Source organism: Mesorhizobium sp. PL10, from assembly GCF_053714315.1.
Window position 1 is genome coordinate 1 of record NZ_JBSKBR010000017.1, and the last position, 109,462, is coordinate 109,462.

The 109,462-nt window shown below is 63.3% G+C and carries 118 protein-coding genes and 1 riboswitch; of the genes, 50 read left to right on the plus strand and 68 right to left on the minus strand.

The features are described from left to right. Nucleotides 1-45: 45 nt before the first annotated feature. On the minus strand, nt 46-513 hold the full coding sequence (locus ACWGTO_RS24095; RefSeq protein ID WP_454577297.1) for a GntR family transcriptional regulator: 468 nt from the start codon (nt 511-513) through the stop codon (nt 46-48). Between the two features lie 258 nt (nt 514-771). Here ACWGTO_RS24095 and ACWGTO_RS24100 point away from each other — a divergent pair, with 258 nt between their 5' ends. Beyond that, the gene (locus ACWGTO_RS24100) at nt 772-1,095 is read left to right on the plus strand and encodes an FAD-dependent oxidoreductase (protein ID WP_454577298.1); all 324 of its coding nucleotides are present in this window, start codon (nt 772-774) and stop codon (nt 1,093-1,095) included. A gap of 34 nt (nt 1,096-1,129) precedes the next feature. Here the strand turns inward: ACWGTO_RS24100 and ACWGTO_RS24105 are convergent, their stop codons facing one another. Continuing rightward, nucleotides 1,130-1,576: a winged helix-turn-helix transcriptional regulator gene (locus ACWGTO_RS24105; protein ID WP_454577299.1), complete on the minus strand. Its 447-nt coding sequence runs from the start codon at nt 1,574-1,576 to the stop codon at nt 1,130-1,132. A gap of 119 nt (nt 1,577-1,695) precedes the next feature. Here ACWGTO_RS24105 and ACWGTO_RS24110 point away from each other — a divergent pair, with 119 nt between their 5' ends. After that, complete coding sequence (locus ACWGTO_RS24110; protein ID WP_454577300.1) at nt 1,696-2,280, plus strand: dihydrofolate reductase family protein; 585 nt, start codon at nt 1,696-1,698, stop codon at nt 2,278-2,280. A 164-nt stretch (nt 2,281-2,444) separates the two neighbouring features. On the opposite strand, the gene ACWGTO_RS24115 is transcribed toward ACWGTO_RS24110, so the two are convergent. After that, the gene (locus tag ACWGTO_RS24115; protein ID WP_454577301.1) at nt 2,445-3,875 is read right to left on the minus strand and encodes a LuxR C-terminal-related transcriptional regulator; all 1,431 of its coding nucleotides are present in this window, start codon (nt 3,873-3,875) and stop codon (nt 2,445-2,447) included. A gap of 167 nt (nt 3,876-4,042) precedes the next feature. Here ACWGTO_RS24115 and ACWGTO_RS24120 point away from each other — a divergent pair, with 167 nt between their 5' ends. Then, nucleotides 4,043-4,300 (plus strand): DUF1127 domain-containing protein, encoded by a 258-nt coding sequence (locus ACWGTO_RS24120; RefSeq protein WP_454577302.1) that lies wholly within the window; start codon nt 4,043-4,045, stop codon nt 4,298-4,300. Between the two features lie 63 nt (nt 4,301-4,363). On the opposite strand, the gene ACWGTO_RS24125 is transcribed toward ACWGTO_RS24120, so the two are convergent. After that, entirely contained in the window at nt 4,364-4,792 is a 429-nt protein-coding gene (locus ACWGTO_RS24125) for a VOC family protein (RefSeq protein ID WP_454577420.1), read from the minus strand. Nucleotides 4,793-4,798: 6 nt separating this feature from the next. Further along, nucleotides 4,799-5,029, minus strand: a complete 231-nt coding sequence (locus tag ACWGTO_RS24130; RefSeq protein WP_454577303.1) for a hypothetical protein — start codon at nt 5,027-5,029, stop codon at nt 4,799-4,801. Here ACWGTO_RS24130 and ACWGTO_RS24135 point away from each other — a divergent pair. Both ACWGTO_RS24135 and ACWGTO_RS24140 read left to right on the plus strand, forming a co-directional pair. Continuing rightward, nucleotides 5,028-6,239, plus strand: coding sequence for an MFS transporter (locus ACWGTO_RS24135; RefSeq protein ID WP_454577304.1), 1,212 nt, complete (start codon nt 5,028-5,030; stop codon nt 6,237-6,239). The genes ACWGTO_RS24130 and ACWGTO_RS24135 overlap by 2 nt on opposite strands. Nucleotides 6,240-6,379: 140 nt before the next feature. After that, a complete protein-coding gene (locus ACWGTO_RS24140) occupies nt 6,380-7,009 on the plus strand; it encodes an ankyrin repeat domain-containing protein (protein WP_454577305.1) in 630 nt (209 codons plus the stop codon). A gap of 150 nt (nt 7,010-7,159) precedes the next feature. Here the strand turns inward: ACWGTO_RS24140 and ACWGTO_RS24145 are convergent, their stop codons facing one another. From ACWGTO_RS24145 to ACWGTO_RS24160, 4 genes are all read right to left on the minus strand, one after another. Then, nucleotides 7,160-7,462 carry a DUF1330 domain-containing protein gene (locus tag ACWGTO_RS24145; RefSeq protein WP_454577306.1) on the minus strand — a complete coding sequence of 101 codons (303 nt, stop codon included), beginning with the start codon at nt 7,460-7,462 and terminating at the stop codon, nt 7,160-7,162. Nucleotides 7,463-7,477: 15 nt separating this feature from the next. Continuing rightward, complete coding sequence (locus ACWGTO_RS24150) at nt 7,478-8,014, minus strand: GNAT family N-acetyltransferase (protein ID WP_454577307.1); 537 nt, start codon at nt 8,012-8,014, stop codon at nt 7,478-7,480. A gap of 103 nt (nt 8,015-8,117) precedes the next feature. Next, nucleotides 8,118-8,708, minus strand: coding sequence for a hypothetical protein (locus ACWGTO_RS24155; RefSeq protein WP_454577308.1), 591 nt, complete (start codon nt 8,706-8,708; stop codon nt 8,118-8,120). Nucleotides 8,709-8,726: 18 nt separating this feature from the next. Then, nucleotides 8,727-11,018 (minus strand): cation:proton antiporter domain-containing protein, encoded by a 2,292-nt coding sequence (locus tag ACWGTO_RS24160; protein WP_454577309.1) that lies wholly within the window; start codon nt 11,016-11,018, stop codon nt 8,727-8,729. A 181-nt stretch (nt 11,019-11,199) separates the two neighbouring features. On the opposite strand from ACWGTO_RS24160, the gene ACWGTO_RS24165 reads away from it, so the two are divergent. After that, a complete protein-coding gene (locus tag ACWGTO_RS24165; RefSeq protein WP_454577310.1) occupies nt 11,200-11,388 on the plus strand; it encodes a hypothetical protein in 189 nt (62 codons plus the stop codon). Between the two features lie 113 nt (nt 11,389-11,501). Continuing rightward, entirely contained in the window at nt 11,502-11,915 is a 414-nt protein-coding gene (locus ACWGTO_RS24170; protein ID WP_454577311.1) for a hypothetical protein, read from the plus strand. A gap of 57 nt (nt 11,916-11,972) precedes the next feature. On the opposite strand, the gene ACWGTO_RS24175 is transcribed toward ACWGTO_RS24170, so the two are convergent. The 8 genes from ACWGTO_RS24175 to ACWGTO_RS24210 all read right to left on the minus strand — a co-directional run bounded on the left by ACWGTO_RS24175 (nt 11,973) and on the right by ACWGTO_RS24210 (nt 21,247). Next, entirely contained in the window at nt 11,973-12,641 is a 669-nt protein-coding gene (locus ACWGTO_RS24175; protein ID WP_454577312.1) for an ATP-dependent DNA ligase, read from the minus strand. A gap of 274 nt (nt 12,642-12,915) precedes the next feature. Next, the gene (locus ACWGTO_RS24180) at nt 12,916-13,254 is read right to left on the minus strand and encodes a slr1659 superfamily regulator (RefSeq protein WP_454577313.1); all 339 of its coding nucleotides are present in this window, start codon (nt 13,252-13,254) and stop codon (nt 12,916-12,918) included. Nucleotides 13,255-13,272: 18 nt separating this feature from the next. After that, on the minus strand, nt 13,273-13,833 hold the full coding sequence (locus ACWGTO_RS24185; protein ID WP_454577314.1) for a slr1658 superfamily regulator: 561 nt from the start codon (nt 13,831-13,833) through the stop codon (nt 13,273-13,275). A gap of 2 nt (nt 13,834-13,835) precedes the next feature. Next, entirely contained in the window at nt 13,836-16,202 is a 2,367-nt protein-coding gene (locus ACWGTO_RS24190) for a SpoIIE family protein phosphatase (protein WP_454577315.1), read from the minus strand. Further along, nucleotides 16,199-17,377, minus strand: a complete 1,179-nt coding sequence (locus ACWGTO_RS24195) for a methyltransferase domain-containing protein (protein WP_454577316.1) — start codon at nt 17,375-17,377, stop codon at nt 16,199-16,201. Before ACWGTO_RS24195 ends, ACWGTO_RS24190 begins: the two co-directional genes overlap by 4 nt. After that, a complete protein-coding gene (locus ACWGTO_RS24200; protein WP_454577317.1) occupies nt 17,374-17,895 on the minus strand; it encodes a ubiquinone biosynthesis methyltransferase UbiE in 522 nt (173 codons plus the stop codon). Before ACWGTO_RS24200 ends, ACWGTO_RS24195 begins: the two co-directional genes overlap by 4 nt. A gap of 176 nt (nt 17,896-18,071) precedes the next feature. After that, nucleotides 18,072-19,814: a putative bifunctional diguanylate cyclase/phosphodiesterase gene (locus ACWGTO_RS24205; protein ID WP_454577318.1), complete on the minus strand. Its 1,743-nt coding sequence runs from the start codon at nt 19,812-19,814 to the stop codon at nt 18,072-18,074. 290 nt (nt 19,815-20,104) lie between these two features. Then, on the minus strand, nt 20,105-21,247 hold the full coding sequence (locus tag ACWGTO_RS24210) for a helix-turn-helix domain-containing protein (protein ID WP_454577319.1): 1,143 nt from the start codon (nt 21,245-21,247) through the stop codon (nt 20,105-20,107). Between the two features lie 302 nt (nt 21,248-21,549). Between ACWGTO_RS24210 and ACWGTO_RS24215 the strand changes: the two genes are divergently transcribed. After that, nucleotides 21,550-21,852, plus strand: coding sequence for a hypothetical protein (locus tag ACWGTO_RS24215; protein ID WP_454577320.1), 303 nt, complete (start codon nt 21,550-21,552; stop codon nt 21,850-21,852). A gap of 484 nt (nt 21,853-22,336) precedes the next feature. Then, nucleotides 22,337-23,068, plus strand: a complete 732-nt coding sequence (locus ACWGTO_RS24220) for a DUF2270 domain-containing protein (protein WP_454577321.1) — start codon at nt 22,337-22,339, stop codon at nt 23,066-23,068. Nucleotides 23,069-23,191: 123 nt separating this feature from the next. Here the strand turns inward: ACWGTO_RS24220 and ACWGTO_RS24225 are convergent, their stop codons facing one another. Continuing rightward, the gene (locus ACWGTO_RS24225) at nt 23,192-23,854 is read right to left on the minus strand and encodes a sulfotransferase family protein (RefSeq protein ID WP_454577322.1); all 663 of its coding nucleotides are present in this window, start codon (nt 23,852-23,854) and stop codon (nt 23,192-23,194) included. Nucleotides 23,855-24,221: 367 nt separating this feature from the next. On the opposite strand from ACWGTO_RS24225, the gene ACWGTO_RS24230 reads away from it, so the two are divergent. Next, entirely contained in the window at nt 24,222-24,527 is a 306-nt protein-coding gene (locus tag ACWGTO_RS24230) for a hypothetical protein (RefSeq protein WP_454577323.1), read from the plus strand. A gap of 40 nt (nt 24,528-24,567) precedes the next feature. On the opposite strand, the gene ACWGTO_RS24235 is transcribed toward ACWGTO_RS24230, so the two are convergent. After that, nucleotides 24,568-25,200: a Vgb family protein gene (locus tag ACWGTO_RS24235; protein WP_454577324.1), complete on the minus strand. Its 633-nt coding sequence runs from the start codon at nt 25,198-25,200 to the stop codon at nt 24,568-24,570. 34 nt (nt 25,201-25,234) lie between these two features. Beyond that, entirely contained in the window at nt 25,235-26,455 is a 1,221-nt protein-coding gene (locus ACWGTO_RS24240) for a helix-turn-helix domain-containing protein (RefSeq protein ID WP_454577325.1), read from the minus strand. A gap of 375 nt (nt 26,456-26,830) precedes the next feature. On the opposite strand from ACWGTO_RS24240, the gene ACWGTO_RS24245 reads away from it, so the two are divergent. The 5 genes from ACWGTO_RS24245 (at nt 26,831) to ACWGTO_RS24265 (ending at nt 31,246) form a co-directional block, all read left to right on the plus strand. Beyond that, nucleotides 26,831-27,583: a DUF899 domain-containing protein gene (locus ACWGTO_RS24245; RefSeq protein ID WP_454577326.1), complete on the plus strand. Its 753-nt coding sequence runs from the start codon at nt 26,831-26,833 to the stop codon at nt 27,581-27,583. 102 nt (nt 27,584-27,685) lie between these two features. Further along, nucleotides 27,686-27,958: a hypothetical protein gene (locus ACWGTO_RS24250; protein ID WP_454577327.1), complete on the plus strand. Its 273-nt coding sequence runs from the start codon at nt 27,686-27,688 to the stop codon at nt 27,956-27,958. Between the two features lie 36 nt (nt 27,959-27,994). Continuing rightward, a complete protein-coding gene (locus tag ACWGTO_RS24255; protein ID WP_454577328.1) occupies nt 27,995-28,129 on the plus strand; it encodes a zinc-binding dehydrogenase in 135 nt (44 codons plus the stop codon). A 261-nt stretch (nt 28,130-28,390) separates the two neighbouring features. Continuing rightward, the gene (locus tag ACWGTO_RS24260; protein ID WP_454577329.1) at nt 28,391-30,940 is read left to right on the plus strand and encodes a caspase family protein; all 2,550 of its coding nucleotides are present in this window, start codon (nt 28,391-28,393) and stop codon (nt 30,938-30,940) included. A 12-nt stretch (nt 30,941-30,952) separates the two neighbouring features. Continuing rightward, nucleotides 30,953-31,246 carry a hypothetical protein gene (locus ACWGTO_RS24265; RefSeq protein ID WP_454577330.1) on the plus strand — a complete coding sequence of 98 codons (294 nt, stop codon included), beginning with the start codon at nt 30,953-30,955 and terminating at the stop codon, nt 31,244-31,246. A 27-nt stretch (nt 31,247-31,273) separates the two neighbouring features. On the opposite strand, the gene ACWGTO_RS24270 is transcribed toward ACWGTO_RS24265, so the two are convergent. Further along, entirely contained in the window at nt 31,274-31,636 is a 363-nt protein-coding gene (locus ACWGTO_RS24270; RefSeq protein ID WP_454577331.1) for a hypothetical protein, read from the minus strand. A gap of 135 nt (nt 31,637-31,771) precedes the next feature. On the opposite strand from ACWGTO_RS24270, the gene ACWGTO_RS24275 reads away from it, so the two are divergent. Then, nucleotides 31,772-33,868, plus strand: a complete 2,097-nt coding sequence (locus ACWGTO_RS24275; RefSeq protein WP_454577332.1) for an alpha/beta fold hydrolase — start codon at nt 31,772-31,774, stop codon at nt 33,866-33,868. Between the two features lie 9 nt (nt 33,869-33,877). Here the strand turns inward: ACWGTO_RS24275 and ACWGTO_RS24280 are convergent, their stop codons facing one another. Beyond that, complete coding sequence (locus ACWGTO_RS24280; RefSeq protein ID WP_454577421.1) at nt 33,878-34,477, minus strand: TetR/AcrR family transcriptional regulator; 600 nt, start codon at nt 34,475-34,477, stop codon at nt 33,878-33,880. 475 nt (nt 34,478-34,952) lie between these two features. Here ACWGTO_RS24280 and ACWGTO_RS24285 point away from each other — a divergent pair, with 475 nt between their 5' ends. The 3 genes from ACWGTO_RS24285 to ACWGTO_RS24295 are packed head-to-tail and all read left to right on the plus strand — an operon-like array spanning nt 34,953 to nt 38,709. Beyond that, nucleotides 34,953-35,432, plus strand: a complete 480-nt coding sequence (locus ACWGTO_RS24285) for a (2Fe-2S)-binding protein (protein WP_454577333.1) — start codon at nt 34,953-34,955, stop codon at nt 35,430-35,432. Then, nucleotides 35,429-36,412 (plus strand): FAD binding domain-containing protein, encoded by a 984-nt coding sequence (locus ACWGTO_RS24290; protein WP_454577334.1) that lies wholly within the window; start codon nt 35,429-35,431, stop codon nt 36,410-36,412. Before ACWGTO_RS24285 ends, ACWGTO_RS24290 begins: the two co-directional genes overlap by 4 nt. Then, nucleotides 36,409-38,709 (plus strand): xanthine dehydrogenase family protein molybdopterin-binding subunit, encoded by a 2,301-nt coding sequence (locus tag ACWGTO_RS24295; RefSeq protein ID WP_454577335.1) that lies wholly within the window; start codon nt 36,409-36,411, stop codon nt 38,707-38,709. The genes ACWGTO_RS24290 and ACWGTO_RS24295 overlap by 4 nt, the downstream gene beginning before the upstream one ends. A 41-nt stretch (nt 38,710-38,750) precedes the next feature. Here the strand turns inward: ACWGTO_RS24295 and ACWGTO_RS24300 are convergent, their stop codons facing one another. Both ACWGTO_RS24300 and ACWGTO_RS24305 read right to left on the minus strand, forming a co-directional pair. Further along, complete coding sequence (locus ACWGTO_RS24300; RefSeq protein WP_454577336.1) at nt 38,751-39,131, minus strand: SgcJ/EcaC family oxidoreductase; 381 nt, start codon at nt 39,129-39,131, stop codon at nt 38,751-38,753. A gap of 202 nt (nt 39,132-39,333) precedes the next feature. Continuing rightward, a complete protein-coding gene (locus ACWGTO_RS24305; protein ID WP_454577337.1) occupies nt 39,334-40,344 on the minus strand; it encodes a zinc-dependent alcohol dehydrogenase family protein in 1,011 nt (336 codons plus the stop codon). A 96-nt stretch (nt 40,345-40,440) separates the two neighbouring features. Between ACWGTO_RS24305 and ACWGTO_RS24310 the strand changes: the two genes are divergently transcribed. Next, nucleotides 40,441-41,370: a LysR substrate-binding domain-containing protein gene (locus tag ACWGTO_RS24310; RefSeq protein ID WP_454577338.1), complete on the plus strand. Its 930-nt coding sequence runs from the start codon at nt 40,441-40,443 to the stop codon at nt 41,368-41,370. Nucleotides 41,371-41,438: 68 nt separating this feature from the next. On the opposite strand, the gene ACWGTO_RS24315 is transcribed toward ACWGTO_RS24310, so the two are convergent. Then, nucleotides 41,439-42,191, minus strand: a complete 753-nt coding sequence (locus ACWGTO_RS24315; RefSeq protein WP_454577339.1) for a slipin family protein — start codon at nt 42,189-42,191, stop codon at nt 41,439-41,441. Then, nucleotides 42,188-43,570, minus strand: a complete 1,383-nt coding sequence (locus tag ACWGTO_RS24320; protein WP_454577340.1) for an NfeD family protein — start codon at nt 43,568-43,570, stop codon at nt 42,188-42,190. The genes ACWGTO_RS24315 and ACWGTO_RS24320 overlap by 4 nt, the downstream gene beginning before the upstream one ends. A gap of 216 nt (nt 43,571-43,786) precedes the next feature. On the opposite strand from ACWGTO_RS24320, the gene ACWGTO_RS24325 reads away from it, so the two are divergent. The 7 genes from ACWGTO_RS24325 (at nt 43,787) to ACWGTO_RS24355 (ending at nt 50,276) form a co-directional block, all read left to right on the plus strand. Further along, nucleotides 43,787-44,272 carry a hypothetical protein gene (locus ACWGTO_RS24325; protein ID WP_454577341.1) on the plus strand — a complete coding sequence of 162 codons (486 nt, stop codon included), beginning with the start codon at nt 43,787-43,789 and terminating at the stop codon, nt 44,270-44,272. Nucleotides 44,273-44,421: 149 nt separating this feature from the next. Further along, nucleotides 44,422-45,024 carry a CDP-alcohol phosphatidyltransferase family protein gene (locus ACWGTO_RS24330; protein ID WP_454577342.1) on the plus strand — a complete coding sequence of 201 codons (603 nt, stop codon included), beginning with the start codon at nt 44,422-44,424 and terminating at the stop codon, nt 45,022-45,024. Between the two features lie 41 nt (nt 45,025-45,065). Next, nucleotides 45,066-46,847 (plus strand): bifunctional alpha/beta hydrolase/class I SAM-dependent methyltransferase, encoded by a 1,782-nt coding sequence (locus ACWGTO_RS24335; protein ID WP_454577422.1) that lies wholly within the window; start codon nt 45,066-45,068, stop codon nt 46,845-46,847. Nucleotides 46,848-46,851: 4 nt separating this feature from the next. Then, nucleotides 46,852-48,198, plus strand: a complete 1,347-nt coding sequence (locus ACWGTO_RS24340; protein WP_454577343.1) for a phosphatase PAP2/dual specificity phosphatase family protein — start codon at nt 46,852-46,854, stop codon at nt 48,196-48,198. After that, nucleotides 48,195-48,626, plus strand: a complete 432-nt coding sequence (locus tag ACWGTO_RS24345) for a hypothetical protein (RefSeq protein ID WP_454577344.1) — start codon at nt 48,195-48,197, stop codon at nt 48,624-48,626. Before ACWGTO_RS24340 ends, ACWGTO_RS24345 begins: the two co-directional genes overlap by 4 nt. 8 nt (nt 48,627-48,634) lie before the next feature. Beyond that, nucleotides 48,635-49,303, plus strand: a complete 669-nt coding sequence (locus ACWGTO_RS24350) for a lysophospholipid acyltransferase family protein (protein WP_454577345.1) — start codon at nt 48,635-48,637, stop codon at nt 49,301-49,303. A 40-nt stretch (nt 49,304-49,343) separates the two neighbouring features. After that, entirely contained in the window at nt 49,344-50,276 is a 933-nt protein-coding gene (locus tag ACWGTO_RS24355; RefSeq protein WP_454577423.1) for a phosphatidate cytidylyltransferase, read from the plus strand. An 88-nt stretch (nt 50,277-50,364) separates the two neighbouring features. Here the strand turns inward: ACWGTO_RS24355 and ACWGTO_RS24360 are convergent, their stop codons facing one another. The 7 genes from ACWGTO_RS24360 to ACWGTO_RS24390 all read right to left on the minus strand — a co-directional run bounded on the left by ACWGTO_RS24360 (nt 50,365) and on the right by ACWGTO_RS24390 (nt 59,081). Next, the gene (locus tag ACWGTO_RS24360; RefSeq protein ID WP_454577346.1) at nt 50,365-51,972 is read right to left on the minus strand and encodes an FGGY-family carbohydrate kinase; all 1,608 of its coding nucleotides are present in this window, start codon (nt 51,970-51,972) and stop codon (nt 50,365-50,367) included. Nucleotides 51,973-52,137: 165 nt separating this feature from the next. Beyond that, complete coding sequence (locus ACWGTO_RS24365; RefSeq protein WP_454577347.1) at nt 52,138-52,866, minus strand: SDR family oxidoreductase; 729 nt, start codon at nt 52,864-52,866, stop codon at nt 52,138-52,140. Between the two features lie 28 nt (nt 52,867-52,894). Then, nucleotides 52,895-54,154: a sugar ABC transporter permease gene (locus tag ACWGTO_RS24370; protein ID WP_454577348.1), complete on the minus strand. Its 1,260-nt coding sequence runs from the start codon at nt 54,152-54,154 to the stop codon at nt 52,895-52,897. Continuing rightward, nucleotides 54,151-54,972, minus strand: a complete 822-nt coding sequence (locus ACWGTO_RS24375; protein ID WP_454577349.1) for an ATP-binding cassette domain-containing protein — start codon at nt 54,970-54,972, stop codon at nt 54,151-54,153. Before ACWGTO_RS24375 ends, ACWGTO_RS24370 begins: the two co-directional genes overlap by 4 nt. 152 nt (nt 54,973-55,124) lie before the next feature. Beyond that, nucleotides 55,125-56,189 carry an ABC transporter substrate-binding protein gene (locus tag ACWGTO_RS24380; protein ID WP_454577350.1) on the minus strand — a complete coding sequence of 355 codons (1,065 nt, stop codon included), beginning with the start codon at nt 56,187-56,189 and terminating at the stop codon, nt 55,125-55,127. Nucleotides 56,190-56,418: 229 nt separating this feature from the next. Continuing rightward, complete coding sequence (locus ACWGTO_RS24385) at nt 56,419-57,303, minus strand: AraC family transcriptional regulator (protein ID WP_454577351.1); 885 nt, start codon at nt 57,301-57,303, stop codon at nt 56,419-56,421. A gap of 230 nt (nt 57,304-57,533) precedes the next feature. Beyond that, nucleotides 57,534-59,081 (minus strand): winged helix-turn-helix domain-containing tetratricopeptide repeat protein, encoded by a 1,548-nt coding sequence (locus ACWGTO_RS24390; protein ID WP_454577352.1) that lies wholly within the window; start codon nt 59,079-59,081, stop codon nt 57,534-57,536. A 204-nt stretch (nt 59,082-59,285) separates the two neighbouring features. Here ACWGTO_RS24390 and ACWGTO_RS24395 point away from each other — a divergent pair, with 204 nt between their 5' ends. From ACWGTO_RS24395 to ACWGTO_RS24415, 5 genes are all read left to right on the plus strand, one after another. Then, on the plus strand, nt 59,286-59,600 hold the full coding sequence (locus ACWGTO_RS24395; RefSeq protein ID WP_454577353.1) for a hypothetical protein: 315 nt from the start codon (nt 59,286-59,288) through the stop codon (nt 59,598-59,600). A gap of 423 nt (nt 59,601-60,023) precedes the next feature. Further along, nucleotides 60,024-61,085 carry a maleylacetate reductase gene (locus ACWGTO_RS24400; RefSeq protein WP_454577354.1) on the plus strand — a complete coding sequence of 354 codons (1,062 nt, stop codon included), beginning with the start codon at nt 60,024-60,026 and terminating at the stop codon, nt 61,083-61,085. Nucleotides 61,086-61,344: 259 nt separating this feature from the next. Next, the gene (locus ACWGTO_RS24405) at nt 61,345-62,226 is read left to right on the plus strand and encodes a metal ABC transporter solute-binding protein, Zn/Mn family (protein ID WP_454577355.1); all 882 of its coding nucleotides are present in this window, start codon (nt 61,345-61,347) and stop codon (nt 62,224-62,226) included. 42 nt (nt 62,227-62,268) lie between these two features. Next, the gene (locus tag ACWGTO_RS24410; protein ID WP_454577356.1) at nt 62,269-63,063 is read left to right on the plus strand and encodes a metal ABC transporter ATP-binding protein; all 795 of its coding nucleotides are present in this window, start codon (nt 62,269-62,271) and stop codon (nt 63,061-63,063) included. Then, nucleotides 63,047-63,877: a metal ABC transporter permease gene (locus ACWGTO_RS24415; RefSeq protein ID WP_454577357.1), complete on the plus strand. Its 831-nt coding sequence runs from the start codon at nt 63,047-63,049 to the stop codon at nt 63,875-63,877. The genes ACWGTO_RS24410 and ACWGTO_RS24415 overlap by 17 nt, the downstream gene beginning before the upstream one ends. 867 nt (nt 63,878-64,744) lie before the next feature. Here ACWGTO_RS24415 and ACWGTO_RS24420 read toward each other — a convergent pair. Then, complete coding sequence (locus ACWGTO_RS24420) at nt 64,745-65,098, minus strand: cupin domain-containing protein (RefSeq protein WP_454577358.1); 354 nt, start codon at nt 65,096-65,098, stop codon at nt 64,745-64,747. Nucleotides 65,099-65,318: 220 nt separating this feature from the next. On the opposite strand from ACWGTO_RS24420, the gene ACWGTO_RS24425 reads away from it, so the two are divergent. Beyond that, nucleotides 65,319-67,274 carry an acyltransferase family protein gene (locus tag ACWGTO_RS24425; protein WP_454577359.1) on the plus strand — a complete coding sequence of 652 codons (1,956 nt, stop codon included), beginning with the start codon at nt 65,319-65,321 and terminating at the stop codon, nt 67,272-67,274. Between the two features lie 179 nt (nt 67,275-67,453). Here ACWGTO_RS24425 and ACWGTO_RS24430 read toward each other — a convergent pair whose 3' ends face one another. Both ACWGTO_RS24430 and ACWGTO_RS24435 read right to left on the minus strand, forming a co-directional pair. Further along, on the minus strand, nt 67,454-68,335 hold the full coding sequence (locus ACWGTO_RS24430) for a transglutaminase family protein (protein ID WP_454577360.1): 882 nt from the start codon (nt 68,333-68,335) through the stop codon (nt 67,454-67,456). Nucleotides 68,336-68,493: 158 nt separating this feature from the next. Then, entirely contained in the window at nt 68,494-70,002 is a 1,509-nt protein-coding gene (locus ACWGTO_RS24435) for a glycosyl hydrolase (RefSeq protein ID WP_454577361.1), read from the minus strand. 74 nt (nt 70,003-70,076) lie between these two features. Here ACWGTO_RS24435 and ACWGTO_RS24440 point away from each other — a divergent pair, with 74 nt between their 5' ends. Further along, entirely contained in the window at nt 70,077-70,247 is a 171-nt protein-coding gene (locus tag ACWGTO_RS24440) for a hypothetical protein (RefSeq protein WP_454577362.1), read from the plus strand. 33 nt (nt 70,248-70,280) lie between these two features. Here ACWGTO_RS24440 and ACWGTO_RS24445 read toward each other — a convergent pair whose 3' ends face one another. Beyond that, nucleotides 70,281-71,132, minus strand: coding sequence for a hypothetical protein (locus tag ACWGTO_RS24445; RefSeq protein WP_454577363.1), 852 nt, complete (start codon nt 71,130-71,132; stop codon nt 70,281-70,283). A gap of 180 nt (nt 71,133-71,312) precedes the next feature. Here ACWGTO_RS24445 and ACWGTO_RS24450 point away from each other — a divergent pair, with 180 nt between their 5' ends. Further along, nucleotides 71,313-72,608 carry a DUF763 domain-containing protein gene (locus ACWGTO_RS24450; RefSeq protein WP_454577364.1) on the plus strand — a complete coding sequence of 432 codons (1,296 nt, stop codon included), beginning with the start codon at nt 71,313-71,315 and terminating at the stop codon, nt 72,606-72,608. Between the two features lie 235 nt (nt 72,609-72,843). Beyond that, nucleotides 72,844-73,152: a hypothetical protein gene (locus tag ACWGTO_RS24455; protein ID WP_454577365.1), complete on the plus strand. Its 309-nt coding sequence runs from the start codon at nt 72,844-72,846 to the stop codon at nt 73,150-73,152. A gap of 65 nt (nt 73,153-73,217) precedes the next feature. Here the strand turns inward: ACWGTO_RS24455 and ACWGTO_RS24460 are convergent, their stop codons facing one another. The 3 genes from ACWGTO_RS24460 to ACWGTO_RS24470 form a co-directional block, all read right to left on the minus strand. Further along, entirely contained in the window at nt 73,218-73,817 is a 600-nt protein-coding gene (locus tag ACWGTO_RS24460) for a DUF6456 domain-containing protein (RefSeq protein ID WP_454577366.1), read from the minus strand. 243 nt (nt 73,818-74,060) lie between these two features. After that, nucleotides 74,061-74,750 (minus strand): GcrA cell cycle regulator, encoded by a 690-nt coding sequence (locus ACWGTO_RS24465; RefSeq protein WP_454577367.1) that lies wholly within the window; start codon nt 74,748-74,750, stop codon nt 74,061-74,063. Nucleotides 74,751-74,831: 81 nt separating this feature from the next. Beyond that, a complete protein-coding gene (locus ACWGTO_RS24470) occupies nt 74,832-75,173 on the minus strand; it encodes a hypothetical protein (RefSeq protein WP_454577368.1) in 342 nt (113 codons plus the stop codon). An 80-nt stretch (nt 75,174-75,253) separates the two neighbouring features. On the opposite strand from ACWGTO_RS24470, the gene ACWGTO_RS24475 reads away from it, so the two are divergent. Both ACWGTO_RS24475 and ACWGTO_RS24480 read left to right on the plus strand, forming a co-directional pair. Continuing rightward, nucleotides 75,254-75,916, plus strand: coding sequence for a LexA family transcriptional regulator (locus tag ACWGTO_RS24475; RefSeq protein ID WP_454577369.1), 663 nt, complete (start codon nt 75,254-75,256; stop codon nt 75,914-75,916). 78 nt (nt 75,917-75,994) lie between these two features. Continuing rightward, a complete protein-coding gene (locus ACWGTO_RS24480) occupies nt 75,995-77,107 on the plus strand; it encodes a tetratricopeptide repeat protein (RefSeq protein WP_454577370.1) in 1,113 nt (370 codons plus the stop codon). Between the two features lie 90 nt (nt 77,108-77,197). Here ACWGTO_RS24480 and ACWGTO_RS24485 read toward each other — a convergent pair whose 3' ends face one another. The 4 genes from ACWGTO_RS24485 to ACWGTO_RS24500 all read right to left on the minus strand — a co-directional run bounded on the left by ACWGTO_RS24485 (nt 77,198) and on the right by ACWGTO_RS24500 (nt 80,558). Then, a complete protein-coding gene (locus ACWGTO_RS24485; protein WP_454577371.1) occupies nt 77,198-78,202 on the minus strand; it encodes an ABC transporter substrate-binding protein in 1,005 nt (334 codons plus the stop codon). After that, nucleotides 78,199-78,981, minus strand: a complete 783-nt coding sequence (locus ACWGTO_RS24490; RefSeq protein ID WP_454577372.1) for an ABC transporter ATP-binding protein — start codon at nt 78,979-78,981, stop codon at nt 78,199-78,201. Before ACWGTO_RS24490 ends, ACWGTO_RS24485 begins: the two co-directional genes overlap by 4 nt. Continuing rightward, entirely contained in the window at nt 78,978-79,775 is a 798-nt protein-coding gene (locus tag ACWGTO_RS24495) for an ABC transporter permease (protein WP_454577373.1), read from the minus strand. Before ACWGTO_RS24495 ends, ACWGTO_RS24490 begins: the two co-directional genes overlap by 4 nt. A gap of 174 nt (nt 79,776-79,949) precedes the next feature. After that, a complete protein-coding gene (locus ACWGTO_RS24500) occupies nt 79,950-80,558 on the minus strand; it encodes a YkoF family thiamine/hydroxymethylpyrimidine-binding protein (RefSeq protein ID WP_454577374.1) in 609 nt (202 codons plus the stop codon). After that, nucleotides 80,549-80,661, minus strand: a riboswitch (TPP riboswitch). It overlaps the preceding gene by 10 nt. 283 nt (nt 80,662-80,944) lie before the next feature. Here ACWGTO_RS24500 and ACWGTO_RS24505 point away from each other — a divergent pair. Further along, the gene (locus ACWGTO_RS24505) at nt 80,945-81,310 is read left to right on the plus strand and encodes a hypothetical protein (protein ID WP_454577375.1); all 366 of its coding nucleotides are present in this window, start codon (nt 80,945-80,947) and stop codon (nt 81,308-81,310) included. 128 nt (nt 81,311-81,438) lie between these two features. Here ACWGTO_RS24505 and ACWGTO_RS24510 read toward each other — a convergent pair whose 3' ends face one another. From ACWGTO_RS24510 to ACWGTO_RS24520, 3 genes are all read right to left on the minus strand, one after another. Beyond that, a complete protein-coding gene (locus ACWGTO_RS24510) occupies nt 81,439-81,678 on the minus strand; it encodes a DUF2934 domain-containing protein (protein ID WP_454577376.1) in 240 nt (79 codons plus the stop codon). Nucleotides 81,679-81,770: 92 nt separating this feature from the next. Further along, nucleotides 81,771-81,974: a hypothetical protein gene (locus ACWGTO_RS24515; protein ID WP_454577377.1), complete on the minus strand. Its 204-nt coding sequence runs from the start codon at nt 81,972-81,974 to the stop codon at nt 81,771-81,773. A 100-nt stretch (nt 81,975-82,074) separates the two neighbouring features. Continuing rightward, a complete protein-coding gene (locus ACWGTO_RS24520; RefSeq protein ID WP_454577378.1) occupies nt 82,075-82,401 on the minus strand; it encodes a DUF1236 domain-containing protein in 327 nt (108 codons plus the stop codon). 210 nt (nt 82,402-82,611) lie between these two features. Here ACWGTO_RS24520 and ACWGTO_RS24525 point away from each other — a divergent pair, with 210 nt between their 5' ends. Then, entirely contained in the window at nt 82,612-82,920 is a 309-nt protein-coding gene (locus ACWGTO_RS24525) for a DUF982 domain-containing protein (RefSeq protein WP_454577379.1), read from the plus strand. A gap of 14 nt (nt 82,921-82,934) precedes the next feature. On the opposite strand, the gene ACWGTO_RS24530 is transcribed toward ACWGTO_RS24525, so the two are convergent. Further along, nucleotides 82,935-83,234, minus strand: a complete 300-nt coding sequence (locus ACWGTO_RS24530) for a hypothetical protein (protein ID WP_454577380.1) — start codon at nt 83,232-83,234, stop codon at nt 82,935-82,937. A gap of 176 nt (nt 83,235-83,410) precedes the next feature. Here ACWGTO_RS24530 and ACWGTO_RS24535 point away from each other — a divergent pair, with 176 nt between their 5' ends. The 3 genes from ACWGTO_RS24535 (at nt 83,411) to ACWGTO_RS24545 (ending at nt 84,317) form a co-directional block, all read left to right on the plus strand. Further along, nucleotides 83,411-83,683, plus strand: a complete 273-nt coding sequence (locus tag ACWGTO_RS24535) for a hypothetical protein (protein WP_454577381.1) — start codon at nt 83,411-83,413, stop codon at nt 83,681-83,683. 97 nt (nt 83,684-83,780) lie between these two features. Beyond that, nucleotides 83,781-84,065: a PRC-barrel domain containing protein gene (locus ACWGTO_RS24540; RefSeq protein ID WP_454577382.1), complete on the plus strand. Its 285-nt coding sequence runs from the start codon at nt 83,781-83,783 to the stop codon at nt 84,063-84,065. Nucleotides 84,066-84,167: 102 nt separating this feature from the next. Next, a complete protein-coding gene (locus tag ACWGTO_RS24545; RefSeq protein ID WP_454577383.1) occupies nt 84,168-84,317 on the plus strand; it encodes a hypothetical protein in 150 nt (49 codons plus the stop codon). 117 nt (nt 84,318-84,434) lie between these two features. On the opposite strand, the gene ACWGTO_RS24550 is transcribed toward ACWGTO_RS24545, so the two are convergent. From ACWGTO_RS24550 to ACWGTO_RS24565, 4 genes are all read right to left on the minus strand, one after another. Next, nucleotides 84,435-84,653: a hypothetical protein gene (locus ACWGTO_RS24550; protein WP_454577384.1), complete on the minus strand. Its 219-nt coding sequence runs from the start codon at nt 84,651-84,653 to the stop codon at nt 84,435-84,437. A 267-nt stretch (nt 84,654-84,920) separates the two neighbouring features. Next, entirely contained in the window at nt 84,921-85,328 is a 408-nt protein-coding gene (locus ACWGTO_RS24555) for a hypothetical protein (RefSeq protein ID WP_454577385.1), read from the minus strand. A 189-nt stretch (nt 85,329-85,517) separates the two neighbouring features. Beyond that, complete coding sequence (locus ACWGTO_RS24560; protein ID WP_454577386.1) at nt 85,518-86,246, minus strand: hypothetical protein; 729 nt, start codon at nt 86,244-86,246, stop codon at nt 85,518-85,520. 491 nt (nt 86,247-86,737) lie between these two features. After that, complete coding sequence (locus tag ACWGTO_RS24565; RefSeq protein WP_454577387.1) at nt 86,738-86,974, minus strand: hypothetical protein; 237 nt, start codon at nt 86,972-86,974, stop codon at nt 86,738-86,740. Nucleotides 86,975-87,201: 227 nt separating this feature from the next. Here ACWGTO_RS24565 and dinB point away from each other — a divergent pair, with 227 nt between their 5' ends. The 3 genes from dinB (at nt 87,202) to ACWGTO_RS24580 (ending at nt 90,753) form a co-directional block, all read left to right on the plus strand. After that, the gene (dinB, locus tag ACWGTO_RS24570) at nt 87,202-88,443 is read left to right on the plus strand and encodes a DNA polymerase IV (RefSeq protein WP_454577388.1); all 1,242 of its coding nucleotides are present in this window, start codon (nt 87,202-87,204) and stop codon (nt 88,441-88,443) included. 307 nt (nt 88,444-88,750) lie between these two features. Continuing rightward, a complete protein-coding gene (locus ACWGTO_RS24575) occupies nt 88,751-90,109 on the plus strand; it encodes a sensor histidine kinase (protein WP_454577424.1) in 1,359 nt (452 codons plus the stop codon). Beyond that, nucleotides 90,106-90,753, plus strand: a complete 648-nt coding sequence (locus ACWGTO_RS24580; protein ID WP_454577389.1) for a response regulator — start codon at nt 90,106-90,108, stop codon at nt 90,751-90,753. Before ACWGTO_RS24575 ends, ACWGTO_RS24580 begins: the two co-directional genes overlap by 4 nt. A 72-nt stretch (nt 90,754-90,825) precedes the next feature. Here ACWGTO_RS24580 and ACWGTO_RS24585 read toward each other — a convergent pair whose 3' ends face one another. Then, nucleotides 90,826-91,281, minus strand: coding sequence for a hypothetical protein (locus ACWGTO_RS24585; RefSeq protein ID WP_454577390.1), 456 nt, complete (start codon nt 91,279-91,281; stop codon nt 90,826-90,828). 296 nt (nt 91,282-91,577) lie between these two features. On the opposite strand from ACWGTO_RS24585, the gene ACWGTO_RS24590 reads away from it, so the two are divergent. Continuing rightward, a complete protein-coding gene (locus ACWGTO_RS24590) occupies nt 91,578-91,772 on the plus strand; it encodes a hypothetical protein (protein WP_454577391.1) in 195 nt (64 codons plus the stop codon). A 46-nt stretch (nt 91,773-91,818) separates the two neighbouring features. Further along, the gene (locus ACWGTO_RS24595) at nt 91,819-91,911 is read left to right on the plus strand and encodes a putative RiPP precursor (protein WP_454577392.1); all 93 of its coding nucleotides are present in this window, start codon (nt 91,819-91,821) and stop codon (nt 91,909-91,911) included. A gap of 100 nt (nt 91,912-92,011) precedes the next feature. Here ACWGTO_RS24595 and ACWGTO_RS24600 read toward each other — a convergent pair whose 3' ends face one another. The 12 genes from ACWGTO_RS24600 to ACWGTO_RS24655 form a co-directional block, all read right to left on the minus strand. Next, nucleotides 92,012-93,202 carry a hypothetical protein gene (locus tag ACWGTO_RS24600; RefSeq protein WP_454577393.1) on the minus strand — a complete coding sequence of 397 codons (1,191 nt, stop codon included), beginning with the start codon at nt 93,200-93,202 and terminating at the stop codon, nt 92,012-92,014. 109 nt (nt 93,203-93,311) lie between these two features. Next, on the minus strand, nt 93,312-94,367 hold the full coding sequence (locus tag ACWGTO_RS24605) for a sugar-transfer associated ATP-grasp domain-containing protein (protein WP_454577394.1): 1,056 nt from the start codon (nt 94,365-94,367) through the stop codon (nt 93,312-93,314). A 64-nt stretch (nt 94,368-94,431) separates the two neighbouring features. After that, on the minus strand, nt 94,432-95,313 hold the full coding sequence (locus ACWGTO_RS24610) for an EamA family transporter (protein ID WP_454577395.1): 882 nt from the start codon (nt 95,311-95,313) through the stop codon (nt 94,432-94,434). Between the two features lie 211 nt (nt 95,314-95,524). Continuing rightward, nucleotides 95,525-96,106 carry a dihydrofolate reductase family protein gene (locus ACWGTO_RS24615; RefSeq protein ID WP_454577396.1) on the minus strand — a complete coding sequence of 194 codons (582 nt, stop codon included), beginning with the start codon at nt 96,104-96,106 and terminating at the stop codon, nt 95,525-95,527. A gap of 165 nt (nt 96,107-96,271) precedes the next feature. Then, nucleotides 96,272-96,808, minus strand: coding sequence for an SRPBCC family protein (locus tag ACWGTO_RS24620; protein WP_454577397.1), 537 nt, complete (start codon nt 96,806-96,808; stop codon nt 96,272-96,274). Next, nucleotides 96,805-97,260: a metalloregulator ArsR/SmtB family transcription factor gene (locus ACWGTO_RS24625; protein WP_454577425.1), complete on the minus strand. Its 456-nt coding sequence runs from the start codon at nt 97,258-97,260 to the stop codon at nt 96,805-96,807. The genes ACWGTO_RS24620 and ACWGTO_RS24625 overlap by 4 nt, the downstream gene beginning before the upstream one ends. Nucleotides 97,261-97,580: 320 nt before the next feature. Then, nucleotides 97,581-97,853, minus strand: coding sequence for a cell division topological specificity factor MinE (gene minE, locus ACWGTO_RS24630; protein ID WP_181061161.1), 273 nt, complete (start codon nt 97,851-97,853; stop codon nt 97,581-97,583). After that, nucleotides 97,850-98,665 carry a septum site-determining protein MinD gene (minD, locus tag ACWGTO_RS24635; RefSeq protein WP_029869303.1) on the minus strand — a complete coding sequence of 272 codons (816 nt, stop codon included), beginning with the start codon at nt 98,663-98,665 and terminating at the stop codon, nt 97,850-97,852. Before minD ends, minE begins: the two co-directional genes overlap by 4 nt. Before the next feature lie 61 nt (nt 98,666-98,726). Then, nucleotides 98,727-99,557 (minus strand): septum site-determining protein MinC, encoded by an 831-nt coding sequence (gene minC, locus ACWGTO_RS24640; protein WP_454577398.1) that lies wholly within the window; start codon nt 99,555-99,557, stop codon nt 98,727-98,729. Between the two features lie 146 nt (nt 99,558-99,703). Further along, nucleotides 99,704-101,557, minus strand: coding sequence for a UvrD-helicase domain-containing protein (locus tag ACWGTO_RS24645; RefSeq protein ID WP_454577399.1), 1,854 nt, complete (start codon nt 101,555-101,557; stop codon nt 99,704-99,706). Next, complete coding sequence (locus ACWGTO_RS24650; RefSeq protein WP_454577400.1) at nt 101,554-103,536, minus strand: ATP-dependent nuclease; 1,983 nt, start codon at nt 103,534-103,536, stop codon at nt 101,554-101,556. The genes ACWGTO_RS24645 and ACWGTO_RS24650 overlap by 4 nt, the downstream gene beginning before the upstream one ends. Before the next feature lie 89 nt (nt 103,537-103,625). Further along, nucleotides 103,626-104,426, minus strand: coding sequence for a hypothetical protein (locus tag ACWGTO_RS24655; protein WP_454577401.1), 801 nt, complete (start codon nt 104,424-104,426; stop codon nt 103,626-103,628). Nucleotides 104,427-104,830: 404 nt separating this feature from the next. Between ACWGTO_RS24655 and ACWGTO_RS24660 the strand changes: the two genes are divergently transcribed. Both ACWGTO_RS24660 and ACWGTO_RS24665 read left to right on the plus strand, forming a co-directional pair. After that, the gene (locus tag ACWGTO_RS24660) at nt 104,831-105,361 is read left to right on the plus strand and encodes a FecR domain-containing protein (RefSeq protein ID WP_454577402.1); all 531 of its coding nucleotides are present in this window, start codon (nt 104,831-104,833) and stop codon (nt 105,359-105,361) included. 20 nt (nt 105,362-105,381) lie between these two features. Beyond that, the gene (locus ACWGTO_RS24665; protein WP_454577426.1) at nt 105,382-107,250 is read left to right on the plus strand and encodes a CHASE2 domain-containing protein; all 1,869 of its coding nucleotides are present in this window, start codon (nt 105,382-105,384) and stop codon (nt 107,248-107,250) included. Nucleotides 107,251-107,446: 196 nt separating this feature from the next. Here ACWGTO_RS24665 and ACWGTO_RS24670 read toward each other — a convergent pair whose 3' ends face one another. The 3 genes from ACWGTO_RS24670 to ACWGTO_RS24680 all read right to left on the minus strand — a co-directional run bounded on the left by ACWGTO_RS24670 (nt 107,447) and on the right by ACWGTO_RS24680 (nt 109,120). Further along, a complete protein-coding gene (locus ACWGTO_RS24670) occupies nt 107,447-107,776 on the minus strand; it encodes a DUF2934 domain-containing protein (RefSeq protein WP_454577403.1) in 330 nt (109 codons plus the stop codon). A gap of 106 nt (nt 107,777-107,882) precedes the next feature. Beyond that, nucleotides 107,883-108,488: a BA14K family protein gene (locus ACWGTO_RS24675; RefSeq protein WP_454577404.1), complete on the minus strand. Its 606-nt coding sequence runs from the start codon at nt 108,486-108,488 to the stop codon at nt 107,883-107,885. Between the two features lie 137 nt (nt 108,489-108,625). Next, nucleotides 108,626-109,120, minus strand: a complete 495-nt coding sequence (locus ACWGTO_RS24680; RefSeq protein ID WP_454577405.1) for a DoxX family protein — start codon at nt 109,118-109,120, stop codon at nt 108,626-108,628. Nucleotides 109,121-109,462: the final 342 nt, after the last annotated feature.

Genomic DNA, 109,462 nt, shown 5'->3' on the forward strand with positions numbered 1-109,462 from the left:
CAACCCGCCAGCATTCTCATCTTGATTGACGCAACGCTCGCACCTTCATTGTCGCGCCGCACCGAGCAGCCGGGCGTTGCCGCAGGCGCTGTAGAGCGCCAGATGGAAGGTCCGGTTCAGCACGCCCCAACGGGTGACATCGGGCTCAGCGTCGATGCGGGCGAGCACCTGCGCTGCCTCGTCGAGCTTTTCACTGCCAAGCACTGGGACAGACAGGTTGAGCGCCTGGCTTTCGAGCAGGTCGCGCAAGGCAAAGATCTCCCTGATCTCGGTGGCGTCCATGCAGGCGACATGCGCACCTTTGGTCGGGTGGATCTGGACGATGCCTTCGGCCTCGAGCTGGCGCAGCGCGTCGCGGATCGGCATGCGGCTGAAGCCGAAGCGCAGCGCAAGCTCGTCCTGGCGCAGCGCCGTGCCGTCCGCCAGGCTACCGTCGGCGATCGCCTCGCGCAGCACATTGGCGACCTGTTCGGCCACCGTCTGCGGCCGCTGCATTTCGGCAAATCCAACCATACGACCCCCTCCTGCCAGCTGCTTCAGCGGCTCCTGCCGCCAACGTCATGGGCGCTGCCTTCATCCGCCTGCCGGCGCTAGACGTTCGAAAGCCAGGGCTATTGGCTCCTCATCCGTACGCGTACACTCCGAGATTGACGGAGAGAAGCTGCCCCGGCGCTCGCTCCCAGTTCTTCAAAGGAAGGTAAACGCCGCCGACGACGACACCTTACACAACAAACATGAGCTTGCGCGAATATATCCAGGCTCGACGCCTCGTTGCAGCCGGCCCTTCGCGATCTGGTGCGCAACACCGATATGGCTGCGCGCATCGCGGCACCCACGCTGCGCATGCTGCCCGGTCTCGGCTCACCCCGGGTGACGGATGTCTATCCCGGCAACCGTCCGATGCTGTCGGACAGGCTGCCCGTCGCCGGCCGCACCGCTATCGAGGGGCTCTATGTGCATGGCGGGATGGGCTCTATGGGCATCAATACCGCCCCCGCCACAGCGCGCTGGTTGGCAGACGCCATGCTTTCGGGCGACGGCAATCCGAAGCAGACTTGGCTGAGGCCACAGCGATTTGCGGGATGGGAAGGATGAGGCTGGGCGACGTCGTCTCGATGTAGCCCGGCCATCATCGCGAAGAGGAAGCCAGCGTTGCGCCTTGGCCGATATGCTCGGCGCGCAGCTTCTTCTTCATCTGCTCGAGCGCCGCCTCGCCGCCCGCCGCCAGCTCCTCGGCGATCCTGGCCAGTTCGTTATCGGCGTTGCGGTATTTGCTGCCCCAGGCGCCGAGGGTCGCCAGCACCGGCAACAGATCGATGCCGGCTTCGGTCAGCCGATAGATCGCCTTGAGCTTGTGGGTGGGGTCGTCGCTTCTCGTGACGATGCCCTCATCCTGCAAGGTCTGCAGCCGCTCGGCCAGCGTGCGCGACGAGATGCCCTCGTCGGACAGCAAAAACTCCCGGAAGTGAGTCTTCCCCGCGAAAATCAGGTCGCGGACAATCAGCAGCGTCCAGCGGTCGCCAAGCAATTCGAGCGACAGGCTGATGGGGCAACCGGATCTTTCCCTGGTCGACATTTGTATGGTTCCATATCTAAATCACTTTACTATTGACATCATTTTTTCCTTGCGTCAATGATTTCAGAAGTAAACCATATCCACCGAGGCGCCGCGCCGATCGAATGAGGAGAGAGACGATGAGAAAGCTGATCCTGCAAATGCAGATATCGGTCGACGGTTTTGTCGGCGCTGCCGGCGACGACCACTGGCAGCTCTGGGAATGGGGCGACAACTGCCCGTGGGACGACGAATTGAAGCAGGATTTCAACGCCGTATTCGCCGGCATCGATACCATCGTGCTCAGCCGCAAAATGGCCGAAGAGGGTTACCTCACCCATTGGGGCAATGCGGCGAAGAAGTATCCGCGCGACGGCTTCTACGCCTTTGCGCAGCGCATCGTCGAGGCGCGCAAGGTGGTGCTGAGCGACAGGCTGCAGGCTTCGCGGTGGGATCGAACCACGCTTGCCAGCGGCGACCTGCCGCGCGAGGTCAAGGCGCTGAAAGCCGAGGGCGGCCGCGACATGGCGGTGTTCGGCGGTGCGGGCTTTGCCTCGGCGCTGATTGCGGCGGGACTGGTCGACGAATTCCAGCTGTTCATCAATCCGGCAGCGCTCGGCGACGGCGAGCGGATTTTCGACCAGGGCGGGTTCAGGAAACTGCGCCTCGTCGGCTCGAAAGCCTATGCCTGCGGCATGGTGGTCAACCGCTATGTACCAAGGTGAAACTATCTGGAGCCTGCGCCGATTGAACGATCGCGGCCGGCTCACCGGCATCTTCGTGTCTCAGTTGAGCGCCGCCAACACAGCGGGCCTCGCGGATGGCCCGCATGGCTTCCGGCTTGGTCACGGGATAGCTCAAGATGAAGCGCTCGACCGAAGGTCGGGGGTTAGCGGATCGGCACCAGCTTCGCCGCGTCGCGGATGGCGCGCGCGGCACCCGGATTGGTGACGGGATAGCCCGATATGAAACCCTCCACCGAGAAGCCGGGAAATTCCGTGCGCAGCCTGCCCGCGATTGCGGCGGCCTCGGGCCCCTCGCCCTCCCTTGCGTGGGCAAGCATCAGAAATATCAGCACGTGCGGAGAATCCGGCGTGCTCCGTCGCAGCGCGGCTATGGCTTCCCGGTGCCTGCCGGCCGCAAACAGGACGCGGCCCTGCATGCCGAAATACCAGGGCGGGGCAATCGGGTTGAGGCGCATGGCACGCTCGATAAGTGGGATCGCCTCGGCCGGATCGCCGGTGACCAGCGCCTTGCTGCCGGCAAGAAGCGCCAGCGTGTCGGCATGGTTGGAACCGCATTCGAAGGCGCGCCGGTGGGCGCTTTCGGCGGCTTCCAGGTCGCCGAGGCAACCCATGAGATCGCCGAAGCAATTATGCGCGCTGCTATCGGTCGGGTCGAGCCTCAGCGCGTTCTCTGCCGCCCAGCGCCATTTCCCGATCGAGGCGTTCAGATCGTCGCCGAACCCGTTGCATGCCTCAATCGAATAGGCGTAGGCGAGTTCGGTCCAGGCCCTGACCAAGGTCGGGTCAAGTTCGAGCGCGCGTGAAAACAGCCTGATGGCTTCCCGGTTGCCACTGCGGCTGAAGGTATTGTGCTGCTCGACACCCAGCAGATAGCAGTCGTAGGCGCGCAGGCTAGCCGGCGGCTTGCGGCGGATCGCATTGCGGCCGACCGTGGCGATCGTTCCGGAACAGCCGGCGAGCACGTTGATGACGCTTTCGGTCAGGCTATCCTGCAGCGCGAAGATGTCCTCCGCGGGCCGGTCGAAGCGTTCGCTCCACAGGCTGACGCCGGTTCGTGCGTCGGCAAGCTCCATCGTAAGCCGTACCCGCCGGGTGTCGGCGCGCAATTGACCAGACAGAATATAGGCAGCGCCCAACGCCTTGCCGTCGGCGACGAAATCGGCGGGCTTGCTGCCTAGCGACTTCATGGTGTGGAAGGCAATGACCGGCAGATCCGCATAGCGTGCGAGGTCGATGGTGATGTCCGACGACAAGCCGTCGGCAAAGCGGCGCCAGTGCTCGTCGGCACTCAGGCATTCGATTGGGAATATCGCAAGCACCGGCGAAGCTTCGGGCGGGGCCGGCGGCATGGCCGGCGCGGCTGCGATGGCGTTGATATGCATAGCGAGCGCGACCTTGCTGCGCACACCGAGCTTTTCATAGATCGCGGCGAGATGGGTGCGCACCGTGGACGGCGCGATGAACAGCGCCTCGCCGATCTCGCGATAGGTCAGCCCTGAGGCAAATCTTTCCGCCACCGCGCGCTCGCGGTCCGATAGCGCGTCAGGCGGTGGGGACGTCGCAATGCGATTCATGGGAAGCTCCCTGCCATCGGATCGGCACGGTTTTCAACTAAAGCCCCAGCAAAATACTACAAATGCAGGACCCCAAACACCGCATCTGACCGATGGCGCAATTCTTCGCCGAAGCTCAGGCTCCGAGGACGACCAGCAAATAGGCCATCCGCACCGAGGAGCCCTCCATGAAAACGATGTTGACCACCGTTTCCGAGCTTTACGATTCAATCCAGTTGGACCTGCGCGACACGCCGGCTTCGTCCGGCGACCATGCCGATCGCCGGCCCGGTCTGATCAGTCTGCTCAAGACGTGGGGCGAGCGCGCCCGCTTCCGCGAGGAACTGGCGATCATAGCGAGGGACATACCGGAGCTGATCGACGATATCGGGCTGACCATGAAGCAGGCAGAGGCCGAAATCGCCAAGCCGTTCTGGCGGCGGTAGGCGTCGGCGCCGAGGCGGTCGACATACGGCGAAAATCGCTTTCGGCAGCCGTGTGAGGGCGCGCTAAAAACCAATCACCACCGAAGCAGCGCTGCGCTTCGCCGGCCCGTGAAACACGGCTTCGATGTTATTGCCATCGGGGTCGAGCAGAAAGGCTGCGTAGTAGCCGGGATGGTAGGGCCGCTCGCCTGGCGCACCGTTATCGGCGCCGCCGGCATCCAGGCCCGCTTTGTAGAACGCGTCGACCATGGCGCTGTCCCTGGCCTGGAAGGCCAGGTGATTGCGCCCGGTCAGTTGTCCCCTCGCTGCCCGGCTGTCGAGACTGGAGATGAACAATTCGTCGGCCCAGAAATAGTCCTCGGCCTCGCCGCCAATCGGAATGCCGAGCACCTTGAACACCGCTTCATAGAAGCGCCGGCTGGCTTTGAGATCCCTGACCACCAGCTGGATGTGGTCGATGAGGCGGCCGCGATGCAGCTCCATGAGCGATATCTCCCGTCACGAGACCACGAAGCTAGCGCCGCAGATCAGCTCGTCAATTCGGAAGGGAATTTTTGGCGCTTGCGCCGCCTGCCTTCGCCATGTCCGGATGGACTTCCGCGCAGACTGGATAAAAAATGCAACCGGATTGTCGGATTCGATGTCGGACCAACGTCCTTCGGACGCAAGCGGCGCAACGGAGCTGGAAAAAAGTCGCGCCGCATCGAACCGATTTCGGGAGAAGACCATGAACAATTCCTACCGTTGGGTGATCGTCGCGGCCGGCGCGCTGATGACCTGTGTGGCGCTCGGCGCGATGTTTTCGCTGGCAATCTTTCTCGAGCCGATGGCGCTCGACACCAACTGGTCGCGCACCGGCATTTCCACTGCCATGACGCTGAACTTCCTGGTGATGGGCGCTGGCGGTTTCGCCTGGGGCGCGGTCTATGACCGCGTCGGCGCCCGTCCCGTCGTCCTCGCCGGCGCGGTGCTGCTCGGCCTGTCGCTGGTGGTGGCGAGCCGCGCCAATTCGCTGCTTGTCTTCCAGCTGAGCTACGGTGTGATCGTCGGGCTGGCGGCCAGCGCTTTCTTCGCACCGATGATCGCGCTGACCACCGCCTGGTTCGACACCCACCGCAGCCTTGCCGTGTCGCTGGTCTCGGCCGGCATGGGCGTGGCGCCGATGACCATCTCGCCCTTCGCGCGCTGGCTGATCACCGCCTATGACTGGCGTACCGCCATGTTTGACATCGGCATCATGGCCTGGGTGCTGTTGCTGCCCGCCGTCTTGCTGGTGCGCCAGCCGCAGGTGGCGGCCGCGGCAGCGGATGGCGGTGCGCCCGCGCCTGTCGCGGACGATCCCGGCTTTAGCGTCGGCCAGGCGCTGCGCTCGCCGCAATTCCTGGTGCTGGGGATGACTTTCTTCGCCTGCTGCGCGGCGCATTCGGGGCCGATCTTCCACATGGTGAGCTATGCCATGTCCTGCGGCGTGGCGCCGATGGCCGCGGTGTCGATCTACAGCGTCGAGGGCCTTGCCGGCCTTGGCGGCCGCGTGCTCTACGGCGTGCTCGGCGACAGGCTGGGCGCCAAGCCGGTTCTGATCGTGGGCCTCGTCATCCAAGCCGTGGTGATCGCCGCCTATCTCGCCGTCGGCAACCTCGAGCAGTTCTATCTCTTGGCCATCATCTTCGGCGCCACCTATGGCGGCGTCATGCCGCTCTATGCGGTGCTTGCCCGCGACTATTTCGGGCCACGCATCATCGGGACGGTGCTTGGCGCCGCGACCCTGTTGTCCAGCCTCGGCATGTCGTTCGGGCCGCTCGCCGGCGGCATGATCTTCGACGCCTATGCCAGCTATTCCTGGCTGTTCATCGGCTCGGCACTGATTGGCCTGGGCGCGGCCGGCATCGCCATTGCCTTCCCGCCGCAGCCCAGCCGGGAACGGCTGCAGGCGGCTTGAAATCCCTGGTTCCCGCCCCGGCAGCGCGGAAATCTGTTTGCCCCATGCATGCGATTGTGAAAGGCTTCTGGCCGAAAATACCGCACGCCGGCCATGTCGGCGTGCGAGCCTAGCCAAGTCTGTTCACGGAGGCAGTTGCAGTGGGCCTGGAAGCCGAGGACGCGAGAGGCTGGTCGACCCTGTTGGGTGCGGCGGAGAAAGGCGACATCGAGACCCTCCGCGCCGAGCTGCTGGCCGGGGCTGACATCAATCAGACCGATGAGGGCGGCTGGTCGGCGTTGCATCTGGCGGCCCACAACGCCCGGGGCCCGGTGCTCGAAGCGCTGATTTCGCATCCGCTGATCGACGTGAATTCCAGGAACAAGTGGAAGAGCACGCCGCTCAGCCTCGCCGCGGCCAAGGGACACCACGCAGCCGTAACGGCGCTGGTCAAGCATCCCGACATCGATATCGACGCACGCGCCGACTATTATGGCCGGACGGCGCTGATCGAGGCGGCAAGGACCGGGCATCTGGATATCGTCAAGCTGCTCGTCGAACACGGCTCCGACGTCAATGCGGCCGACAAGACCGGCCGCAACAGCGCGCTCATCGAGGCGATCAAGGGGCGCCACGATCAGGTTGTGCAATATCTGCTGGAGACGAGGAAAGTGAACTTCCTCAACAAGGACATGCGGCTCAATGCCTTGATCTGGGCCGGCAGCACCCGCAATGGCGAGCTTATCGAGAAGCTGGAAGCAGCGATCCACGCTTTCTTCGAAGGCAAGTAAGCGCGGCAGAGCGCTCCGCCACATTTCTCCCAGCACGATAGATCACGGCCTAGAGCTTTTCACCGTTTCACGGAAACGGTGAACCGCTCTATCTCTTTGTTTTTAAGCAATTCCGGACGGAAAACCGCACGCACTTTTCCCGGAATTGCTCTAGGTCGGCGACAAAGCGATCCCTTCGACAGCCAGGATGCGTGTCCTGGCGCTGCGAAAGCGGATCTCCTTCAAACGCTCGTATTCCGGTGAATCATACCAGGCCGAAAGCGATGCCATGTCGGGAAATTCGATGATGACGAGTCGGTGCGGGTGCCAGTCGCCCTCGAACACCTTGGTCGCGCCGCCGCGCGCAAGATAGCGGCCGCCGTAGCGCTCCTCGGTGGCCGGAACCTCACGCCGGTATTGATCGAATACGGCCGCGTCGGTGACATCGACATCGGCAATCAGATAGGCCGCCATCGGCATTCTCCCCTCTCAAATCGTCTTCCACATCTTCAGGATCGGAACCGGCGTGCCGCCGCTGTCCTCGAAGACCTTTTCGCCCGGCTGATAGCCGCAGGCCCGATAGAGCGGCTCCCCGGCCATGGTCGCCCCGAGCTCGACGCGGCGAAAGCCTTCCTCCCTTGCCGCGCTCTCGCAAATGGCGAGGATCAGTCGGCCAACGCCACGCCGAACGAAATCGGGATGCGTATACATCGCCCTGACTCGCGCCGCGTCCTTGGCAGGATCGAGCAATGCCGCATTGCGTCCGTGCGACTGATCGCCACCATATAGCGTCGCGCGCCGGCTCCAGCCGCCGCAACCAGCAAGAGCCCCACTGCAGGTCACGACAAAATAGGTTCCATCATCGATAAGCTGCGTGTCCAGGCCCATGATCGTACGGCTGGATTCGATCTGGGCGTCGTCGAGGAAGGGTTTCTGCAGCTCGGCAATCGCCAGCGCCATCAGCGCCGAAATTCCCGCGATGTCGTCGCGTGTCGCTGTCCGGTACTGCAACTTCTGGCCAACCATCAGGGCAATCCCAAGGCCCGTAGACAATGGCGATATTATATTAGAATTGCTTATACTGAAGCTGAATTCGGAAGACGGAGCTGCCAGAATATGGGTTCCCGCCCTATGGAAGTGGGGTAGGATCCCGGCCTCCAACGCCGACCTCCACCGTCCTTGCGACCACCCAGCGGTGCTTGCCGATCTTGCGGGCGCGCTGAAAACCTTGGCGTTCAAACATCGCCAGCGTGCCATTGTGCAGGAAGGCTCCAGCGACCGAGCGGCCTTCCGCATCCTCGGGATAGCTTTCCACCGTGCCGCCGCCGAGGCAGGCGATCTCGGCGAGCGCGCCTGCCAGCGCCGCTGCTGCGACACCCTTGCCGCGATAGGCCTTGTCGGAGAAGAAGCAGGTGATGCGCCAGTCCGGCAGGCGCGTCAGCCCTTCCTCATAGGCGCGCCGGTGCTTTATGCGCGGCAGCTCCTGCGTCGGGCCGAACTGGCACCAGCCGACACAGGCTGCGCCGTCGAAAACGAGGGCCGCATGTGCATGGCCCTCGCGGACCCGGGCCTCCTTCTCGGCGCGGTTCCCGGCAGCGCCGACGCCTTTGGCGTGGAAGGCCATGCACCAGCAGCCGCCCCAGACGCCATTGTGCCGCTCGACCAGCGTGGCGAATTGCGACCATGTGGTCTGGTCGAGGGGTTTTGCGCTGAAGCTCATCGTGACCTCCTTGGCTTGTCAACCGGTGCCGGAACGCAGCGCCTCGCGGGCGGCGTCGTCGCGGGGCAGCCGTTCGTCGGAGATCAGCACCACCGGGCAGCGGCAGCGTTGCAGCACGCTGCTGGTCGTCTCGCCGAACAGCAATTCCTCGCCAGGCCGTCGCGCCACGCCCATGACGATCATCGCCACCCCCCTGCCGGCCTGGCGGGCAATGGCATCGGCGGCGGCGGCCCTGCTGCGGATGGCAGTCTCGATCTCGACGCCGTAGCGGTCGGCAAGCGCAACGATGTCCTTCAGCACCGCCTCCCTGCGGCGATGCGAGACGGTGTCGCGCGGCTCGTCGCGGCCGACCCGCGCAACATAGAGCATCTTGACCGGCGCGCCGGTGACGGCGGCAATGGCAAGCGCCAGCTCGGCGCCACGGCGGGCGACCGACGTGCCGTTGACCGGCACCAGGATCCGGCCGGCCTCGGGTCCGAGCCTCGGCATCTGCCGGCCGGCGGCAGCGGGCTTCAGCACCAGGCAGAGCGGGCCGTCGAAGGCGCCGGCGATCTCGTCGAGGCGGCGGGTGAAGCCGCCCTTGGCGGTAAGCGCGCGACCGAGCCCGACAATCAGCATGCCGTAGCCCTTGCGCGCCTCCCTCGCCACGGTCTCGGCCGATACATGCCTGCCGTGCCTGCGGGTGACGGGAGCACTGGCGGCGGGCTGCTGGTCGGCCTCCTTCGCCGCCTCGCGGTTGTGCTCGGCCCCCTTCTCGATCTCCTCCAGCTTCGGTTCCACTCCCGGCTCGGCCTCGTTCTCGCCGCCGGCATGCAGCACTGTCATCGGCTTGCCGGCGCCGATCACGCCGGCCATGTAGGCGGCGAAGCGGCCGACGACGCCTTCGTCGGCCACCACCAGCAGCCGCTCCAGATTGGCGACGAAGCCGCGCTGGTCGACCTCCTCGCGCTCCAGCCGCTTCTTTTCGGCCTCGCCGAGTGTCAGGCGACCAAGTGCCCAGCGCAGCGTCGGCGGCATCGCTAGCGTGGTGATGACGGCCATGGTGACGATCATGGTGAAGAGGTTGTGCGAAAGCACGCCGATCGAAAGGCCGATCGAGGCGACGATGACCTCGGTCGAGCCGCGCGCGTTCATGCCGCAGCCGACCGCGATCCCCTCGCGGCGGCTCATGCCGGCCAACTCCGCGCCGGTGAAGGCGCCGGCGAACTTGCCGAAGCTGGCGATGGCAACCAGCGCCACGGTGAGCAGCGCAAGCTGCGGATCAAGGAGCACGGTGAGGTCCGCCGAGAGACCAGCGACACCGAAGAACACCGGCATGAACAGCGCCGTGATGACGCCGCGCAGCTGGCCCTCGATGTGACGCGACAGGATCGGCGACTCGCCCACAAGGATACCGGCAACGAAGGCACCGAGCACGGTGTGGACGCCGATCAGGTCGGTGATCAAGGCCATCATCCCCATGATGGCGAGGATGACGGTGACGACGGCATATTCGCTGCTGAAACTGTCGTTGGTCCAGCGGATGGCGTCGAAGACGATGCGGCGGCCGAGGGTGAAGGAAAAGGCCATGAAGGCGGCAACGCCCGCAAGCGTGAAGGCAAGGCTGCCGAGGTCGATCCGGCCCTTGGTCGCGATGCCGATTGTGATGGCGATGATCACCCAGCCGATCGTGTCCTCGATGATCGCCGAGGAGACGATGATCTGGCCGAGGTCGCGGCGCATGAAGTTCATCTCGCGCACCACCATTGCGACGATCTTGACCGAGGAGATCGACAGCGCGGTGCCGAGGAAGAGCCCGGCGACGACGCGCTCGCTGCCCTCGGGGAGCAGCGACGCCGGCATGGCCTGCGCCGCCGCGAAGCCGAGCACGAAGGGAATCGCGACGCCGGCGGCGGAGATGGAGAAGCAGGCGCGGCCGACCCTGCGCACCAGTCTGAGGTCGGTCTCCATGCCTGTGAGCAGGAGCAGCATCAGCACGCCGAGCTGGGCGATGGCGTTGATCATGGTCTTTTGCGAGGCGTCGCCGGAGAAAACCAGACGCTCCGCCTCAGGCCAAAGCCAGCCGAGCAGCGAGGGTCCGAGCAGGATGCCGCCGATGAGCTGACCCATGACGGCCGGTTGGCCGATGCGTTCGAGCAGCTCGCCGATGCCGCGCCCGACGACCAGCAGCAGGATGATTTCCAGAACGAAAATGCCTTCGCTGGACATGCCGGTCTTTTCAGCCGGCAAGGCTGCGCCCGGGGTGAGCAACAGGGTCGCCGCCGCGATCGCGACAAGCCAGCGCCATTTGTGCGGGAACGATAAAGACATGCACCCCTCATTCTGCCGGAAATAACGGTTGCATGCGACATCGGTTGCACGGGCGCCGCTCCTATCCAGCACGCCCCGCCCAGCGTCAGGACAATTCGATTCAAATGCGGCTGTGGATGTTTGCTTTCGGGTAAAGCGAGTCGCACATGTTCGGCGCACGGCGGGCAACAAGGAGAAGCTCATGAAAAGCGACTTTGCCGCCGCCCGGCTGCATCTGGAGCGGGCCTGCCACTATCTGCGCGGCGACGGCGAAACGAGCAGCGAGGCCCTTGCGGCGCTCGACCTGTTGATCGAGATGATCGTTGCGGCCCAGTACACACCGCCGGCGGCGGAGGTGTTGGATTTTCCACGGTCGGCAAGGCTGCGGTAGTCCCACGAAGAGGCCGCTTCGGGTAGGAGCGGCCTCGGCATGCCATCGGCCGACGAGCCGGCAATCGCCCGTCTTTGATCGCGTTCGACGGGACAAGGTTCGGGGTCGCCGTCATGCGCATTAGAAGCCAGATCATCCTCAGCATGGTGAGCGCCGCAGCCTTGATCGGGCTGGTTGGCGGCGTTGCCATCTTCACGCAGATCGCCGCGACCAAATATCTTGGACTGACCGAAGCGACCAACGTCGCGCGCGAACTGGCCGACACCATCGTCTTCAAGCCGTCCGACGAGACGCCTTCGCTGTTCGAACGGCCTGAGGTGCTCAAGCAATTCATGGAGCACCAGCATCGCCGCATCCGTCGGGATTTCCTGGTCCTCGACCGCAACAAGAACGTCGTTGCCAATGCCGCCGACGAAGAGCACAAGATCGGCGAAAAATTCCAACACGATCCCGGCAATGAAATCGGCCAGACGCTGGAGCAGCTGGTATCGGCCGCCGCCAAAGCGAGTGTGGACATCAAGGGCTGAATGCTGCCCTGGCTGTCCGAATTGCAATCAGCGCAGCCGATATACCCTCTCTCGCCGTCACGCGTGGCCATCAGCGCCATTGGAGGCGTGCCAGGCTGGCGAATGACGCTCGGCAATTCGGAAATCGCCTTCCTCGAAACATCCGGCCTTCAGCCATGTGGTCGACGGTCCGCTCCGGTAGCGGCTGTCGGCGCGCTTCGAGATGATGCCCTCAAGCCCGATCTTGTCGATGGTGCGGAGGATCGCCAGTGCATCGGCGTCGAAATGCTCGCTGTACCGGATCTTGCCGGCGCCAGGCTCAACCAGTTGCCACAGCGCCTGCTTGCGCTGCAGCAGGCGCAAGGGAGCAAGATTGCGTCCATCGAGATGGAGGATGTCGAACGCCACGAACATCAGCCGGCTCGGCTCATTCCAGATCGCGGCTTCCAGCGCAGGGCAATCGGAGGCGCCCTGCTCGCCGGCTACAATGACCTCGCCGTCGAGAATGGCAGCCTTGCATGGCAGCTCGACTGCTAGCGCGATGGGCCAGTATTTTGCGGTCCAGTCATGGCCGTTCTTGCTGAAAAGACGCACGCCGCCTTGATCGATGATGAGCTGCGTCCGATAGCCGTCGAACTTGACCTCGTGAACCCATCTCTCATCATCGGGCGGTTGCTCGACCAGAGTCGGGATCTGCGGCGGAATGAACTCCAGCCGGCCGCCGCTGACCTTGCCACGCTTACTCAATAACGGACACCTTTGATAGCGTAGCGGGAGGCGTTGTCGGCACAGGCAGCGACACCCCAGCTATCTGGACGCCTGCCGCCTGTGCCGAGCCCCCGCCAGACCCATATTGGGAGCATCTACCGACGAGGCCGGAATGTCGTTAGCTTCGCATCCTAATACTTGTCCTGGCGTACATATCTCGCTCGGCGCGGCGCTGTTGCGCCGTCCCCCACCTTGGCCTGTGCTATCCAGAATTGTCGCAGCCTACGCAGTCCTTTGACTTCGGACGACTAGGTCAGTCCATCAAAAGCACCACAGCGGGATGCAGCTTTTTCAGGTTCGGCAATGATTTCGATTGCCAGGGTATGTCGGGCGTTCCACGCACGACAAGTCGAACATCGGGATGCTTGCGCACCTCGATGGTGAATTTCGCCAGCAGGTTGATGCCGGAAGAGTTGAGAAAGTGAAGGTCCTTCAGATTGAGTGTAATGGAAGCGGGATTTGAGGCAAGAACACTGGTCGCCAAGGCCGTGATGGGCGCACCGGCCTCGGAGCTGGCAAGCCGCATTGCGCCGTCGAAGAAAATATCGCTTCCTTCGTTCCACACGCGGTAGTCGTCTGTCTTGATTTCCATGGCCTGGCTTCGCTTCTTCTAGTTGCGCGTTTGCGAGATCGGAATGGAGGCATAGGTTTCCAGGCAAATCCGATCGCCCTCGTCGGCGGAGCTGAATATCCAGGCCAGGCGTGCGCCATAGTCGCTCATCAACGTCAGCAATCCGAGTCCGGAGCGTGACACGTCGGGGCTCGCTGCATTCTCTTCAATTCGCTGTATCAGCAGGTCTCTGGGGTCGCCAACCGTGATGTCCGCCAGGAGGTTCTTGAACTCGGATGCGTTTTCACCATCGACGTCATTCGAGACCTTGAGCTTGAAGCACTCCGAATCCATCGACGCCTCGATCACGATCTCACCTGGTGCGCGAAATTTGACGGCGTTCTCGATGAGCTCGTTGACCAGATATCCTATGCTGTGCCGCACTTCGAGGTAGTCATTGCGGGACGACCGGAAGCGCAACGCGAAAAGATCGGCGATGAAGTCCGAGGTCGTGGCACAATGACGCCAACTCAAGTCGAGAGGTCCGTCGAACAGCCGCACGCGACTGACGCTCTCCTTCATCCCGATCGCAATGTCAGGGGTCCCGAACAACGTTGTCATTGCTATGTGTGCCTTATGATCACGAGGGTGATGTCGTCATGGATCTTCTGGACTCCGATATGGGCCATCAGATCCTCGATGATCCCGGTCTTGATGTCCTCGGCGCTGCCGCCTCGACGTTTTCTTGCGCTCTGGCAGAGGCGCTCGAACCCGAATAGTCTTTTGTCCTGATCCTCCGCCTCGGTCACTCCGTCGGTGTGCAGAACGATCACGTCGCCACTCTCGAACAGGATGTCACGCGTGTCGATGAACTTCGAGATGTCATTCTCCAGGCCAACCGGCATACCCAGGTCAAGCGTATCGATGCGTTCGACTTCCCCGTCCGCACGCACGACGAGAACGTCCTCATGCTGGCCGGATAGCGTTACCCGCTCATCCTCGAAGTCAAGAAAGGCCAGCGAGAGATGCTTGCCGGTGTTCGTCCGCTCGATGTTCTTGTAGATCGCTCTGTTCAGCCGGTCCAGAAACTGATGCGGATCCCCCTCGTTGGTCTCCTGCAAGGCGCGTGCAACGGATTGGACCATCAGCATCAGCACGCCGCTCTCGAGACCATGACCGGTCACGTCGCCGATGCCGATCTTGACCCGTGACCCGTTCTGCAGGACGTCGTAGTAGTCACCGCCGACCTCGTCGGCCGGCCGCATGTAGGCTGCGATCTCCAGCCCCGGAATCGCTTCGAGTTCGAATGGTCTCGGCAGGACCATCAACTGGATCTGCCTGGCAACCGCCAGCTCGGCGCCGAGGCGGACGTTCTCGTCCTGCAGCTTTTCGTTGAGAGCGGAAATCTCCTGATTGGCGTCGCCGAGCTCCCTGGTTCGTTCGTCGACGAGTTGCTCGAGGTTTTCCGTGTGGAAGCTGATCTGCTCGGCCATGCGGTTGAAAGCGATGCCAGCGGCTCCAACCTCGTCGCGCGTCGGAATGCTGACCCGGACTGAATAGTCCTTGGACTGGAGCCGCTGGGCGGCGCTGGCAAGTGCCCTGAGGCCCGCGGTGATCCGCTTCGAAATTCCGAGCACGGCCGCGAAAACAATCAGAAGCGAAACGATGATCGCACCGATCTGAAAGAGCAGGATACGATTGGTTGCGCGCGAAATACTCCGCTGCGCGGCGAATAGGGACGCATAGATCTCCCGCTCGGGAACGACGATCCCTACCGACATCGTTTCGGACTTGATCGGCCCCGAACTCCACAGATTGGTCGGCTTCAGTCGCTTGAGGACAACGATGTAGGGTACGCGTTCGCCCTTGTTGTCGAGCATGATATGCTGAATGACACCGTCATTGTTCTGGCCGAGGGGCAGCGACGCGATAGCCGGCTGCGTACTTCCCCGCAGGGACCGCTCCAGGCCGGTGACGCCCTGCGTGCCCGCGTCGCTTGATGAAGTCAGGCCGATGATCGCCTGGCCCGACGGATTGATCGCCACCACATTGCCAGTCGACATGGTGAGGAAGCCGAATCCGGTTTCTGCAATCTTCACCCTTTCGACGACTTCCGCGAGCTGATCGAGAGTGATGTCTGCCCCGGCCGTACCGGCGATACCGGTGCGATCGCGCGCCCACAGCGGGTGGAAAAAGCTGACGATCAGCTTTCCCGTGATTGCATCGGTGTAAGGCGCTGTCTGGGTGATATCGTCGGCGACCGGACGCGAGGCTGGATCCCTGGCCCATTGCTGCCATGAACCATAGATTCCCGGAAAGAAGAACTCCCAGAACTCCGCCTTGTTGTGGCCCGGATAGAGCTTGTCGAAGGTCTGTGCCTGGTCCGTATACGGCACTGTCCTGAAGATCGGCCGTTCTTTTGGACCAATATAGTACATTTGCAGTTTGGACGACCCGCTGGCCATGAGAGTCGGCGCGACGAGATCGATGACGGTACTGTCTTCTATCTCCTTCTGAACGCCCGGCAGCGGTGTGTGGTCGGCGCCCAGTAGATAGCCCCAGACACTGACCACGGAAGGCGCGCCCGGCAGGTTCTGCGCCCAATCGCCCTGCGCGTCGTAGACGACCTTCACGGAGCCGGGCGCTTGATGCGAAAGCGTCGCTCCGACCTCTTGCTGCCTCATCGGATCGTTGATCTGGGCTTGCAGCACGCCGGCCAGCGCCTTGACGTCGCCGTGAACCCGATCGAGCAGCAGGTCGACGCTCAACGCCGTCGATTCGGCATAGGAACGAATGTATTCCTGGTTTGCGGTCGTCAGGCCCTCACCGACTTCCGATGTGGCGTCGCGCGACAGCTTCTGAACGTTCCAAAGCGCCAGGCCACCGCTCAGCAGGAGGTCGAATAGGACGGCGCCGCCAACGACCAACACGAATTTCGCTCGAAAGGAGCGCAGGCCAAAGCGCGGTGTAGTCCCATTGTCGGCTTTCATTGCGGCCGTCGCCCCGATGCGGCCCAGATCGGCCAACCCGCATAACCCTTGGGGTGGAGCGCAGCGAAAATGTGGTCCTCGAAGCCCTGCCGGAACCGTGCGACGAACTCAGGTCCATCGCCGCGTCTGGTCGCCATCTCGCCCGCATAGACATCCGCCCAGGCCGCAATGACATCGGCGAAATCCTGCGGATCGCCGTCCAGGCTAGTGACCATGAAGGTCTCCACACGGATATCTTCGAATCCGGCTTCCATCAGGTATCGCCGGCTCTTGGGCCCAAGCTCGACGTCCATCTCGAAGTGCCCGAACAGCTTCGCCACCTCATTGTAGGTCCAACGGATGCTTTCGGCGCGCGGCTCGCCAAGGCAATGCGAATTCTTTTCATTGGTGATGTAGACCCGCCCGCCCGGCTTGCATATGCGGTAGAGTTCCTTGAGGATGAGTTCAGGCCGATTGAAGATCTGAAGGGAATGCCGGCAGGTCACCAGGTCGAACTGCGCTTCGTCGAGCAGCATCTCCGACGCATCGCCATAGGTATATTCGATGCCCCGGATATCGAACTCCCGCATCACCTGTCGAGCATAGTTCAGGCTCGATATGGAGTGGTCGAGCGCGACGATCCGTGATGGCTGGAACTCCTTCTGCACGAGCACGGCGAAATCGCCGATCCCGCAACAGATGTCGGCCATGACGATCCCCTGCCTCATGCCGTGTCGCGGCAAGATTGCGCGCTCGTGGCGCCAGGTCATCTTCGTCTGTGAACGCAGGATCGGTACGAACCCGCCTTCCTCGAGGAAGCCCTGTCCCGGATAGAATTCGCTGTCATACTCCTCGACACTGATGTTCGGCTCGATACCGCTCAAGCGACCGAATTTTCGCGAGGTCCATCCGACGACGCTTGACGTGATGACGACGAATTTGAGATCGGGCCGAGCGCGGCAGGCGTCGATGATGATCCTCGAAAAAGCGTGAAACGCGGCGTTGTTCATCTGCGTCAGTCGTCTGACATTGACGTAAAGGACGCCGCGCACACGGCCGATCGCATCGCGGAGCAATGCTATGCTGGGCCCAAGCTCATCGATCGCCTGAGGCCGGACCACCCCGGATATGGAGAACTCCTGGTTGTTGGCGTCGTATTGCGCCTTGAAGCGTGGGAGAAGGTCGTAAGGGTTCAATGTTGCAGGCCCTCAAGCGGAAGATCCACGACAAGCTTGATTGCATCACCATCGGCTTCCTCGACCCTGAGTGTGGCGTTGTACTCGACGGCCAGTTCCAGGAGCACGACGTCCCGGCTGGCCGAGAGGTCGCCAGACACCGAATTGAGGTATCGCTCCCTGGCCTCCGTTCCTGCGACGTGTGACACGGCTTCTTCGTAGAATTGGCGCTCCTCTGGCACGCATGGGAGTGTCAGCTCGATCCTGTCCGTCGCGCCGTGACGGGACACCCTGCATGCCAGTTCACCACCGGCATGGCGCGTACGAAAGGCGACTTCCAGCAATTCATTGAGGGCAGAGGAAAAGAGATTTGAATGCCGAACCGAGTCTGATCTGTTTTGACTGATCATCCGGGCCAGGTATGTCGAGACATAATCGCAGTGTCTCCAGGCGGAGACGAAAGCTTTGATGTCCATGTCGATCTGGATCATGGGCGCAAAAGTCGGCTCGCCAGCCAGGTCATGATGAACAGGTCCCATCGGCATCCTCCCCTTGTTCCATCAGCATTGAATCCTCGAGAGGTGATGGCCTCCGCGAGGACAAGGTTCACCGCGCACCTGATGAGTCAGTCTCGCACCGACTCGAAAAATTGCGCGGTATCTGCCTTGATCGTTCTACAAATCTCCACTTCACCGTTAACAAAAGGTGCAAGGCGCTAGAGCGCCCGATTTGATCCCTCCATCGCCCGTACCACTCTCAGCGGGGACCGCTTGATGAAATCGCTGATCGCGTCGACGCCAAGTGGCCGCCCCAGGAAATTACCTTGCAGACAATCGCAATTTTCCTTGATCAGCCACCTTGCCTGTGCCGACGTCTCGACCCCCTCGGCAGTGACATTTATTCCCAGGCCGTGTGCCAGATTCATGATTGATCGCACGATCGTTTGGCTTTTGAGATCGGTCTCCAGGTCCGCAATAAAGTACTGATCGATCTTCAAGGTATCGAAGGGAAAATTCTTAAGGTAGCTTAACGATGAGTAGTATGTTCCGAAATCGTCCAGAGAAATTCGTATTCCCAAGACGTTCAGAGTATTCAAGGTGTCGATATTGTCGATCGTCTTCTCAAGCAGGACCGTCTCGGTTATCTCAAATTCAAGTCTGTCGGCTTCGATTCCGACTGCGTCGATGATCTGAGCGACGGTGTCTGTCAGCGAACCGCTAAGGAACTGAGCTGGTGACAGGTTCACTGCGACGGTCAGCGAGGAAGGCCACATCAATGCCTGGCGACAGGCTTCCTCGAGCACCCATCGTCCAATGTCGTCCATCAGACCGTCGGCCTCGGCGATCGGTATGAACACGTTGGGCGGAATGATTCCGACCTCCGGGTGCCGCCACCGCAGCAGCGCTTCGAAACCGATCACTGAGGAGGGAGGCCGAATGAGCGGCTGATACTCCAGATAAAGTTCGCCCCGCTCCAGCGCGGTTCGAAGGCTGCGTCTCAGATTCTCGCGTTGCTCGAGCAAGAGCAGCATCGAGCGGTTGAATGTTCGAGCGCAGCCGCGTCCGTCTGTCTTGGCCGCGTAAAGAGCAATGTCGGCGGCTTTCATCAACTGTTCGCCATCGGTCCCGTGCTCCGGCCCGAAAGCAATTCCGATACTCGAGCCGACGAAGACAGGAATGCCGTTGATGACGAACGGGCTCTTGAAAGCGTCGACCAGCGATCCAGCGAGGCGCTCAGCCTCTGCGGGCTGCTCCTTTCCCAATTGAATGACAGCGAACTCATCCCCGGCATACCGGTATGCGGATTCGCCGTCCTGTAGGGCGTCGCGGATACGACCCGCCGCGAGTTGAAGAAGAGTGTCGCCTGCGCCATGGCCGAGCGTGTCGTTGACCGCTTTGAAATCGTCAAGGTCGATTTGCAGAAGGGCGGCTTTCGGCTCTGATCCGCTGAGGGCGGCCATGGCCAGCTGCAGCCGATCGCCGAATCGCCGGCGATTCTGCAGTCCGGTCAGCACGTCGTGTGTCGCTTGATGGAGCAGAGTTACATGCTCTTGCTCCTCTACCACGCTCCGCCCTTCGCGCCCCCTTGATTCGATGATTCCCACGCCATTTGCAGTGGCGAAGACGAAAGCGGACCGTGGCGATTCATCCGATGATCGCGGCAAATCAATGCTTGCGGGTGAGCCGCCATGGAACACACGAAGAAATTCGTCACGATACTTCGCATCGAGGAAGCTCGGGTAAATCTCCCAAACGGCGGCACCTGGCACCACCGCGCCTCCGTACACGCCTTTGAGTTTGGCTGCGTACTGCGTCAGACAGAAGTCGCGATCATAAAACGACAAAAATTCGGTCGTGTACGCCAAAAGATCAGCGAGCAGCGTTTCGCCGGGACGTGATGCATCGCCTGAGGAAGGCCTCTCACTCTCCGTGCCGACCCCTGTTGCCTCCGGATGCAATAGCCACCTCCATAGGCGGTTAGAATCTGGGCCCCCAGTTCAGAAATAGCATAACTGTCAAGCTTCGCAAGCATTCAACTCGCAATCTCAACAACAATCGCGTGCTGCGTATTTGCAACGCATGCTTCCTGTGATTGGTAGCGATAACGATGAACAGTTGGTTAATAAACCGGAATTGGCTACATGACTGATAGCGCGGTGGACGGGACACGGATATTCTGGTTCATGTGGCGGCGTGATCTTCCCGCCCCTGTGTGACCCCGTCCGCATCAACCCATTCCAATCGGCAATCAGCTTCCGAGCGATTTGAGCCAACCTTCAAAGGAAGAGGCCTTCTCGTGCCCAGCAGGCGAAACAGAGTTGGCAGGGCGTGGCAACACCACAGTAGTGCGGCCGTCGCGGGGGCTGTAACCGAATTCCTTGCTGAATGCCCGGCTGAAATTAGCGGCTGAACTAAACCCGCAGGCTTCGGCAATTTCAACAATGCGCCGGCTGTCCGCCGGATCGCTCAGCGCAATATGGGCTGCCAGAAGCCGGCGGCTTTGTATGTAATGGAGAACACCACCGCTTGGTTCGAACAACTGATAGAGACGAGAGCGCGATACGCCGAGCGCCCGGCACATTGAATCCGGTGTCAGATGAGGCGTATCCAGATTGTTTTGGACGTATCGGCGCGCTCGCTCCATCAGCGCGACACCCGCCAATTGTTCGGCGGCGGCAGCATGTTCCGCCGGCGGCGCGAGGCAGGCAATGATCATGCTGCGTGTTGCGTGCACGATGCGGGGCAGATCTTCGGCCGTGAGACTGCGCAGTCTTGCTTCGACGCTGTTGACGTAGTCAACCAAGAGGCTGGCAAAGTTGCCGAACAGAATTGAATTGTTCTTCGCGTCAAGGGTTGCGGCCACATCAGAGAACAAATCACGTGGCAGATAGAGAAAGAGGCTTTCGGAGTCCGTTGTCCTCCCGCGAAACGGATAGCCAAGCGACCTGATCTCCAATCTGCCCGGCTGGCCTTCTGCAACGCGGCGATCAACCTCCGTCCAAGACCGGCCAGTACGTGGCAAGGCGATATACCAGTGATCGATCGAACTGGAGCGAAGCTTGGCGGCAGAACGGATGTAACTATGTGCCGGAGCGTGCTGTTGGACGATCAGCATGCCACCGAGGTTCCAAGCCGTGTGGTCGGCGGGAAAGCCATCGTCCGGCGACTTGTCATCCGGCAACTTCACCTCGACAAGCGGAGCCAAGTGCGCTTGCCAGGTGGCGAATTGATCCTCTGGCGCCAGTTCGAGCGTTGAAAAGGACAAAGGCTGGAGCGTCGGCCCGAGTGGCGAAGTTGACTCGTTATGAGATTGAGCTTCGCGCGGCCAACGACGCCGATCACGCTCCGGAGGCCGCTTCGCAGGAGTCTTGCCTTGCCTTTTTGCGTCCATCGCGTGGTGCCATATCCGAATCGGGTATGCCCATGCCCCTCGTAATCATGTGGTGTATCCCGGGCATCTGGCAAGACTTTGAGGCCTATATCGACAACCAGCCGGATCAAGCCGTTCGGTGACCACAGCCGAAACGACCGCCAACGGCAGCGGAACTCGCTTCGACAGAGCAGGCGATCACGCTGAGTTACAGCAAGAAATGCATTCCGAGATAAGTTTCTGGATGCGACGCTAACGACACTCTTCAGCCCGCTGCATATACATTTGACCATTGTGGAAGCGTATTTGGGGAGACCGTCGAAATGAACACAAAGCTCAACAGCGAAGCTCGTCGCAAGATAATTCTTGACGGATACATTAACAACGAGCCGTTGAAGGATATTGCGGCCAGGATCGGATGCTCACTGGCAAGTTTGAAAGTCACAGCCAGTAAAATCGGCTGCACTCGAACTCCGAAGGAGGCGGCCGATTTTAGGCGCGGCTTTCGTATCCCGGAAAACAAGCGACATGATTACTACCAGTTGATGAACATTGGTCAGTATAAAGCTCGTGAGTGCGCGCAAATTTTGGGACTGCTGACCGTTCAATCGTCAGGAAACGAGTAAAATCACCGCAATACACTGTCGACGATATTATCGCTGGAGCATTCCATCGCCTCAGCGGCTCGTCGGACAGCGGGCCCTGAAAGGTTCGCACAAATGCCGCATGGGCGCTTCAACCGCACCTGCCTCAGCCCTCACGATCTGGCTATTTGCGAACACGTGTTCGATCAGGTCTGCGCGGACGAGAATCTAGACCCTTTGGACCCGGACGCCGAAATCCTGGCGGTGATGGTTGTGGCCATTTTTCGAAATGCTCACACCAACGAGCACGAACTGCTGGAAGCGGTCAGGTCTCGTCGGCGAAGGGTTGAGGGAGGCGGGCGCTAGCGCACCGCATTCGATCGCGTAGCCGGGCGGGCGGGCTGAGCGCATAAACCCCTCCAAGGAAAGAGGCTGGAACGTTTCGGGCCGCTGCGCGTTGCGTTTATTGGGGTGAAGGCCGGCTTGTTTCGGCCGGCCACGGCGTTAGGGAGGCGCGTGGCGGGGAATGTCGCAGGTCAAGACCTTTAAGCCCGACGAAGCAGCGGCCGCGCCGCGGGTCTCCGATGCGTTCGCGCTGAAGCTCACCTCATCGGAACTCGCGACCACCATGTCACATTTCCACCGCGCAGAGATCGCCCGCATGGCCGGCTGGCGCGACCGTCTGGACCGCACCAGCAACTGGGCGATCACCGTCGTCGCCGCAATGCTCTCAGTCTCGTTGTCGACACCCAGCGCCCATCACGGCGTGCTGCTGTTCGCCATGCTCTTGATCACGCTGCTTCTGTGGATCGAGGCGCGGCGCTACCGCTTCTTCGACGTCTACCGGGCCAGGGTGCGCCAGTTCGAGCGCTATTATTTTGCGCAGATCTTCTCGCCGCAACCCGACTACGCCTCCAACTGGCTGGCCATCGTCGGCGAAGGCCTGCGTGCGCCGCGCTTCCTGATCTCGCAGCGCGCGGCTCTGGTACGCCGGCTGCGCCGCAACTACGTTTTCATGTACACGATCCTGATGCTGGCCTGGGTGCTGAAGATCACGACGCCCAGCCTGCAGCGCGAAGGATCGCCGATCGGCTTCGGCGCGTCATTCCTCGACGCGGCGCGCGTGGCACAGCTCGGCCCTGTCCCGGGCATCTATGTCGTGTGCATGGTCGGGTTGCTCTATGTCGGCCTGCTTGCCGCCGCTTTCCTCATCTCGAGCGACGAGGGCGAGCTGTCGCATGGCACCGTGCACGTCTGAACATAGTCCGAAGGCGCAGTCCGGTTCTGCTGCGCTGATCTTCAGCAGACATTGTCGTCCATCATTGCGGTCGGTTGCGGCCGGGTTGCAGACATCTCAACCCAAGCGCGTGCGCGACCTTGCTCAGGGTTGCCGGTTCAGCCCAAATTGCGCCCGAAATTCCCTGGTGTCGTTGCGATTGGGATAGGGCTGGTCGGGCACTGGAACGCGCAGATGGGCGCACAGCGTGTCCCAGCCGTCGCCCAGTTTGTGGACCAGCAGCCGCTCCGGCGGCACCGTCGCCATGACCGCGGCGACGTTGGCTTCGTAGATGGCAATCGCGGTCGCGCGATCCTGCGCCCTGCCGCCGAAGACCTGCTTGGCGATCAAGGAGATGCCCAGCGCCTCTTGATCCTGGAGCTGGCTGATGCCAGCCAGGATGGTCTTCTCGAAACTCTGCCACCAGCTTTCCGGCGAGCGCCAGGTGAGGATGACCGGGGCGTCCGGATAGACCTCGATCAGCACGCGCCAATAATGCGCCGATGGCCAGTCCATGCAGGAGGCATAGCCGGCAAACAGCTCGCTCCAATCAGGCGCAGCACCCTTCGCAAGCGCGCGCCAGAGCCGCTTCTGCTCCTCGTTGGCGATGACTTCAGACATGTGATGACAGGGCCCCAGGCCGAGGATGGTCAGCGCTTCGCGCATCGAATCCGTTCCGGTGCGGCCAAAGCCCGCGCCAATCACCTTGATCGACATGCCCATTTCCCTGGTTCGAACCGCCGAGGTCGGCTGATCGGCCTCGGCCACGAATGCACTGTCTTGCCTGGGCAGCTAGAATGCAGGCCGCGGGAGGACATGGCAATCGACAAAGCCGAACGATGCGGGCACGGCGTCCGCCCACTGCCATACTCATATCGGGGCCAATTCGATCGGCGGCGGCGCGGTGGTCAAAGTCAGCGAGCGTCTGCGGCTACGGACCGAATAACTGTTCGACCGGTACAAGTCGATCGACATCGCCGTCGGCGGCGCCGTCTCGCCGCGTAGCGGACGAAGTGCCAGCGCCGGACGCTTGTCCGGCGTGCGTTCGCCAACGATATCTCATCTTGCACAAAGTTCGGGTTGACCGCTGCCGGGCACGCGGCGACTATCGTTGCAACGTGCAGGAGGATACGCAATGGACGAACCCGATCGCTGGCGGCACATGGCGAGCGCGCCCAAGGACGGCAGCCGCATCCTGGTTACGGTGCGACCGTCCGAGCAGGGACCCGCGGAAGTTGACCTCGCTTACTGGTCGCGCGCCGACCAGTTCGGCACAGAAGGCTGGCGCTCCTCCGATTCGTCGCCGGGACGCGTGATCGAATATCCCGAACCGGAGCTGAAATGCTGGATGCCGCTGCCGACGGCCAATTTGAGCCGGGCTTCGATGCCGGCGCCCTGGGCAGGCGAAGACGCCCAGCAACTCGACGGCTCAGGGATTTGATGCCGGCGGAACGTTCGGCACCATAAGACGAGCAGGCGGCTTACTTGGGTCGGCGTACGGCGCGCACCATGCCGCCGGGGCCGCTGCCGCAGAAGAAACGGTCGCCGCCGTCGGATTCGAGCCCCGACACGCCTTTCCCCGCCGGCATGTCGAGCCGCTCCAGCACCTTTCCGGTCTGCGGGTCGACGCGCCGGACATCGCTATGGTCACCCTCCCAGGTGCCGTGCCACAGCTCGCCATCCACCCAGGTCACTCCGGTGACGAAGCGGTTGGACTCGATGGTGCGCAGGATTTTCCCGGTTTCGGGATCGATCTGGTGGATCTTGCGCTCACGGTTCTGGCCAACCCACAGTGTGCCCTCGGCCCAGGTCATGCCGGAATCGCGGCCGCCACCGGGCGCCGGAATGGTGGCCAGCACCTGCCCCGTGTCGGGGTTGATCTTGTGGATGCGATCCCCGGCCAGCTGGTACAGGTGCCGACCGTCATAGGCGGTGCCGGCATGGGCGGCGACATCGATCGAGCGCAGCGTCTCACCGCTTGCCGGATCGAAGGCGGTCAGCCGTTCGCCAGCGGCAAACCAGACATTTTGTCCGTCGAAGCTCACGCCATGCACGGTGTCGACATCAGGAAAAGGTCCGTATTCGCGCAGGATTTCAGCTGCTGAATGTTTCATGTCTTGATCCTCGACCATGGCCACAGAACCCTATCTAGCCGTTCGGCAGGGGTGCCGGGAGTAACAAGGTGGTCGTGAAGCCGGCCACAGGCGGCGTCATCCAGCGGCGCGCGGGACCATGGCCGAACGACTGCACCTTGCCGGCCTCGGCAAGCTGATCGAGCGCTCGCTGCACGCTGCGCTGGCCGGCGCCGAGTGCCAGCGCCAATGCCGAACTTGCCCAGGCTTCGCCATCGGCCAGGAGGGCCAGCACCGCCGCGTGCCGCTCCTCGATCGGCCGCGCCAGCACCGCCACTTCGCCTGCCTGGCGCGGCGCCAGCGCAAAGCCCTGGCTGGTCGCCCCGATGGCGGCCAGCGGCCGCAATTCGGCGCGCAGCCGGCCGATCTCGACCCGCAGCCTGGCGCGGTGCGATTCATCCGCGTGCCTGCCGCCAAAGGCGCGGGCAATCAGCGTCGCCCTCGACACATCCGCCGGCCAGGCTTCAGCGAGCGCGCGCGCCAGCGCAAACAGCACCGGGCGCGTCGCCAGCGAGACCGTGGTTTCCTGCTTGCGCACGACATAGCGGAACGTATCGACGACCAGCGCCGACGACGCCACCAGCGCCTCGACATTCTCGAGCAGCAGCGGGCGTTCCTCGCCACCAGCGATCAGCCGGGCCGCCGGCGTATCCAGCGCCAGGAAGGCGCGGTCGACCTCGGCCATAAGGCCCGGAATGCCGGCCCGGCGTGCGGCATGGCGCGCCCACTCCAATGCCTGGCGCGCGGCTTTCGTCTTCAGACGCCGCATGGCGATGCCGGCAACCGCCAGTTCGTGCGCGGCGCGTGACGCCGGCGGAAGCGGCGCCGGATCGAGGCCGGCCAGCACGTCTTCAGCCTCGTCGAGCCGACCGATGAGCAGCAGGCGCCGCACCTTGAGATGCCCGGCATGCGCGGCGTTCAGCCGGTCGCCATGCTTTTCCAATGTCGCCCGCGCCGCATCGAGAGCCTTCGCCGGCCAGCCGAGGTCGCGCGAGACCAGCGCGATCTCGGCTTCGGCGACGACGCATCTGGCGCGCGCCACCGCCTCCTTCGTACCGAAGGCACGGGCGGCCCGCCGCAGCAGTGCTTTGGCGCGATCGAGATCGCCGAGTTGCGCCATCGCAATGCCGCGCAGCGCCAGCGCCGGCGCATCCTCGCGCAAGGCGACGCGGTCGAGTGCGGCCAGCGGATCACCCGCGGCCAGCGCCAGCCCTGCCGCGGTGATCAGCGAGTCCATTCAAATCCCGTCACACTTGTAACTCCCACCCCGGCGCTGCTCGGCCCTAACTTAAGTCACCGTCGCCAAGCAGCAAGCCGGGACGAGAACCTAGCCATCTGGACTGGCAGGAGACACCCTGGGCGACGTTGACGGAAATATGGGCATTCGTTAGCCTGAGCATCTCAGATAAACGTATTAAGCTTCTCAATGAGGAAAACCGACCATGCCTACTTTCGAGGATCTTGAGCACGCTGCGCGGCCCCGCCACTCTTGCTGCGGTGGTCCGCCTGCAAATCCCGTCACATTTGTAACTCCGTCCTCGCCGCCCCGCGGCCCTACCCTACCTCCCGATCAGCAGACAACGACGCGCCGCAACGGCAAAGGAGACGAGCAATGACCAAGCACGTGGCAATGAAGACCCCGCCAATCGTTTCAAGGCAGGAATGGGAAGCCGAGCGCGAAAAGATGCTGGTGAAGGAGAAGGCGACGATGCGCGCCAGGGATGCGCTGTCGGCCGAGCGCCGGCGCATGCCTTGGATGGAAGTCGACAAGGCCTATGTATTCGAAGGCCCCAACGGCAAGGCAAGCCTGCTCGATCTGTTCGAAGGCCGCCGTCAGTTGATCGTCTACCGGGCTTTCTACGAACCCGGCGTCTATGGCTGGCCCGAACATGCCTGCCGCGGCTGTTCGCTGGGCGCCGACCAGGTCGGCCATCTCGCCCATCTCAACGCCCGCAACACCACGCTTGCCTATGCCTCGCGCGCGCCGCAGGCTGATATTGTAACGCTGAAGAAGCGGATGGGCTGGGAGATGCCCTGGTACACCATCACCGACAGCTTCGACAAGGACTTCGGCGTCGACGAATGGCACGGCCACAACGTGTTCATCCAGGATGGCAAGAAGGTATTCCGCACCTACTTCATCAACAGCCGCGGCGACGAGCAGATGGGAACCGTCTGGAGCTATCTCGACGCCACGCCGCTCGGCCGCCAGGAAGTGTGGGAAGATTCGCCCGAAGGCTATCTGCAGACCGAACTCTACAGCTGGTGGAACTGGCACGACAATTATGACGCCGCGCCCGACAAGAAATGGGAAGAAGTGTCCGCCGCCGGCGAGGCCGCGTTCCGGGACAAGGACGGCAAGTAAGGACTTATAGCGACGCCCATCCAGCGTCATTTCCTCTCCCCGCCTATGGCGAGGGAGAGGAAACCAGGTCCACCAGGCAGTGACCATCAAGGCATCAAGACCATGAGCGACATCGGCACTGGAATCAGCAGCGAGATCCCTCAAACGACTGGCGCGGCTCATCTTGGCATCGCCGACTGGCTGTGCCTCGCCGCGGCACCGACATTCGCTGTGATGGCGTTGCTCATCTGCATGCACACTGGCGACGGCGTCATGTCGTGCCTTGGCGCCAATGCCTCCCCGCTCACCGGCATGCCGCTGATGTATCTGCTGATGAGCGCCTTCCATCTGGCGCCATGGCTGCGCGTGATTTCAGGCCGGCCGGTCCGGCAATAGCACCGCATTCTGCCCCCCGCACGTCGGAGAAAGACAATGAAGCTGGTCAGGCTGAGAGCGCCGGGCGGGCAGCCCGTCGTCGACAGCAGCTTTCCACTACGGGACATCGCCGCAGCGTTCAGGCACTACGAAGCGCAGAAGCATTTCGGCAAGATCTGCCTCGAAGTTTGAACGCATCCTGGCCGCAGCCCGCCAGTCCCTGGCGTCGGACGGCGCATTCGGCACGTCGATGCGAACTGTGAGACTTGTCACATACCCGCTCCTAAAGCGCGTGCTAATGCCACCATGATCAGCGCCGAAAGAAATCGCCTTCTATGGTCTGGCGGTGACGGGGCTTTCACTTTATCCTGTGGCAGGTTGCATACTGTCAACGGACCATGATGCCGCAAGCGGTGTTCTCGTCGGCGTCAGGCAGCGGCCAGAGGTTTTGCCATGCTCCGACTTTGCGGATTCATCGCGGCCTTCATCCTCGTTAGCCTCACAACCTTTGAGGCCTGCGCCGATCGAAGGGTCGCTCTCGTCATCGGCAATTCCGAATACCGTGACATCCCGGCACTCAAGAATCCGGCCAAGGATGCCGAGGATGTGTCGGCCACGTTCCGGCTGGCGGGCTTCGAGGTTTTTGTCGCCGAGAACCTCACCAAGCAGCAGTTCGAAGGCCAGTTCCGGGACTATCTGGCCTCTGTCGATGGCGCCGATCTCGCCGTCGTCTACTATTCCGGGCACGGCTTTCAGATCGGCGGCGAGAATTTCCTGATACCGGTCGATGCCTCGCTGAAGAAAGCGGCCGATATCGAGGTCCAGGCTATCAAGCTCAACGATGTGCTGGAGCAGTTGCGCTCGAAGTCGAAAATCCAGGTGATCATCCTCGACGCCTGCCGCAACAACCCCTTCCCGCGCAACAATTACTGGCTGCGTGACCAGCTTGTCACCGCCGGCAACACCGGGCTGGCGCAGGTGCGCAGCTCGCTCAACACGCTGATCGCCTTTGCCACCGAACCGGGCGCCGTCGCCTATGACGGCAGCGGCGACCTCAGCCCGTTTTCATCGGCCTTTTCGCGGCGCGCGCTGGCGCCGAACCAGGAAATCCGCACGGTTATGTCGGCGGTGCGCCGCGATGTCGTGCAAGCCACCAACGGCATGCAGGTGCCTTGGGAAAACTCGTCGCTGATAGACGACGTGGTGCTGGTGCGCCGCAGCAACCGGCCTTCGCTGCCGCCAGTGCTGGAGAAGGTGGTGCTGTCGGGCGTCGGTCCTGTCGCCCTCGGCCTGCCGGAGCCGGTCGATGTCGATGGCGGCGCCATCACCGTCAGCATCGAAAGGCCACCCGCAATGGGCCGCCTGATCCTGGACGGCAAGGAGGTCGCGGTGGGCGAACCGATCGCGGGCAAGGACCTGCCGCGCCTGCAGATGGATGTCCCCAAGGGAGCCGCCACGCAGGACGAGGTGGATATGCTGGCCTATGCCACGCATGACAATTGGGGTGGCGGAAGCCAGGGCATATTGGTGTTCCGCGTCAAGAGCGGCGAAGGTGCCGCGGGCCAACAGATCATGGCCTCGCTCGAGGCCGAGCAGAAGCAGCAGGTGCTGGAGCGCGGCATCCACATCACCGGTGCTGCCGAAGCGATCGAGAACCGCAAACTTGATGTTCCCGTCGGTGTCGGACCGGTTGCGCTCAATCTGGATTTCCCGACCGACGATCCGACGGTCAGCCTGAAGGTCTCGGGATATCCGGCAACGGGAACGCTGTCGCTGCCGGATCGGACGCTCTCGCCACAATCGAGCCTATTGGCCGGCGAAGTCGACCATCTGCGCTACGAGCCGCAGATCGGCGCCAACGCGCCGATCGTGGTCGGTTTCGAAATCCGCGCCGATAACAGTTCGTCCAAACCGGCGACGATGAAGATCTCGCCTGCGGTCGATGCCTGCGATACCGCTGCCGGCGAACCGCTCGACCTGCAAGGCGTGGTACCCGGCCTGCTGCCGAACGAGATCGGCACCGGTGCCGTGGCGGCCTGCGAGGCCGCGGTGAAGACCTATCCCGATGTCGCCCGCTTCCGCTACGAGCTCGGCCGCGCACTGCTTGCAGCCGGCAGGGTCGGCGAGGCCAAGGCAGCCATCGAGGACGCCGCCAAGAAAGGGCATGTTCGCGCCGTCTTCGAACTCGGCTACCTCAACGCGACGGGAACCGGAACGGCCATCGACCGCACCCAGGCCAACGCCCTCTACAAGGCTGCCGCCGACAAGGGCGATCCCTACGGTATGACGTCGTGGGGCCGCGCTCTGTTCAACGGCTACGGCGTCAACCGCGACACGGCCAAGGGTCTCGACCTGCTGCTCAAGGCGGCGGCCATGGGGCACACCTATGCCATGAACGATCTTGCCGCGATCTTCACCGAGGGCCGCAATGGCGTGCCTGCCGATCCGGCCCGCGCCGTCGCCTTCCTGCAGGCCGGCGTACAGCGCCAGGACATGTATTCGATGAACCTGCTCGGCCGCAATTACCTCGCCGGCCAGGGCATCGACAAGGATCCGAAAACAGCGCAGGCGCTGTTCCAGCAGGCCACCGATCTTGGCCAGCCCTACGCTCCCGGCAGTCTCGCCCGCATGTACAGGGATGGCGTCGGCGTGCGCCAGGACCCCGCGGAAGCGCAACGACTGTTCGAACTGGCGACCGCGCGCGGCGATCCGTCCAGTGCCTATGATCGCGCGGCGCTTGAAATGGCCAAAGGCGACACGGCCGATCAGGCTGTCGCGGTGCGTTTCCTGGCGTTCGCGGTCGCGCTCGACCTGCGCAAGGAACTTCCGGACGCCAAAAAGGGCCTGGCGCAGTTCGGGACGAAGCCGAAAACGGTAGCCCTGGACACGCTGCGTCAAGAGCTCAAGTCGAAGATCCCCCCGTCCGGTTCGCTGGACACGCAACTGGTCAATGCGGCCCGGGGGGTCTGGGAAGAAGCCAATCCGCGTCGGGACTTGTTCTGAACAATGGAGGCCATGGTGGGCAAGGCATTGAAGCAGATATTCATCGGGACAATTTTCTCCGGCGTTCTGGCCGGGCTCATGGGCTGCACCTCGGTGTCGCCGATGTTTGAGCCGGCGCCGCCGGTGAAGCATAGCAAGGTGGTTCGCGTAGCGCCTCAGCCGAAGGTGGTCCGGTACAAGAAGGCTGCCACCGGCAAAGTCATAAAGCCGACGGAAGAGACTCCGCCAAAACCGCCTGTCATTCCCGCTCTCGGCGGTAGCGGCGGAGGTGGCGGCGGAAGCAGCGGTGGCGGCGGTTGGGGATGAGATCGTCAACCAAAGCAGGCGCCCTGGTCACCGGCCCCAGAGGGTCTTGCTGAATTCCGCATGGGCCTTGGACAACGTCAAGCCGACGTCCTCCATCCAAGCCACGGCATTGGCCGGGCCGCGGACATTTGGGCGCAGCGCTGCACGAAAAACGCGGCCGACGAACGCTGCCAATGCGGAGGCTGTGATCGCCGCCGGATCGAGCCTGCGAGCCATCGATGCCCGATGGGCCTGTTGCGTTTCGAGATAGCGGGCCAGCGCAATGTCGTGCCGCGACGGCGCGCCAACCTCCCGCCGGTGGCTGCCGGGGTGGTCATGCCAGATGGGCCATTCGGTCGAGCCGGGGTGATGCACGGTGTCCTCCTGCGAAAAGAGATCCAGTGCGAACAATCTCCTCAAGCGCCGTGAGAAACGCGTGGGAACCTGCGTGATGGAATCGTGAAAAGCGCCTCGGCGGCGGAATAAGTGTTGAAATGGCGTAGGCTTGAGCGGATCGTCGTCACGCTGTGACCGTGGCGGGATCCGATGACCGGACCTTATCTTCACCTGCTGGGTGGTTTCGACTTTGCCGGCGCTGGGGCCGAGGTTCCGGCCATCAGCCGCAAGGCGCGTGCGATGGTCGCCTATCTCGCACTCCAGTCGGGGCATTCGCAGTCGCGCGAGAAGCTGGCGACCCTGCTCTGGGGCATCAACAGCGAGGCACAGGCGCGAATGAGCCTGCGGCAAGCGGTATCGTCCGTCAGGAAGGCCATGCAGGCGTGCGGCGCCGGCCACTTCCTCACAGATAGCGACAGCGTCGCCCTGCATCTCGACGGCCTTGATTTCGATGTCGCGCGGTTCGAGGCGCTGGTCGGCAGTTCGGCACCCGAAGACCTCGAACTGGCGCTCTATGTCTACCGCGGCGACCTGCTCGACGGCTTCGGCCTGAAGGAGGAGCCATTCGAGGATTGGCTGAGGATCGAGCGCGAGCGGCTGCGGGCTTTGGCCGTCGCGGCGCTCGACAGGCTCGTCGCGCATTATGCCGCGACGAACGATCCCGCCGCATGCGTGCGCGCGGCGACGCGTCTGCTGGCCATGGAGCCGCTGAGGGAGGACGTCCACCGTGCCCTGATGCGCGCCTATGCGGCGCAAGGCCGGACCAATCTCGCGCTGAAGCAATATGAGCACTGCCGCACTGCGCTTCAACGCGATCTCAAGCTGCAGCCCGAGCCGGAGACGCGGCAATTGTTCGAGACGCTGCGGACACGCCGCACGATAGCGCAGGCACGCACAGGCACGACCGATTCGGATGATGCTACCGGCTTCAGCGAACAACCCGCGCGGCCGCAGACCCGCTACGTCAAATCGGCGGGAGTCAACATTGCCTATCAGGTCACAGGCGACGGCCCGATCGACCTGATCTATGTCTCGGGATGGGTGTCCAACCTCGACCTTGCCTGGGAATCGCCGCGGCTAGCGCATGTGCTCAGGCGTCTCGGCAGCTTTTCGCGCCTGATCCGCATGGACAAACGCGGCACCGGCTTGTCCGACCGCAATGTCGGCTTGCCGACGCTGGAAGAACGCATGGAAGACATGCGGGCAGTGCTCGATGCGGTCGGTTCGAAGCGGACCGTGCTTTTTGGCACTTCCGAGGGTGGCCCGATGTGTATGCTGTTCGCGGCGACCTATCCTGAGCGCACCGCAGCGCTCGTGCTCAACGGCGCATATGCCAGCGGCAGACGACTGCGGGATTACCCCTGGGGAAAGACCGGCGAGCAGGTGGAGGAAGACCTCGCCGCCATCGAACGGCAATGGGGAGAGCCAGCGGATATGAGCAATGCCGCCCCCAGCCTGATGAACGACGCATTCGAACGGGAATGGTTCGCCGCCTATCTCAGGAATTCGGCCTCGCCGGCAGAAGCAATCGCGCTCTGGCGCTGGGGCACTGAAATCGATGTCCGCGATATCCTACCGGCCATTCACGTGCCGACCCTGATCGCCCAGGCAACGGGCGACCGCTGGGTGAATGCGGAAGAAGGGCGCTTCCTGGCAACGTCTATCGAAGGCGCCAGACATATCGAATTCGCCGGTCGCGACCACGTGATCTGGGGCGAGAATTCCGATCGCCTTGTCGACGAGATCCAGGCTTTCGTCACCGGCGCCTTGCCAGCGGCTCCAGGCGAACGGCTGCTGGTGTCGGTGCTGTCCGTCGATATGACGGGCTCGCCTTTCGGCATCGAGCCGGCCGAGCGGCACGCCGAGGCGCTCCGCGGTGAACTCCTCGCGGCCGAAGGCAGAGAGATCAGCCGATCGAACGGCAAGGTGCTCGCGGTGTTCCAGCGGCCAACGCGGTCGATCCAGTGCGCGATCGCCATCCGCGATCGCTTGCGGCGATCCGGTGTCGAGGTCCGCTCGGCGGTGCATATCGGCGAGTGCGAGCAGCGCGGCCATCAATTTTCCGGCGCGGCGATCGAGCTGTCGTTGCGGCTGCTCGATCATGCGCAGCCAGGCGAAATCATCGCGTCACGCACGGTGCGCGATCTCGTGGTCGGCTCCGGCCTTCGGTTCGAAGAGCGTGGTGAAATGGCAGCAAGTGGGCTGCCCGGCGCGTTTCTGGTCTATTCGGTCGACGGAGCGGCTTGAGCCGACAAGTCACCTCTTCCCTGCCCCGAAGCGCAACCCGTCCATCAGCAGCTTGACCAGCCGGCGCGAGCGGTCGCGCCAGTCCTTGGTGTCGGGGGCCGAGTAGATGCCGCCGAGCGCATGCAGCACGTCGGAAGCGTCGACGTCGCTGCGGATCGAACCTTCGGCCACTGCTGCCTCGACCAGCTGCCGCAACGCCAGCGACACCCGGCCCGACAGATCGGAAAACACGGCGGAATTGGTGTTGAACAGGATGCGCAGGCTGGCCGCTAGGCCACGCTTGGTGGCGATGTAATCGACGAAGCGCTGCATCCACTGTTCCAGTGCCATGTCGGCCGGATGGTGGCTGGCGAGGTCGTCGGCGGCCGCGCAGAGTGCTTCGACTTCGCGTCGGTAGACCACTTCGACCAGATGCTCGCGGGTTGGGAAATGCCGGTAGAGCGTGCCGATGCCGACACCCGCCTGGCGCGCGATCTCCTCCAGCGAGGCATCGACGCCCTGCTCGGCAAAAGCCGTCGCCGCCACCTCGACCAGCCGGTCGCGGTTGCGCTGCGCGTCGGCGCGCAGCGGTTTTGGCGCCGGCGCGTCGCGCGTCGCTTCAGCGATCATTTCCGGATCGGACACTTTTTTCTCCACTACGGCAATATGGGGGGTTGAACCATCGCTGGCCAGACCCCAGTTAAATAAACGGAGGCACCTCCGCTTAAGTGGAGTGCCTTTATCATAAACCCAGGGAAAGCGGTATGTCACGTGTTGAAAGACTAAAAGCCTTTCCTGCCCGCGAGGCGACGGAACTGCCGATCTCCCCTCTTGCGGGGGAGATGGCCAGCAGGCCAGAGGGGGGTGCTGTCCCGCCGACGTATCTGCTGGCGGCGGATACTTCCTCAGCGACGTTTTCTAGAACAACAGAAACCGTGAACGGTGCGTTCCTTCACACCCCCCTCTGCCGTGCCGGGCATCTCCCCCGCAAGGGGGGAGATCAATCGCATCACCGCCTCCGCCCTTCCTTAGACCTCCCCCTTGCCTCTTCCTTGGCAGGCACCATTTCAATCGCCTCGCGTCAAGCAACTGGAGCCAGACGCCCATGACCAGCCAGACCACCATTCATCTCACCATCAACGGCCACGACCATGAACTGCAGATCGAGCCTCGTGTCACCCTGCTCGACGCGCTGCGTGACCGCCTCGACCTGACCGGCACCAAGAAGGGTTGCGACCAGGGCCAGTGCGGCGCCTGCACAGTGCATGTCGACGGTGAACGTGTGCTCGCCTGCCTGACGCTTGCCGCACAAGTCGAAGGCCGCGAGATCACCACCATCGAAGGGCTGGCCGGCGAAGACGGCACGCTCAACGCCGTGCAAGCCGCTTTCCTCGACCAGGATGCCTTCCAGTGCGGATACTGCACGCCGGGACAGATCATGTCGGCAGTCGCCTGCATCCGCGAAGGCCATGCCGGCTCGGTTGACGAAATCCGCGAATACATGGCCGGCAATCTGTGCCGCTGCGGCGCCTATCCGCACATCGTCGCCGCCGTGCGCCAGGCGGCACTGGAGGTCGCGTCATGAGGGATTTTTCGTACGTTCGCGCTGCTACACTCGATGCCGCACGGCAGGCGGCCGCCCTGCCTGGCGCAATGCTGCTTGCCGGCGGCACGACGCTGGTCGATCTCGCCAAATGCGGCGTCGCCGAACCCGACAGCCTGGTCGACATCACCCATATCAAAGGGCTCGACACCATCAAGGTCGACGCTGACAGTGCCATGATCGGCGCGCTGGCCAAGATGAGCCACGTTGCCGACCACGCCGAGATCAAGAGCAGCTTTCCCGCGGTCTCCGAGGCGCTGTGGCAGGCGGCCTCGGCGCAGCTCCGCAACATGGCGACCATTGGCGGCAATCTGATGCAGCGCACGCGCTGCCCCTACTTCCGTGATCCCACGAATTTTTCCGCTTGCAACAAGCGCTCACCCGGCAGTGGTTGCTCGGCGATCGGCGGCGTTACTCGCGGCCATGCCGTGCTCGGCACCAGCGACGCTTGCATCGCCATGTATCCCGGCGACCTCGCCACCGCGCTGGTCGCCTTCGACGCCACCGTGCATCTTGGCGAACGCCAGGTCGCGGTCGACGACTTTTTTCTCCTGCCCGGCGCCACGCCCGACAGGGAACACGCCATCGAGCCGGGCGAGATGATCACCGCCATCAGCATAGCGGCTTCCGCCTCCGCCAGGCGTTCGACCTATCTGAAAGTCCGGGACCGGCAGTCCTATGAGTTCGCCGCTGCAAGTGCCGCGGTCGGCATCGACTTCGAAGCCGATGGCCGCACCATCCGCGACCTGCGCGTCGCACTCGGCGGTGTCGCAACAAAGCCGTGGCGGGCGCGTGCCGTCGAGGCGGCGCTTAAAGGCAAGGTGCTGGACGAAGACACGGTGCGCACCGCCAGCCTGCTCGCCGTCGAAGGCGCCGTCGACCACGGCGCCAATCACCACAAGATCGAACTGGCGCCGCGCGTCGTCGCCCGCGCCATCCTCAAGACGGGAGCCATGGCATGACCATTCACGACCCCAGAACCCGGCACGGCGACGCTTCGGACGGCACTGCCGATCAGGTCGGCGGGCGGCTGTCGCGCGTCGACGGCCCGGCCAAGATCACTGGCGCGGCGAAATACGCGGTCGAGCAGCAGCTGGAGGGCCTCGCCTATGGCGTGCTGGTCGAAAGCACGATTGCCTCAGGCAAGGTCCGTTCCATCGACACGTCAGCCGCCGAGGCAGCCCCCGGCGTGCTCAAGGTGCTGACGCCGGACACGATCATGAGCCTCAAGACCGCATCCGATTGGTTCGGCACGCCGCCGCCGGACAAGCCCTACTGCCCGCTGGCGCGCGACATCACTTTTTCCGGCCAGCATGTAGCGGCCGTTGTGGCAGAGACCTTCGAGCAGGCGGTCGCTGCCGCGGCCCTGGTCAAGGTCAGCTATGACGAGACACCGGCCATCGTCGACCTCAGCGACGCCAAGGCCGGCGACGGCATCGCGATCGCCGCCATGACCAAGGAATGGGGCGACGCCCAGGCTGCCTTCGCCGCCGCTCCGGTGCACGTCTGCGGCGCCTACAACACGCCGCGCGAATACCAGGCGCCGATGGAGCCGCATGGCCTCATCGCCCAATGGGAGGGCGACAAACTCACCGTGTGGGAGCCCAGCCAGTGGCTGGATGGCATGGCGCGAACCTATGCCGAATGGTTCGGTATTCCTTTCGAGAATGTGCGGCTGATCTCGCCCTATATAGGCGGCGGCTTCGGCTCCAAGGCGCTAGCGCTCGGCCATGGCGCCGTCGCAACGGCTGCGGCCAAGATGCTGGGACGGCCGGTGAGGGTCGTGATGACGCGGCCGCAGACTTTTACCGGCTATGGCGGCCGCGCCGCGACCCGCCAGACGGTGACGATCGGCGCCGACCATGACGGCGTGATACAGTCGATCGTGCATCGCGGCGTCAATGAAACATCCATAGACGGCATGTGGGTCGAGCCGCTGGGCGTGGTCACCTCGATCATGTATGCGACGCCGAACTTCTCCTCGAAGCAGAATGTCGTGCGGGTGAATTCGGTGGTGCCCGGCGCCATGCGCGCACCTGGTGAAAATCCCAGCGCCTTCGGCATCGAGAGCGCCATCGACGAACTTGCCTATGAGGTCGGCATCGATCCGCTGGAGATCCGGCTCAGAAACTATGCCGAGCAGGATCCGGAAGCGAAAAAGGCCTGGTCGACAAGGCAGTTGCGCGAGGCCTTTGCCGCAGGTGCGGAACGCTTCGGCTGGTCGAAGCGCACGCCCGAGCCGCGCTCGATGCGCGACGGCAACCAGCTGATCGGCTGGGGCGTGGCGGCCGGAACCTACCCGGTGCGGCGCGCCTATGGCGAGGCCAAAGTGCGCATCCTGGCCGACGGTTCGGTCGAGGTCGAAAGTTCCTCGATCGACATGGGCCAGGGCACCTACACGATCCTGGCGCAGACGGCGGCCGAGACGGTCGGTGTGGCGGCCGACGATGTCGTGGTGAAGCTCGGGGATTCCCGATATCCCCGCGCCGGCGTCGCCGGCGGGTCGCGGCTGGCCGGCGTCATGACGGGCGCGGTCTACAAGGCGGCGACATCGGCGCTCGACCAATTGGTCGGGCTGGCGATCAGCGATCCGCGCTCGCCCTTCCATGCGCTGCAGGCCAACACGCTGGTCGTCGCCGATGGCCGCATCACCGCGCCGCGCGGCGATGGTCCTGATGTCTCCATTGCGGAACTGCTCAGCAGCGTCGGCCGCGACCGGATCGAGGCCGTCGGCGATACCATGCCGGTCAATTCGAGCGCGCAGGATCGCTACAAGAACTACACCACCATCGCAACGTCGGTGCCGCACACCGAGGGCGACTATTCGCGTCACTCCTGGTGCGCGCATTTCATCGAGGTTCGGGTTGACGAGGATTTCGGCACGGTGCGCGTGTCGCGCGTGGTGTCGGCGCTGGATTCCGGCCGGCTCTACAACCCGAAATTGGCCGAAAGCCAGTGGAAAGGCGGCATCATCATGGGCATCGGCCAGGCGCTGCTGGAAGAAGGCATCGTCGACCGCAGGCATGGGCGCATCGTCAACAACAACCTCGCCGACTATCTGGTGCCGACCAACGCCGATATCCCCGATATCGAGGTCATCTCGGTCGGCATTCCCGACCTGCACTCCTCGGTGCTCGGCGGCAAGGGTGTCGGTGAACTGGCCATCGTCGGCGTGGCGCCGGCGATCGCCAACGCGGTGTTCCACGCAACGGGCAAAAGGGTGCGGGACCTGCCGATCACGCTGGAGAAATTGATTTAGCGCGGCGTGATCTCCCCTTTGAGTCCTCTTTGAGGGGGAGATCAGGCTCTCGCCAGCAAATTCGCATCCCGCGCCAGCCGCCAGCGGCCGTCGCTCTCCTTGCGCAGCAGCGTCAGCGTATACCCCGACCGCCGCGCAGGCTCGCCGCCGGGCGGCGTGGTCGTCATGTCGATGCGGTTGCGGATATAGGCCCAGTCGCCGAGCACCTTGAGCTCGATGATCTCGCTCGTGCCGTCGATCTTCGTCTCGCCCATGCCTTGGACGGCGGCGGCAAAGGCCTCCTTGCCGAATGGCTCGCTGCCGGGAACCATGAAGACCACATCGTCGGTCATCAAGGTGAGCACGATTTTCAGGTCGCCTTTCCGGCTTGCCGCCATCCACCTGTCGACCACCTGCCGGATAGCGCTTTCGTCGTCGGTCATTGTTGTCTCCCGTCGAGCCGCTCTGCCGGTGAATAGATGGGGCAATCGTTGCCGACGGCAATGTGCATGGACAAGGGGAGGTCACGGGTAGCCTCCCCAGCGGCGGATGGGGGTTTGCGATCCAAGCGAGGCGCCCTCCCTCCCCGCAACGCTGGAGATTGGCAGTTCAACCGCCTCGCCAATTTCCAGCGTCAGCCCTTCCCTACCACTCCAACCCGAATACCAGCTTGCCGAAATGCAGGCCGCCGGCGGCCATGTGGGCGTAGGCTTCGCCCGCCTCGTCCTGGGAAAACACCTTGTCGACCACCGGCTCGATCCCGGCCGCGCCGATGGCCCGGGCGGCGTCGCGAAGGTCGGACACCGATCCGGTGTTGTTGCCGATCACCTTCAGCGCCTTGATGATGATCGGCAGCAGATTGATGGTGGCCTCGGCGCCGGTGACGAAGCCGATGGTGAACAGCGTGCCGCCGGGCGCGGTGGCGTTGACGGCACGGGCGAAGGTGGCGGTGCCGCCGGTCTCGACGACGAGGTCGGCGCCGAGGCCATCGGTCAGCTCCAGCACCTTGCCGTCCCAATCGGGCGTCGCGCGGTAGTTGATGAGATGATCGGCGCCGAGCGCCTTGGCCCGCTCCAGCTTCTCGTCCGAAGACGAAGTGATGATGACGGTGGCCCCGGCCGCCTTGGCGAGCTGAAGAGTGAAGATGGAGACGCCGCCGGTGCCAAGCAGCACGACGACCGAGCCTGGCCCGACATCGGCGGCGCGGATGGCGTTCCAGGCGGTGGTGCCGGCGATCGGCAGCGTCGAGGCCGCCTCGAAGGAGAGATGCGCCGGGACTGGCACCAGCGAATTGGCCGGCAGCGCGACATATTCGGCCAGCGACCCCGGCAGCGAGATGCCGCGCATCTGCGTCATCTCGTAGGGCCGCGGCCGACCACCGATCCAGCGCGGCTTGGCATGCGCGACGACGCGATCGCCGATGGCGAATCTCGTAACGCCCTCGCCCAGCACGACGATCTCGCCGGCACCGTCGGCAACCGGGATGAGCGGAAAGCTCGGTCCGGGATAATTGCCGCTCGCCACGGTGACATCGACGAAATTGAGGCTCGCCGCGCGCTGGCGGATCAGCACCTCGCCGCGTTGCGGTTCGGGGGTTGCGACGGTGGTGGCGCGGAAGGCGTCCAGCCTGGGCTGGCTCAGTTCGATGGCTTTCATGGTTTCACTCCAAGGGACGATTGATGGATTGAGTGAACCTAGTTCCTGCACTATTGCTGGATAATCCCTGCTTTCCGCAATTTAGAACTGTGAATCATGCAGCAATCCCATGAACCTCTGGCCCTTGCGGAAATGGCGGCCTTCGCCGCCATCGCCGAGGCGCGCTCCTTCACCAGGGCGGCGGCGCGTGTCGGACGCGACGCGACCATCCTGTCGCGGCGCCTGCAATCGCTGGAGGAGCGGCTGGGCGTCAGGCTGCTCCGTCGCACGACGCGCAGCGTGTCGCTGACCGAAGCCGGCGCCGAATTCCTGGTGCGGGTGCGCGCCATTCTCGCTGCCGTCGACGAGGCCGAGGCCACCGCGTCGGCCCATGCCGGCGGCGGCCCGCGCGGCCTGCTCAGGCTGGCGCTGCCCGGCACGTTCGGACGCATGTGGATCGGTCCGCTGCTGCCTCAATTCCTTGCCGAATTTCCCGATGTCCGCATCGAGGCCGAATTCTCCAACCGCTTCGCCGATCTGGTCGCCGAGAATTTCGACGTCGCCGTGCGGCTGGGTAGCCTGGAGGATTCGCGCCTGGTGGCGCGCAAGGTAGCGACGCGACGCCGGCTGCTCTGCGCCGCTCCCTCCTATCTCGCACGCAGGGGCAGGCCGGATACGCCGCGGGCGCTGCTCGACCATTCCTGCCTTGGCTTCTCGGGCTTCCAGACCTTTCCGGCCTGGGAGATGACCGACCGCGAGGGCCGGCGCGCGCGCGTCGAGGTTTCGGGGCCGTTGGTCACCGACGATGCCGAGGTACTGGTCGAGGCCGCCGTGCAAGGCGTCGGCCTGATGATGAGCACCGACTGGCTGGTCGGCCGCGAACTCGCCGACGGACGGCTGGTGCCAATCCTGGAAGACTGGACGCTGGCCGACGAAGGGGCGATCTATGTCGTCACGCCCTCAGCCAAGGGACAAGCCGCCAAGACGCGCGCCTTCGCCGACTGGATCGGCAAGCGCTTCGCGCCGGAGCCGCCCTGGCGGCGGTGAGGTGAAGGACGGCGAAGACGGAGATAAACCCGATCTCCCGCCTCGTGGGGGGATTACGCGCTCCTCCCCTACTTCTGGTTCAGGAACTGGCTGAGTAAATCCACCGGCAGCGGGAACACCACCGTGGACGAGCGCTCGCCGGCGATGTCGTGCAAAGCCTCGAAATAGCGCAGCTGCATGGCCTGCGGCTCGGCCGCCAGCATCTTGCCGGCCTCGACGAGTTTTGCCGCCGCCTGCTGCTCGCCATCGGCATTGATCACCTTGGCGCGCCGCAGTCGCTCGGCTTCGGCCTGCTTGGCGATGGCGCGGATCATGCTTTCGTTCAAGTCGACGTGCTTGATCTCGACATTGGACACCTTGATGCCCCAGGCATCGGTGCGCTGATCGAGGATCTCCTGGATGTCGCTGTTGAGCTTGTCGCGCTCGGCCAGCATCTCGTCGAGCTCGTGCTTGCCGAGCACCGAGCGCAGCGTGGTCTGCGCCAGCTGGTTGGTGGCGGCCATGAAGTCCTCGACCTGGATGATCGCCCGCTCGGCGTCGACGATGCGGAAATAAAGCACCGCGTTGACTTTCACCGAGACGTTGTCGCGCGAAATCACGTCCTGCGGCGGCACGTCCTGCACCACCACGCGCAGATCGACCTTCACCATCTGCTGGACGAAGGGGATCAGGATGATGAGGCTCGGTCCCTTGACCCCGGTGAAGCGGCCGAGCGTGAAAACCACGCCGCGCTGATATTCCCTGAGGATGCGGATGGCCGCGGACAGGAACATGATCACGACCAGCGCCAGGACCAGATAGGCGACATAACCAACCATCATTGTCTTGCTCCATTCCTTCCCGCGTCGCGGCGCCGTACGGTCAGCACGAGGTCGCTGATGTCGGTCACCTCGACGCTGTCGCCAGCCGCGATCGGCTCGTCGGCCTTTGCACGCCAGCGCTCGCCCAAGGCCAGCACATGGCCCTCGCCGCCCTGCCAGTCGAGGATCTCGGCCGGCACGCCGCGCATCGCCTCGCCGCCGACGCGCGCTGGGTTCTTGCGCGCCGCCCAGACATAGGTGCCGGTCAGCAGCGCCAGCCCAAGCGTCAAGGCTGCGGCGGGACCAATGACGGCCCATGACATGGCAAAGCCCGGCCCCTCTACCCTCAGCAGCATGGCGGCCCCGAACAGGAAGGCAGCCACGCCGCTGAGCCCAAGCACGACGGTGGGGTTGAAGGCCTCGATGACGAGGAAGGCGATGCCGAGCAGCATCAGGGCAAGGCCGGTATAGTTGATCGGCAGGAGGTCGAGCGCGTAGAGCCCGAGCACCAGGCAGAGGGTGCCGATGACGCCGGGCGCCACGGCCCCTGGGCTGGTGAACTCGAAGACGATGCCATAGACGCCGACCAGCATCAGGATGACGGCGATGTTGGGATCGGTGATGACGGAAAGCAGCTGGATGAACCAGCCGGGTTCCAGCGCCTCGACCGGCAGCCCTTTGGTCGCCAGGACCACTTTCTTGCCGGCCACCTCGACAGTGCGCCCATCGGCCAGTTGCAGCAGCTCGGTGGTGTCGTGGGCGACGAAGTCGATGACATGTTCCTGCCGCGCCGCGTTGGCCGAAAGGCTCGCCGCTTCGCGCACGGCCTTCTCGCCCCAGTCGCCATTGCGGCCGCGCAGTTCGGCGAGCGAACGGATCAAGGCAACCGCGTCATTGGTCACCTTTGTCATCATCGCGTCGCCCGCTGGCCGTCCGGTGGCGTCCTTCTCGTCCTTGGCCGGGCCGTTGTCCTTCTCGCCACCAGGAAGCGCCGGCAGCCCGCCCATCTCCACCGGCGTCGCGGCGCCCAGATTGGTTGCCGGCGCCATCGCCGCGACATGGGTGGCATAGAGGATGTAGGTGCCGGCGCTCGCCGCATGGCCGCCGGCGGGCGCGACATAGCCGATGACGGGCACCGGCGAGGCGAGGATGTCGGCGATCATCTCGCGCATCGAGGTGACCAGCCCGCCAGGCGTGTCAAGCTGAAGGATGAGGACCGCGGCATCGCGCTTGGCGGCGACGTCTAACGCTTCCTCGAGCTGCCTTGTGCTTGCCGGCCCGATGGCGCCGTCGATGGCGACGCTCAGCGCGACCTTCCCGCTCCCGGCTGATGAGAAGGGAGAAACGACAGCCGCGACAACGAAGGCCGCAGCAAAAAGGGCCACCCGCGCGAAGGTCACGCTCAAAGCTCCATAAATTCAATATGGGTTGTATTTTGGCGAAGTCCATGGGGAGTGGTGCCGATGATTGGCGAACGCGGCTGAGCGCGCAATCTCAGGGGAGATTGCGCCCGCAGCCGTTTTCGCCAACTATCGCCGCAGCGCCCGGCTTCAGTTATTCTCTGTGATCCGGGCCGCGGATGCCTGGCTGGCCTGGGGGAGACCATGAGAAGCGGATTGGCGAAATTCATCGTGGCCGTCGCTGCCACACTGCAGGCCGCGCAGCCGGTGTTTGCGGCGCCGTGCGGCTGGACCGCAAAGATGGAGGAAGACGAGGGCGGCAGCGTGCTGACGGCTTCGGTGTGCGGCGGACCGAAGGCCGATGCGCATCTGATGCTGGTCTGTTTCGAGAAGCCGGTGCTGAGCTACGATCTTGGCCCCTCCGGCCAGCAGTTGGAGCCTGGCATCAGCGGCTCCTTCACCTTCAAGGCCGGCGACAAAAGCGTCACCAAAACACTCCAGCTCGAGGCGATGTACAATTATTTCACGCTCGAATTGTCAGGTGCGACCGATCCGCTCATCGCTTTGTTGCGAGGCAAGGGCGACGTCACGGTTACAGCCGACAAATACGGCGAGAACAGCTTTCCGTTGACGGGATCGAGCGCTGCCATCGGCAAGGTGCTGGCGCAGTGCGGCAAAGGTTCAGCCGGCGACGCTGACTGAGGCCATAGCCCTGACTGAATTGCGGCATGGAGATGGCGGGCGTTGAGCCCGCCATTTTGTTTGCCGGTGCAGAACGGGCTCTTGCGTCTTGCCCGCCGATTGACCAATCTCGCCGACACTGTCATGAGCCGCGGTCGGGGGGATCGCATATGCCTACGCTCTATGCACTGAAACCGGCCTTTCAGGCCAGGTTGCGGCCGCTGGCCGACCGGCTGGCCGACGCCGGCGTCACCGCCAACCAGATCACGCTTCTCGCCGCCGCGCTCTCCATCGCTGCCGGCCTGGTGGTTGCCGTTTTTGCCGGCCATCGTGCGATTTTCCTGTTGATGCCTGTGGTGCTGTTCGTCCGCATGGCGCTCAACGCCATCGACGGGATGCTGGCCAGAGAACATGGGCAGGCGTCGAAACTCGGCATGTATCTCAACGAACTCTGCGACGTCGTCTCCGACCTGGCGCTGATCCTGGCCTTTGTAAGCCTGTTCCCGGCCTGGGGTGTCGTGGCTTTCGCCATTGCCGCCATGCTTGTCGAGTTCGCCGGGGTGCTCGGTGTCGCCGCCGGCAGCGGGCGCAACTACGCCGGGCCGTTCGGCAAGAGCGACCGGGCGCTGACGCTCGGCGTCATTGGCTTCCTCATCGCCTGTGGCCTGTGGGCCGAGGCGATCGCGCCCTTTGTGTTTCCGGTCTTGGCTACACTGTCTGCGGTAACCGCCATCAACCGGATACGCAGCGGCCTTAGAGCGGGCGGCGCCTGATGCCCAAGCGTCAGCAGCCCGACCGCCAGAGGGAAACCATGATCCACCAGACCATCAATGCTGCAGCACCAACAAGCCTCAAGCGCGTGGTGCAGGAGCGGACCTTCAAAAGCCATGACGGCACCGAGATCTTCTACCGCTACTGGCCGGCCGCCGGATCGACGCCCAAGGGTGCGATCATGCTCTTCCATCGCGGCCACGAGCATGGCGGCCGCATGGCGCATCTGGTCGACGAACTCGCCATGCCCGATCATGCCTTCTACGCCTGGGATGCGCGCGGCAATGGCCGCTCGGCCGGCGAGCGCGGCTATGCCCCGTCCTTCGCCGCCCTGGTGCGCGACATCGACTGCCTGGTGCGCGAAATCGGACGGGATGGCTTTGGCCAGCGCGACATCGCGCTGATCGCGCAATCTTTCGGCGCCGTGCTTGCCGCCGCGTGGGTGCACGACTATGCGCCCGACATCCGCGCGCTGGTGGTGGCCTCGCCGGCCTTCTCGGTAAAACTCTACGTGCCCTTCGCCAAGGAGGGCATTGCGCTGTGGCAGAAGCTCAAGGGCCGCTTCTTCGTCAATTCCTACGTCAAGGCGAAGTTCCTGACGCATGACGCCGAGCGGATCGCTTCCTTCGACGCCGATCCGCTGATCACACGGCCGATCGCTTCGAACATCCTGGTCGAACTCTACGACCACGCCGCCCGCATTGTCTCGGACGCCCGCGCCATCACCGTGCCGACGCAGTTGCTGGTCTCGGGCAGCGACTGGGTGGTGCGGCATGGGCCGCAGCACGAGTTCTTCGTCAATCTCGGCAGCGGCGCCAAGGAGCGGCATGTGCTGCCCGGCTTCTTCCACGACACGCTGGGCGAGCGCGATCGCAAGCTGGCGTTGGACCTGATCCGGCCGTTCCTCGAAAAGCAGTTTGCCGCACCGGAAAAGCCGATCGACCTGACGTCGGCCGATCGTTCCGGCTATACCCGCGACGAAGCCGACCGGCTGGCCTCGCCGCTGGCGCTGCTGTCGCCCAAGGGCCTCTACTGGGCGATGAGCCGGGCCTCGATCCGCATGGGCGCCTGGCTGTCTTCGGGCATGAGGACGGGCATTGCCACCGGCTTCGATTCCGGCTCGACGCTCGACTATGTCTATGAGAACGAAGCGCGTGGCACCGGCTTCATCGGCCGCATGATCGACCGCACCTTCCTCGACGCCATCGGCTGGCGTGGCATCCGCCAGCGCAAGCTGCATCTGGAAGAGCTGATCGGCAACGCCGTGGCCAGCCTGAAGGCAGCCGGCCGTCCCGTCCACATGCTAGACATCGCCGCCGGCCATGGCCGCTATGTGCTCGATGCCGTCGCCAAATGCGCCGAGTTGCCGGCGAGCGTGCGGCTGCAGGACTATTCCGAGCTCAATGTCGGGCTCGGCTCGAAGCTGATCGCAGAGCGGAATCTGCCAACCAGCGTCAGCTTCCACAAGGCCGACGCCTTCGATGCCGAGATACTGGCCAGGCAAAAGCCCGCGCCGGACCTCGCCATCGTCTCCGGGCTTTACGAATTGTTCGCCGACAATACGATGATTTCCCGCTCTCTCGGTGGACTGGCCAGCGCCATGCAGCCCGGCAGCCTGCTCATCTACACCAACCAGCCATGGCATCCGCAGCTGGAAATGATCGCGCGCAGCTTGACCTCGCATCGCGGCGGCCAGGCCTGGGTGATGCGGCGGCGCACGCAAGGCGAGATGGACCAGCTGGTGAAGGCGGCCGGTTTCGAGAAGATCGACCAGCGCATCGACCAGTGGGGAATCTTCACCGTTTCAGTCGCACGGCGCGTCTGAGACCATGGCCCCGCCTGTCACCGACCCTGCCCCCGCCCCGGCGCGGGAACCCTATTCCGGTGTCGTTCTGAGGGCCGCCCTTTGGCTGGCGCTGCTGGCGCCGGCCTTCTATTCGACCTATGGCTTTGCCAACTGGCTGGCATCGCGGCGCGACCATGTCGGCAGCATCGTGTTTGCCTGGGAACACGCCATCCCGTTCATCGCCTGGACGATCGTTCCCTACTGGTCGATCAATCTGTTCTATGGCCTGTCGCTGCTGCTCAACACGACCAGGCGCGGCGTCGATCGGCTCGCCGGCCGCTATCTGACGGCGCAGATCATTGCGGTCTCCTGCTTCATCGCGTTTCCGCTGATGGCGACCTTCGTGCGGCCGGCAACCACCGGCCTGCCGGGCTTTCTCTTCGCCGTGCTCGGCGGCTTCGACAAACCCTTCAACCAGGCGCCGTCCCTGCACATCGCACTCCTGGTGATCATCTGGGACCACTGGCGTCACGTTCTGGTACGCCACCGTCTCGGCGCCATTCTCGGACCCGTCTGGCATGTCTGGTGTTTTCTCATCGGCGCTTCGGTGCTGACGACCTGGCAGCATCATTTCATCGACATTCCGACCGGCGCATTGCTCGGCCTGTTTGCCTTGTGGCTGTTTCCAGGCAAGGGTGAATTGCCTTTCTGGAGCTTCAGAGCGACCCCCGACCCAAAGGCGCGGCGACTGGCGGGATACTATGCGCTCGGTGCCGCCCTCGCCCTGGCCGCCGCTGCCGGCGGGGCGTTTGTCTCCGCCGTCTCGCTCATCTTGTTGTGGCCGGCGCTGGCACTGGCCATCGTTGCCTTCGCCTATGCCGGGGCCGGCGCGAAAGTTTTCCAGAAGGCGGCCGATGGCAGTGTCTCGCTGGCCAGCCGGATCCTGCTCCTGCCCTACCGGCTCGGCGCCCGAATCAATGTGTGGGCGTGGACCCGCCAACTGGCGCCACAAGCGGAAATCACCGACGGCGTTTTCTTCGGCCGGTTTCCGAGCCCAGTGGAGGCCAACCGCTTCGGCACGGTGATCGACCTTGCCGGCGAGCTGGAACGGCCGCGCGGCGTGACCTGCCGGTGGATCAGCTATGCCATGCTCGACCTCGTGGAGCCGCCGCATAACAGGCTGGAGCGGGCGGTGGCGGCGATCGAGCTGGCGCGCCGGCGCGGCAGCGTGCTGGTCTGCTGCGCGCTCGGCTTCCAGCGCAGTGCGGCCATCGTCGCCGACTGGCTGGTTGTGACCGGGCGCTCGCAAACAGCCGCCCAGGCGCGCAAAAATCTCGCTGCATCGGGCCGGCCGGTGCATCTTCATGGCGAGGCGGACGAAGCGGCATGACTGGCGAGTATCCCGAGAAAGCCGAGGCGTTTGCCAGCAGGCTGATGGTCCAGGCCGCATGGCCGATCCTGCTGGTGGTGGCCGCCATCATGGCAGCTCCGGTCATCGGTCTGGTCGCCGCTCCGCACACAACAGCGCTGTCGGCGGCGGCCTGGCTGGTCGCGGCGGCGAATGCCGTGGCTACGCTCGCTCTTTCGGCCTTGCTTTTGTTCGACGCGCTGCTCTTCCGACTGATGGCAAGCCACGCCACCGAGGCCGCCGGCGGCGCCGTGGTCGACGATGTGCTGGCGCGCATGCGGCTGAAACCCACCGCTGCCGGCGGCCGTACGCTCGATCATCGCATCGCAGGCACGCGACGCCTGCTGGTGAAGCAGCGCATCGCCTTCGGCCTGTTTGTGGTGGCGTCATTCGTCGCGGCATATTTTTGAGCCCAGTGATGACAAAACTTCACATTCGCGCCAACACCTTCACCTTGCTGCAGACGGTGACCTCGGTCGGCCTGTCGGCGATGGCCTGGGTGGTGACGGGCGTCAGGCCTATCTGGAACGGCAGCCAGCCATCGGAGAGGCAGCGCATCTACTTCGCCAACCACGCCAGCCATGGCGATTTCATCCTGCTGTCGGCCTGCCTCAGCGAGAAGGTGCGCGCACGTACGCATGCCGTCGCGGCGGCCGAATATTGGGGCAAGTCGCGCCTGCGTCGCTTCATTGCCGAGGACATGTTGTCGTCTGTTCTCATCCACCGGCAGTGGACCGACGAGACGCAGAACCCGATCTCGATCATGCTGTCGGTGCTCGATGACGGCCATTCGCTGATCCTGTTTCCGGAGGGCACACGCAACACGACCGAGGCGGATCTGCTGCCGTTCCGCTCCGGCCTCTACAATCTGTCGATGGCGCGGCCCGACGTCGAACTCATCCCGTGCTGGATCGAGAACATGTCGCGCGTGCTGCCCAAGGGCCAGTTCCTGCCGGTGCCGCTTCTTTGCCGCGTCGTCTTCGGTCCGCCGGTGGCGATCGAGCCCGGCGAGGACCGCCGCGCTTTCCTGGAGCGCGCCCGCCAGACACTGCTGTCACTCGACCCTCGCCCCGATCGGGACGACTAGCCATGACCAGGCATAGAGACTTCGCATGATGCTGCCGCCAATGCATGAAACCGTCATCCTGCTGGTGGGCCTTGTCTGCGTGCTGACCACGGCGAGCGTCGTTGCCGGCATCCTGTCGTGGCGGGCGCCGAAGCCGCTGCCCTCGACGCTCGTCAACCTCAACCAGCGCATCAATGCCTGGTGGGTGATGGTGCTGGCGATCACCGTCGCCTTCTTCTTCGGCCGCACCGGCATGACCATCCTGTTCGCGCTGATCTCGTTTGCGGCGCTGCGCGAATTCGTGACGCTGACGCACAGCCGGCGCAGCGACCACTGGGTGCTGCTCGGCATGTTCGGCATCATCATCCCCTTCCAGTACTGGCTCGTGTGGACCGCCTGGTACGGGCTCTTCACCATCTTCATCCCGGTCTACTGCTTCCTGCTGATGCCGGCGATCACGGCGCTCAACGGCGACACCGAACGCTTCCTCGAGCGCGTGTCGGCGCAGCAATGGGCGGTCATGATCTCCGTCTACTGCGTCAGCCACGTGCCGGCACTGCTGACGCTCGACGTCCCAGGGTTCGAGGGCCGGAACCTGTTGCTCATCGCCTTCCTGATCATCACCGTGCAGGGCAGCGACGTGCTGCAATACATTTTCGGCAAGCTGTTCGGCCGGCATCTGCTGTCGCCGTCCGTCTCGCCGTCGAAGACATGGGAAGGGTTGGTCGGCGGGCTGGTGGCGTCGAGCCTGCTCGGCGCGCTGCTGTCGTTCCTGACGCCGTTCTCGCCGCTGGCGGCGGCCGGCGTCGCCTTCCTCACCTGCCTGATGGGATTTCTCGGCGGGCTGGTCGCATCGGCCATCAAGCGCGACCAGGGCGTCAAGGATTGGGGCCACCTCATCGAGGGCCATGGCGGCATGATGGACCGCGCCGACAGCCTGGTCTTCGCCGCGCCGGTGTTTTTCCACATCGTCCGCTATTTCTGGACGGTGTGAGCAGGAAGCGTCTTGGACCTGCAGTTGGCGCCGACCAATGGTTGTTGCCGCTTTCGCGAAAACGGTAACAACTCTCTCAGGCTCGCCGTCAGCCGCGTATTGCACGTCCCGCCTGCTGCAGCAGTTCGAAGGCGGCGAAACGCTTGTCGTGCCAGGGCACGAGATCGCCGCCGGCCGGGCGATAGATATCGCCGATGCGCGACATGGCGGTCATCGCAGCGATCACATCCGGATAGGTTCCGGCCGCCACCGCAGCCAATACGGCCGAGCCGAGCAGCACCGGCTCGGGCGAGGTCGAACCGGCGACGGTCAGGCTCGTTGTGTCGGCCAGCAGCTGGCGGACCAGGTCGCTCTGCGCGGCGCCGCCACTGACGACGATGGTGTCGATGGCGATGTTCTTTTTCGCCATTGCCGCCACGATCTGGCGCACGCCATAGCCGATGCCCAGCAGGCCGGCGACATAGAGCGTAACCAGGCTGTCGAACGAAGTGTCCATGCCGAGCCCGGCGATCAGCGCCTTGGCCTCGGGGTCGGCGAAGGGCGAGCGGTTGCCGAGAAATTCCGGCACGACATGCAACCCTTCGGCAAGGTGCGCGACTGCGGACATGTCAACGGACTGCGCTGCCGCCTGCCGACCCAGCCAGGCTGCGAGGTTGATGCCCTCGGCCTTGGCTTTCGCGGACGCTTCTGCTGCGGCCGGATGCAAACCGATGAGGTGATCGATCGCCGCGCCCGCCGCCGACTGGCCGCCTTCGTTGAGCCACAGGCCCGGCACCATCGAGGAGAAATACGGACCCCAGACACCCGGCACGAAAGCCGGTTCGCTGGTGCTGGCCATGGTGCAGGCCGACGTGCCGAAGACATAGGCCATGCGGGACTGCAGCGTCCCAACCGAGCCCTGCCCGCCGACCGTGCCGACGCCGCCGGCATGGGCATCGATCAGGCCTGCGGCGACCGGCGTTCCTAGCAGCAGGCCGAGATCGGCCGCGGCAGCTTCGGTCAGGCCCTTCGCCAGCGCGGTGCCGCCCTCGACCACTTCGGTGCCGATCCGGGCAAAGCCTTCGTCGGCCAGCGCGCCGAGGCCGACGGCACGGAAATAGGCATCGTCCCAGCGGCGCTCATGGCCGAGATAGGTCCATTTGCAGGTCAGCGTGCAGATCGAGCGTGCCAGGCTGCCGGTCGAGCGCCAGGTCAGATAGTCGGTCAGGTCGAAGAAATGCTCCGCTGCATCGAAGGTGGCAGGCAGGTTTTCGCGCAGCCACAACAGCTTCGGCGTTTCCATTTCCGGCGAGATGGTGCCGCCGACATAGTCGAGCACGGCGTGCTTGCCGGCGTTGATGCGCTGCGCCTGGTCGAGCGCGCGGTGATCCATCCAGACGATAATGTTGCGCTCGCTGTCCCCCGAGCCGCCGACAGCCAGTGGTGCGCCGCCCTTGCCTACCACGACCAGCGAGCAGGTGGCGTCGAAGCCGATGCCGCCAATGTCGCGCCCGGCGAGCCCCGACTTCGTCACGGCCTCACGCACGCTGGCACAGACGGCGCGCCAGATGTCCTGGCTCGACTGTTCGGCGATCTCGCCAGGCTCGAGGAACAGAGCGATGTCGCGCTTGGCCGAGGCAAGGATGGTGCCGTTGCTGTCGAACACCCCTGCCCTGGCGCTGCCAGTGCCGACGTCAATGCCGATGAAGTGGGACATGGGGGGACCTCAGAGGTGGGCAGTAGGGCAGTAGGGCAGTAGGGCAGTAGGGCAGTAGGGCAGTAGGGCAGTAGGGCAGTAGGGAGATTGTCAGCCGTGGGTAGTCCGCCGCAAGGGCAAAGCTCCCCTCACCTACTGCCCTACTGCCCTACTGCCCTATTCCCCTCACAAATCATTGCTCTGCGGCAGGATCACCAGATCGCGAATGGTGACGTTCCGCGGCCGCGTCAGCATGAACAGCACGGCTTCGGCCACCTCGATCGGTTGAATCAGGCCGCCCTTGGCCAATTCATCGTCAAGCTTGTCCTTTGGCCAATCGCTGATCAGCGCTGTGACCACTGGCCCCGGCTGCACCGCGCCGACGCGCAGGCCGTGCGGGGCAACCTGCCGGCGCACCGTGTGGACGAAGGCCTGGATGGCATGTTTGGAGGCGGTGTAGATCGGCTCCCAGACCACCGGCACCAGCCCGGCGATCGAAGAGGTGACGATGATGTCGCCGGTCTTGCGTTCGACCATGTGCGGCAGCACGGCGTGCACGGATCGGAACACCGCGTTGATGTTGAGGTTCAGCACGCGGTCCCATGTATCGGGGTCGCCATCGAGCACAGGGCCGCCGACATAGGCGCCGGCGTTGGCGTGGAAGATATCGAGCTGGCCGGCTTTCTCCAGGATCTGCGGCATCATCGTCGCGACACTGGCCGGCTTCATCAGGTCGATCACCAGCGGGATAGCATTGGGGCCGAGTTCGGCGCAGACGCCCCTCAAGGCGTCTTCGGCGCGATCGACGAGCACGACGCGCACACCGGCGGCAATCAGAGCCCGGGCGCATTCCAGCCCGATGCCCGACGCGGCGCCGGTGATTGCCGCGACTTTTCCACTCAGATCCTGAGCCATGCTTCTTGTCCTCGTACTGTGATTGCGTTCAGGCGCGGCCGTGGGAAACCCGCGAGCGCCGTGCCAGGGAGTCGACGATGACCGCGATCGCCAGAACGGCGCCGGTGATCATGTATCGAAGCGACGACGACAGATCGAGCAAGGTCAGCCCGCTGGCGATCGACTGGATGACGATGATGCCGAGCAGCGCGGAGTAGGCGCTGCCGCGGCCGCCGAACAGGCTGGTTCCGCCGATCACGGCCGCCGCGATGGCGTTGAGGTTGACGTCGCCGGTGCCGGCCTGCTGGCTGGCCGAGGCCAGCCGCGCCGCCGACAGCACGCCGCCAAGGGCGGCAAACATCGAGCACATGACGAAGGCGCTGAGATAGATCGAGCGCACCTTGATGCCGGCGCGGCGCGCTGCTTCACGGTTGCCGCCGACGGCAGTCATCGAGCGGCCCCATTGCGTGCGGGTCAGCGCATAGTTCATCGCCACCACAAGACCGACGAACAGGCCGAACATCCACGGTATGCCCCGCGCCTGGTTGAGGTAGCCGACGATCAGTTCGAGCAGGATGGTCAAGGCGGCGACGCGCACGATGAGGCCGCCAACCGACGGCGCCGACAAATTGACGGCGCGGCGGCGGCTGACGGTGCGCAGGCCGGTGATCAGCATGACGATGCCGGGAACTGCGGCCAGCGCATAGGACAGCCAATCCGGCATGACCAGCAACTGGCCGAAATTCACCAGGTTCGAACCGTAAGGCAGATTGATCGAGCCGGTGGAGCCGAGGATGTAGAGCTGCAGGCCGAGCACGGCGAGCAGACCGGCGAGCGTCGAGACGAAGCTCGGCATGCCGAGCCGGTTGAACAGCAGAGCATAGAGCGCGCCGATGAAGCCGCCGACGGCGAGTGCCGCGAGGATGGCGAGCGCCACCGGCCAGCCCTGATTGACCCACAGCGTGCCGACCATGGCCGAGGCAAAGCCGCTGATCGAGCCGACCGACAGGTCGATCTCGCCAACCATCAGCACGCAGACGATGCCGAGCGCGATGACGCCGACGGTCGAGCAGTCGAACAGAAGATTGACGAGGTTGCTCGACGAGACGAACACCGGATTGAGGGCGGTGAACACGCTCCAGATGATGACCAGCCCGACGATCACCGGCAGCGAGCCGAGGTCGCCGGAGCGGACGCGGTCGAAGAAGGCGCTGATCGCGCCGCCGACGCCGGCCTGGTGCTTGACGCGCACGTCGCTGCGGTCGAGCGCCGTCGAGGCGGAGGTGTCCTGCTTGGGCTCTGCGCTCATGGCCGCTGCTCCTGTGATTGCGCCTGTGCTGCCTTGCGCCGTTCGGCGCGGCGCGACACCGCATTGTTGGCGGCGCCGGTGATGGCGCTGACCAGTTCCTGGTTGGAGGCGTCGGGTTCGAAGACGCCATTGTTGCGGCCCAATCTCAGCACGACGATGCGGTCGGCGACGGCGCGGACGTCCTCCATATTGTGGCTGATCATCAGCACGCCGAGGCCGCGTTCGCGCACCCGGTCGATAAGGTTCAGCACCTCCGCCGTCTGGGCGACGCCAAGGGCGGCAGTCGGCTCGTCAAGCAGGATCACCTTGGGGTCGAGCAGCAGCGAACGCGCAATCGCCACGGTCTGGCGCTGGCCGCCGGACAGCGAGGCGACCGCCTCGCGGACGCTCGGAATACGCGCCGACAATTCATTGAGCAGCGTCCAGGCGCGGATCTCCATCGCCACCTCATCCAGCCGCAGCGGGTTGAGCTCCTTGCCGAGGAAGATGTTGGCGACGACGTCGAGGTTTTCGCAGAGCGCCAGGTCCTGGAAGACGGTGGCGATGCCGAGTGTCAGTGCAGCACTCGGGTCGGGCATGGTCACCTGCTTGTCGCGGAAATTGATGGTGCCCGAGGTCGGCTGGTGGACGCCGGCGAGGATCTTGACCAGCGTCGACTTGCCGGCGCCATTGTCGCCGACCAGCGCCACCACCTCGCCGGCATGAACATCGAGGTCGATATCGGTGAGCGCCGAAACGGCGCCGAAATTCTTCGAAATGCCGCGCAGGCTGAGCACCAGCTCGCCTGCCGAAACCGGTCCGTCAGAGATGTCAGACATCGTGGCAAACCTTTCCGGATGACCGGTCAAGAGTGACTGCGAACTTCCGGCCACCGCAGGGGCGGCCGGAAGGCAGGATCAGGATTCTACGTCTTCCTTTTATGCATGTCGTTATCCCAAAACCGCTGGGCACTTTTGGGCGACATGCATTGTCAGTTGGTGATGCCGAGCTTCTTGCAGCCTTCGGCATAGCGGTCGACGCAAAGCTCTTCGGCGGTGTTGATCTTCTTGTCGATGATCTCGGCCTTGAGGTTTTCCTGCGTCACCACCGCCGGAGTGAACAGCTGCGAGGGCGTGTCGTAGAGGGTCATTTCGGCCTTCGGCGTCTCGCCCGACAGAAGCTGGACGGCGACGTTGGCGGCAGCGGCCGCAACGATCTCACTCGGCTTTGAGATGGTGTTGTACTGATCGCCGGCGATGATCAGCTGCAGGGCGGCGATGGTCGCGTCGTTGCCGGTGACGGGCGGCACCGGATCGACGCCGGCTGCCTTGAAGGCGGCGATGGCGCCACCGCCGGTACCGTCATTGGCGGCGACGACGCCGACGATCTGCGTGGAGAAGCGGGTGATCTGGCCGCTTGCCCATTGCTGCGCCTTCGGCGGCGCCCATTCCGGCGTGTCGAACTCGGCCAGGATCTTGTAGCCGCTGTTGTCGAGGCTCGAATGGATGCCCTTCTTGATCAGCCCGGCGGCCGCGTCGGTCGGTGAGCCGTTGATCTGCAGCAGACCACCGCTGGCCGGATCGACCTTCAGCGCCTTGAGATGCTCGACGAGCGAGTCGGCTATGGCCTTGCCGATGCCTTCATTGTTGAACGAGACGTAGAAGTCGGCAGGTGCCGTCGGGATCGGCCGGTCATAGGCGATGACCTTGACGCCCTGGCTCTGCGCCAGCTTGACCAGCGAGGCGGCGGCGGTCGAGTCGACGGGGTCGAGCACGATCGCCTTGGCGCCCTGCGAGATCACCGAATTGAACTGCTGCTGCTGGCGCGAGGCGTCTGCATCGGCATTCTGGTAGATCACCTTGCAGCCTGGGCAGAGCTTTTTCATCTCGGCGGCAAAGCCGGGATAGTCGTGCTGCTCGTAGCGGGTCGAGGCCTGGTCGGGCATCAGGAAGGCGACCGTGGCGTCGGTGACCGGGGCGGCAAAGGCGGCGGTGCCGCTGAGAAGCGAAAGTGCCAGCGCTGCGGCGCCGGATGATTTCCAAGCAAATCTGGTCATTCTGATATCTCCGTTTGAAGGAATGGTTTCACGAAGCCCTGTCACCACATGGCGCCGGGCCTTGACTGCAAGTCGGTCTGTTGCGAGGAATGACGTCGCACTTGATCCGTGCCACGCATCCTCTTGAGATCGCTGGATTTCAGGACAAGCGATCTCCAGCACGGGACGCCTCCAACGCACCCCGCGTCCTTTCTTCCCAAAAATCTAAAGCTCCTCCCGGTCCTCCCTGTTAGGCGGCAATCTCCGCACTGATGTTTTCCGCCAGCAAAGCCCTGAAGCGCGAAGGCGACATGCCTTTCTGGGTCAGGAACTGGCGGTTGAAATTGGAAATGTTGTTGTAGCCGGCGGCGTAGCAGATCTCGGTGATCGCCATGTCAGCCTCGCTCATCAGCAACTGGCAGGCGAGGTTGATGCGGAGCCGGTTGACGTACTGCACCAGCGCCATGCCGGTGTGACGGCGGAAGCTGCGCGAAAACGCGCTCGGGCTGCGTCCGGCAATCGCCGCCAAATCGCTTTCGCTGAACGGCTCGGTCAGATTGGAGTTGATATAGGCAAGCGCCTTGTTGACGCCGGCCGACATGAAGCCCGAAGGGTCAGGCAGATAGCTGGCGCTGGTCAGGGTCCGCACATCGGCGGCGCGGCTCAAGATATCGATCGTTTCCATGAACAGCGCGATGCGGCGCACGCCTTGCGCCTCGACCAGTTCGGCCAGCACCGGCGCCGCGAGCTTCGCGGTGGCAGCCGAGAACAGCGCGCCGCGGCGGCTAAGCTCGAGAATGTTTTCACAACCGGCAAGTTCGGGTAACGCCGCCGTGGCATCGGCGATGAACTCTTGCGAGAATTGTACGACGCGACCGCGCAACGGCACGCTGGTGCCGGCCGGCACATCGCTGACCCAGTTGTGCGGCAGGTTCGGGCCGGTGAGCACGAGATTGCCGGGTTCGAACTCGCCGATAAAATCGCCGACGAAATAGTGGCCGGTGGTGGCGACGACATGGTGGATTTCGTATTCGGGATGGAAGTGCCAACGCACAGTGTGGAAGGGATAGCCGTGAGCCCAAGCCTTGAACGACTCGCCACGTCTGATCTGGACGACTTCCAAGTCCGGATTCATATCAGTTCCTCCCGGCGCCGGTCCGGTCATGCGACCAGTTGCAGTGCCCTCTTCCGCAGGCCGCGTTTGCCGCTCTCTGCAGTGATCAAAGCTTAGGCGGCAATCCTTGCCGCCGCCACCACGGTGTGTCCATATCACTGATACTTTTTTGACATTCTTGCGGTCGAGGCAACGCGGTTGCGAGCAGGACGGCGTCTCTCGCATCGTACTCCGCCCCGACAGGTGGTCCTCTAGTCCGGCACTCCAAGGCTTCTCAGGGCTTTTTCGTGTCGGTCGAGAATTTCAGCTGTGAAGGGCATCGAGTAGCGAACCGCCCGCAAGGTGAGTTCCGGATATTCGTGCCGACAACGCGCCATATATTGCTGGGCTTCATCCAGACGCCCCGCTTCGACAAGGGCTGGGATCAGCGTTCGCAGTATCCACAAGGCATTCGGATGCTCCGCCAGGATACGCAGATACAGGTCCGCCGCCTGGCCGGGCCGCCCAGCGCTGAAGTGCACGACAGCGAGGCCCAAATGACAGGTATAAACCATGGGGTCGAACGGCCCCAGTCGCAACGACCGCTCGAAACATTCGGCCGCCCGCTCGACCTCATCTCTGTAGGCCGCAACCCAGCCGCTCCTGTTCCACGCGAAGGCTGAATTGGGATCGATCGAACACGCCTTTTCCAGCAGCGCGCCTGCGGTGACGAAATTGCCCGACACGGTGTGGGCAGCGCCGAGCACGGCCAGGGAAAATGGATCGTCGCCGTTAAGTTCGGCAGATCGCTCCGCCAGCCCCAGCGCACGGCGCCGGTCGGCCTCCGGCGAGGTCGACCAATTGTAGATCTTGCGCTGCGCATGGCACCAGGACAGCAGGGACAGGGCCAGTGGATAATCGGGGTCGCCAAGCAAAGCCTTCTCAAGCGTCTCGATGGCGATCGCGTTGTCGTGGCGGCCAAGCGCCCAGACATGCGGCAGACTGCGCATCACCAGATCGTAGGTTTGCAGGTCGCCCGGCCGCTTGCGGCGCGCACGCTCGATTTCCGCCATCTGGATCGACGGCAGAATGGTGCCTGCAACACCCGCCGTCACATTGTCCTGCAGCGCAAACGCTTCCGCGATGTCACCCTTGAAGCCTTCCGCCCAGATCAGACTGCCGGTCTCTGCTTCGACCAATCTGGCCGAGATGCGGAGCTGATCGAGTTGCCGGCGCACGCTTCCTTCCAGCACGTAGCGCACGCCGAGCTCGCGGCCGATGCGCGACAGGTCGAGCGCCTGGCCGCGGTAGGCCAAGGCCGAGTTGCGCGACATGACGAACAAGCCGCGAATGCGCGCCAGCGCCGCCGTGATCTCCTCTACCGTGCCGTCGGCGAGGTAGGATTGCTCCGGGTCCGACGACAGGTTCTCGAACGGAAGCACGACGAGCGACGGCTTGTCGGGGAGCTGAGGCGACGGACGCGCGTCGACAGCTGGCGGCCCCTCCAGCACTTCGCCAGGCAGCATGTAGCCACGGCGCGGCATAGTGCGGATCAACATCTGCGCTGTGTCGCCTAGCGCGCGACGAATGTCGCTGATGCATTGGGTGAGTGAATCCTCGGTGACGACGACGTCGCTCCACACCGCATGCAGAAGCTCGTCCTTCGACACCAGCCGGCCGGCGTTGCGGATGAGAAAAATCAACAGATCGAGCGATTTCGGCCGCAGCGCGATCTCGCCAGAACCGTCGCGCAACACTCCGGCGCGCGTGTCGAGGCTGAAGCCGGCGAAGCGGTAGATCGGCTGTGGCTCAGCGTTCATCGCGATCGTCTGCTCCTCGCAATTTTCAGGGCTTCGTCAGCATTCTTTCAGGCCGCTTTCCGGACACGCATTTCGAAAGAGCGCAATCTCGCACTCAGCGATGAAGGTGGCAAGAAACCGAAGTCGAAACGTCGGGCGAGATCGCTGCAACGATGCGTAGGCCAAGGTAGCGCCGAACGTCGGAAATCACAGCAGGAGGCAACCATGTCCAGCAAGGAGATAAATGCCATGACGACGGCCTATCATTTCATTGATGCCGAAAAAGCCTACCCGCGGCGCGCTTCCTTCCCGCTTTCCCGGCTGTACGAGGCGGCGAAATGGACGCTGTTGTGGCTGCCACGCTTCTGGAAAGCGCGCAGCGAACTGTCAGGTTTGGCCGCCATGAGCGAGTGCGAGCGCCGCGATATTGGCCTCACCGGCTGCGACATCGGCAACGCCCTCGCCTTACCCGTCGACCGCGACCCGACAAAGGTCCTGGCGCAGGTGGTGGCAGATCGCCGCCTTCGCCGCGAACTCTGACGGAAAGCGAATATTGCCTTGGGTTTCTGGGGATATTCGACATGCCCTGTACTGAACGCCGCCGCAGGCGGCGCATAGCTTGCGCAACCTCGACACCCCCAGAGGTCACGCATCCATCGGCTCGCGGTCAAAGCCCCAGATCACCGCCTGCTCATGGCGCTTGATCGGGTGTTTGAAGTTGTCGAAACTCTGGCGGATGTGCTTGGAGAAAGCATCGACGGCAGCGCGCGGCGTGTCTCAGCAGGCCGAGCCAATATGGTCTATTAAATCGGGCGGAAATGATCATCTTAGATCCTGCCTGCGCGCTACTGTCCCTGGTAGGGCGAACCTGGAGAAAAACATGCCCCAGACCGGCATCGGGTCGTTCAACGAGGCCTATTCCGCCGAGAGGGTCGCCTTGGCGCGCAAGGGGAGCCAGGCGGCATGACACGGGCGTTCACCTATTCCGGCAGCCCGGCGCATATCGTCTTTGGCAATGGGGCCTCGTCGCAGGTCGCGGCCTGGATCGAAAAGCTCGGCTGCAGGCGCGCGCTGGTGCTGTCGACGCGGCATCGAGCGGCGGATGGCGAGGCGCTGGCGAAGCGGCTCGGACCGTTGGCGGCAGGCGTGTTCTCGGGTGCGGCGATGCACACGCCTGTCGAGGTTACGGACGCCGCCATCGGCAAGGCAACGGAGGTTCAGGCAGACTGCGTCGTCGCCCTCGGCGGCGGCTCGACCACGGGCCTCGGCAAGGCAATAGCGTACAGTACCGACCTGCCGCAGATCGTCATTCCGACCACCTATGCCGGCTCCGAAGTGACGCCAATCCTCGGCCAGACCGAGAACGGCGAAAAGACCACCGTGCGCGACGCAAAAATCCTGCCCGAGCTGGTCATCTACGACCCTGAACTGACCATCGGCCTGCCGGTGGCGGTGAGTGTCACCTCCGGCCTCAACGCCATGGCACATGCGGCGGAGGCGCTCTACGCACAGGATCGCAATCCGATTTCGACGCTGATGGCGACGGAAGGGCTGCGCGCGCTCAAGGCTGCGCTTCCCGTGCTGGTGAAAGAGCCGAGAAATCTCGACGCGCGCGGCGATGCGCTCTACGGCGCCTGGCTGTCCGGCATGGTGCTCGGCACTGTCGGCATGGCGCTGCATCACAAGATCTGCCACACGCTGGGCGGCTCGTTCGACATGCCGCATGCCGAGACCCATGCGGTGATGCTGCCGCACACGATCGGCTTCAACGCGATGGCCGTGCCCGAGCTGCTCAAGCCTGTCACCGAGATCTTTGGCGGTAGCGCCGGCGGCGGCCTATACGATTTCGCCAAGGCGGTCGGCGCGCCGCTGTCGCTCAGGGAACTCGGCCTCAAGAAAGCCGATCTCGACCGTGCCGCCGAGATCGCGACCAAGAACCCATACTGGAATCCGCGGCCTTTCGACCGCGCCGCAATCCGCGCCCTGTTGCAGGACGCGTGGGAGGGAAGACGCCCGCAGAACTGACCACGGGTTAGGTAAAGCGGCAATCTGCTACAGCCGCGCGCCCAGCCCCTGCCCTTTCGCGCATCGGTGACAGGCACGGCCGGCCCCGCATGAGCGGTGCGCGCCGCTCACGCTTTTGTGCGCGCAAAAAAGTTCGGCGCTCAAAAAGGCCATTGACATCAGCCGTGCTTTCAACGCAAACGTTATATTGTTACTGTAATACAGTTACACAGCCCCGCCTCTCCGGCGACGTACCTTTCAGACTGCAAGGAGACCACGGATGCGTTCCATTCCCTTTCTCGCCGCGCTGCTGGTTGCGGTGCCGCTGCTGACCGGCACGGCCGCCCGTGCCGAAGACAAGCTCACCATTGTGGCGGCGGAGAATTTCTATGGCGACCTCGCGCGCCAGATCGGCGGCAGCAATGTCACCGTCACCAGCATCCTGGCCAATCCCGACGACGATCCGCATCTGTTCGAGACCAGCCCGTCGACGGCGCGCACCATCGCCGACGCCAAGATCGTCATCTACAACGGCGCCGATTACGATCCGTGGATGGACAAGCTGTTGTCGGCCTCGACCAGCAAAGACCGCACGACGATCGTTGCCGCCGACCTGATCGGCAAGAAGTCGGGCGACAATCCACATCTGTGGTACGACCCGGCGACGCTGCCGGCGATCGCCAAGGCGCTGAGCGCCGATCTTGCCAAGCGCGATCCGGCCAATTCGGTGCACTACGAAGCCAATCTCAAGGCCTTCCAGACCTCGCTCGAGGCGATCAACACGGAAGTCGCCGACGTCAAGAAGGCCTATGCCGGCACCGGGGTGACCGCCACCGAGCCGGTGTTCGGTTACATGGCCGAAGCGCTCGGCCTGAAAATGCTGAACTATGATTTCCAGGTGGCCCTGATGAACGACGCAGAGCCGAGCGCAACCCAGGTGGCCGCGTTCGAGAACAGCCTGAAGGATGGCTCGGCCAAGATCCTGTTCTACAATTCGCAGGTGACCGACGAGGCAACGACAAGGCTGCTCGACATTGCCAAACAAAACAAGGTAACCGTCATCGGCGTCACCGAAACCGAGCCGGCGGGACAGACGATCCAGTCCTGGTTCGGCGGCCAGATCGACGCGGTCCAGAAGGCACTCGCCGCCCGCACACAGTGAACGTGACTACCAATGAACGTGACTGCCAATGAACGTGACTGAATGAACGCAATCGAGTTTGACAAGGTCACGCTGACCTATGGGGGACGCCGGGTTTTATCCGACGTCTCCTTTTCGATTCCGCAAGGCGCCTTTGTCGGCCTGCTCGGCGCCAATGGCGCCGGCAAGACGACGATGCTGCGCGCCATACTCGGGCTGATCAAGCCGGCCGGCGGCGCCATCTCGGTGCTCGGCAAACCGCCGACGCGCGGCAATGCCGCGATCGGCTACATGCCGCAGGCACGGCGTGCGCCTGGTGATGTCGGCATCAGCGGCCTCGACTTCGTGCTGAGCGCCGCGGGCGGGCATCGCTGGGGCTGGCCGGTCGCGTCTGCCGCCGAGAAGGAGGCCGCCTGGAAGGCGCTCGAAGCGATCGGCGCCACCGATCTTGCGCGGCGGCCGCTGGCCGAACTTTCCGGCGGCGAGCGTCAGCGCATCCTGATCGCCCAATCGCTCATCGGCGATCCGCAAATGCTTTTGCTCGACGAACCGCTGATCAGCCTCGATGCCGCGCACCAGCGCGCGATCATCGATCTGGTGCATGAGATCGGCGAGCGGTTGGGCATCGCCGTGCTGTTCTGCTCGCACGAGATCAACCCGCTGCTGCGCGCCGTCGACCGCGTGCTCTATCTCGGCAACGGCAATGCGGCGATCGGCTCCGTCGACGAGGTCATCAGCGGCCCGGTGCTGTCGAAACTTTACGGTACCCACATCAATGTGGTGCGGGTTGCCGGCCGTATCTTCGTCATGGCCGACGATGTCGAACTGGAGAGCGGGGCGCATGTCCACGATCTTTGACTATGAATTCATGCGCAACGCTTTCTATGCCTGCACCATTGTCGGCATCGTATCCGGCGCGGTCGGCTACTTCCTCGTGCTCAGGGGCCAGACCTTCGCCGGCCATGCACTTGCCCATGTCGGCTTTCCCGGCGCCACCGGCGCCGGACTGATCGGCCTGTCGCCGTTTTTCGGCCTGACCGTGTTCACCATCGTCGCCGGCATCGGCATCGGCCTGCTCGGCGAGCGTGCGCATCGCGACGTCGCCATCGGCATCGTGCTGACGCTGTCGCTCGGTCTTGGCCTCCTGTTCCTGCATTTCTACACCGCCTTTGCCTCGCAGGCGACCAACGTGCTGTTCGGCAATGTGCTGGGCATCAGCCTGCGCACCGTCATCGTGCTTGCGGTGCTGGCGGTGGCGATCCTTTCCGCTTTGGTGCTGATCGCCCGGCCGCTGCTGTTCGCCAGCCTGCAGCCGGAACTGGCCGAAGCGCGAGGCGTGCCGATCACCCTGGTCTCGATTCTGTTCATGGTGCTGGTCGCCGTCGCCACCTCCGAGGCGGTGCAGATCGTCGGCGTGCTGCTGGTCTTCGCACTGATGGTGGCGCCCGCCGCCACCGCGCTCAGGCTGACCAGCGGCGTCGCCGCCGGCGTGCTGGCCTCGATCGCACTCGCCGTGGTCATCGCCTGGATCAGCCTGTCGCTCGCCTTCCTGACAGACTGGCCAACGAGCTTCTGGATCACGGCGCTGGGCGCTGCCGCCTATGTCATCAGCGGCATGGCGCGGCGCTCCTCAGCGGCGCCGAAGCCTCGATTGGCCGACGGCAATTCATGACCGAACCCTCGGCGTGACAGACCGGCGTGACCGGCTTGCGGGCCAAAAGTGACCCAGGGGCAAATACACCCAAAAAAAGTCAGGTTGAAAACCGCCTTTCCTGAAACGTTTCAGCCGGGAAAAACAAATCGATTCAAGCGCCTAGATGACGACCTGCAGGTGGCATTTCGCTTAGCCCCGAGCTCTCGAAAAGCCCGGAAAACCGCCATTTCCACCACTGTTCGCAGCGACGAATGGCGCCCGCGCGCCGGATTTGAAAAGGCGCCGGCAGGGGTGAAGATCGACCGTCCGGCACCTTGGCGGCCGCCGTTGACAGGTCGCGGGGATGCATGCGTATACCAAGCCATGGGTCACGCCATGGCCGTGGCGGTTGAGACGGGGCTGGGGGGTTTCGTTACAACAGCATTGACGGCCCGGCGCCGGACGAGCGGCATGCACTCAGCGGAGTGCGCCGCTCGCTCTTGGCTAACGCGCCGGCGACCCGACAGCAGCTCGACGAAAAGTTCCAGGCGTTGGCGGCCAAACCTACCCGCGCGATCTGGGTTCAGGCTTGTCCGACGTATCCGATGGATTTGCTGACAGTCTGGCGGAACGCTGATCGTCAAGCTGATCGTGACGTCGCACCGCCTTCTTCTTGGCCTCAGCCGCAACAGCAGTGCCAGTCAGCTTCGGCTTTGCCGCAATCGCATAGTCGGCTCTATTCGTTCGGTAGTCCGTTGGAGTGGCCATCTGTTTTTGATACTCCTGATGGACATAAACGCGGTCGAGCGCCAAGACGTTCCAACTGCTGTAGGGCCCTCACCGGCGACTGGCACCCCATCGTCCTCTCGGCAGACGACGTCGATCAGGCAAGCCTGACGACGTCGATCAAGCAAGCTTGACGACGAAATGCTTGGTCACCGGCTCGAGGATCTTCCAGGTGCCCTTGAAATCGGCTTCGACCACAAACGCATCGCCGGGGCCAACCTCGACCGGTGTGCCGCCATCCGGCGTGATGATGATGCGGCCGGCGATCATGTGTACGAATTCGTAGTCGGTGTAGGTGGCGTGGTAAGTGCCGGGCGAGGCCCGCCAGGTGCCCGACATCACCTTGCCGTCTGCGGTGGTGTGCTGCACGGCGGTCTGCATGGTCGGGCTGCCCTCGACAGCGACCCAGCCCGGCAGGTCTTCGCCATCAGCATGCTCGACGGCGCCGAATTTGAGGATGGTGGTGTTGGTCATGGAGGGCTCCGTTCTGCCGGCATTGGCTGCCGGTTGGATAGCCGATGCCCATGAGAGGAGCAACGCCCGCGGTGAGCCAAAGCTCCCTCTACACGGGAAGATTGGCAGTTGATCTCCCCTTATGTTGCACTGCGTTAGATTTGTTGCATTGCGATATCGGCGCGTGGGGCCGACCCTTTGCCAGGGTGGGATTTTAACGAACTACACGAGGTTTTCGATCGTGTCAGCATCGTTCCGGCCTGATATCGAAGGGTTGCGTGCACTGGCGGTGGCGGGCGTGATCGCCTTTCATTTCGGCCTCAGTGGACTGCCCGGCGGCTTTGCCGGCGTCGACATATTCTTCGTCATCTCGGGCTATCTGATTACCCGCCACCTGCTCGCCGAACTCAGCGAGACCGGCCGGCTGAACCTGTGGCGCTTCTACGCCAGGCGCGCCCGGCGGCTCTTGCCGGCGTCGCTGTTCGTCATCCTTGCGACGCTGGTGGCCGGCGCCTTCATCCTGTCGCCGGAGGAACAGTCGCTCTATTCCAAGGGCGCCATGTACGCCTCGGCCTACATGATCAACCTTTGGCTGATCCGCTGGTCGTTCGACTACTTCGCGGCGGATGCGACCAGCAACCCGTTCATCCATTTCTGGTCGCTGTCGGTGGAGGAACAGTTCTATCTCGCCTGGCCGGCGCTGCTGCTGCTGGCGGCATGGCTGCGTCCCGGCAAGCGCGGCGCGATCCTGGTGATCGGCATTGCCGGCCTCATCTCGTTCGCCGTCTGCGCCTGGCTCACCACCATGGCGCAGCCCTGGGCCTTCTATTTCTCGCCGCTGCGCGCCTGGGAATTCGCCGCTGGCGGGCTGGCGACCATGGTGCCGCAGAAATTCTGGCAGGACCGCCCACGTCTCGCCGCGCCGCTGGCATGGCTCGGCCTGGCATTCATCGGCGGCGCCTATCTCAGCTTTACCGAGGACGCCCCCTTCCCCGGCTTCATGGCGCTGATGCCGGTGACCGGCACCGTGCTGTTGCTGCTGGCGGGAGCGGCCGGCGCCAGGAATGGCCCCAGTGCCGGCCTGGCGCTGCCGCCCCTGCAGTGGGTCGGCAAGCTCTCCTACTCGCTCTATCTCTGGCACTGGCCGGTGATCGTCTATGCCGCGACGCTGGTGCCCGAGCTTTCGCCGCTGCAGCGGCTCGGCTGCATGGTGCTGACGCTGGCGCTGTCGCTGTTCACCTACCATGTCATCGAAAACCCGATCCGTCGCAACGGCTGGCTGATGGCCAACGCGGCGCGGGCGCTGGTGCCGGCTGTCCTCCTCACCGGCACCGGCGTCGCAGCCGCCTACGCCAATGCCAGGCTGGTCGTCCACGATCTCGACCCGCAGCAGCGCAGCATCGCCGCCAGTGCGGCGCGCCCCTCCACTGCCCGCAAGGCCGGCTGCGTTCTCAGCTATGAGACCGTGACGCCAAAGCCTTGCATGTTCGGCACCAGAACCGCGGGGCATACGATTGCACTGTTTGGCGACTCGCACGCCGACCACTGGTCGACGCCGCTGATCGAGGCGGCTGAGAAAAACAACACCAGGGTCGTCACCTGGCTCAAATCATCCTGCCGGGCCTCGCGGATGACGGTCTGGGTGAGCAAGCTGAAACGCGACTACACCGAGTGCGACCAGTGGCGCGAGCGATCGATCCGACAGATCATCGCCGCGCGGCCGAGCCTGGTGGTGATTTCGGAGATCGCGCAGTCGAGTTTGCGCAAGATGTCGGTCGGCATGCAGATGCCCGAAAGCCGGGATGCCGAGGCGCGGGCCGGCCTGCGCGCGACGCTGGAAGCGTTCAGCCGGGCCGGGCTGAAGGTCGCCTTCATCCGCGACGTGCCGTTCAACGACGACCATGTCGACACCTGCGTGGCGCGCGCGCTGTGGCGCGGGCAGACGCCGTCGATGTGCGACCAGAAACGGACCGAGGCCGCCAACGACGCCGGCGCGGCGATAGAGCGCGACATCGTGCGCACGGTGCCCGGCGCCAGCTACATCGACCTGACCAACCAGTTCTGCGACCGGAACACCTGCCACGCCTTCATCAACGGCAAACTCGCCTACCGCGACCGCCACCACCTGGCGACACCGTTTGCGGAATCGCTGGAACCGGTGGTGGAGAAGGCGGTGGTTGAGAGGGTGGTGAGATGAAAACAGCGGGGGCGCTGGCGGCCTGACCTTTCTCCTCGAGGGACGGGTCACATTGATCCGATCTGTCCCCTCCCGGATCGGGCAAATGCGGGTGAGAGGTGTTCCCCAGGCTGGAACACATCTCACCCGGCTCCAGCCTGTCGGCAGCCACGCCAGGCCGGAGAACCCGCCGAGGGCGCCTATGCGCCGGTTTCCTTGGCCACCTTCACATCAACGGTCATCCCCAGAAAACTCGAGGCACTGCCGGAGTAGCTTCCAGAAAGCGGTATGGCTTGTCGAGGATGCCGGGCCACGGCCACCCTGATCAAATCCCGGTTGCCGACAATGCCATTGGTGGGATCGAACTCGACCCAGCCGGCGCCAGGCAGGTAGACCTGGCACCAGGCATGCGTCGAGCCTCCGCCGCGCACATCCGCACTGTCGCGGCTCGGCACATAGACGTAGCCGGTGACGAAGCGGGCGGCGAAGCCGAGCGAGCGAACCGCCTCCATCATGAAAAGCGCAAAGTCCCGGCATGTGCCTTTGCGCAGATGCAAGGTCATCAGCGGCGGCTGCGTCCCGGTTTCGAACCGCCGGGAATAGACGAAGCTCTCGTGGATGGCATAGCAGAGCGTCATCAGCAATTTGCCGGTCTCGGTGTGTCCCGTGGCACTGACGAACTGTCGCGCCCATTTGCCGACCTCGTCGTCGTCGTCGAGATGATGGCGCTCCATGGTCTGAGCGAGGTCGGCCGCCTCGTCGGGATCGTAGGAGAATGGATAAATCAGCGCGGTCTCATCGATGCGGAAATCGGGCGCATGCTGCGGCGTGTGATCGAGCCGGATGTCTGTGGCGAAACGGAGTTCCTTGGCCGAACCCTCGAAATCGATCACCGCAACGCAATTGCCAAAAACGTCATGGATCCAGCCAACCGCCTTCGGTTCGGGGTCCACGGACAAAGCATGGTCCAGCAGCCGCTGATCGAAACTGTCGCGCGGCCGACACATCACCCGATGCTCGCCAAAGCTCACGGGCTGGCGATAGCGATAGACGGTCGTGTGCTTGACTGAAAAAATCGGCATCGGCACTCGTCGTTAAATTCACCTGCGGCGCGATCATATAGTGTTTTCCTCATACTTCCGATGGGTCCTGGTCGGAGCCGACCCGACCTATTCCGCTGAAGGCGCCCCCTTCCGGGATGAGTCGCGAAAGAGCGACGCCTTGCCGAGAGACGGCTCCATCATTGCGTGCTGGGTGAAAGCGCGATGACAATCGGATGGTCGCTGAGCGTAATTTCGAGCGAACGCACGTTGCTCAGAGTTTGGACCGGCTCAACGCCAATTGTTGGATCGTAGGTTCTTACCGACGCGCGCGTGTCGCCAAAATGGACCGTCACGCGGTCTTGGCCGCTCAACCGTTCGTCCCACACGACGAGTTGGAACGTGCCGTCGCTGTGCTGCAGGAGCAGATCATGAACGGTCTCGGGTTGGTCTGCGATCGTGAAGTCGAGCTGGCCGGGTTTGGCGAGGATACCTCTGTCCGCCAAAATCGCAGTAAGGTTGTGAAGGTAGATCGCCGCCTTGCGGGGTGAATAATCCGCCTTGTAGAAGCCGAAAGATTGGTTGCCGCCTTCGTCAGTACGGTCCCGCAACAGATAGACCGATGTATAGGCGTAGCCGCGCTTGAACTGCGCGAGGTACAAGCTCATCAAATTCAAGCCGTGCATTTGTTCCGTGACCGCACCTCCGATGGTGGTCCCGGTCTCGGTCGTGACACGCGGCAGCGTATCGAGTTGCTCCTGGGTGTAGCCCCGAAACCCTCTCGCCCATGTCACGCCGAAATTGCCGAATAGCCCGTCCACCCTGGATGCGGCGGTTGGATCGGCAGCGTGCCACGTCTTGTTGTCGGCCGGATACGGCGAATGTGAGTGATAGATGTAGTTGTGCACATTGGCGTAGTCGGCATACGTCGTGCCGTCTGGCATCCCGGTTCCGGCGCCGGGCGGGATCGTAAGGAACTGAAGCCCGACATTGTCTTTCTGCGCGCCGGATTCCGAGATCGACCAGACAGGATATTTCGCGAGCACAGGATCACTTTTGACGGCCTGGTACAGATCGCGCTGAAGCTTTGCGACGGCCATCCACGAGCGCTCGCTGCCGCCGCCCTTCTCGCCCTGATAGGTGACACCCCAGTTGTTCGGCTCGTTGTTGCCCTCGAATGCGAGCAGCGCGCCGGCTTCAGCAAGCACCTTGCCTGTTTCGACCAGCTTCTTCAGATCTGTCCCACCACTGACAAATCCCCAATTCAGGCGCACGCCGGTTTCGCGATGCAGATCGAGAAAGGTTTGGATGGTTGTGGGGCCGTCGTCGCTCAGACCTTCTATTCCCGCCCTTACCCATCGAAAGCCGCAATAGCGGACCATGTCGATCGTTCTGTCCAACGGCTGGCCTCGATCGGGGAATGTGGTAACGACGCCGATGCTATTGAGAAAGTCGTTCGTCGCAATGGCGGTTTGGGGCGCTGCAAACGAATGGCCGGGGGGCACCACAGCCAGCGCCAACCAGGCGACGACGAGGGAGCAATGCATTTTGGAAGGGGTGATCATCACCTGAGCCTCACTAACCCACATCTCGCCATAGCGCATAAGCCGGTGCTCGCGAAAGCTCACCTTCTGGATGTAGACGGCGGTGTGCTTGACTGAAAAATCGGCATCGGCTTCTGTCGGGAAATTGGCCCGCGGCGCAATCATACGGTGTTTTGGGCATGCGTCCGATGGCGCATGTTTTGGGGGCGTGCGCGCGTGTTTGCGATACAAGCTGCCCTTTGCGGCCAGATGGCGCAGGCGCCATTCCCAAGGCCAGCTATGTGACCAACCAGTTCTGCGACGCCAAGACCTACCATGTCTTCATTGGCGGCCGGCTCGCCTACCGCGACCGCCACCATCTGTCGACGCCGTTTGCGGAATCGCTGGAGCTGGAACGGGCGCTATTTTAGGAGGGGACGGTAGAATGAAGAGAATGGACGGCGCTACCCGCCCCGCCCCATCATCCCCTCGAACCCATCCGCCAAATTCGCCGCCGCTTCCACCAGCATCGAGCGCACGCTTTTCGGGCGGCCGGGCGTCGTGTTGGCGTCGAGCAGCACTGGCTGGCCCTGGTGGATGACGAAATCGAATTTGCCGTAGTCGAAGCCGAGTTTTTGGCGCAGAAGGCGCAATTCGTCGGGCACCGGCACCGGCTCGCGCCTTATCGTCTCGGAGGCTTTGACCACGGCGTTGGGCGAAACATAGCGCGCGCAGCGTTCGCGCGTTCCGCAGAACACCCAGATGCGGGTGCCGAAACCATCGGCGACGATTTCCGGGATGAATTTTTCCACCACCAGATCAGGCCGTTCGAGCAGCTCTGAGGGCACGTCGCCGCGCGTGGCGAAAACTTCGTAGTGGGGCATTTCGCGAGCGCCGGGAAAGGGCAGTTCGCGGCCGTGGCGCGCGGCGCGCAGATTGAAGCGCGCTTCGGGCAGGCCGTGGTGGTTGAGGTTGCTCTTGACGATCACCGGCCCGCGCCAGCCGTCGCCGTCGCGCAGCAGCGCCCGGCTGATGCGGCGCTTGGAAATGTCGGTGACGCCGAGATTGAGGCACAGCGGAAAGCGGCCGGCATAGTCGACACAGTCCTGCGGCACGACGGTGGCGTCGACACGCAGGATGGCGCAGTCGGCATCGGGCGGGTGTGACAGGCCGCGCAGCCGCGTGACACGGTGTCCGCGCCGCTCGAGCTCGGCCAGGATGTCGAACAGCATGTACGGGCTGTCGCGCCGGCGCAGCGGGCGCCACGGCGTCTCGAACCGGTCATATTCATGCGTGACCACAGCGATGTGCGCCACGTGTGCTCCCCCAAGCGGCGACGCGCATATTCAAACGGTTTTGGTGGGATCGCAAGGATGGGTGCCGGCGGGGACAACCGAGCGAAAGGCGCTGCGCCTGCCCGGCTTGCAAATCTCAACCTAAATGCCATCTAGATCACAGGCGCACCGCCGGTGCGCCGTCATCCATGGAGGCAAAACTTGACGCAGCGAAGCGGCAGTGCGGACCTGCCGCTGCATGGCGGGCGGGTTCCGAAATGGCTGGGCGATCGCATGACGCGGCTGGGCGCGGTGCTGTGCGGGGCGATCATCCATCACTATGGCCGCGACGAGCTGTTGCGGCGGCTGGCGCATCCTTTCTGGTTCCAGTCCTTCGGCGCCGTCATGGGCATGGACTGGCACTCGTCGGGCATCACCACCTCGGTCGTCGGCGCGCTGAAGCGCGGGCTGAACCCGATGTCGCGCGAGCTCGGCATCCATGTCTGCGGCGGGCGCGGCGCGCATTCGCGCAAGACGCCGCAGGAACTGGCGGCGATCGGCGAGCGCGTCGGCATCGATGGCGCGGCGCTTGCCACCGCCAGCCGCCTGGTCGCCAAGGTGGACAGTGCGGCCGTGCAGGACGGCTTCGACCTCTATCTGCACGGCTTCATCGTCACCGACGACAGCCGCTGGGTGGTGGTGCAGCAAGGCATGAACGGCGACAGCCGCCAGGCGCGGCGCTACCACTGGCTGTCGGAAGGGCTCACCAGCTTTGTCGACCAGCCGCATGCGGCTATCGAGGGCGAGACCCAGGGCGAGATCGTCAACCTGACCGACCATCGCGCCGAGCCATCGCGGACCGGGCAGCTCGACCTGTTGAAGACCATGAGCCCGGAGCAGATCCTTGACGAGCTTGCCGTGCTGGAGCCGCCGACGAAAGCGCCCGCGAAACCAGCCGTGCAGCCGATGCTGCCCAATCTGGTGATGCCGGCACACCACGACGTGCGCGAGAGCGACATCGTCATGCACCGGCTGCACGGCAACATCTCGGCCGCCATCGAAAGCGGGCCGACGGATTTTCCCGAGCTGCTGCTGGTGCCTGGCGTCGGCGCGCGCACGGTGCGGGCGCTGGCCATGGTGGCCGAAGTGGTGCACGGCGCGCCTTGCCGCTTCTCCGATCCGGCGCGCTTCTCGCTCGCCCATGGCGGCAAGGACCGCCACCCCTTCCCGGTGCCGCTGAAAGTCTATGACGAGACGATCGCGGTGCTGAAATCGGCCGTCGGCAAGGCAAAGCTCGGCCGCGACGAAGAGCTTGGCGCGCTGCAACGGCTGGATGGCGAAGCGCGGCTGCTGGAGCGCTACGTCACTGGGCCGAGCCTGAAGGAGATTGTCGCCGGCGAGTTCGACCAGTCGCATCTGCTTGGCGGGCGCAGTGTGTTCGGGTGGGAGAAGGCGCCGGATGCTGGCGAGGCGGCGAAGCCAGACAAGAAAGGCGCCTGGAGCAGATTCAGAGATTGATTCACTGAACCGCCCCAAGTGCTTGTTTTTATACGGTCCCTTGCTGGTTCACATGCTGGGTTGATGGCTGGGACAGCTAAGGGTTCAAGATCTAAGGATGATGCTGACAGGTGGCTACGGTGGCTACCCTCATCCCGCGTGCACCCGAGCGCAGGGTTGTTCACATCTTGCAAAACTTTGGAACGAGGTTGCGTCTCGGGGATTGTATTAGATCAACCTTGAACAGGAGGCAGCCATGAAAAAGCTCCTGCTTGCTTCGATTGTCGCTATCGCCGCAGCCTCGGCGATGGTCGTCCCGGCGAGTGCCGGCGGGCGGGTCGTGATCGGCATCGGTAACGGCTACTATGACGATTACAATGGCGGATATCGCGACTATTACGGCGATCGCTACGCTCCTCGCCCCTATTATCAGTATGATACCTACGACAACAGCTACAGGTATCACAGGTACCACAGGCATCATCGCCGCTGCCATATAGAGCTGGTCAAGCATTGGCGCCATCACCACAGGATCATTGAGGAAATCCGCGTTTGCGAACGGTGATCCGATAGCGTGAACCGGGCCCGGCCGGCATCTGTCGGCCGGCCGCTCGCCTGTGCGGACTGGCCTTATCGCGGCTTGCGCATCAGCATCATCCCGTAATGCACGGCCAGCAGGTCGAGCCCGACCTTCAGCAGCTTCACCACCACATCCCGCCCCTCGCCGGTGCGCTCGGCGAGCGACTTCACCGACTGGCCTTCGAGGCAGATCTGGCGCACGGCGTCAGCCAGTTCCCAATGCGCCAATGCGGCATTGGCGCCGGCATGGGCGCGGCCGGTGTTGAGCATGCGGTCGGGAATGCCGCCATTGATGCGGCTTGAATCGACGCGTTCTTCCCACGGCATCGGCCGCAGCCCTTCGCGCGAGGCGCGCTCGAAATCATCGCGAAAGCGCTGACCGGCCTCGCGCTGCTGGCGCGTCAGCGAGGTGATCCCCACCAGCGGATCGACATTACGCACCCGCACGATGCCGCCGGTCGTGGTGTAGCCGCCATTGGAGACCTCGTAGACGCGACGCGCCTCCTCGGTGCCGACGCTCAGCCGCTTGCGGCCGAAGCGGTCGTCCTTCAGCGCGAAGTCATGGCCGATCTCGCGGCGGATACGCACCTGCTCGGCCTCGTCCTTGGGGAGTTTTGGCGGTTTTGCTTTCTGCGCGGCTTTTCTGCTCATCGGGTGGTCCTTGTTGGGATTTGTGTTGAGCTGGACTTGGGTTCCTCGCCCCATGAAATGGGGAGAGGTGGCGGCGAAGCCGAGATGGAGAGGGGCAGCGCGGCGGCTGTGAACCAACTCTCACCGAGCACGAAGCCCTCGTCCCTCACCGGTTCTGGCTTCGCGGACGTCCCCCTCTCCGTCTCGGCTTCGCCGAGCCACCTCTCCCCCGCGTTGCGGGGGCGAGGAACCGAGCCTAGCCGCCTAAACCACCTCGGCCACAGGCCGGTGGAAGCGCGCCTGATGGTAGGCGCAATAGCTCTTCAGAGCCCTTGTGCGCAGGCCGCAGCACAGCATCTCGGGCCCCGACCGGCTGCCGGGCGCATCGTTTTCAGGGTCTTCCTCCAGCGTCAGGTCGAGCGGCGCGCGGCAGCGGTCGAACAGGCAGTCGATGAGGCGCATGGCGGCGACATGCGGCTGGCGCCCGATGGCGGCAGGGCGCGGCGCCGGGATCTTGAAACGGTAGATTTCGCCATCCACCACCAGCCGCCCCTCACCCGGGATCGAACGTGCCGGCCGAGACGACAGTGGCTTGGCCAGTGGCTGACGGACCGGTTCGGCGACCGGCATGGTTGGTATTGCGTGCTTCGAAGCGTCTGGCCGCCTTGCGAGCGTGCCCTGCTGCACCGGCGCGGTCTTCCTGGCCGTAGTCTCGTTATCCGCAGTCTTCCGTGTGGCATTCTTCCTGGGCCGGCCGCCGGATCGGCCGCCCTTGGGATTGGCGAAGCCGATGGTCTTCAGCGCAGCGTTGCGGTGGACGATGCCGATGATGGCGTTGCGCGAGACCGGGCTGCCGCGCAACGCCGTAAAGCGGACGGCGATCCTGGTTGCCGACAGGCCGTCTTTCAACCAGACGGCAATCTCCTGCAATTCGGTGTCGGTATAGGCAGTCATGTCGGATCCATTGATTTGCGCGCAAAGGCGAGCGCTCGGCCTGACGGCCGGGCAGGTTCAAAAGAGTGTGGTTTGATGTCGTCAGGCGGCCGGCAGGGCGCCGGCGACGAGGTTTCGCAATGCGGCTTCGGCCGCCATCCTGGTGAGGCCGGAAACCGCTCTGCCCGTCAGCCGGTCGAACAGGATGACGGTGCCGTCTTCGGTGCGGATACAGGAGACGCCGCCGGCATCGGCGGCGCCCTGAGGCAGAGAGGTGGCCGGAGCCGGGAGAGGAACGGCTCCGGCCACTCCGGTCGACAGGGGGAGTTCGACCGGATCCGGGGCAAAAGCCCCGGTTTGCGTCCGGACCGGGGAGGAGGACAGCCCGGACGATTGGAGAAAGCTTACGATGCCTGCGGAAACGCTTGCGGTTTGTTCGATCATGCGCTAAGCGTACGATATGTACGAAACGCACGCAAGCGAAATCGTACAATACGGACGATAATTTTCAGGCAATTTGTACGATGCAGGAACCGAAGCACAGATTGCAGCAGGCACGGGCGGAGGCGGGTTATGCCTCGCCGAGCGATGCCGCGCGGGCATTGCGCGACATCAACAAGAACACGCTGATCAGCCACGAGAACGGCAACCGGCCGCTGTCGCGCAAGGCGGCGGAGAAATATGGCCGCCTGTTCGGCGTCGATCCCGGCTGGCTCTTGTTCAATGGCGAGGGCGGCAGCCTTTCGGGCGGCCATTTCGGCTTTGACGAGGCGGGCCGGCAGATCCCGATGCCGTCGCTGGCCACGGTCGACGTGCCCATCGTCTCGTGGATCAGCGCCGGCGAACTCGGCAGCCAGGACATGGTGGTCAATCTCAGCGATTATCCGACCATCCCCACCACCGATCTCGAGCAGGGCCAATGGATCGCGCTGCGCGTCGACGGTCCGTCGATGAACAAGATCTCGCCGCCGGATTCGATCATCTTCGTCAACCTCAGGGACAAGCGGCTGGTGACCAATGGCTGCTACGTCATTTCGGACGAAAGCGGCCAAGCCACCTACAAACGCTATCGCCCCAACGAGAACCCGCCCTTCCAGCCGGCCTCGTACATGGACATCCCGCCGCCGGCGCTGGAAGGCGCCATCACCATCATCGGCCGGGTGAAGCGCTCGATGATCGATATGTGAGGGGCTACAGCCGCGGCACCGCTTTGCCTTCGGCCTCGAAATCTGAACGTTGCTCTTTCTCGACGCCGCAATTTCTGCTTGCATGGCAAGCAGCCGTCGGTGTCGGCCGAGGTCAATGGTTTTCGGGGGAGAACCGGCGAAATGACGAACCGGGAAGGCGTGGGCGAAAGCCGGCTGATACGGCTGGTGCGAAAATGGCGCCTGCCGCTGTTGCTGCTGCTGACCGGCCTCGTCGCGGTGGACGTCCGCGGCGCGATGGGGATCGCCGCCAATCTCACCTATGCGGCCTGCATCGGCAATGCGGCCGACCCCAGCCGGCGGATCGAAGCCTGCACGCAAATCATCGATAACCAGGCCGACGCTCCTGACAAGCGTGCGACAGCCTACTTCAAGCGCGCCTACGCCTGGTCCATGGAAGGTGATCTCGACCGCGCCATCGCCGATAGCGACCAGGCGATAGGCCTCAATCCTGAATACGCATCCGCTTACTACAACCGAGGCTACGACTGGGCCACGAAAGGCGATTACGACCGGGCCATTGCCGATTATGGTCAGGCGATCGCCTTCGACCCGAAAAGCAGCGCTGCTTACAACAACCGAGGCCTTGCCTGGTCGTACAAGGGCGACAATGACCGGGCCATCGCGGATTACAACCTGGCGATCATCGCCGATCCCAAGAACGCATCCGCATACCTCAACCGGGGCGGCGCATGGGCGGCGGAGGGTGCCTTCGATCACGCCATCGCCGACTACAACCGGGCCATTGCCCTCGATCCGACACTCATCGGGGTCTATGAAAACCGTGGCCTGAGCTGGGGCGGCAAAGGCGACTACAACCGCGCCATCGCCGATTTCAACGTGGCTATCGGCCTCGATCCGAAACGCGCCTACGCCTACTACGGCCGGGGCCTAGCCTGGTCAAACAAGGGCGACGACGACCGCGCCATCGCCGACTACGACAAGGCCGTGGACCTCGACCCGAAGTTGGTCGATGCCTACTACGCGCTGGGCCTCGCCTGGGCGCACAAGGGCGACCACGACCAGGCCATCGTCGACTACGACCAGGCAATCGCGCTCAATCAGAAATCCGCCGATTTCTACAACGCCCGAAGCGCCTCCTGGAAGGCGAAGGGGAACCGCGAACGCGCCGAGGCCGACCGGAAGACGGCGGCAAGCCTCGGAGGGAAGTAGTTGCCAGAAAGGAAGGTCGCGTTCCTTCGCACCCCCCTCTGACCTACCGGCCATTTCCCCCGCAAGGGGGGAGATCAGCAGTTCGAGCCCTTACGCCAGAAACTCGTTCGTGAAATACGCTCCAAAGTCCGGTCGCTCCTTCAGCGCCTTGCTGTCGGCGTCGAGCAATATTCCGGCGTTGAAGAGGTAGGTTCCGATCGCCTCGATCTTGGCCTTGTCGATGGTGCCGATGACGCCGGCCTCGCTTCTGAGGAAGTGCCCGTCGACCAGCATCTTCAGCGAGGCGTGGATCAGGACCGGGTCGGTCAGAGCATCCTTGTTGGAAGCGACCAGGAGATCGCTGGCTTCCTGCGGGTGGTCGACGGCAAACTGATAGCCGCGCCGCGTTGCCTCGACGAAGGCCGACGCCGCCTTCGGGTTTGCCTGGAGATAGGCATCGCTTGAGGCAATGAGGGTGGTGTGCTCGTCGGGCACGCCGTAATCGGCGTAGCGGAAGCTGCGCTGCCTGATGCCTTTCAGTTCGGCATCGACGCCTTCCCAGGTCGAGACCTCCAGCGTGAAATCGACAGAGCCGTTGGCCAGCGCCTCATAGGCCGAGGTGCCGAGCGTCACCGTCTCGAAACTGCTCTTGCCGCCATCGTGGCGGATGATGGTCGAGATCAGCGTGTTTTCCCAGGCGCTGCCGAAGCCGCCATAGGTCAGGCCGTCAAGATTCCTAGGGCTCTTGATCTCGCTGCGATCCGCGTTGAAGACCAGCCGACCGGTCTCCTGCTGCACCACGGCGTAGACCGCCTTGAGATCGGCGCCGGCGGCGCGCTGGGTGAACAGGCCAACGCCGGCAATGCCGAAATCGGCGACGCGGCTGGCGACCAGCGTGCCGGCGCCGGTGTCGCCATAGGGCAGGATGTCGACGTCGAGCCCGGCCTCGTCGTAGAAACCCTTGTCGCGGGCCACGAACAGGCCGATGTGGTTGGTGTTGACGGTCCAGTCGAGCGCGACGGTGATTTTTTGCGCAGCCGCATGAGCGCGCGAGGCCAGCGGCAGTCCGGCAGCCAGCGTCAAAAGCAGGGCTTGCCGGCGGGTGAAGTCGGTCATGATGATCTCCTTTGGAGGGTCTGCGGGAACGAGGCTCGGTCAGCCCCGGGATTGAGCAGCGTGTCGAGGATTTCGGCTTCGAGCACCGCTGCCTGGCACGCGGCATCGCCGCCGGTGGCGCGCGGGCGTGGCAGCGGCACGGCGATCTCGCTGATGATGCGGGCTGGCCGCGCCGACAGCACATAGATGCGATCGGAGAGGTACACGGCTTCGCGCACATCATGGGTGATCAGCAGCGCCGTCCAGCGGTGGCGCCGCCACATGCCTTCCAGCCAGCGCTGCATGGCCATGCGTGTCAGCGCATCCAGCGCGCCAAAGGGTTCGTCGAGCAGCAGCATGTCGCGCTGTTGCACCACGGTGCGCAAAAGGGCGGCGCGCTGGCGCATGCCGCCGGAGAGTTCCGCCGGCCAGGCGCACTCGAAGCCGGCAAGGCCGAATTCGGCAAACAGCGGCGCGACCTGCTCGCGAGCGGCCCGGCGTGGCACGCCCTGCACTTCCAGCCCCAGCGTCACATTGTCGATGACGCGCCGCCACGGCATCAGCGCATCGCGCTGCGGCATGAAGGCGAACGGGCTGCCCTGCAATCGCGCGCCGTCGAAGCGCATGTCGCCCTCGCCTTTCAGCGCGCCGATCAGCACTTGGAACAGCGTCGACTTGCCGGCGCCGGAGGGGCCGAGGATGGAGACGAACTCGCCGGCCGCGACATGGAGCGAAATGCCGGCAAGCACCTCCAGTGCACCGAAGTTTTTTCTGACGTCGCGGAGTTCGAGACGCGTCATTGGCGGCTCTCTCCCGAAGGCTTGCGGTCGCGGCTCTCGTTCCCGGCATTTTCCCAGGGCATGGCGAGGCGCTGGATGAGCACCGCAAGGCCGAACAACGCAAGCGTGAGCGCCGCGCTGACGGCGACGGCGGCCAACACCAGATCGGGGCGAAAATTGTTCTTGGCGTTGAGCATGTAGATGCCCAGCCCCTTCGCCGCGCCCGCATATTCGGCGAAGATCGCGCCGACCACGGCATAGGTGATGGAGATGCGCAGCCCGGCGAAGAAATAGGGCAGCGCCGAAGGCAGCCGCGCCAGCCAGAAGGTGCGCCAGCGCCCTGCCCCCATGGCGGCGAGCATCTGGGAAATCTCCTTGCTCGTCGCGGCGAACCCCTCGACCAGCGCCACCATCATCGGGAAGAAGGTGACGAGCGCGACCAGCAGGATCTTTGGCATCAGCCCGAAGCCGAACCACAGCACGATGAGCGGCGCGATCGCCACCAGCGGCAAGGTCTGGCTGACGATCAGCAGCGGGAAGAGCGCGCGGCGCAGCGGGGCCAAGAAATCGACCAGCGCCGACAGCACGAAGGCAGCCACCAGCGAGCAGGCAAAGCCGGCTGATGTGGCGCGGATGGTGGGAAGCGTGTTTTCGGCGAGTGCTGCGCGATTATCCCAGGCCTGCAGCAGCACGCGCGACGGCGCCGGCAGCATGGTGGGCGCTGCGCCGCCATAGCGGGCATAGCATTCCCACGCCGCGAGGAGCAGGGCGAAGGAAAGGGCGGCGGGTGCAGTTCTGGCGATGACTGAGGCCACAGCTGATCTCCCCCCTTGTGGGGGAGATTGGATGTCGCCTCCGCCATCGCCAATCGCCGAAGCTTCCCCTTCGCCCTGCAGCTCAAGGTCAGATGTGAAGGCATCTCCTCCACGCAATGGGTTGGGCAAAACAGCCACGGCAATTTCCCTCGACGGCACGCGAAAAAGCGCGGCTCAGACGGCGCTCGGGCTGTTCGCCGAAATCGTGATGTCGAGGGTGACGTGGCCGGCGCCGGGGCCGAAGCGGCAGAAGGCCTCCGTGAGCGTTGCAAACACCGCGCCGGCATCGCCACGCAGTTTGGTGCAGAAGTTCTTTGAGCGATCAAAGACGCCGGACTGCTTCAGGAAATCGATGCAGCCATAGATTTCATCCATATGGTCGCCCGTGCCCATCACATAGAGCGAGAACTGCGCTGCCACCGGCTGGTCGGTCGATGGCGTCGCCTGGACGGCACGGATCGCGGCGACCTTGCGCTCGTCCAGCGGAATGGCGGGTCCGCCGGTCTGGTCGGAGCGGCAGATCGGATCGTCGGGCTCACCCGGACAGCCGCGCGAAACCGCAGCCGAAAGCACGCAGTGCCTGCCGCTTTTGGCCGCCGCCACGAACAGGTCGCGCATGGCGGGGAACAGCACTTCGGGCGGCCCGACCAAAAGCGTCGAGATGTCGTCGGTCTCGATCCGCAGCCGGTCACGCCAGGGGTCGAGCGCGCCAAGCGCGCCAAGGATGACGCCGACGAAATCGTCGGTCATGGGATAAAGGGAAATCTGTGCGCCTGAAAACATCGCCCGCCTCGCTCCGCTGGTATTATCCAGATCAGCTTTAGGGTCCGAAGGCTTGCCGCCCGCATCTCAGCCCCGACCATACGGAGCACCCCTGTGGATGCGCGGGTTAAAGCACTGTTCGAGGCATTGGGGAAGCCGTTTTGTTGAGGGGTTGCGGGAAAGTGTTTGGGCCACATGGGCGGGGGTCCCCGCTCCCCATGGTATAAGATTTTCACGGATTTCTTCTAACTTGCTTGAAATTCAAGCCGATACAGGCAATCGGTGCGGATTAGCTGGCCCGATAATTCCGCAGTGCATTGGCACCCTTATCGTTCAAATTGTACGCTATTTGCTTGACGCAATTTCGTACGTAAAGTACGATTGCTCTTTTCAACAAGGGGAATTCCGTGAGCACAGCGAACCATGCCGCCTTCGCCGACCTCTCCCGCCCGCTGTTGCCGCTGCCGCTGCTGTCGTCCTTGTCGCTCGACCAGCGCGAACGCCTTGCCGGAGCTTGGCGAATGGCCAGCCAGGACATCGCCGACGATATCCGTTTCATCCGCCAGTATCTGAAGGTGATTGCAGAGAAGGAGGAGAGGCTGTCGACCGGCACGCTCGTTCACAGCCGCGCCTATGTCGAGGCCTGCGCCGGCTGGCTGCCGCAAACGGTGGCGCGCTATCTTCGACACCTGCGCCAGATCACCGAATGCGAACTGGCCATGACAGCTGCCGGTATCCGCTTTGCGCTGTCGTCGTGTGCCTGGGAGGCATGAGACGCGGTTAGCCAAACAAAACAAAATTGCGCTGCCCATTGCAGCCGCAATTCGTCAGGTTGAGAGGCTCGGCTCAACGGCGAGCGCCAAGGACGGGCGACTTCAGCCTTGCCCTATTTCGACTTGCCCTATTTGGACTTGGCCTTGCCGGACTTTGCAGCCGCCGGCTTTGCGGCCTTTGGCTTGGCGTCGGCCTTGGCGGGCTTCGCAGCAGCCTTCTTCGCCGCTTTCTTCGGCTTGGCGGATGCGCCATCGATTTCAGCCGTGGCCTGTTCCCAGTGCTCCTGATGCGCACCTTCGGGCCGGCCGGCGTTTTCCCAAATCTCGTGCGCCCGCTGGCGAATACGGTCCTGTTTGTCGTCCGTCACTTAAGCCTCCGTGGTTGGGTCCGATCGGTTGGTCCAGATTCCACGAAAACATTAGCCGAAAATTCAGCCGGCGTCTTGAGGGACGAGACGTCTCAGTGCTGATCCGAAACCACGGCGACGCCCAGTAGCGCCGCCTTCTTGACAATCAGCCCGGCCAGGTCGGCATCCGAACGATCGGTTCCGGTGCGCTCGCGCAGGAGCGCGATTGCTTCCTTCATTGACAGCAGCGCGGTGCTGCGCTCAGCCAACAGCTTGTCACAACACGCCGCCACATTGGTCTCGACATGCGGCAACATGGCAATGCTCCTTTCTTTTCGTCCTTTGGCCCTGCCGCCCTTCTTGGGAAGAACGACAGGGCCTGTATCACCGATAAATAGTCAGGTCGGTTGTCGAGCGTTACTCGACCACCTCGACAATTCTTCGCGTGCTGGGATCGACCAGCACGGTGTGGTTGTCGACGACGGCGTATCTGTACTGAACGTCAGGAACCTCCTGCAACTCGACAGTGTCGGGCAAGGCAGAGCCGACATTCAATTCGACGCCGAGCAGATTGATCGAGGCAAGCGGATGTTTCTTTACGTATTGGCGCACGACCGTGCGCTGTTCGGGGGTGATGATCACCTGCTGCTGTGCCGGCTGCGTGACGATGACCTCATCGGCGGCGGCAACGCCGAGGCCGGCGATCATGGCGAGCCCGGCGACGGGAATAAGGACGGTTTTCATCTTCGTCTCCTGTCGTTGTGTGCGAGCTCCGCCGTGTCCCCGCACGAGGCGAAAACAGCACAAATCGAGATGGCGGGCTCCTGGAGGCAAACGCCGCCAGTACGGTCTTGTTCCGCAAGCGGATACTAAATTGATCGCCTTTCAGCCCATGTCAGCTGGAACCGCATCGGCCTGTTCGCATTGAAGACGATCCCTCAGGAGACCTTTAATATGGACGATTTGCGGCTCCAAATTCCCGTGGCGATTGCGGTGGGCGCCGGCTTCAAACGCAACATCGCGACGTTGGCCGAGATGCATAATTTTCTCAAGGAATGGCCGCAGGCCAGACGCGGCAAGTTCTACGACACGGCAGTGAGGGCCTGCGAAATGGCCAGGGCCGGACACTTGACCAAGGACCAGGCGCGGCGGGCTTTCACAACCTTTGCCGAAACGGTCGGCATTGCGTGGACCGGCATTGATCCGGTGACTGCGCTACGCCTGGCCAAGGCTGGAACCGGCCGGCCTCGGCTCATACTGTAAGGCCTCAACCGAGATCATTGCTTCGGCGGCTGCACAGGCACCTCGCCGGGCTTGATCACCGGCGTCTTGCCCTGATCCGGCGGCGGCTGCGTCATGCCCTGATCACCGCTGGGTGGCGGCTGCAACACGCCGCCGCAAGAACCAAGATCGGCGGTCGAATTGCCGTTGCCGTCTTCGGCGGGAGGCGGCTGCTGGCCGTTGTCCTGGGGCTGCGCCTGGCAAGGCACGGAAGGAGCTCCCTCGCCGCTGTCTTGCGCGGCGGCAGCGCCGGTAAGGGCCAGCAGCGCGCACGGCAAGAAAACAAAAATCTTCATTGTCCGGTCTCCGTCTGGGAATCGTCTTCGTTTTGGCAAATGCAGCCCAGCGGCAATTGGTTCCCCCCAGTGGTTCCAGGTCATTCCCCAAGCAAGGTGGACCGGTTTCGGGAACCTGCTTGCCAGCGGCGAGTTCCACTTTCTCGATGCAGAGGACCGACCCAGGGAGAAAAATTATGGACCCGCGGAGAAAGCGAAGCGACGAAGTGGAAGCGCCGGCACCGAGCCAGCAGGACTGGGATGCGCTGCGCGGCGCAAGGATCCTGCCCGACGCAGCAGATGAGGAAAGCCTGCCGGACACCACCGGTGTCGAGAAGGAAGGCGACCTGCCGGAGGAAGACGACGACAACCCCTATCAGGACAGTGACGATGCCTTGCCCGACGATGCCGAGGAAGCCGCCATCGGTCGCGACCCGGCGCGGCGCGGTGGTCCTTTCGACGAGGTGTAGGCCCGAAGCTGTCTGCACCGGAGTTTCGTGGTGTTGTACCGGAACCCTTCGCCTGTTCGCTGGTTAGGAAATTGTCCGAACCCAGAGGAGATCGATCATGGATCACACCAATCACGCACGACTTGCCAGCACGGAACTCACGCCCGACATACTCGAAGGCGCGACAATCTATGGTCCTGACGATAAGAAGATCGGCTCTGTCGATCATCTGCACGGCAGTCAGGTTGTCATCGACGTCGGCGGCTTTCTTGGCATCGGCGCCAAGCCGGTGGCTGTCGCCGCCAGCCAGCTTGACTTCATGCGCGACGAGGATGGCGACGTCCACGCCGTCACCAGCTGGACCAAGGACCAGCTCAAGGCGATGCCGGAGCATCGCGACTGATATTTTTCGAAGGGTCGGGCTGCGGCCGTACTCTTCGTTCGTCACGCCAGTGCGCCCTGGCGGCTTGGCTTCAGCGGCGCCCTGGGGATCAGGGAGAGACCGATGATCAGAAAACTCAAATCAGGAAAATATCGCCTCTATTCGCGCAAGATCGATGAAAAGACCGGACGGCGACGCAACCTTGGCACTTTCGACAGCCGCGAGGCGGCCGAGAAACACGAACGCGAAGTCCAGTATTTCAAGCGCCATTGAGATCGCTCACCCGACCTCTTCAAGCGCGCAAGCAATCGCCCGGCGCTGAGCGCGCGCACGCTTCGGCCGGCCGGCAACCGCCGGCGCTTGAAAGCCGACGGCCGGGCAATCGGGCATTCAGTTCGCGGAATCGCCGAGTACTTCGGTGACGAAGGACGCGGCGATCAGATCGTCCGCGTCGAGGCGTAGGGACCCTTCGCTACTCCCCATAATGGCTGCGACCTTCTGGAATGTCTGCATCTCGTGTTCGGTAATCCTGGCGTTTCGCATCCTGGCTTTCAGATCGGCGACGCGTCTGCCCAGCGAGGCGGACGCCCCGATTTCTCTTTTCGACATGGTGTCGTGCTCCTCCCCCAACCCTGTTTTGCCCCTTGCCCGCTTAGCTGTACCCAGTGCTGCCTATTTATAAGGCAGCACGAATACAGTCGCGGCAACGCGCGGTACCAGGGAAGGTTCCAGCGCCAAATGGTCACTAAATAATACGGGAGGGCCGACAGCCGAGGCGACGGCACGCGCTGCAACCTCTGGCTGCAGCCATCAGGCCAAACCAACCCGCGTCGCTATTCGCGACGCGGTCAGACTTCAATCGCCTTGCGCGGACAGTCAGCGAGAAACCGACGGCACGGCTGCGGCCGAACGTGCCGCTTCCGGTGAGAACACCACGAAAGCAAAGACCAGAACAGCGGCGGCGACGATGAGCGAGCCGCCGGCAACGACAGGCTCAAGTGCCGGATTTCCCTGCAGCATCACGTAGAGGGCAGGCAGCATGATCACCACGCCAACCGTATAGAGCCAGTAGTGGATGATGGCGACGCGGCGTGCCGCCTTTTGCGGATTGAGCGCGTAGTAGCCGCCGAAGATGGCGCTCGTCACCCAGCCCAGCAGGTTGATATGCGCATGCGCCGGGAAGGCGCTGTGATCGCCTGAGATCGCCATCTGCAGGCCAGCCGCAATTCCCAATATCAGGAACACGATGGCGGTTTTAAAGAAAAGTTCCGAAACCCTAGGCATGTCGTTTCTCCCCTATGCCGTTTACCCCGACATTGCGAAGGCTACACGCGGGAGTGAAGATTTTCCATGCCGCACTTGGGGTTAGCACCGCTTTTCCCTTGATATTGGCAGTTCCCTCGTGCCGGCAAAAAAACCGCCGGGGCGAACCCCGGCGGCATATAGATTGGGCCGTTTCAGCCGCGATCGGCTTTACGGCGTTGGCGCAGGTGCCAGCTTGGCGGCCATTTGGTCGATCTTCTCGGCAAGCACGCCGTTGGCCCAGTCGGTGACCTCGGCGTCGACTGGCTTGTTGGCCATATCGGCGAGCGCGTCGTCGAGCGATGGGATGTTGCCGGTAGCTTCGGCGGCCGCATCCTTGGCATCCAGTGCCGCCTGAGTGGCGTCATCCACCGCGGTCTGCGCGGCGTCGAGATCGGCTTGGGTCGGGACCTCGTCGGGCGGGGTAAGCGGGTCAGCCGCTTTCGCTTCTAGCGCGTCGAGCGCGGCCTGGGCGTCGAGGACCGCCTGATCAGCGGCATCTACCGCGGCTTGGGCGTTCTTGGCAACTGCCGACTGTGTCACATAAGCCTGAACGCCGGCGAACTTCTTGCTCTTGGAGTTCAAATAGGCGTTGATGTTGCGTTGCAGCGAGTTCAGCCGGCCGAGCTTGGCGTGGATGTTCTTTTCCTTGGGCGTCGCGGCGACCTCGACGTCATCGACGTCAGCCAGGTCATCGGTCGAGGCCTTTTTGCCGTGAGCCGATGCCGACTTGCCATGCGAAGCGCTGTTGCCGGATTTGCCGCTATTGCCGCTGCCATGGCCGTTGCCGCCGCCGTTACCGCCACCATGGCCGTGGCCACCACCGTTACCGCCACCGTTGCCACCGGCACCAGCCAGGGCCGGAGAGGCCAGGAGCGCAAACGCGGCAAGCGCCGCCAAAAGAGTTTTTCGGGATGTCATGATACCTCCTCGGGGATAGCCGCCACCGCCGACCCGCTATAGCAGCGCCATATGAGAATTTGCTAATTCGATGGAGTAAACTTTAGATAAATGTGGTTGCGATATGCGATAATCGGCTTGCAAAAAGGTTGGACAAATCTTGTAACTAATTGATATTTAAACATAAATATGAACATGGCCGGACGAACGGGCCCTTTGCGCGACTGACGCCCTATACTGATCAGACCTTAGCCCTAATTGCTGTGATACTTAGGTCGCAACCAGCGGAGCCATGACTGTCGTCGCGTAACTTATCGATCAGCATCAAACACGGGATTCCACATGCCCGGCCAGCCATCAATTTAATGATAAACCTGCCGGAAGGGGCAGCCGAGACGGACGGATTGAGCGCCAGAATGCAGGCCTTCGGAGCATCGGTGGTGGTCGATTTGGTCGCCCGGGAAGGACAGCCTTTCAAGCGCTTGCGGCATCTATGGCATCAGCAGGATGTCGGCGCCCGGCTGTTCGTCGAACAGCACCGCACAGCCGCGTCCCAGCGCTACCGCCGACAGTGCGTTGGCGACTGCCTCGTCCGGCGACACAAAATCACCCGTCAGCACCCGCAACTCTTCCACCGCCTTGGCCATAGACACGCAGTGCCCGGCAACGCGATCGCTCGTACAAGCGTCAACGACGCTGACGAGGTCGCTCATCTCGAACTGGCCCATACCGGCCTCCACGAAACAATGTCCCATCGAGACACTCAACGCCGTGGCGAGAGACAATGTTCCCTGCATCCGGCGGCAAGGCAAATCGACGGCCGGATCTCCTGCGAATTCACTGGAGGTTAAGCGCCACGCTTGACAGCGGACCCTGTTTGTTCTCTATTTGTTCTGAAAAGCCGCCCCTCGCAACAGACGCGGCTAATGCTGCAACGCCTAAAGGAACGGCCGGGATGGAACCGACCATCCTGCATGCGGATCTCGATGCCTTCTATGCCTCGGTCGAGCAGCTGCTCGACCCGTCGCTCAGGGGCAAGCCGATTGCCGTCGGTGGCGGCGTCGTGCTGGCCGCTTCCTACGAGGCCAGGGTTTTCGGCGTGCGCGGCGGGATGCCGGGACGACGCGCGCGGGAGCTTTGCCCGCAGTTGATCTTTGTTGGCGGAAATTTCGGCGAGTACCAGAGGCTGGGCGATGCGGCGATAAAAGTGCTCGACGATTTTACGCCGCTGGTCGAGCGCATCTCCATCGACGAGGCCTTTGCCGATGTCGCCGGCTGCACGCATCTGTTCGGGGCGCCGGCCGAGATCGCCGCCACGGTGCGGCGGCGTGTGCGGGCCGAGCTCGGCCTGCCGATCTCGATCGGCGTGGCGCGCACCAAACACCTGGCCAAGATCGCCTCGCAAGTGGCGAAACCCGACGGGCTGGTGGTCGTCGATCCGGCAACGGAGCTCGCCTTCCTGCATGACCTGCCGGTCGGCTTGATGTGGGGCGTCGGCCCGGCGACCAGGGCGCGGCTGGCAGAGATCGGTGTCGAGACAATCGGCCAGTTGGCCAAGACTCACAGCGGTGCGTTGCGCCGGCTGCTTGGCCCCGCCGCCGGCGAGAAGCTGGCATCGCTGGCATGGAACCGCGACCCGCGAAAACTCGAGACGCACCGGCGGGCGCACTCGGCCGGCGCACAGTCGGCACTCGGCAAGCGGCCGGCGGAGGCCCATGTCTTCGGACCTGTTCTTCTGCATCTGGCAGACCGGGTCGCCAGCCGGCTCAGGGCGAAATCGCGGCCCGGCCGCACGGTGACGGTGCGGGTGCGTTTTGCCGATCTGCATGCGGTCACGCGCTCGGTGACGCTCGATCAGCCGATTTCGGCAACCGCGATGCTGGCCGAAATCGCCGAGGAGCTGGTGCGCGGCGTGCTGGCCGCCAACCCGCGGGAGAAGACCATCTCGCTGCTGGCGATCTCGGTGTCGCAGCTGGAAGAAAGTGCCGAGCTGCAGCTCGAGTTGCCGCTCGGCCTCGATGACGAGAAGCAGCGGCCCGGCAGCAAAAAGGGCCTGGCGCGCTTTGGCGCCGACCGCGCCATCGACAAGATCCGCCAGCGCTTTGGCAGAGAGGCGGTCGGCTATGGCGCGGTGGCGCTGGAAGCCCGGCGCTCGGTTCCCGACGCCTTCCGCGAACTGGCGGAGAAGGAGCTGTGAGACCTATCGGCCGGTGCGCCAATAGCGATGCACCTTGACGCCGCTTGCGCTTGCCCCATTCCAGGGCTCGCAAGCTATGCCGTCACGGTCGGCGTCGTGTGTCGGCCAGTAGCCCGGTGCTCCCACATCCAACGCTGGAACGGCAGGAGCATCATCCTTGGCACACCAGACTTTCCATGGGCGCAAAATCTTGCACAGGCAATGTCGCAAACGCTGCAGTGCCTCTATAACAAGTACGGGGTAGGAAAGGTGGATCGTGCGATTGCTTGGGGTTTTCCTGGGAGAGTTCTTTCAACGTTGGGGCAGACTGTCGCTGGCCCTGCAGTTCCTCATTGCCGGCGGTATCGGGCTGCTGGTGGTGATGCTGGTGGTTGGCCTGTGGGTGACTTCGCAGATCCGGCAAGGCGTCATGCGCAATTCCGCCGCGACCACGGCGCTCTATGTCGACAGCGTGATCGCGCCGCTGTTGCCCGACATGCGCAAAAGCCGCGAGCTCGACGACACCGTCAAGCGGGCGCTGGACGAGACGCTCGACCAGGGTGCACTCGGCAAGCGGCTGGCGTCGTTCAAGCTGTGGCGGCGCGACGGCACGATCCTCTACGCCAAGGATACGACGCTGATCGGCAAGGTGTTCGAGCCGAACGCCAACCTGGTCGCCGCCTTCAGCGGCAATGTCGTGGCCGAGTACAACGACCTCGATGACGACGCCGAGAGCCCACACGAGAAAAAGACGGTGGCTGGACCGCTGCTGGAAATCTACAATCCGATACGCGAACCCTGGTCGGGCGAAGTCGTTGCCGTTTCAGAGTTCTACGAAGTTGCCGACGACTTCGAAGCGACGCTGAACGTCGCCCTGTGGCAAAGCTGGCTGGTGGTGGCCGGCGCCACGGCGGCGGCATTGGCGCTGCTCTCGGGCATCGTCTTTCGCGGCAGCCGCACCATCCAGACCCAGCGGGCGGCGCTCGAGGCCAAGATTGCCGAATTGCGCGCGCTGCTGTCGCAGAATTCATCGCTGCGAGAGCGCGTGCAGCATGCCTCGCGCCGCGCCGCCGCGCTCAACGAACGCTATCTCAGGCGCATCGGCGCCGATCTTCACGACGGGCCGGCCCAGCTCGTGGCGCTTGCTGCACTCAGGATGGACAGCCCGATCCTGCTTGATCCCGGCGCGTCCACCGCGCTGCGCGAAGCCGAGATCGCCGACATCCACAAAACGCTTGACGAAGCTATCCACGAGATACGCGGCATCTGCAACGGTCTCGTCCTGCCGCAGATCGAGACGGCGGCGGTGCTGGACATATTGCGGCTGGCGGTCGCCGAACACCAACGGCGGACCGGAACCTCGGTTTTGCTGACGCTGCCGAAGCGCTTGCGCGAACCCGGTCCTTCCGAGAAGATCAGCATCTATCGTTTTGTCCAGGAAGGCCTGAACAATGCCTATCGCCACGGAAAAGGCCGGGATCAGGCGGTGAAAGCGGCAATGAAAGGCGGCAAGCTGTTCGTCGAGGTGCTGGACGGTGGTCCCGGATTCGACCCGGCAAGAAGCGAGGGCCTTGGGCTTGCCGGTCTGCGGGAGCGTATCGAGAGCATAGGCGGCCAGTTCGAAACCGTATCCGGCCCACAAGGCACACGACTGATGATATCATTGTCCATCGAGGAGCAATCGTGACCCACGCCATCCGCATTGCCATTGTCGACGACCATCCGTTGTTTCGCGAGGGCGTAGCGCGCAGCCTCGGCGAGATCGGCGGTTTCGAAGTGGTCGGCGAAGGCGCCAGCGCCGAGGATGCCGAGAGGCTGGTCACGGCCACGCGGCCCGACATCGTGCTGCTCGACATCAGCATGCCGGGCGGCGGGCTCGCCGCCGCGGCAAACATCATGGCCGGGCACCCCGGCCAGAAGGTCGTCATGCTGACCGTGTCGGAAGCCAACGCCGATGTTGCCCAGGCGCTCAATGCCGGCGCACGCGGCTATGTGCTGAAAGGCGTCGGTTCGAAGGCGCTGGCCGAAATCCTCAGCAATGTCGCGGCTGGCGAAAGCTATGTCTCGCCGACACTGTCGGCCCGGCTTCTGTCGGACCTGTTGCAGCCGGCGAACCGCAAGGCCGATCCCATGCAGCAGCTCACCGGCCGCGAGACAGATATTCTGCGCCTGGTGGCGGAAGGCTTGAGCAACAAGGAAGTCGCCGCACGGCTTTCGCTGCAGGAGAAGACGGTCAAGCATCACATGACGCGGGTTCTGGCCAAGCTCAATGTCCGCAACCGCACCGAGGCGGCGCTGCTGATGCGCGAGGCGCGGGAGCGCGCGGATTGACGTGCCGCACACGGACCACACCCATCGGCACGGCACCTGAGGCAAAAACATCCGCCCGAAAGCGGCTGGCTCTCACAAACTTTTCAAACGTGCCACATCGGCGGGGGTCGCCGCCCGTTCGACAATGGTGCGGTCGAGCGCATCCTTCATCGTGAACCGGCCATTGTGGATATCTTCCTTCATGCCGTTGGGATGGGTGACCGTGATGCCGGTGGCGTCGACCGCAACCTGGTCGCCGGTTGCGGAATTCACGTGGCTGGCCTTGCCGGCGCCAGTATTGCCCTTGCCTTTGCCGTTGCCACCGCTGTTGCCGTTTCCACCGCTGTTGCCGTTGCCACCGCCATTTCCGTTTCCACCGCCATTGCCGCCGCCACCCCCATTGCCGCCGCCCCCATTACCGCCGCCATCCTTGGCGAAGGCATTGCTGGCGGCAATCTTGGCGGCGCCGTCAAAGCTGAGGTGATAGGGCACAAGCACCAGGGCGAGCGTCGTGGACGCCCGCAAGGCAAGCCAGGAGAGTTGGCGCAAGCGCGTAATCTGTTCTACCCCTGATCGTCAGCGAGGACCGATTCGATCCGTCAAACGGATGGCGTTACCAGAACAGCATTCACAAATCGACGCTCTTGCGAAAGCGGCTTACGACCCCTGTCTCAGTCAATACAGACCTTTTTTGTAAAATTGTAAGACTTAAGTCCGATATCTTGCAACCACTGGCTGCGTCAGGTCTGTTTGAGCAGGCCGACCAGCCAAGCCAGGCCCGCATCAATCAATGCGCGCCCAAGAACAACGCTTTCTCGATGAAGGTGGATTTGCGGATTTAGCGCATGGGCGACAAGAAAAGCCGAGACGGGATGACGGTACCGCAAAGGTTGACAGTGTCGATCTGTCAGGCATTATCGCATGATCCTGGAGGGATCACTGTGAAGAAAACCTATTTGAAGCCGGTGCTGGTCAGGAAAGGCAAGCTCTCGCAGGTTACGGCGGTCGCCAATGGCGCCGGTTCCAGCCCGATCGAGTGAAATCGTTCTATCGCCTAAGCCTAGAGCCTGACATTGGAGATGCCACATGAAGAAGACCTATTCCAAGCCGGTGCTGGTCAAGAAGGGCAAGCTCTCGCAGATCACCGCGAACGGTGCTTCCAGCATTACCCCGGGCTGAACCTTTCACCCCGATTGATCGATGCCATCCTGACAGAGTCGGGCGGCCTGATCGTTTCTAGAGCATGATCTTTTCCCGAGCCGCAGGTCTCGGGACCAACTCAGTGCGCAACCACCATATCTTCGAGCACTAGCTGCCAGTAGTGGCGTGTGGAAAAACACACGCGCGTCACCGCCGCCAGCATCGGCGCGTAGTGCACGGGTGCCAGCGCCGACAGGGTGACGGTGTCGCTGGCGACCAGCCGGTCGCCGAGCCAACTCTCGATCAGGGCGGTTTCGCCTTCGGACTTCAACCACGCCGCCGTCAACATCACGGAGTGGAAGCCGAACGGTTTTTCGCTGGAGAGTTCGGCCGGATGCCCGCTGCTGGTGTAGCAGATATGGTCTCCCGAGATGTTGCCGTTGACATAGCCTTCGCTGCCGTCGATGTGATCGCGCGCCATCGCGTTCAAATTGAACCAGGTGAACCCGGCATAACCGGACGGCACTTTGCGCAAGCCGCGCCCGGTGACATCGTCGAAACCGATGGTCTGCAAGGAGGCATCCCCGTCGATGGCGGCATTTTCGGGCGACAGCAGGCCGACCTCCGTCGGGTAGGCCGACAAGGCCAGCCGGCGCGCCACACCATCGCCGGTGATTTCGACCGCGTCGGCGTCATCGGGCAGATCGACGCGAAAGCCGCCGCCATCACCAAGCGGATGCACCCCCACCTTTTCCCCCTTGCTCATCACCGTGACGCTCGCCGAGACATTACCGGCAACGCGGCCGCTGAGCTGCCGCACAGGAAACAGGCCGACCGGCTGCAGCATCGCCTCCGTAACCAGCCCCGTTGGCGAACCCGGCAGCGACCGGACGTGCTGCGACTGGACCTCGTTGGCGCTGCTCGAACGCCAGCCGGGCGGTACCGAAACCGCGAACCGATAGTTGCCCGGCAGATGGATGGGCGCGGCCCGGTGTTTCGTCGACGTCTTGAAATTGGCAAAACCAGCGCGGTTGCTTCGCGCCGCTGCCACGAGACGGCCCTCGCCGTCATGCAGCCTGACCATGATGCCGGCCATCGGCCGGTCGCCCAGCCCATAGCGGCCGTCGCGATCGGCGTCGAAATACACAAAAGACGAATAGTTGAGGTCGCCGCGGCTGTCCGACCAGTCCCGCCGCACGGCGTAGTCATTTGACGGATTTTCCCGCAGCCGGGCCTTACGGCGAGACCGGACCCGTCGCCAGGCGAGCGCCGCAAAGACAAGGGCAAGCCCCAGCAGGATTGCCGCTTTGACCAAAGAAGATTCAAGCACCGCTGTCAGCCTTCGCCACGCCCATGGGATCTCCGCGATGAGCCATATACCGATGCCGCGGCATTCAGAGCAACCGGACACCCGGAGCCGGCGAACCCTGCGTGTGATCTCACATCCGCATTTCAGCCCAGAAGCTGCGCTGCTCCGGCGTCTGTTTGAGACTGCCGTGACATTGGTGGATGTCCAGCCCGGCGCTGGTGTTGGCCTCGACGATGACGATGCCGGTTGGCATCAGGGCGACATCCCATCCAACGAGGCCGGGATAGGGCAACAGACTCGCAAGATGAAGCATCACCGACTTGACGGCCTGCCAGTCGGGCACGGCAGCACCGCGAATCTGGAGACCGCTTTCGGGGTGCGTTTCCCGGAACTCACGCCTCTTGAGTTCAGCATTATAGAACAGCCCGGCGGCCAGGACGCCAGTGTCGATATCCACCTTGGCGGCGATGCCGCCTTTGCCCGATTGCCAATTGTCGGTGGGATAGGTTGCAGGCCGGCCCATTTTCATCGTCGCTGCGAGAAAGGCCGGCCGGTGGTCTGAAAAATGCGTGCCGGTCAGCACGCGCAGCGTGTTCAACGTCGCGGGGAAGAAGGCTTCGCTCCAAGGCCCCTGCCGGATGATATCGGAGACGATGTAGCCGGTGGACGAAGCATTGGAAAAACCATCCAGCAATTGCCGCGCCTCGATGCGATTACCGTTTGCGAGGATGCCGTCGGGCAATTGGGCCAGCCTCTTGACGCCTTTGCCCTTGCCCTCGCCAGCGGGCTTCAGGAACAGTTCGCCTTTTTCGGCGAGCAGCTGAAGCAGCGCATCCAGTTCGCGGATCTTGCCATCGCCAGCCAGGCTTATGAGCTTTTGGCCTGCGACATAGTGGGTGACCGGCGGCGCCACGGATGGCATGACGCAATCGAGCCAGAGTTTCTGAACCAGTTTGTTGTGCAGTGCTTGCGCAAGGCGGAGATTGTAGGTCGCCTTGCGTCGCCGTTCCAAGGTGAAGTTGAAATAGTCATGCTCGCGATAAGCCTTGGCCTCCAGCATCACCAGGCCTTTTGAGGGATGCCCCTTGAGCAGGCTGCGAAGCCGCCAACCGAGGGTCGGAGCTGAACTGGAAAACTCCGTCTCGAGAAAGGCTTTGTAGAACAACCAGCGCCGCGCAATCGACATGCCCTCTCCCCTGCCCGGGCATCAAGGTATAACATTTCGAAAGACAGTTCACGCCGACCGGCAGCTATTCCGGCGACGGCACCGGCGGCTTGTTCGTCAGCGCGGCACCGAAGGCGGCGACGACCACGGCGGCGATGCCCGCGCATTGCAGCGGACTCAGGATCTCGTGCAGGAACAGGAAACCGGCCAGCGCGCCCAGCGCCGGCTCCAGGCAGGTCAGCGTGCCGTAGAGCCTGGCCGGCATCCGGGTCAGCGCCACCATCTCCAGCCAGAACGGCAAGGCGCTGGAGAACAGCCCGACCAGCAGCGCGCTGACCAGGATCGCAGGTGCGAGGAGGCCGGACCCCGCCTCGGCGATGCCGAACGGCAAGGCGATGGCGGCGGCGATGGCCAGCCCGTAAGCGGTTGTCTGGCTGCCGAGCTCGGCGCCCGCCTTTTGCGCAAAGACGATGTAGAGCGCCCAGCAGCCGCCGGCGGCAAGCGCCAGCATCACGCCGATCGGGTCGAGCGCACGGCCGGAATGGATGAAGGGCGACAACAGCACGATGCCGGCGACGGCCAGCGCCACCCAGACAAAGTCGCTGGCGCGCCGCGACGACAGCGTTGCCACCAGAAGCGGACCGGAGAATTCGAGCGCCACCGCGACGCCGAGCGGGATTCTGGCAAGGGCGGCATAAAACAGAAGGTTCAGCGCCGCGAGGTTCACGCCATAGGCGATGAGCCAGGGCAGTACGGCGCGCGACGGCCACACCCGCCAGGGTCTCAGCACCGCCGCCAGCATCAGCGCCCCGACGGCAAGCCGGAGCGCCGTGGTGCCATTGGCGCCGATCAGCGGGAACAGGCCCTTTGCGAAGGTGGCGCCGATCTGGATCGACACCATGGCGCCAAGCAGCGCGCCAATCGGCAAGGCTTTCGCTTCGGTTCGGGCAATTGGCGTCGACGTCAATTCTGTCTCCTCCCCGCAGCGGTGCGCCGCAGCGTCGGCACGGAGATACGGGCAACCGGCCCGGCTGTCGTGTGGCACGGCCGGGTCGTTTATGGGGCAAGCGATGCGCGACGCCATTTCCTCTCCCCCGTCGATCGGAGGAGAGGAAAGGTGCCCGCCGGATTCATTTCGCGCGCCCTTTCTCCCGCCGATCGGAGGAGAGGAACAGAGGCTAATTCATCAGCCCATACACCAGGCTTACCCGCCCATCCGAAAGCTGGCCGACCTTGCGCAGTTCCAGCTTGTGCCGGGCGTGCACTGTGCCGAACAGCGCCTTGCCGTCGCCGGCAAGCATTGGATAGACGATGAGCCGCATCTCATCGACAAGCCCGGCCTCGATCAGGCTGGCGGTGATACGGGCGCCGCCCATGAGGTAAATGTCCTTGCCGGGCTCGCGTTTCAACGCCGCGATGTCGTCGAGGCTGCGCAGGAAGCGCGTAGAGGCCCAGGCCGCCGAAGTCATCGTGTTCGACAACACATAGTGGGGCGTCTTGGCGGCAAAGCGCGCCCATTCGAGTTCGGCCGGGTCGACCAGCTTGCCGGTCATCGGCAGCGGTTGGTCCGGCTCATTTTGCTGGATCGCGCTCCAGTAGCGCTCGTAGCCGGCATACATGACGCTGCCGAGCAGGCAGGCATCAATCTCCGGCATCAGGCCATATTCCTCCGACCAGTTGTCGACCCAGTCCGCGAAGCCTTCGGGCCCTTCCATCTTGCCGTCGATGGAGATCTTCATTCCGGTGATCAATTTACGCATGACTTCCTCCTTCAGGCTTGCGGGATGCAAGCACGTTGCTTCGTTTCATTTCTGATGGCGCGCCGCGGTGGCTGGCGAAGGCGCGTGTTTCGCCGGCCCTTGCGCCGGCATCCGGCGCGAGGGATCGATGGTGCCCCGCCCGGTTGGACCGGGCGATGCGTCAGGTCAGGCCGGCAGGCGCTGGTCGTATTCCGTCATGAGACGGCTCCAGCCGTCCCAGAACGGTTCCGGCTGTTCGCCCGCCACGCGGGCGGCCAGGATGTCGAGATGCGCGTGCCAGCCGGCGGCATGCATCATCAGGCTCGAGCGATCAGCCAGGCGGCGGTGGACCAAGGTGAGCAGGACGTCGTCACCGCGCTGCGCCAATTCGAACGTGACATTGCCGCTGCCGTTCCAGGTGATGGTGAGCTTGCGCGGTGGATCGCATTCGACGATCTGGTTCTGCATCCGCTGCTCGCCGCCACTAAAGGCGGCCGGCCTCTGACCGGGTGGGTCGGTCAGTTCGTCGTTGCGCCAAACGAGCTCGAAGGAGGAGCCTTCGTCCATATCCATGTCGCCGGCCGCCAGCCACTGGCGGCGCAGATCGCTCTGCGTCAGATATTCCCAGACGCGTTCCATGGTTCCAGGCAAAAGCCGTTCGATCCTCAAAGTGGCCGGCTGGATCAGCTGGGCGTAGCCGTCGAAGCTGTTCATCTGGTTCATTGCTCGTCTCCCTCGGATGATGTTGGCCTGGGTGATTTTGGCCTGGATGGTTCCGGCCTGAGTGATTCCGACTTGGCTGGAGTTGCGGGTTCCGGCGTTGACTGTGTGGTCGACGTTTTACGCCCCGCCTCCTCGCGCAAAAGCTGTTCGAGCACATCGAGGCGGCTGTTCCAAAAACGCGAGTATTGGCCAAGCCACTGATAGGCGGTGGCCAGCGGGCGGGCCTCGAGCCGGCAGACATGGGTGCGGCCGCGCACTTCGCGACGGATCAGCCCGGCATGCTCCAGCGCCTTGATGTGCTTGGAGGCTGCGGCCAGCGACATGGCAAAGGGCTGGGCCAGTTCGCTCACCGTGCGCTCGCCGCCGGCGAGGTCGTTAAGCATGTGCCGGCGCGTGGTATCGCTAAGGGCGTGAAAAACCTGGTCCATCTGGGGCGTCTCTAATTCAACCATGTAGTTGAATATAGAGGCGCGCTTTTGAATAGTCAACCGTTTGGTTGAATGTTTTTCGAGATAAGGCCGCCTACCTCCCCCTTGTGGGGAGGTCGGACCGCAGGTCCGGCTGGGGATGCTTGGCGCCAGCTTCGCAAGATGTTCCTCGCCCCACGATAGTGGGGAGAGGTGGCGCGGCGAAGCCGCGACGGAGAGGGGAATGGCTCGGCCTTGAAAATGATTCAGAGGGAACCCGCCAGCGTCGCAGGCCCCCTCTCCGACCGCTTCGCGGCCACCTCTCCCCCGCTTTGCGGGGGCGAGGAAACCCAAGTCCTGTTAACTCACCCCGCCATTGCCAGCGGCATCGGGCTCTTGTTGGGGATCTGGATGTCGATTTCCAGCGTCGACATGGTCTCGCCGCGGTCCATCGAGACCTGGAGGTAGTCCTGGTCGATCTGCACGTGCTTGGCGATCACAGCCATGATCTCCTCGCGCAGGATGGAGACGAGATCGGGCTGGCTGCGGTTGCGGCGCTCATAGGCGAGCAGCACTTGCAGCCGTTCGCGCGCCACCGGCGCGCTGGTGCGCCGCTTGAAGATGTCGAGCAGGTTCATGCCGCCCTCCTTCCCAGCAGACGGTCAAGGAAGCCCTTGCGCTCGAAGGGCACGATGACCGGCAGTTGTTCTCCCTCAAGCCGCTTTGCGGCATCGATGTAAGCCTTGGCGGCGGCGTTGAGCGGCTCCGACAGCGTCACCGGCGAACCGAGGTTGGAGGCGCGCAGCACATCCTGGCTCTCGGGAATGATGCCGAGCAGCGGCGTCGACAGGATCTCCAGCACGTCGTCGATCGACAGCATTTCGCCGCGCGCCGCGCGCGCCGCATCGTAGCGCGTGACCAGCACGTGCTTGGCGATCTGCTCGCCCTGTTCGGCGCGCAGGGTGCGGGCGTCGAGCAGGCCGATGATGCGATCGGAATCGCGCACCGACGACACTTCCGGGTTGGTGACGATGACCGCCTCGTCGGCAAAGCGCATGGCGAGCTGGGCGCCGCGCTCGATGCCGGCCGGGCTGTCGCAGAAGACATAGTCGAAGACCGAGCGCAGCTTGCCGATGACCTCGGCCACCCCCTCCTCGGTCAGCGCATCCTTGTCGCGCGTCTGCGAGGCCGGCAGCAGGAACAGCGTCTCGACCCGCTTGTCGCGGATCAGCGCCTGCGACAGCTTTGCCGAGCCCTGGATGACGTTGACGAGGTCGAACACGACGCGCCGCTCGGCGCCCATGATCAAGTCGAGGTTGCGCAAGCCGACATCGAAATCGACCAGCGCCACCTTCTTGCCGGTCTTGGCGACCGCCGCCCCCAGAGCCGCGGTCGAGGTCGTCTTGCCGACGCCCCCCTTGCCCGAGGTGACCACCACTACCTTGCCCATCAATAAAGCCTCCGTTGTTGTTCGTTATGTCGCTGACCGGGCGCGAGCCGCGCCCGGCGCATTAGCTGAAAGGGGCGATGCGCAGCATGCCGTTGTCGAGAAATGCCTGCACAGGCTTGCCCCGGACTGACGGGTCCATCTCCTCGGCGGTGCAATACCAGCCATCCACCGAGAGAAGCTCGGCCTCGTTGCGGCGGCAGAAGACACGGGCCGCCGTGTTGCCTTGAGCGCCCGCCGAAGCGCGGCCGCGCAGCGTGCCATAGACATGGATCGAGCCGGTGGCGACGATCTCGGAACCGGAAGCGACCGAGCCCAGCACGATGACATCGCCATGCGGATGGAAGATGAGCTGCCCAGAGCGGATCGGCGAACGGATCATCAACGTGCCCGCGTCGAGGGACTTGGCCTTGGTGTCCTGCGGCAGCGGCCTGGCCTCGCCCGCCGCCTTCAAATCGCCCGCGGCTTTCACATCACTCGAGCTCTTCGAATCACCTGCCGGCTTCATACCATTCGCCGCCGTAGCGTCCTCCGCCCTGCCCGCCTTGCGGCTCGGCTGCAGCAGGCCATCGGTGGTCGCCTCCTTGGCGCCGACCAGCACCGGCGGCAGATGCGCGCCAAGCTCGGCGCCGCCATCGAGCTCCATGGCATAGACGCGGATGCCGCGCTGACCGAGCACGCCGACCAGCGCTTCGATGGCCACGACATCGGGCTTCAGCACGTTCAGATCGAGCACCACCGGGCGCCCGGCGAAATAGCCCGGCGAATTTCCGATCCAGCGATCGAGGCTCTCCAGCCACACATCCAAAGGCGCCTCCGGCGTCAGCGTGAAAGCGACGAAGGAGCGGGCGCGAAAGCGAATGGATTTGGCCTCGAGGGGAGCGGCAAAGGTCACGGCGGGCGATTCCTTACTGAGAGGTAAACGCTAGCGGTGGTATGGTTAATGAAAGGTTAATTTTTTCAACCTCGCGACCTGCAGGCAGGTTCAGGCGGAAGGGCTCGAAAGTCCGACACACCTCTGAGGAGCGTTCGCGCTATGCATTAATCTACGATCGTTTGGCCTTCTACCCTCTCGAGCCCAGCTGGCCGCAATAACCTCTCTAGCCAGGTGACCGGTTGCCCGCGTTCGATGCAGAGAGTAAAAAAAGCCCGCTGCATCGCTCGTGTGAAAGCCACGAAAAATGATTTCAGTTCCTCTGGGCGCTGCGGCGTCAAGCTCCACCACGTCTGGTTATCGAGCCCGTAAAATATCACTGTATGGAATTCGAGACCCTTGCTCTTGTGAATTGTCATAAGAACGACCTGACCGATGCCTTCGAACTCGTCTAAGGTATCGGTCCAATTGCCACCCCCTAACGCGCATTCCTGTAGAAGGGCGAGAAAACCGCCCCAGGCACGATTAAAGTCAATCTGACGTCGATACTCGGAAAAGGCCTGCCGCAGCTTCTGTTCCTGCAAGAATTCTAAAGCGTGTCGCGCGGCCATTTCTACAGCATCCTCATCCGGGCTCTTACCGAGCATCGAACGGCGTGCCTCCCGCACGAATGTTTCAAGACGCTGTTCCTGTCTCTGCAAAGCTCTGTCGTCGTCGCTGTCGACGGCCTCTAGGAACTGAAGATTTTGAAGGGAGGTATCCCAATCGTTTGGACTGCGGACGGAACTTCCAAGGCGCAGTAACGGCAAAAGTACTTGCGTGAGTTCCTCGCCCAGCACATCTTGGATCGAAATTCCGCTAACCTCGCGCGCGAGGTTTCGTAAACGAAGGCCGCAGAGGGCAAAGGCATCGGTTAGCTTGCCTTCGACGTCGTTTGCATACTGGCGAACTAAGATGGCAATGTCGTGCTGTTCAATCGTACCGGCCGCAACTTCCTGCGCAATCCACGTCGCGATGACTTCAGCTTCCTCCTGCTCTGTCCCGAACTGCCAAATGGCGGCAATATCACCATCAACCGAGCGCTCAGCCCGCGCCTCTGGGCGTTCTACCTCTGGATCTATCTGAGAGGCAATCGCATGTTGTATCCGAACAAGATCTTCGTGAGAGCGCCAATTGCAAATCAGCGATACTTGGCGCGCCTGATAATCGGCCACAAATGTATCAAAAGCTTCCGGGATCGCACCGGCCCAGACCATGATGCGTTGCTTGTAGTCTCCGACCGCCGTTAGAATCGGATCGGCGCCATTAAAGGCCGCCTGCAAAAGTTCATACTGGGGAAACGTTGTGTCTTGGAATTCGTCCAAGAAGATGACCGGATAGCTGATATGGAGTGCACGCCTAACCGCCGGATTTTCCTGCAGCATTCGCAGGGCCAAGCGGTTCATCATAGCAAATGAAAGCAGGACATCTTCATAGTCCTCGAACTGAGCCTGCCAATATGCACGCACTGATTGAATGGCTAAGCTTCCATTGCGAAATGGCAACGGCGTCCGGGCAACCAGCCGCTCGAGTTGCGGTGCGTCGATCGCATGAATATTCTTTCGCCGTAGAAAATCACTAAAATCAGCGCGCTTCGGCATGACAACGTGGTAGTCGGCGGGTGGTCGAAACTCATCGGGTATTGCCGCTCTAAACCGGTCAACCAGATTCTTTGCGAATGCGTCGAACGTGAAGGAGTTGAAACGGCGTGCCTGTTCGGGCGTGCAACGCTTCTCAACTCGGAGCGCCAGATTGCGCGCTGCATCACGCTTAAAACTGATCGCCAAGATGCGCTTCGGAGCGGGACAGAGCCCCGTCAACAGCAAGTATGCCGCCTTCTGCGCCAGAAATTCTGTCTTACCAGCACCGGCGCCTGCTGTTACCAGCACGCTCTGGTCGCTCTCTCTAAGCGCCTCCCAAGCCCGCGGCTCGAGATCATCGACACCCTGCGGTCGCCAGTCTTCGGGGCGGATCAGGCTCATTCGTCCACTTCCGGCAGACCGAGGGATTCGCGGATTGTATCGATCAACGCCTTAAGTTCTTTAGGAGCTTTTTCGGCAAGGCTTTCCTTTTCAATGCGGGAAAGCGCGACAATGTGCGTCTCCGGCTTGCTACGGTTCAAGAATAGATAAGGATACCAGCCGAACGCTTCATTATATTCATCGCCGTACAGATCAGGATCGCCGCCCGTCTTTAGCGCGGTGCTCTTCTTCTCAGCGACCGCGTCGGCGCCCATGCGGGGGCCTTGCCCGCCCGGGTGAGAGATTTGGTATTCGTCCGAGAATGCGAAGAGCATCGCGAAGTCGAGATCTAGTGGATGTGAGAAGAATACGTTTTGCTCGGCAAGAGCATCGAACCAGTCATGATCTTCATCAAGCAGTTCTTCATTAGTCAGTTCATCCAGCGCTTCCAGGTCTACGGTTCCGCCCTCCACGTAGGAATTTTCGGAAAGGTCCATCCCGCTCTCTTGCAAATCATTCACTGCCTTCTCAATTGTGTTCGCTCCGCCATGTCGCCGGCCAAGATCCAGATCGAGTAGCGTTGCATGCGGAATCCGTAAATCGGAAAGCAGCTTCCAGAAATGACCGGCGAAACGACCCGCCAGGGGGACCACTGGCACAAAGGATGGGTCGAGCGGAATACCCATGGCGGTTGCAATTCGTGGAATCACCAGCCGCTCCGAGTCCCCTTCACCCAATACTACAAATTTCGCGAAATAAAGTTCGGGATATGCTTTCACGGCAAGCCTAACATATTGCCTCGCTTCCTGATCGCCTGTCGGTAGTGTGAGCTTCCGGACATAGCTCCGCCGCGTGTTACGGTTGAGCCGAAAATACCGCACCTCCTCCGGTTCGATCCGACTCAGGATTGCCGGTGAATGGCTCGACAACATCACTTGGGCCGTCGGCAACGCGCCAATTTCCCGTGCTTGAGACACGATTCGCGACAAAAAGAACGGTGAGAGGCTGTTCTCTGGCTCTTCGATTGCGAGAAGCGTCAAATGTGTTCTGCGAAGCTTTTCGTGTTCGAATGCACTTCCGGCGGCAGGTTGAGCAAAGGCGTCCTTCTCAACCTCCAATGTTGCCGCAGTAAGGGCGATATGGAACAGTGATCGTTGGCCGTCGCTTAGGTCGGCTAGTTCGCGTTCGCGTCCCTCTTCATCGGGCGAGAAAACGAACTCCGCCTTTCGCACCAATTCCTCGAAACGACTATCGACAAGTCTCAGCGCCGGCGTCGTTTCGGTGTCCGCTTCATTCAGCTGACTCCACCGTGCCGACAGACGCTCAATCACGAATTCTGCTGGTTCTTCGCGCTCAAACAATTGCTGAATCCGCTCCGCTCCTTGAGCGCTGCGATTGCGAAAGCCCTCTGACCAACGAGCAGCCTGCCAGAGTCGACCCTTCAGAAGATTTGTCACCTGGCTGGCGGCATCGCGCGAGGCCGGAACGTAAACTAGTTGGACAGATCCACGGTGGACCGATTGAACCCGTGTGCACTCATCCCAATTAAAAGTCTCTTCGAGTGTTTTTATCCAGCGCAGGTCTTCTTCGATATCGCCGTCTGGCGTGCTGTCATCAGTCCACGTCGCACGAAGCTGCATACGAACCTTGAGTGGCTCGCCGGGGGCGGAGGCGGCCATCTGTAGGAAGAATTCTGGAACTGCATCTTCGTAATCTTCTTCATCCAGCCCCTCAAGTTCTGGGAAGCCAAAGACGACTTCGATCGCTAGCGAAGCGCCTGACTCTAACTCCTGGCTGCCCTTTGGAATGTGAAAATCGCGGCGACGGATTGTACGCTGGGATGACGTGACGCCGAACAGCCGTGAAAGGGCAAGAAATGCGGCTGTCTTGCCGGAGCCGTTGCCGCCGACGAACGTTGTCACATTCTCCTCGAAAGCGATCTCCTTTCGATTAGGGCCGAAACACTGAAAATCCCGGATGCTTAACCGCTCAATCTTCATTGTTCTCCCCACTCCAACCAATATATCCCCACGGGAAGGATATATTTATCTAGAGCTTGGAGTCGAGAGGTAGAATTCAGTCGTCCCACTTATTGAATTGCTGGAGCGGCGAGATAGGTGACCGCGACCTGGGCGATGCCGACCAGAATAAGAACTCCGGTCAACACGGCCAAAATAATCTGCAGCCGGGCGTTTTGCTTGAAGCGCTTCTCATCCAGCTCAAATGAGATCAGGCCGGCGACGCCCTTAGGTGACAGGCGATAATTGCCGCCTTCCTGAGTCAACTCCCCGCTCCCCACAAGTGATTCGAGAATGAGACCGTAATAATTCGTGGTAGCTTCGCGATCAGGGTGTCGGAAACTTCGCAGGGAGTACAGCTTCCAAATCAGGTCCATCCTATCTGATGTGAAGCCGCTCTTCTCGATTGTCTTCGAGACGAAGTACCGGAGGACATCAATGCGCCCCTGCCGCACTAGTGGCTTTCGGTTGAACCGTGTCTGCGCCCATTGGTCCTTAGCGTAATAAATCCAATGATAAAAAGTCCATTGACTCAAGACAAAGCGCCAAGCCTCCGTCGTGGTTATGCGGTGCCCCTTGAAATAGTGCTCAGCCTTAAAGCCAAAGTCCTGCAACGCGGCCCTCGGAATGCTACAGGCATAGGCGACGCCAGTTGGCTCGTTGTAATAGTGCCCTGAAGCAGCCACCGGCCCTAGCTCATCCACCAGGAGTTCATTGTTCTTGTTGGCTGGGTCATAGAACCGGATGTGAACGCAGTCATTGCCGCTGGCGGACGAACCCGTAATGTGAAGCTGTTCCTGGACGGGCTTCCTGGCCGCAATCTTCAAAGCGGCTACGTATGCTCGATTCCGAATCCAAGTCTTGATGCCCATATCGGTGCCCCCCAATCCCCATATAGTAGGCGCGAGACGAGGCTGTTAGAGGTGGGCAGGTTTCATCCTCAGAAAACAAAAGCAGCCCGCACGTTGCTCGAAGTCGTGACCGACTAGGCACGGATGTCCCCTTCACGTTCCCATATCTGGTATACGCACTGAAGCAGGATTGGATATGGTCGTCTGAAAGGTCCGCTGTTGCAACCATGGGGGCACCTCCCTCGCCCTGCGTGCCCGGCGAACGCGACCCGCCTAACGTTGGGGCAGCTTGTCGTGTTACGATTGCCGGTCGGCATCCCTCAAGCCAACGCGGCTGCAAGTGCCGGCTCGTGAACCAAACATGCGGCAAGTTGACGGCAGAAGATTTTCCTGTCGCAGAGTTTCTGTAAAGCGAGGAGACGTTGATGAGCGCAAGGGCCCGATTTTTCCGTAGCCTGGTGGCTGTCCTGTTTGCCGGTGTCTTCTGGGTGGATGCCGCCCATGCGCAGGATGCAGGGTGTACGTTCGAGCCGGTGGCCGGTACGTCTCGACAGATTCTGAGATGTCGGGACGGACTTGCCGTCATTGTGGAAGGTGGCGCTCGATTTACGCTGGAGGATCGCGATCGAAACGGCAGTCCCGACGCGGTCAGGTTGCGGCGCAAAGCGCTGCTGCTCGATGCTCCGGCCGGCGCGGTCCAGGGTGGCTTCGCGGTTATCACCCCGCAGGCGATCGCCGCGGTGCGAGGCACAAAATGGGCAGTCGACGTTGGCAATGGCAAGACGTCTGTCTTCGTCCTGAGAGGTCGCGTCGCCGTGCAAAGACCGGCATCCACCGCCGTCGTGGTCCTCGCACCGGGCGACGGCGTGGACGTCGAGGCCGGGACAGGCAAACTCATCGTCAAGCACTGGCCCGCCAAGCGCGTTTCCGCATTGCTGGCCCGTTTCGGCCAGTGAGCTTGCCCAATGAGCTTGCAATGAGCCGACGAGGGCTTCCGACGCTGATCGCGCTCATTCTGGCGGGTCTTTGGGGCGCCGGCCTGGGCTTCGCGCACTGGCACGGCAATTTGTGGTTTCTCGATCGCGTCGAGGCAACGATGACCGATCTTCGAACGCTTGTCCGAGGAACGGCAAAGCCGCCGGAGCTGATCACCATTGTCGCAATAGACGATGAAACGGTGCGGCGCGAGGGCAGCTATCCCCTCAGCCGCGCCATGCTCGCCCGAATCATCGATACGATAGAGCCGCTCGGGCCGAAAGCCATTGCGCTCGACCTGCTGCTGGTCGACCCCGGGGCAAAGGACACTGACGAGGCGCTCGCGCGTTCGCTGAGGAGGAGTAGAAGCGTAATCGCTGCGGCGGCGATCTACCCCGGAAGCAAACAATGGACGCTGGCCGTGGGCGAAGGACCCCTCGCCAGCGTGCCGAATGCCGAGCGGTTCCTGTGGCCCCTGAAAGCGTTTTCGGACGCCGCCGCCGTCGGCGTCGTGAACGTGGGCACCGACAGGACGGGAACGCCCCGGTTCGTGCCGTTGCTGTTTCGGACCGGAGATCAGTTGCAAGCGTCCTTCTCCTTGCGTGTCGCCGCAATAGCGGCGGGAGCGGACCCTGGAATTGCGCCGGATGATGTATCGCTGGACGGACGGTCGATCCGAACGGACATAGGTCACATCCTGCCTCTGACGTTCTATGGCCCGCGCGGCACGATCCGCACGATCAGCGCCGCGACGGTGCTGGAGGGCCATCTCGATCCCGGCGCTATCCGGGGTCGAATTGTCTTGATAGGAGCGACCGCAACCGGCACCGGCGATGTCTTCCCGACACCATTCGATCCCATACTGCCGGGCGTCGAGGTCATGTCGACGGCGATTGCCCATCTGATGGCCGGCGACGGAATCGTGCGCGACCAGAACGTTCGACTTGTAGACGCGGGCTTTGCGGTGGCGCTGCCCATGCTTCTTGTCGGCCTGTTGGCGTGGCGCCGAAACGCCATCGGCCTCACGGCGGTCGCCGGCGTGGTCCTGATCTGGTTCGTGGTCAACATGACCGCCTTCCTGCACCATATCTGGCTGAGCGCCGCGCTGCCGATGACCGCTGCCGTTCCGCCGGCAATCCTGTTTGGGGCCGCGCAGCTTTGGCTGGGCAGGAGCCGGGCCCAATATTTCGCCACCCAGAGCCAATTGCTTCAACGCGTTGAAGCGCCAGGACTGGGGGCATGGCTCGCCAAGCATGGCGACTTCCTCTCGGAACCCGTCCGGACAGAAGCCGCCATCCTGTTCATCGACCTGTCCGGCTTCACCGGATTGAGTGAAACATTGGGACCGAGCGCCACCCGCGAACTCCTGAACAATTTTCACGCGTTGGTGGATAAGGAAGTGACGAGCTGTGGTGGCGTTGTCACGAGTTTCATGGGTGACGGCGCCATGATCCTGTTCGGCCTGCCGGAACCGGCGACAGACGACGCCTTCAATGCTGCCCGCTGTTGTGTCGGGCTCTCCAGCCGCACCAACAGTTGGCTTGCCTCGTTACCTGCGTCGACCGCATCCCGGATCGGCTTCAAGATTGGAGCGCATCATGGAACAATCGTGGCCTCTCGACTCGGCGGCGAAGGGCGTCAGCACATCGCGGCCATCGGCGACACCGTCAACGTTGCAAGTCGCTTGATGGAGATCGCTGCCGGCCGGAATGCCGAAGTGGCGGTGAGTGACGAAATGCTTGATGTCGCCGGTCGCGACTGCGCATTGTTCAAATCCGGTGCTTTAAGAGGACCTGTGGAGACACAGATCCGTGGGCGATCCGGCTCACTCGCAATCTGGTTTTGGCAGAGTGCGCGGGCGCCGCAGTAGATCCGGCCCCGTGATCAATGGCGCCATAACCTCGCCAGCGGCTCAACGAGTGCGCGCGGCACTTAAAAACGCAGCATGGATCCTGAAGCCCAATGCGTTCCGGCACGCCGTGTCTGCTAGACCGAAAAACTTACGCTCACACGGCGCTGACGGAAGTAAGCCTGTAGCAGCTTTCGGCCCGCACGCAGGCCCCCGATCAAGACGTGGGCCGCCTTTTCCCCTTGAGGCTCCGAGCCGCCTGCTCAACCGCCGCCCGGTCGGTGCCAAGTCTGTCGATCAGCTCCTGCGCCTCGTCGCCGGATATGCCGGTGCGCACGGCCAGTTCCTCGACGGTCAGGACGTCGGTGCTGGCGATCTCGCTGGTTTGCGGCAGGGCATCGTCGGCCGTCAGGGGCAAAGCTGCTTCCCTGTCGATCTCCATTTCGGCCTGGTGCCAGTGCCGCTCGGGATCGCCGTGATGCCCGCCTTCGCGTTCCCAGATCTGGTATGCGCGCTGCTCAATCTTGTCGTGGCGTTGGTCGCCCATCGTGATTTCCTCCGTTGCGTCAGGGATGAACGCGGGGCCGATCCGAACGATCCAAAAAATTTGCGTGATCGCCGGGGTCGCCTACGCCTCGGGCGGCGCGTGGCGCCTACTCGCACTGGCGCCTCGGCCCGCCGGAATAAGGCTGGTAGCTGTCGTCCTCGGGTCGGTAGGAGCGATAGCGGCTGAAGCAGGATTGGATATGGTCGTCCGAAAGGTCCGCTGTTGCAACCAAGGGGGCGGCGCCCTCGACATAGCTGACCTCGGCGGGTTGCTGCGCGGTCTGTTCGGCGGCGTTGGCGTCGAGATAGGGCGACATGCAGGGGCGCTGCTGTCCGCTGTAGGACATGTAGCTGTTGTCGTCAGGATTGTAGGAGCGGTAGCGATCCGCGCACCAGCTGACATGGGCAGCCGGCAGCGCGGCCTGCTGCTCGCCCATGTCGGGCGCCACAGCGCTTGTAGTGGTCGGGTCGGGTGACTGCATCCTGGCGGCGGCGTCGGGTGCCGGGGGCTGCGCAGCGGCCACGCGCTCCAGCCCCGGCGCTGCCTTGTCGATCTTTTGTGCGTCCTTGGTCCACAGTTGCGAGACACTGTCGGCGGGTCCGGCCTGATGCACGGGCTTGGCGACAATCAGCCAGGCGGCGAAAGCCAGCCCGCTGGCAAAGACCGCAAGGGTCAGGACGAAGCCTGCGATCAGTGCCAAAGCCGCTTTCATCTCACACTCCTTGATCCCCAGCTAATAGAATGCCGAGCATCGGGACTGGTTCCAGCAGGCGAGCATTTGGTACGGGCCGGCATAGCGATGCGCAAGGGCAGCACGCCCCCTCAAACCGGGTAGCGTCACCTTCATCGTCATGTCGTTCTCCGCCGCCAGCAGTGCTGCCACCATGTCCTTGGCGCCCTGGCGCTGCTGCAGATGGGCGCCACCAGCCGATCCAGCGAGAACGCGCCGGCACCGGTCATGGCCAGCACGAACATGCCGCCGGCGATTGCCAGGTCTTTTTCGAAATGCAGCAGTTCGTTCTGGCTGGCGAGGTTGGTGTGGAACAGAAGGGCCGTCGCCAGGCAGAACAGGCCGAGGCCGAGGGCGCCGAGGCGGGTGAGCAGGCCTGTTGCGATTGAGAGCCCTGCCCCGAGTTGCAGCGCGATGGTGGCGATGAACATCGGCAGGGGCACGCCCATCGCAGCCATCGCTTTGGCCCCTGCTTGGAAATGGGTGGCGAGCGTCAGGCCTTCATGCAGGAAGAGCACGGACAACAGCAGGCGGGCGACCAGCAGGATTGCGTCCTTGAGGTGGTATTTTGCGGCGAGCAGGCGAAGCTTCGCGGCGTGGTCGGTGGGCGTCATGATCTGGCTCCGGGTCTTGGCAATGAGCAGGCACACCGCGCGCCTGGTGGGGCACGCAGGAGCTGCGCTGGAAGTGAGTGATATCCGAGGGGCCGGAGCCGGCCTGAGGGAAGCATGCCGGCTCCAGCTTTTTGGGCGCCGGCCACGATCGCCCAAACTGAACTGGTTCAAAGGCTGACGGGGCACCGAGGCCCCCTCATCCGGCCGCTTCGCGGCCACCTTCTCCCCGAGGGGAGAAGAGACGGGTGTCGCGGCCGAGCACCCCTTCCTCTCCCCTCGGGGAGAGGTCGGATTGCCCTTCGCAATTCGGCCTTGGCAATCCGGGTGAGGGAGAACGTGCCA

Excerpts from the sequence above, each read along its gene's own strand:
- ACWGTO_RS24160 (WP_454577309.1), bottom strand. The coding sequence starts at position 11,018 with ATGTCTTTATCGTTCCCGCACAAATGGCGCTGGCTTGTCGCGATCGCG.
- ACWGTO_RS24665 (WP_454577426.1), top strand. The coding sequence starts at position 105,382 with ATGAGCCGACGAGGGCTTCCGACGCTGATCGCGCTCATTCTGGCGGGT.
- ACWGTO_RS24135 (WP_454577304.1), top strand. The coding sequence starts at position 5,028 with ATGAACAATTCCTACCGTTGGGTGATCGTCGCGGCCGGCGCGCTGATG.
- ACWGTO_RS24095 (WP_454577297.1), bottom strand. The coding sequence starts at position 513 with ATGGTTGGATTTGCCGAAATGCAGCGGCCGCAGACGGTGGCCGAACAG.
- ACWGTO_RS24240 (WP_454577325.1), bottom strand. The coding sequence starts at position 26,455 with ATGGACTCGCTGATCACCGCGGCAGGGCTGGCGCTGGCCGCGGGTGAT.
- ACWGTO_RS24550 (WP_454577384.1), bottom strand. The coding sequence starts at position 84,653 with ATGTCGAAAAGAGAAATCGGGGCGTCCGCCTCGCTGGGCAGACGCGTC.
- ACWGTO_RS24115 (WP_454577301.1), bottom strand. The coding sequence starts at position 3,875 with ATGAATCGCATTGCGACGTCCCCACCGCCTGACGCGCTATCGGACCGC.
- ACWGTO_RS24230 (WP_454577323.1), top strand. The coding sequence starts at position 24,222 with ATGGACGAACCCGATCGCTGGCGGCACATGGCGAGCGCGCCCAAGGAC.
- ACWGTO_RS24410 (WP_454577356.1), top strand. The coding sequence starts at position 62,269 with ATGAACGCAATCGAGTTTGACAAGGTCACGCTGACCTATGGGGGACGC.
- ACWGTO_RS24170 (WP_454577311.1), top strand. The coding sequence starts at position 11,502 with ATGCGCATTAGAAGCCAGATCATCCTCAGCATGGTGAGCGCCGCAGCC.
- minE (WP_181061161.1), bottom strand. The coding sequence starts at position 97,853 with ATGAACCTGCTCGACATCTTCAAGCGGCGCACCAGCGCGCCGGTGGCG.
- ACWGTO_RS24185 (WP_454577314.1), bottom strand. The coding sequence starts at position 13,833 with ATGACAACGTTGTTCGGGACCCCTGACATTGCGATCGGGATGAAGGAG.
- ACWGTO_RS24105 (WP_454577299.1), bottom strand. The coding sequence starts at position 1,576 with ATGTCGACCAGGGAAAGATCCGGTTGCCCCATCAGCCTGTCGCTCGAA.
- dinB (WP_454577388.1), top strand. The coding sequence starts at position 87,202 with ATGGAACCGACCATCCTGCATGCGGATCTCGATGCCTTCTATGCCTCG.
- ACWGTO_RS24455 (WP_454577365.1), top strand. The coding sequence starts at position 72,844 with ATGAAAAAGCTCCTGCTTGCTTCGATTGTCGCTATCGCCGCAGCCTCG.
- ACWGTO_RS24535 (WP_454577381.1), top strand. The coding sequence starts at position 83,411 with ATGGACCCGCGGAGAAAGCGAAGCGACGAAGTGGAAGCGCCGGCACCG.
- ACWGTO_RS24395 (WP_454577353.1), top strand. The coding sequence starts at position 59,286 with ATGTCCAGCAAGGAGATAAATGCCATGACGACGGCCTATCATTTCATT.
- ACWGTO_RS24520 (WP_454577378.1), bottom strand. The coding sequence starts at position 82,401 with ATGAAAACCGTCCTTATTCCCGTCGCCGGGCTCGCCATGATCGCCGGC.
- ACWGTO_RS24565 (WP_454577387.1), bottom strand. The coding sequence starts at position 86,974 with ATGGGCCAGTTCGAGATGAGCGACCTCGTCAGCGTCGTTGACGCTTGT.
- ACWGTO_RS24145 (WP_454577306.1), bottom strand. The coding sequence starts at position 7,462 with ATGGCGGCCTATCTGATTGCCGATGTCGATGTCACCGACGCGGCCGTA.
- ACWGTO_RS24165 (WP_454577310.1), top strand. The coding sequence starts at position 11,200 with ATGAAAAGCGACTTTGCCGCCGCCCGGCTGCATCTGGAGCGGGCCTGC.
- ACWGTO_RS24655 (WP_454577401.1), bottom strand. The coding sequence starts at position 104,426 with ATGGGCATCAAGACTTGGATTCGGAATCGAGCATACGTAGCCGCTTTG.
- ACWGTO_RS24350 (WP_454577345.1), top strand. The coding sequence starts at position 48,635 with ATGACAAAACTTCACATTCGCGCCAACACCTTCACCTTGCTGCAGACG.
- ACWGTO_RS24405 (WP_454577355.1), top strand. The coding sequence starts at position 61,345 with ATGCGTTCCATTCCCTTTCTCGCCGCGCTGCTGGTTGCGGTGCCGCTG.
- ACWGTO_RS24645 (WP_454577399.1), bottom strand. The coding sequence starts at position 101,557 with ATGAGCCTGATCCGCCCCGAAGACTGGCGACCGCAGGGTGTCGATGAT.
- ACWGTO_RS24150 (WP_454577307.1), bottom strand. The coding sequence starts at position 8,014 with ATGGTTGGCCAGAAGTTGCAGTACCGGACAGCGACACGCGACGACATC.
- ACWGTO_RS24465 (WP_454577367.1), bottom strand. The coding sequence starts at position 74,750 with ATGACTGCCTATACCGACACCGAATTGCAGGAGATTGCCGTCTGGTTG.
- ACWGTO_RS24130 (WP_454577303.1), bottom strand. The coding sequence starts at position 5,029 with ATGGTCTTCTCCCGAAATCGGTTCGATGCGGCGCGACTTTTTTCCAGC.
- ACWGTO_RS24260 (WP_454577329.1), top strand. The coding sequence starts at position 28,391 with ATGCTCCGACTTTGCGGATTCATCGCGGCCTTCATCCTCGTTAGCCTC.
- ACWGTO_RS24625 (WP_454577425.1), bottom strand. The coding sequence starts at position 97,260 with ATGGTTGAATTAGAGACGCCCCAGATGGACCAGGTTTTTCACGCCCTT.
- ACWGTO_RS24330 (WP_454577342.1), top strand. The coding sequence starts at position 44,422 with ATGCCTACGCTCTATGCACTGAAACCGGCCTTTCAGGCCAGGTTGCGG.
- ACWGTO_RS24670 (WP_454577403.1), bottom strand. The coding sequence starts at position 107,776 with ATGGGCGACCAACGCCACGACAAGATTGAGCAGCGCGCATACCAGATC.
- ACWGTO_RS24110 (WP_454577300.1), top strand. The coding sequence starts at position 1,696 with ATGAGAAAGCTGATCCTGCAAATGCAGATATCGGTCGACGGTTTTGTC.
- ACWGTO_RS24360 (WP_454577346.1), bottom strand. The coding sequence starts at position 51,972 with ATGTCCCACTTCATCGGCATTGACGTCGGCACTGGCAGCGCCAGGGCA.
- minD (WP_029869303.1), bottom strand. The coding sequence starts at position 98,665 with ATGGGCAAGGTAGTGGTGGTCACCTCGGGCAAGGGGGGCGTCGGCAAG.
- ACWGTO_RS24420 (WP_454577358.1), bottom strand. The coding sequence starts at position 65,098 with ATGACCAACACCACCATCCTCAAATTCGGCGCCGTCGAGCATGCTGAT.
- ACWGTO_RS24180 (WP_454577313.1), bottom strand. The coding sequence starts at position 13,254 with ATGGAAATCAAGACAGACGACTACCGCGTGTGGAACGAAGGAAGCGAT.
- ACWGTO_RS24545 (WP_454577383.1), top strand. The coding sequence starts at position 84,168 with ATGATCAGAAAACTCAAATCAGGAAAATATCGCCTCTATTCGCGCAAG.
- ACWGTO_RS24285 (WP_454577333.1), top strand. The coding sequence starts at position 34,953 with ATGACCAGCCAGACCACCATTCATCTCACCATCAACGGCCACGACCAT.
- ACWGTO_RS24250 (WP_454577327.1), top strand. The coding sequence starts at position 27,686 with ATGAGCGACATCGGCACTGGAATCAGCAGCGAGATCCCTCAAACGACT.
- ACWGTO_RS24265 (WP_454577330.1), top strand. The coding sequence starts at position 30,953 with ATGGTGGGCAAGGCATTGAAGCAGATATTCATCGGGACAATTTTCTCC.
- ACWGTO_RS24340 (WP_454577343.1), top strand. The coding sequence starts at position 46,852 with ATGGCCCCGCCTGTCACCGACCCTGCCCCCGCCCCGGCGCGGGAACCC.
- ACWGTO_RS24365 (WP_454577347.1), bottom strand. The coding sequence starts at position 52,866 with ATGGCTCAGGATCTGAGTGGAAAAGTCGCGGCAATCACCGGCGCCGCG.
- ACWGTO_RS24460 (WP_454577366.1), bottom strand. The coding sequence starts at position 73,817 with ATGAGCAGAAAAGCCGCGCAGAAAGCAAAACCGCCAAAACTCCCCAAG.
- ACWGTO_RS24590 (WP_454577391.1), top strand. The coding sequence starts at position 91,578 with ATGGGCGACAAGAAAAGCCGAGACGGGATGACGGTACCGCAAAGGTTG.
- ACWGTO_RS24380 (WP_454577350.1), bottom strand. The coding sequence starts at position 56,189 with ATGACCAGATTTGCTTGGAAATCATCCGGCGCCGCAGCGCTGGCACTT.
- ACWGTO_RS24595 (WP_454577392.1), top strand. The coding sequence starts at position 91,819 with ATGAAGAAGACCTATTCCAAGCCGGTGCTGGTCAAGAAGGGCAAGCTC.
- ACWGTO_RS24390 (WP_454577352.1), bottom strand. The coding sequence starts at position 59,081 with ATGAACGCTGAGCCACAGCCGATCTACCGCTTCGCCGGCTTCAGCCTC.
- ACWGTO_RS24435 (WP_454577361.1), bottom strand. The coding sequence starts at position 70,002 with ATGATTGCGCCGCGGGCCAATTTCCCGACAGAAGCCGATGCCGATTTT.
- ACWGTO_RS24540 (WP_454577382.1), top strand. The coding sequence starts at position 83,781 with ATGGATCACACCAATCACGCACGACTTGCCAGCACGGAACTCACGCCC.
- ACWGTO_RS24475 (WP_454577369.1), top strand. The coding sequence starts at position 75,254 with ATGCAGGAACCGAAGCACAGATTGCAGCAGGCACGGGCGGAGGCGGGT.
- ACWGTO_RS24650 (WP_454577400.1), bottom strand. The coding sequence starts at position 103,536 with ATGAAGATTGAGCGGTTAAGCATCCGGGATTTTCAGTGTTTCGGCCCT.
- ACWGTO_RS24470 (WP_454577368.1), bottom strand. The coding sequence starts at position 75,173 with ATGATCGAACAAACCGCAAGCGTTTCCGCAGGCATCGTAAGCTTTCTC.
- ACWGTO_RS24210 (WP_454577319.1), bottom strand. The coding sequence starts at position 21,247 with ATGGACGCAAAAAGGCAAGGCAAGACTCCTGCGAAGCGGCCTCCGGAG.
- ACWGTO_RS24315 (WP_454577339.1), bottom strand. The coding sequence starts at position 42,191 with ATGATGGTTGGTTATGTCGCCTATCTGGTCCTGGCGCTGGTCGTGATC.
- ACWGTO_RS24155 (WP_454577308.1), bottom strand. The coding sequence starts at position 8,708 with ATGAGCTTCAGCGCAAAACCCCTCGACCAGACCACATGGTCGCAATTC.
- ACWGTO_RS24680 (WP_454577405.1), bottom strand. The coding sequence starts at position 109,120 with ATGACGCCCACCGACCACGCCGCGAAGCTTCGCCTGCTCGCCGCAAAA.
- ACWGTO_RS24375 (WP_454577349.1), bottom strand. The coding sequence starts at position 54,972 with ATGTCTGACATCTCTGACGGACCGGTTTCGGCAGGCGAGCTGGTGCTC.
- ACWGTO_RS24220 (WP_454577321.1), top strand. The coding sequence starts at position 22,337 with ATGTCGCAGGTCAAGACCTTTAAGCCCGACGAAGCAGCGGCCGCGCCG.
- ACWGTO_RS24290 (WP_454577334.1), top strand. The coding sequence starts at position 35,429 with ATGAGGGATTTTTCGTACGTTCGCGCTGCTACACTCGATGCCGCACGG.
- ACWGTO_RS24345 (WP_454577344.1), top strand. The coding sequence starts at position 48,195 with ATGACTGGCGAGTATCCCGAGAAAGCCGAGGCGTTTGCCAGCAGGCTG.
- ACWGTO_RS24605 (WP_454577394.1), bottom strand. The coding sequence starts at position 94,367 with ATGTCGATTGCGCGGCGCTGGTTGTTCTACAAAGCCTTTCTCGAGACG.
- ACWGTO_RS24530 (WP_454577380.1), bottom strand. The coding sequence starts at position 83,234 with ATGAAGATTTTTGTTTTCTTGCCGTGCGCGCTGCTGGCCCTTACCGGC.
- ACWGTO_RS24305 (WP_454577337.1), bottom strand. The coding sequence starts at position 40,344 with ATGAAAGCCATCGAACTGAGCCAGCCCAGGCTGGACGCCTTCCGCGCC.
- ACWGTO_RS24500 (WP_454577374.1), bottom strand. The coding sequence starts at position 80,558 with ATGTTTTCAGGCGCACAGATTTCCCTTTATCCCATGACCGACGATTTC.
- ACWGTO_RS24355 (WP_454577423.1), top strand. The coding sequence starts at position 49,344 with ATGCATGAAACCGTCATCCTGCTGGTGGGCCTTGTCTGCGTGCTGACC.
- ACWGTO_RS24215 (WP_454577320.1), top strand. The coding sequence starts at position 21,550 with ATGAACACAAAGCTCAACAGCGAAGCTCGTCGCAAGATAATTCTTGAC.
- ACWGTO_RS24370 (WP_454577348.1), bottom strand. The coding sequence starts at position 54,154 with ATGAGCGCAGAGCCCAAGCAGGACACCTCCGCCTCGACGGCGCTCGAC.
- ACWGTO_RS24295 (WP_454577335.1), top strand. The coding sequence starts at position 36,409 with ATGACCATTCACGACCCCAGAACCCGGCACGGCGACGCTTCGGACGGC.
- ACWGTO_RS24525 (WP_454577379.1), top strand. The coding sequence starts at position 82,612 with ATGGACGATTTGCGGCTCCAAATTCCCGTGGCGATTGCGGTGGGCGCC.
- ACWGTO_RS24490 (WP_454577372.1), bottom strand. The coding sequence starts at position 78,981 with ATGACGCGTCTCGAACTCCGCGACGTCAGAAAAAACTTCGGTGCACTG.
- ACWGTO_RS24400 (WP_454577354.1), top strand. The coding sequence starts at position 60,024 with ATGACACGGGCGTTCACCTATTCCGGCAGCCCGGCGCATATCGTCTTT.
- ACWGTO_RS24235 (WP_454577324.1), bottom strand. The coding sequence starts at position 25,200 with ATGAAACATTCAGCAGCTGAAATCCTGCGCGAATACGGACCTTTTCCT.
- ACWGTO_RS24255 (WP_454577328.1), top strand. The coding sequence starts at position 27,995 with ATGAAGCTGGTCAGGCTGAGAGCGCCGGGCGGGCAGCCCGTCGTCGAC.
- ACWGTO_RS24675 (WP_454577404.1), bottom strand. The coding sequence starts at position 108,488 with ATGAAAGCGGCTTTGGCACTGATCGCAGGCTTCGTCCTGACCCTTGCG.
- ACWGTO_RS24190 (WP_454577315.1), bottom strand. The coding sequence starts at position 16,202 with ATGAAAGCCGACAATGGGACTACACCGCGCTTTGGCCTGCGCTCCTTT.
- ACWGTO_RS24555 (WP_454577385.1), bottom strand. The coding sequence starts at position 85,328 with ATGCCTAGGGTTTCGGAACTTTTCTTTAAAACCGCCATCGTGTTCCTG.
- ACWGTO_RS24620 (WP_454577397.1), bottom strand. The coding sequence starts at position 96,808 with ATGAACCAGATGAACAGCTTCGACGGCTACGCCCAGCTGATCCAGCCG.
- ACWGTO_RS24120 (WP_454577302.1), top strand. The coding sequence starts at position 4,043 with ATGAAAACGATGTTGACCACCGTTTCCGAGCTTTACGATTCAATCCAG.
- ACWGTO_RS24415 (WP_454577357.1), top strand. The coding sequence starts at position 63,047 with ATGTCCACGATCTTTGACTATGAATTCATGCGCAACGCTTTCTATGCC.
- ACWGTO_RS24660 (WP_454577402.1), top strand. The coding sequence starts at position 104,831 with ATGAGCGCAAGGGCCCGATTTTTCCGTAGCCTGGTGGCTGTCCTGTTT.
- ACWGTO_RS24515 (WP_454577377.1), bottom strand. The coding sequence starts at position 81,974 with ATGTTGCCGCATGTCGAGACCAATGTGGCGGCGTGTTGTGACAAGCTG.
- ACWGTO_RS24280 (WP_454577421.1), bottom strand. The coding sequence starts at position 34,477 with ATGATCGCTGAAGCGACGCGCGACGCGCCGGCGCCAAAACCGCTGCGC.
- ACWGTO_RS24310 (WP_454577338.1), top strand. The coding sequence starts at position 40,441 with ATGCAGCAATCCCATGAACCTCTGGCCCTTGCGGAAATGGCGGCCTTC.
- ACWGTO_RS24615 (WP_454577396.1), bottom strand. The coding sequence starts at position 96,106 with ATGCGTAAATTGATCACCGGAATGAAGATCTCCATCGACGGCAAGATG.
- ACWGTO_RS24385 (WP_454577351.1), bottom strand. The coding sequence starts at position 57,303 with ATGAATCCGGACTTGGAAGTCGTCCAGATCAGACGTGGCGAGTCGTTC.
- ACWGTO_RS24300 (WP_454577336.1), bottom strand. The coding sequence starts at position 39,131 with ATGACCGACGACGAAAGCGCTATCCGGCAGGTGGTCGACAGGTGGATG.
- ACWGTO_RS24245 (WP_454577326.1), top strand. The coding sequence starts at position 26,831 with ATGACCAAGCACGTGGCAATGAAGACCCCGCCAATCGTTTCAAGGCAG.
- ACWGTO_RS24485 (WP_454577371.1), bottom strand. The coding sequence starts at position 78,202 with ATGACCGACTTCACCCGCCGGCAAGCCCTGCTTTTGACGCTGGCTGCC.
- ACWGTO_RS24275 (WP_454577332.1), top strand. The coding sequence starts at position 31,772 with ATGACCGGACCTTATCTTCACCTGCTGGGTGGTTTCGACTTTGCCGGC.
- ACWGTO_RS24430 (WP_454577360.1), bottom strand. The coding sequence starts at position 68,335 with ATGCCGATTTTTTCAGTCAAGCACACGACCGTCTATCGCTATCGCCAG.
- ACWGTO_RS24200 (WP_454577317.1), bottom strand. The coding sequence starts at position 17,895 with ATGGGACCTGTTCATCATGACCTGGCTGGCGAGCCGACTTTTGCGCCC.